The 115,343-nt window shown below is 65.7% G+C and carries 93 protein-coding genes and 8 tRNA genes (2 of these 101 running past the window's edge); 33 read left to right on the top strand and 68 right to left on the bottom strand.

Annotated features, from left to right (window positions below):
* The 8 genes from rseP to rpsB form a co-directional block, all read right to left on the bottom strand.
* A protein-coding gene (gene rseP / locus FAZ98_RS06210; protein WP_158949754.1) for an RIP metalloprotease RseP crosses the window boundary here: on the bottom strand, nucleotides 1-219 show its beginning. 1,200 nt of this gene lie to the left of the window's left edge; 219 of the gene's 1,419 nt are visible here — the first part of the coding sequence; its start codon is at nucleotides 217-219; the stop codon falls past the left edge of the window.
* Between the two features lie 118 nt (nucleotides 220-337).
* Entirely contained in the window at nucleotides 338-1,519 is a 1,182-nt protein-coding gene (locus FAZ98_RS06205; RefSeq protein WP_158949752.1) for a 1-deoxy-D-xylulose-5-phosphate reductoisomerase, read from the bottom strand.
* A 33-nt stretch (nucleotides 1,520-1,552) separates the two neighbouring features.
* A complete protein-coding gene (locus FAZ98_RS06200) occupies nucleotides 1,553-2,374 on the bottom strand; it encodes a phosphatidate cytidylyltransferase (RefSeq protein ID WP_158949750.1) in 822 nt (273 codons plus the stop codon).
* Nucleotides 2,368-3,150 (bottom strand): isoprenyl transferase, encoded by a 783-nt coding sequence (locus FAZ98_RS06195; protein WP_158949748.1) that lies wholly within the window; start codon nucleotides 3,148-3,150, stop codon nucleotides 2,368-2,370. The genes FAZ98_RS06200 and FAZ98_RS06195 overlap by 7 nt, the downstream gene beginning before the upstream one ends.
* 66 nt (nucleotides 3,151-3,216) lie before the next feature.
* Nucleotides 3,217-3,777, bottom strand: a complete 561-nt coding sequence (gene frr / locus FAZ98_RS06190) for a ribosome recycling factor (protein ID WP_158949746.1) — start codon at nucleotides 3,775-3,777, stop codon at nucleotides 3,217-3,219.
* A 93-nt stretch (nucleotides 3,778-3,870) separates the two neighbouring features.
* Nucleotides 3,871-4,587: a UMP kinase gene (pyrH, locus tag FAZ98_RS06185; RefSeq protein ID WP_158949744.1), complete on the bottom strand. Its 717-nt coding sequence runs from the start codon at nucleotides 4,585-4,587 to the stop codon at nucleotides 3,871-3,873.
* Nucleotides 4,588-4,840: 253 nt separating this feature from the next.
* A complete protein-coding gene (tsf, locus tag FAZ98_RS06180; RefSeq protein ID WP_158951891.1) occupies nucleotides 4,841-5,722 on the bottom strand; it encodes a translation elongation factor Ts in 882 nt (293 codons plus the stop codon).
* Between the two features lie 207 nt (nucleotides 5,723-5,929).
* Nucleotides 5,930-6,685: a 30S ribosomal protein S2 gene (rpsB, locus tag FAZ98_RS06175; protein ID WP_158949742.1), complete on the bottom strand. Its 756-nt coding sequence runs from the start codon at nucleotides 6,683-6,685 to the stop codon at nucleotides 5,930-5,932.
* A gap of 580 nt (nucleotides 6,686-7,265) precedes the next feature.
* Here rpsB and map point away from each other — a divergent pair.
* The 3 genes from map (at nucleotide 7,266) to FAZ98_RS36150 (ending at nucleotide 13,215) form a co-directional block, all read left to right on the top strand.
* Nucleotides 7,266-8,087 (top strand): type I methionyl aminopeptidase, encoded by an 822-nt coding sequence (gene map, locus FAZ98_RS06170; RefSeq protein ID WP_158949739.1) that lies wholly within the window; start codon nucleotides 7,266-7,268, stop codon nucleotides 8,085-8,087.
* 270 nt (nucleotides 8,088-8,357) lie between these two features.
* Complete coding sequence (locus tag FAZ98_RS06165; protein ID WP_158949737.1) at nucleotides 8,358-10,937, top strand: [protein-PII] uridylyltransferase; 2,580 nt, start codon at nucleotides 8,358-8,360, stop codon at nucleotides 10,935-10,937.
* 112 nt (nucleotides 10,938-11,049) lie between these two features.
* On the top strand, nucleotides 11,050-13,215 hold the full coding sequence (locus FAZ98_RS36150) for a pseudouridine synthase (protein ID WP_407672053.1): 2,166 nt from the start codon (nucleotides 11,050-11,052) through the stop codon (nucleotides 13,213-13,215).
* 120 nt (nucleotides 13,216-13,335) lie between these two features.
* Here FAZ98_RS36150 and def read toward each other — a convergent pair whose 3' ends face one another.
* The 5 genes from def to FAZ98_RS06135 all read right to left on the bottom strand — a co-directional run bounded on the left by def (nucleotide 13,336) and on the right by FAZ98_RS06135 (nucleotide 22,485).
* Nucleotides 13,336-13,869: a peptide deformylase gene (gene def, locus FAZ98_RS06155; RefSeq protein ID WP_158949733.1), complete on the bottom strand. Its 534-nt coding sequence runs from the start codon at nucleotides 13,867-13,869 to the stop codon at nucleotides 13,336-13,338.
* Complete coding sequence (ligA, locus tag FAZ98_RS06150) at nucleotides 13,866-15,917, bottom strand: NAD-dependent DNA ligase LigA (RefSeq protein WP_158949731.1); 2,052 nt, start codon at nucleotides 15,915-15,917, stop codon at nucleotides 13,866-13,868. Before ligA ends, def begins: the two co-directional genes overlap by 4 nt.
* A 349-nt stretch (nucleotides 15,918-16,266) precedes the next feature.
* Nucleotides 16,267-17,565 carry a cell division protein ZipA C-terminal FtsZ-binding domain-containing protein gene (locus tag FAZ98_RS06145; RefSeq protein WP_158949729.1) on the bottom strand — a complete coding sequence of 433 codons (1,299 nt, stop codon included), beginning with the start codon at nucleotides 17,563-17,565 and terminating at the stop codon, nucleotides 16,267-16,269.
* A 165-nt stretch (nucleotides 17,566-17,730) separates the two neighbouring features.
* Entirely contained in the window at nucleotides 17,731-21,249 is a 3,519-nt protein-coding gene (gene smc, locus FAZ98_RS06140; protein WP_158949727.1) for a chromosome segregation protein SMC, read from the bottom strand.
* Between the two features lie 240 nt (nucleotides 21,250-21,489).
* Complete coding sequence (locus FAZ98_RS06135; RefSeq protein WP_158949725.1) at nucleotides 21,490-22,485, bottom strand: DMT family transporter; 996 nt, start codon at nucleotides 22,483-22,485, stop codon at nucleotides 21,490-21,492.
* 379 nt (nucleotides 22,486-22,864) lie between these two features.
* Here FAZ98_RS06135 and dapC point away from each other — a divergent pair, with 379 nt between their 5' ends.
* The 6 genes from dapC to cls all read left to right on the top strand — a co-directional run bounded on the left by dapC (nucleotide 22,865) and on the right by cls (nucleotide 29,261).
* Complete coding sequence (gene dapC, locus FAZ98_RS06130; RefSeq protein ID WP_158949723.1) at nucleotides 22,865-24,088, top strand: succinyldiaminopimelate transaminase; 1,224 nt, start codon at nucleotides 22,865-22,867, stop codon at nucleotides 24,086-24,088.
* A 90-nt stretch (nucleotides 24,089-24,178) separates the two neighbouring features.
* Nucleotides 24,179-25,006, top strand: coding sequence for a 2,3,4,5-tetrahydropyridine-2,6-dicarboxylate N-succinyltransferase (gene dapD, locus FAZ98_RS06125; protein ID WP_158949721.1), 828 nt, complete (start codon nucleotides 24,179-24,181; stop codon nucleotides 25,004-25,006).
* Nucleotides 25,006-25,371 carry an ArsC family reductase gene (locus FAZ98_RS06120; RefSeq protein ID WP_158949719.1) on the top strand — a complete coding sequence of 122 codons (366 nt, stop codon included), beginning with the start codon at nucleotides 25,006-25,008 and terminating at the stop codon, nucleotides 25,369-25,371. The genes dapD and FAZ98_RS06120 overlap by 1 nt, the downstream gene beginning before the upstream one ends.
* Before the next feature lie 127 nt (nucleotides 25,372-25,498).
* The gene (gene dapE / locus FAZ98_RS06115) at nucleotides 25,499-26,638 is read left to right on the top strand and encodes a succinyl-diaminopimelate desuccinylase (protein ID WP_158951890.1); all 1,140 of its coding nucleotides are present in this window, start codon (nucleotides 25,499-25,501) and stop codon (nucleotides 26,636-26,638) included.
* A gap of 25 nt (nucleotides 26,639-26,663) precedes the next feature.
* Nucleotides 26,664-27,560: a 50S ribosomal protein L3 N(5)-glutamine methyltransferase gene (gene prmB, locus FAZ98_RS06110; RefSeq protein ID WP_158949717.1), complete on the top strand. Its 897-nt coding sequence runs from the start codon at nucleotides 26,664-26,666 to the stop codon at nucleotides 27,558-27,560.
* A 261-nt stretch (nucleotides 27,561-27,821) separates the two neighbouring features.
* Nucleotides 27,822-29,261 carry a cardiolipin synthase gene (gene cls, locus FAZ98_RS06105; protein ID WP_158949715.1) on the top strand — a complete coding sequence of 480 codons (1,440 nt, stop codon included), beginning with the start codon at nucleotides 27,822-27,824 and terminating at the stop codon, nucleotides 29,259-29,261.
* A gap of 28 nt (nucleotides 29,262-29,289) precedes the next feature.
* Here the strand turns inward: cls and FAZ98_RS06100 are convergent, their stop codons facing one another.
* On the bottom strand, nucleotides 29,290-29,772 hold the full coding sequence (locus FAZ98_RS06100; protein ID WP_158949713.1) for a glutathione peroxidase: 483 nt from the start codon (nucleotides 29,770-29,772) through the stop codon (nucleotides 29,290-29,292).
* A gap of 143 nt (nucleotides 29,773-29,915) precedes the next feature.
* On the opposite strand from FAZ98_RS06100, the gene FAZ98_RS06095 reads away from it, so the two are divergent.
* Both FAZ98_RS06095 and FAZ98_RS06090 read left to right on the top strand, forming a co-directional pair.
* Nucleotides 29,916-31,871, top strand: coding sequence for an ATP-binding cassette domain-containing protein (locus tag FAZ98_RS06095; RefSeq protein ID WP_158949711.1), 1,956 nt, complete (start codon nucleotides 29,916-29,918; stop codon nucleotides 31,869-31,871).
* A gap of 73 nt (nucleotides 31,872-31,944) precedes the next feature.
* Complete coding sequence (locus FAZ98_RS06090; RefSeq protein WP_158949709.1) at nucleotides 31,945-33,174, top strand: CaiB/BaiF CoA transferase family protein; 1,230 nt, start codon at nucleotides 31,945-31,947, stop codon at nucleotides 33,172-33,174.
* 85 nt (nucleotides 33,175-33,259) lie between these two features.
* Here FAZ98_RS06090 and FAZ98_RS06085 read toward each other — a convergent pair whose 3' ends face one another.
* From FAZ98_RS06085 to alr, 3 genes are all read right to left on the bottom strand, one after another.
* Nucleotides 33,260-33,523: a DUF2866 domain-containing protein gene (locus FAZ98_RS06085; protein ID WP_158949707.1), complete on the bottom strand. Its 264-nt coding sequence runs from the start codon at nucleotides 33,521-33,523 to the stop codon at nucleotides 33,260-33,262.
* Nucleotides 33,524-33,664: 141 nt separating this feature from the next.
* Nucleotides 33,665-35,041, bottom strand: coding sequence for a DNA repair protein RadA (radA, locus tag FAZ98_RS06080; protein WP_158951889.1), 1,377 nt, complete (start codon nucleotides 35,039-35,041; stop codon nucleotides 33,665-33,667).
* A 128-nt stretch (nucleotides 35,042-35,169) separates the two neighbouring features.
* Nucleotides 35,170-36,240, bottom strand: a complete 1,071-nt coding sequence (gene alr / locus FAZ98_RS06075; RefSeq protein ID WP_158949705.1) for an alanine racemase — start codon at nucleotides 36,238-36,240, stop codon at nucleotides 35,170-35,172.
* Nucleotides 36,241-36,459: 219 nt separating this feature from the next.
* Between alr and lplT (FAZ98_RS06070) the strand changes: the two genes are divergently transcribed.
* Nucleotides 36,460-37,770: a lysophospholipid transporter LplT gene (gene lplT / locus FAZ98_RS06070; RefSeq protein WP_158949703.1), complete on the top strand. Its 1,311-nt coding sequence runs from the start codon at nucleotides 36,460-36,462 to the stop codon at nucleotides 37,768-37,770.
* Between the two features lie 123 nt (nucleotides 37,771-37,893).
* Nucleotides 37,894-38,700: a bifunctional hydroxymethylpyrimidine kinase/phosphomethylpyrimidine kinase gene (thiD, locus tag FAZ98_RS06065; RefSeq protein ID WP_158949701.1), complete on the top strand. Its 807-nt coding sequence runs from the start codon at nucleotides 37,894-37,896 to the stop codon at nucleotides 38,698-38,700.
* 104 nt (nucleotides 38,701-38,804) lie between these two features.
* Here the strand turns inward: thiD and FAZ98_RS06060 are convergent, their stop codons facing one another.
* The 4 genes from FAZ98_RS06060 to tsaB all read right to left on the bottom strand — a co-directional run bounded on the left by FAZ98_RS06060 (nucleotide 38,805) and on the right by tsaB (nucleotide 42,364).
* The gene (locus tag FAZ98_RS06060) at nucleotides 38,805-39,908 is read right to left on the bottom strand and encodes a DUF1853 family protein (RefSeq protein ID WP_158951888.1); all 1,104 of its coding nucleotides are present in this window, start codon (nucleotides 39,906-39,908) and stop codon (nucleotides 38,805-38,807) included.
* 116 nt (nucleotides 39,909-40,024) lie between these two features.
* Entirely contained in the window at nucleotides 40,025-41,047 is a 1,023-nt protein-coding gene (locus FAZ98_RS06055; protein ID WP_158949699.1) for a uracil-DNA glycosylase, read from the bottom strand.
* Nucleotides 41,034-41,528, bottom strand: coding sequence for a ribosomal protein S18-alanine N-acetyltransferase (gene rimI, locus FAZ98_RS06050; protein WP_158949697.1), 495 nt, complete (start codon nucleotides 41,526-41,528; stop codon nucleotides 41,034-41,036). The genes FAZ98_RS06055 and rimI overlap by 14 nt, the downstream gene beginning before the upstream one ends.
* The gene (gene tsaB / locus FAZ98_RS06045; RefSeq protein ID WP_158949695.1) at nucleotides 41,525-42,364 is read right to left on the bottom strand and encodes a tRNA (adenosine(37)-N6)-threonylcarbamoyltransferase complex dimerization subunit type 1 TsaB; all 840 of its coding nucleotides are present in this window, start codon (nucleotides 42,362-42,364) and stop codon (nucleotides 41,525-41,527) included. The genes rimI and tsaB overlap by 4 nt, the downstream gene beginning before the upstream one ends.
* A gap of 293 nt (nucleotides 42,365-42,657) precedes the next feature.
* On the opposite strand from tsaB, the gene FAZ98_RS06040 reads away from it, so the two are divergent.
* The 3 genes from FAZ98_RS06040 (at nucleotide 42,658) to aceA (ending at nucleotide 46,907) form a co-directional block, all read left to right on the top strand.
* Nucleotides 42,658-42,927 carry an acyl-CoA-binding protein gene (locus FAZ98_RS06040; protein WP_158949693.1) on the top strand — a complete coding sequence of 90 codons (270 nt, stop codon included), beginning with the start codon at nucleotides 42,658-42,660 and terminating at the stop codon, nucleotides 42,925-42,927.
* Between the two features lie 483 nt (nucleotides 42,928-43,410).
* The gene (locus FAZ98_RS06035; RefSeq protein ID WP_158949691.1) at nucleotides 43,411-45,168 is read left to right on the top strand and encodes a DEAD/DEAH box helicase; all 1,758 of its coding nucleotides are present in this window, start codon (nucleotides 43,411-43,413) and stop codon (nucleotides 45,166-45,168) included.
* Nucleotides 45,169-45,599: 431 nt separating this feature from the next.
* The gene (aceA, locus tag FAZ98_RS06030; protein ID WP_158949689.1) at nucleotides 45,600-46,907 is read left to right on the top strand and encodes an isocitrate lyase; all 1,308 of its coding nucleotides are present in this window, start codon (nucleotides 45,600-45,602) and stop codon (nucleotides 46,905-46,907) included.
* Between the two features lie 315 nt (nucleotides 46,908-47,222).
* On the opposite strand, the gene FAZ98_RS06025 is transcribed toward aceA, so the two are convergent.
* Nucleotides 47,223-47,657, bottom strand: a complete 435-nt coding sequence (locus FAZ98_RS06025; RefSeq protein WP_158949687.1) for a universal stress protein — start codon at nucleotides 47,655-47,657, stop codon at nucleotides 47,223-47,225.
* 171 nt (nucleotides 47,658-47,828) lie between these two features.
* Nucleotides 47,829-48,731: a LysR family transcriptional regulator gene (locus FAZ98_RS06020; protein ID WP_158949685.1), complete on the bottom strand. Its 903-nt coding sequence runs from the start codon at nucleotides 48,729-48,731 to the stop codon at nucleotides 47,829-47,831.
* Nucleotides 48,732-48,914: 183 nt separating this feature from the next.
* Here FAZ98_RS06020 and FAZ98_RS06015 point away from each other — a divergent pair, with 183 nt between their 5' ends.
* Together FAZ98_RS06015 and aceB are read left to right on the top strand one after the other, a co-directional pair.
* Nucleotides 48,915-49,727 carry a haloacid dehalogenase type II gene (locus FAZ98_RS06015; RefSeq protein ID WP_158949683.1) on the top strand — a complete coding sequence of 271 codons (813 nt, stop codon included), beginning with the start codon at nucleotides 48,915-48,917 and terminating at the stop codon, nucleotides 49,725-49,727.
* Between the two features lie 72 nt (nucleotides 49,728-49,799).
* Complete coding sequence (aceB, locus tag FAZ98_RS06010; protein WP_158949681.1) at nucleotides 49,800-51,389, top strand: malate synthase A; 1,590 nt, start codon at nucleotides 49,800-49,802, stop codon at nucleotides 51,387-51,389.
* 96 nt (nucleotides 51,390-51,485) lie between these two features.
* Here the strand turns inward: aceB and FAZ98_RS06005 are convergent, their stop codons facing one another.
* Complete coding sequence (locus tag FAZ98_RS06005; RefSeq protein ID WP_158949679.1) at nucleotides 51,486-51,893, bottom strand: gamma-glutamylcyclotransferase family protein; 408 nt, start codon at nucleotides 51,891-51,893, stop codon at nucleotides 51,486-51,488.
* 192 nt (nucleotides 51,894-52,085) lie between these two features.
* Between FAZ98_RS06005 and FAZ98_RS06000 the strand changes: the two genes are divergently transcribed.
* Nucleotides 52,086-52,931 (top strand): AraC family transcriptional regulator, encoded by an 846-nt coding sequence (locus FAZ98_RS06000; protein WP_158949677.1) that lies wholly within the window; start codon nucleotides 52,086-52,088, stop codon nucleotides 52,929-52,931.
* A 36-nt stretch (nucleotides 52,932-52,967) separates the two neighbouring features.
* Here the strand turns inward: FAZ98_RS06000 and FAZ98_RS05995 are convergent, their stop codons facing one another.
* The 9 genes from FAZ98_RS05995 to gltX form a co-directional block, all read right to left on the bottom strand.
* Complete coding sequence (locus tag FAZ98_RS05995) at nucleotides 52,968-53,432, bottom strand: GNAT family N-acetyltransferase (protein ID WP_158949675.1); 465 nt, start codon at nucleotides 53,430-53,432, stop codon at nucleotides 52,968-52,970.
* A 192-nt stretch (nucleotides 53,433-53,624) separates the two neighbouring features.
* Nucleotides 53,625-53,701 (bottom strand) — tRNA-Asp (locus tag FAZ98_RS05990).
* Nucleotides 53,702-53,781: 80 nt separating this feature from the next.
* A tRNA-Glu gene (locus FAZ98_RS05985) sits at nucleotides 53,782-53,857 on the bottom strand.
* A gap of 69 nt (nucleotides 53,858-53,926) precedes the next feature.
* Nucleotides 53,927-54,003, bottom strand: a tRNA-Asp gene (locus FAZ98_RS05980).
* Between the two features lie 84 nt (nucleotides 54,004-54,087).
* Nucleotides 54,088-54,163 (bottom strand) — tRNA-Glu (locus FAZ98_RS05975).
* A gap of 80 nt (nucleotides 54,164-54,243) precedes the next feature.
* Nucleotides 54,244-54,320: transfer RNA gene (locus FAZ98_RS05970), tRNA-Asp, on the bottom strand.
* A gap of 86 nt (nucleotides 54,321-54,406) precedes the next feature.
* Nucleotides 54,407-54,482, bottom strand: a tRNA-Glu gene (locus FAZ98_RS05965).
* 57 nt (nucleotides 54,483-54,539) lie between these two features.
* Nucleotides 54,540-54,615: transfer RNA gene (locus FAZ98_RS05960), tRNA-Ala, on the bottom strand.
* A gap of 234 nt (nucleotides 54,616-54,849) precedes the next feature.
* Nucleotides 54,850-56,268, bottom strand: coding sequence for a glutamate--tRNA ligase (gene gltX, locus FAZ98_RS05955; RefSeq protein WP_158949673.1), 1,419 nt, complete (start codon nucleotides 56,266-56,268; stop codon nucleotides 54,850-54,852).
* A 465-nt stretch (nucleotides 56,269-56,733) separates the two neighbouring features.
* Between gltX and FAZ98_RS05950 the strand changes: the two genes are divergently transcribed.
* Complete coding sequence (locus FAZ98_RS05950; protein ID WP_158949671.1) at nucleotides 56,734-57,672, top strand: patatin-like phospholipase family protein; 939 nt, start codon at nucleotides 56,734-56,736, stop codon at nucleotides 57,670-57,672.
* Between the two features lie 162 nt (nucleotides 57,673-57,834).
* On the opposite strand, the gene FAZ98_RS05945 is transcribed toward FAZ98_RS05950, so the two are convergent.
* The 5 genes from FAZ98_RS05945 to FAZ98_RS05925 all read right to left on the bottom strand — a co-directional run bounded on the left by FAZ98_RS05945 (nucleotide 57,835) and on the right by FAZ98_RS05925 (nucleotide 64,313).
* Nucleotides 57,835-58,545 carry a C40 family peptidase gene (locus FAZ98_RS05945; protein WP_158949669.1) on the bottom strand — a complete coding sequence of 237 codons (711 nt, stop codon included), beginning with the start codon at nucleotides 58,543-58,545 and terminating at the stop codon, nucleotides 57,835-57,837.
* A gap of 160 nt (nucleotides 58,546-58,705) precedes the next feature.
* On the bottom strand, nucleotides 58,706-60,337 hold the full coding sequence (locus FAZ98_RS05940) for an ABC transporter ATP-binding protein (protein WP_233272673.1): 1,632 nt from the start codon (nucleotides 60,335-60,337) through the stop codon (nucleotides 58,706-58,708).
* Nucleotides 60,334-61,350: an ABC transporter permease gene (locus tag FAZ98_RS05935; RefSeq protein WP_233272698.1), complete on the bottom strand. Its 1,017-nt coding sequence runs from the start codon at nucleotides 61,348-61,350 to the stop codon at nucleotides 60,334-60,336. Before FAZ98_RS05935 ends, FAZ98_RS05940 begins: the two co-directional genes overlap by 4 nt.
* 91 nt (nucleotides 61,351-61,441) lie before the next feature.
* Complete coding sequence (locus FAZ98_RS05930) at nucleotides 61,442-62,479, bottom strand: microcin C ABC transporter permease YejB (RefSeq protein WP_158949665.1); 1,038 nt, start codon at nucleotides 62,477-62,479, stop codon at nucleotides 61,442-61,444.
* A 25-nt stretch (nucleotides 62,480-62,504) separates the two neighbouring features.
* The gene (locus FAZ98_RS05925; RefSeq protein WP_233272697.1) at nucleotides 62,505-64,313 is read right to left on the bottom strand and encodes an extracellular solute-binding protein; all 1,809 of its coding nucleotides are present in this window, start codon (nucleotides 64,311-64,313) and stop codon (nucleotides 62,505-62,507) included.
* A 192-nt stretch (nucleotides 64,314-64,505) separates the two neighbouring features.
* Here FAZ98_RS05925 and fabI point away from each other — a divergent pair, with 192 nt between their 5' ends.
* Nucleotides 64,506-65,294: an enoyl-ACP reductase FabI gene (fabI, locus tag FAZ98_RS05920; RefSeq protein WP_158949661.1), complete on the top strand. Its 789-nt coding sequence runs from the start codon at nucleotides 64,506-64,508 to the stop codon at nucleotides 65,292-65,294.
* Between the two features lie 128 nt (nucleotides 65,295-65,422).
* Here the strand turns inward: fabI and FAZ98_RS05915 are convergent, their stop codons facing one another.
* The 7 genes from FAZ98_RS05915 to cysS form a co-directional block, all read right to left on the bottom strand.
* A complete protein-coding gene (locus tag FAZ98_RS05915; protein ID WP_158949659.1) occupies nucleotides 65,423-65,776 on the bottom strand; it encodes a hypothetical protein in 354 nt (117 codons plus the stop codon).
* A 474-nt stretch (nucleotides 65,777-66,250) separates the two neighbouring features.
* Nucleotides 66,251-66,344 (bottom strand) — tRNA-Ser (locus FAZ98_RS05910).
* Between the two features lie 199 nt (nucleotides 66,345-66,543).
* Nucleotides 66,544-67,794 carry an aspartate kinase gene (locus FAZ98_RS05905; RefSeq protein ID WP_158949657.1) on the bottom strand — a complete coding sequence of 417 codons (1,251 nt, stop codon included), beginning with the start codon at nucleotides 67,792-67,794 and terminating at the stop codon, nucleotides 66,544-66,546.
* A gap of 544 nt (nucleotides 67,795-68,338) precedes the next feature.
* Nucleotides 68,339-69,775, bottom strand: a complete 1,437-nt coding sequence (gene tilS / locus FAZ98_RS05900; protein ID WP_158949655.1) for a tRNA lysidine(34) synthetase TilS — start codon at nucleotides 69,773-69,775, stop codon at nucleotides 68,339-68,341.
* Nucleotides 69,776-69,792: 17 nt separating this feature from the next.
* Complete coding sequence (locus FAZ98_RS05895) at nucleotides 69,793-70,764, bottom strand: acetyl-CoA carboxylase carboxyltransferase subunit alpha (protein ID WP_158949653.1); 972 nt, start codon at nucleotides 70,762-70,764, stop codon at nucleotides 69,793-69,795.
* Nucleotides 70,765-70,933: 169 nt separating this feature from the next.
* Nucleotides 70,934-71,890 (bottom strand): endonuclease III domain-containing protein, encoded by a 957-nt coding sequence (locus tag FAZ98_RS05890; protein WP_158949651.1) that lies wholly within the window; start codon nucleotides 71,888-71,890, stop codon nucleotides 70,934-70,936.
* 47 nt (nucleotides 71,891-71,937) lie between these two features.
* On the bottom strand, nucleotides 71,938-73,335 hold the full coding sequence (gene cysS, locus FAZ98_RS05885; protein WP_158949649.1) for a cysteine--tRNA ligase: 1,398 nt from the start codon (nucleotides 73,333-73,335) through the stop codon (nucleotides 71,938-71,940).
* Between the two features lie 312 nt (nucleotides 73,336-73,647).
* On the opposite strand from cysS, the gene FAZ98_RS05880 reads away from it, so the two are divergent.
* From FAZ98_RS05880 to FAZ98_RS05865, 4 genes are all read left to right on the top strand, one after another.
* On the top strand, nucleotides 73,648-74,358 hold the full coding sequence (locus tag FAZ98_RS05880) for a tetratricopeptide repeat protein (protein ID WP_158949647.1): 711 nt from the start codon (nucleotides 73,648-73,650) through the stop codon (nucleotides 74,356-74,358).
* Between the two features lie 61 nt (nucleotides 74,359-74,419).
* Complete coding sequence (locus FAZ98_RS05875; RefSeq protein WP_158949645.1) at nucleotides 74,420-75,001, top strand: peptidylprolyl isomerase; 582 nt, start codon at nucleotides 74,420-74,422, stop codon at nucleotides 74,999-75,001.
* A 212-nt stretch (nucleotides 75,002-75,213) separates the two neighbouring features.
* Nucleotides 75,214-75,708, top strand: coding sequence for a peptidylprolyl isomerase (locus FAZ98_RS05870; RefSeq protein WP_158949643.1), 495 nt, complete (start codon nucleotides 75,214-75,216; stop codon nucleotides 75,706-75,708).
* A 45-nt stretch (nucleotides 75,709-75,753) separates the two neighbouring features.
* Nucleotides 75,754-76,551, top strand: a complete 798-nt coding sequence (locus FAZ98_RS05865; protein WP_158949641.1) for a UDP-2,3-diacylglucosamine diphosphatase — start codon at nucleotides 75,754-75,756, stop codon at nucleotides 76,549-76,551.
* A 36-nt stretch (nucleotides 76,552-76,587) separates the two neighbouring features.
* Here FAZ98_RS05865 and cysE read toward each other — a convergent pair whose 3' ends face one another.
* Nucleotides 76,588-77,469, bottom strand: a complete 882-nt coding sequence (gene cysE / locus FAZ98_RS05860; protein ID WP_158949639.1) for a serine O-acetyltransferase — start codon at nucleotides 77,467-77,469, stop codon at nucleotides 76,588-76,590.
* Nucleotides 77,470-77,679: 210 nt separating this feature from the next.
* The gene (locus tag FAZ98_RS05855) at nucleotides 77,680-78,558 is read right to left on the bottom strand and encodes an RNA methyltransferase (RefSeq protein WP_407672052.1); all 879 of its coding nucleotides are present in this window, start codon (nucleotides 78,556-78,558) and stop codon (nucleotides 77,680-77,682) included.
* Between the two features lie 390 nt (nucleotides 78,559-78,948).
* On the opposite strand from FAZ98_RS05855, the gene FAZ98_RS05850 reads away from it, so the two are divergent.
* The 4 genes from FAZ98_RS05850 (at nucleotide 78,949) to FAZ98_RS05835 (ending at nucleotide 85,453) form a co-directional block, all read left to right on the top strand.
* A complete protein-coding gene (locus tag FAZ98_RS05850) occupies nucleotides 78,949-79,749 on the top strand; it encodes an inositol monophosphatase family protein (protein ID WP_158949637.1) in 801 nt (266 codons plus the stop codon).
* Nucleotides 79,750-79,960: 211 nt separating this feature from the next.
* The gene (gene lplT, locus FAZ98_RS05845) at nucleotides 79,961-81,259 is read left to right on the top strand and encodes a lysophospholipid transporter LplT (protein ID WP_158949635.1); all 1,299 of its coding nucleotides are present in this window, start codon (nucleotides 79,961-79,963) and stop codon (nucleotides 81,257-81,259) included.
* Between the two features lie 119 nt (nucleotides 81,260-81,378).
* A complete protein-coding gene (gene mutS / locus FAZ98_RS05840) occupies nucleotides 81,379-84,066 on the top strand; it encodes a DNA mismatch repair protein MutS (RefSeq protein ID WP_158949633.1) in 2,688 nt (895 codons plus the stop codon).
* 67 nt (nucleotides 84,067-84,133) lie between these two features.
* Nucleotides 84,134-85,453 carry a hypothetical protein gene (locus FAZ98_RS05835; RefSeq protein ID WP_407672041.1) on the top strand — a complete coding sequence of 440 codons (1,320 nt, stop codon included), beginning with the start codon at nucleotides 84,134-84,136 and terminating at the stop codon, nucleotides 85,451-85,453.
* Between the two features lie 83 nt (nucleotides 85,454-85,536).
* On the opposite strand, the gene FAZ98_RS05830 is transcribed toward FAZ98_RS05835, so the two are convergent.
* Nucleotides 85,537-86,082 (bottom strand): FKBP-type peptidyl-prolyl cis-trans isomerase, encoded by a 546-nt coding sequence (locus FAZ98_RS05830; protein ID WP_158949629.1) that lies wholly within the window; start codon nucleotides 86,080-86,082, stop codon nucleotides 85,537-85,539.
* A gap of 32 nt (nucleotides 86,083-86,114) precedes the next feature.
* Here FAZ98_RS05830 and FAZ98_RS05825 point away from each other — a divergent pair, with 32 nt between their 5' ends.
* Both FAZ98_RS05825 and FAZ98_RS35555 read left to right on the top strand, forming a co-directional pair.
* Nucleotides 86,115-87,350: a cupin domain-containing protein gene (locus tag FAZ98_RS05825; protein WP_158949627.1), complete on the top strand. Its 1,236-nt coding sequence runs from the start codon at nucleotides 86,115-86,117 to the stop codon at nucleotides 87,348-87,350.
* A gap of 231 nt (nucleotides 87,351-87,581) precedes the next feature.
* Nucleotides 87,582-87,851 (top strand): hypothetical protein, encoded by a 270-nt coding sequence (locus FAZ98_RS35555; protein WP_158949625.1) that lies wholly within the window; start codon nucleotides 87,582-87,584, stop codon nucleotides 87,849-87,851.
* A gap of 225 nt (nucleotides 87,852-88,076) precedes the next feature.
* On the opposite strand, the gene FAZ98_RS05815 is transcribed toward FAZ98_RS35555, so the two are convergent.
* From FAZ98_RS05815 to FAZ98_RS05805, 3 genes are all read right to left on the bottom strand, one after another.
* A complete protein-coding gene (locus FAZ98_RS05815; protein ID WP_158949623.1) occupies nucleotides 88,077-90,374 on the bottom strand; it encodes an ATP-dependent DNA helicase in 2,298 nt (765 codons plus the stop codon).
* 78 nt (nucleotides 90,375-90,452) lie between these two features.
* Nucleotides 90,453-90,686, bottom strand: coding sequence for a DUF465 domain-containing protein (locus FAZ98_RS05810; RefSeq protein WP_158949621.1), 234 nt, complete (start codon nucleotides 90,684-90,686; stop codon nucleotides 90,453-90,455).
* Between the two features lie 85 nt (nucleotides 90,687-90,771).
* Nucleotides 90,772-91,740, bottom strand: coding sequence for a hypothetical protein (locus FAZ98_RS05805; RefSeq protein ID WP_407672040.1), 969 nt, complete (start codon nucleotides 91,738-91,740; stop codon nucleotides 90,772-90,774).
* Nucleotides 91,741-91,958: 218 nt separating this feature from the next.
* On the opposite strand from FAZ98_RS05805, the gene FAZ98_RS05800 reads away from it, so the two are divergent.
* On the top strand, nucleotides 91,959-94,316 hold the full coding sequence (locus FAZ98_RS05800; protein ID WP_158949617.1) for a Tex family protein: 2,358 nt from the start codon (nucleotides 91,959-91,961) through the stop codon (nucleotides 94,314-94,316).
* A gap of 110 nt (nucleotides 94,317-94,426) precedes the next feature.
* On the opposite strand, the gene FAZ98_RS05795 is transcribed toward FAZ98_RS05800, so the two are convergent.
* The 17 genes from FAZ98_RS05795 to ndk all read right to left on the bottom strand — a co-directional run bounded on the left by FAZ98_RS05795 (nucleotide 94,427) and on the right by ndk (nucleotide 114,271).
* Nucleotides 94,427-96,313, bottom strand: coding sequence for a potassium transporter Kup (locus FAZ98_RS05795; protein ID WP_158949615.1), 1,887 nt, complete (start codon nucleotides 96,311-96,313; stop codon nucleotides 94,427-94,429).
* A 321-nt stretch (nucleotides 96,314-96,634) separates the two neighbouring features.
* A complete protein-coding gene (locus FAZ98_RS05790; protein ID WP_158949613.1) occupies nucleotides 96,635-97,204 on the bottom strand; it encodes a phosphoribosyltransferase in 570 nt (189 codons plus the stop codon).
* Between the two features lie 33 nt (nucleotides 97,205-97,237).
* On the bottom strand, nucleotides 97,238-98,584 hold the full coding sequence (locus FAZ98_RS05785; protein WP_158949611.1) for an adenylosuccinate synthase: 1,347 nt from the start codon (nucleotides 98,582-98,584) through the stop codon (nucleotides 97,238-97,240).
* Between the two features lie 219 nt (nucleotides 98,585-98,803).
* Nucleotides 98,804-99,955: an ATP phosphoribosyltransferase regulatory subunit gene (locus tag FAZ98_RS05780; protein WP_158949609.1), complete on the bottom strand. Its 1,152-nt coding sequence runs from the start codon at nucleotides 99,953-99,955 to the stop codon at nucleotides 98,804-98,806.
* Nucleotides 99,956-100,101: 146 nt separating this feature from the next.
* Nucleotides 100,102-100,293: a DUF2065 domain-containing protein gene (locus FAZ98_RS05775; protein WP_028210024.1), complete on the bottom strand. Its 192-nt coding sequence runs from the start codon at nucleotides 100,291-100,293 to the stop codon at nucleotides 100,102-100,104.
* A 48-nt stretch (nucleotides 100,294-100,341) separates the two neighbouring features.
* Nucleotides 100,342-101,241: a protease modulator HflC gene (gene hflC, locus FAZ98_RS05770; RefSeq protein ID WP_158949607.1), complete on the bottom strand. Its 900-nt coding sequence runs from the start codon at nucleotides 101,239-101,241 to the stop codon at nucleotides 100,342-100,344.
* Nucleotides 101,242-101,253: 12 nt separating this feature from the next.
* Nucleotides 101,254-102,726: an FtsH protease activity modulator HflK gene (hflK, locus tag FAZ98_RS05765; RefSeq protein ID WP_158949605.1), complete on the bottom strand. Its 1,473-nt coding sequence runs from the start codon at nucleotides 102,724-102,726 to the stop codon at nucleotides 101,254-101,256.
* Nucleotides 102,727-102,862: 136 nt separating this feature from the next.
* The gene (gene hflX, locus FAZ98_RS05760; protein WP_199272301.1) at nucleotides 102,863-104,032 is read right to left on the bottom strand and encodes a GTPase HflX; all 1,170 of its coding nucleotides are present in this window, start codon (nucleotides 104,030-104,032) and stop codon (nucleotides 102,863-102,865) included.
* Nucleotides 104,033-104,106: 74 nt separating this feature from the next.
* A complete protein-coding gene (gene hfq / locus FAZ98_RS05755) occupies nucleotides 104,107-104,343 on the bottom strand; it encodes an RNA chaperone Hfq (protein ID WP_027814901.1) in 237 nt (78 codons plus the stop codon).
* 160 nt (nucleotides 104,344-104,503) lie between these two features.
* Nucleotides 104,504-105,847: a ribosome biogenesis GTPase Der gene (gene der / locus FAZ98_RS05750; protein ID WP_158949601.1), complete on the bottom strand. Its 1,344-nt coding sequence runs from the start codon at nucleotides 105,845-105,847 to the stop codon at nucleotides 104,504-104,506.
* A gap of 425 nt (nucleotides 105,848-106,272) precedes the next feature.
* A complete protein-coding gene (gene bamB / locus FAZ98_RS05745; protein ID WP_158949599.1) occupies nucleotides 106,273-107,418 on the bottom strand; it encodes an outer membrane protein assembly factor BamB in 1,146 nt (381 codons plus the stop codon).
* 146 nt (nucleotides 107,419-107,564) lie between these two features.
* A complete protein-coding gene (locus FAZ98_RS05740; RefSeq protein WP_158949597.1) occupies nucleotides 107,565-108,194 on the bottom strand; it encodes a tetratricopeptide repeat protein in 630 nt (209 codons plus the stop codon).
* 104 nt (nucleotides 108,195-108,298) lie between these two features.
* Nucleotides 108,299-109,636: a histidine--tRNA ligase gene (gene hisS / locus FAZ98_RS05735; protein ID WP_158949595.1), complete on the bottom strand. Its 1,338-nt coding sequence runs from the start codon at nucleotides 109,634-109,636 to the stop codon at nucleotides 108,299-108,301.
* 76 nt (nucleotides 109,637-109,712) lie between these two features.
* The gene (ispG, locus tag FAZ98_RS05730) at nucleotides 109,713-111,032 is read right to left on the bottom strand and encodes a flavodoxin-dependent (E)-4-hydroxy-3-methylbut-2-enyl-diphosphate synthase (protein WP_158949593.1); all 1,320 of its coding nucleotides are present in this window, start codon (nucleotides 111,030-111,032) and stop codon (nucleotides 109,713-109,715) included.
* Between the two features lie 181 nt (nucleotides 111,033-111,213).
* Nucleotides 111,214-112,317, bottom strand: coding sequence for a helix-turn-helix domain-containing protein (locus tag FAZ98_RS05725; RefSeq protein ID WP_158949591.1), 1,104 nt, complete (start codon nucleotides 112,315-112,317; stop codon nucleotides 111,214-111,216).
* 241 nt (nucleotides 112,318-112,558) lie between these two features.
* Nucleotides 112,559-113,716, bottom strand: coding sequence for a 23S rRNA (adenine(2503)-C(2))-methyltransferase RlmN (gene rlmN / locus FAZ98_RS05720; protein ID WP_158949589.1), 1,158 nt, complete (start codon nucleotides 113,714-113,716; stop codon nucleotides 112,559-112,561).
* A 129-nt stretch (nucleotides 113,717-113,845) separates the two neighbouring features.
* On the bottom strand, nucleotides 113,846-114,271 hold the full coding sequence (ndk, locus tag FAZ98_RS05715) for a nucleoside-diphosphate kinase (RefSeq protein WP_158949587.1): 426 nt from the start codon (nucleotides 114,269-114,271) through the stop codon (nucleotides 113,846-113,848).
* A gap of 420 nt (nucleotides 114,272-114,691) precedes the next feature.
* Between ndk and FAZ98_RS05710 the strand changes: the two genes are divergently transcribed.
* Nucleotides 114,692-115,343, top strand: the 5' portion of a protein-coding gene (locus FAZ98_RS05710; protein WP_158949585.1) for a Bax inhibitor-1/YccA family protein. The gene runs 47 nt beyond the window's last position; the window shows 652 of its 699 coding nt (coding positions 1-652); it begins with the start codon at nucleotides 114,692-114,694; its stop codon lies beyond the right edge, outside the window.

The following is a 115,343-nucleotide window of genomic DNA, read 5'->3' as shown; positions in this document are numbered from 1 at the left end:
GAGCATCTTCACGTAGCCGCCGAGCGGCAGCGCGGAGACGGTCCATTCGGTGCCGGTCTTCTTGCTGACCCATTGCACGAGCGGCCGGCCGAAGCCGATGGAGAAACGCAGCACCTTCACGCCGCACAGGCGCGCCACGCTGTAATGGCCGTACTCGTGCACGACCACCAGCACGCCGATCGCAACGATGAATGCGACCAGTTCGGTAAGCAGGTTCATGAGCGCCTCCTTGGCGGGAAGCAGCGCGCCGGTGCGGAAACGGGCGCCGAAGCCGCGCAACCGAAGGGCCGCGCGATGCTTCGGGCGACCATTACGCCCTGGATCCTGGAGCGGCCGGTCAGGCCGGCACCGGCAGGCTGTCGATGAAGGTGTGCGCCGCGCGGCGCGCTGCCGCGTCGGCTTCGAGCACGACGTCGAGGCTCGACGCGCTGTGGTTCGCCAGCGCGCCCAGCACGGCGTCGACGGTTTCGGCGATGGCCGTGAAACCGATACGACGGTTCAGGAATGCGTCCACCGCGATCTCGTTCGCCGCGTTGAGCGTCGTGCTCGCCACGCCGCCCGCCTCGAGCGCCTTCATGGCGAGCGCGAGACACGGGAAACGCGTGTAGTCGGGCTTTTCGAACGTGAGCGTGGCGACTTGCGCGAGATCGAGCTGGGCGACGCCCGAGTCGATCCGGTCCGGGTACGCGAGCGCGTGCGCGATCGGCGTGCGCATGTCGGGGTTGCCGAGTTGCGCGAGCACCGAGCCGTCGGCGTACGACACCATCGAATGGATCACGCTCTGCGGATGGATCAGCACGTCGATGCGGTCGCCGGGAAGATCGAACAGATAGTGCGCCTCGATCACCTCGAGGCCCTTGTTCATCATCGTGGCGGAATCGACGGAAATCTTGCGGCCCATCGACCAGTTCGGATGCTTGCACGCTTCATCGGGCGTGACGTTCACGAGCGTCGACGGTTCGCGCGTGCGGAACGGGCCGCCCGACGCGGTGAGAATGATCTTCGTGACGCCGTCGCGTTCGGCGTTCTCGCGCGGGAAGCACTGGAACACCGCGTTGTGCTCGCTGTCGAGCGGCAGCAGCACCGCGCCGCTTTCGCACACCGCATTGATGAAGATGTCGCCCGACATCACCAGCGCTTCCTTGTTGGCCAGCAGGATGCGCTTGCCGGCCTTCGCGGCGGCGAGCGTGGGCGCGAGGCCCGCGGCGCCGACGATGGCGGCCACCACGGTGTCGCAGCCGTCGCTCTTCGAGACTTCGACGAGCGCCTGGGTGCCGTAGGTCACGAGCGTTTTCGAGCCGGCCGCGCGCAGCTTGCGTTCGACCTGCGCGGCCGTTTCGGCGTCGCCGACCACGGCCACTTCGGGCGCGAAGCGCAGGCATTGCTCGACGAGCTTGTCGCCGTTGCGGTGCGCGGTGAGCGCGTAGACGGCGTAGCGTTGCGGATGACGCGCGATCACGTCAAGCGTGCTGTCTCCGATCGAGCCCGTGGAACCGAGCAGTGTGATTCGTTTTTGCATATTCAATTCTCTAGCCGGCCTTACCAGACCGAATCAGGCCGAACCTTGGCCGAGCAGCAGCATGGCGAGCGGCAACACCGGCAACAGCGCGTCGATGCGGTCGAGCACGCCGCCGTGGCCCGGCAGCAACTGGCTCGAGTCCTTCACGCCAGCCTGGCGCTTGAGCATCGATTCGAACAGATCGCCGATAACGCTGAACGCGACCAGCACCGTCAACACGAAAAGCGCGCGTCCCACGCCGAGCTGGGCCGCGAGCGCGGAATACAGCGTGGGCTCGAACGCGTGCAGCGCGATGGCGAGACCCGCCACCACCATCACGGCGACCCAGCCGCCCACCGCGCCTTCCCAGGTCTTGCCGGGGCTGATCGCGGGTGCGAGTTTATGCTTGCCGAATGCCTTACCCGCGAAGTATGCGCCGATATCGGCGAGCCAGACGAGAAGGAGCAGCGAAAGGACGAACGCGACGCCCGCCGCGCGCGCCGACACCAGCGCATGCCAGCAGGCCGCGAACACCACCAGCCCGACGAGCAGCAGGAACACGCGCCACGCGCCGGCGGCGAGCGTGGGCTTGCGCAGCAGCACGTAGGGTCCGGCGACGATCCAGAACACGCCTGCCGCCTGAAACAGCGGCCGCGGCACGGGCAAATGGGTACTGAGCGCGACGACGATAGCCGCGATTACCGCATAGACGATCGAACCGGTCGCGCCCGCCTTGAGCAGTCGCGCCCATTCCCAGGCGGCGAACACGACGACGAGACCGATCAGCGCGGCAAACCAGCCAAGCGGTGCGAACAGCGTGACCGGCAAAAACACGGCCAGCAGGACGATTGCCGTGATGACACGGGTTTTTAGCATGAAAGCGAGTCGGCGTTCTGCGAGTTGGCGACGACCTGCGCGCTCGTGCGGCCGAAACGGCGCTCGCGCTCCGCATACGACGTGATGGCGCGATTGAGCGCCTCGTTGTCGAAGTCCGGCCAGAACGTGTCGGTGAAATAGAACTCGGCGTAGGCGAGTTGCCAGAGCAGGAAGTTGCTCACGCGCTGCTCGCCGCCCGTGCGGATGAAGAGATCCGGCTCCGGCGCATAGGCCATGGCCAGATGCTGCGACAGCGTGTCTTCGGTCACCGGCACCGGCTGGCCGCTCGCGGCCGCCTCTTCGACCAGCTTGCGCGTGGCCTGGAGGATGTCCCAGCGGCCGCCGTAGTTCGCGGCGATGGTGAGCGTGAGACGCGTATTGCGCGCGGTCTTGGTTTCCGCGCGGCGAATCAGGTCCTGGATGCGCTCGTTGAACATCGACACGTCGCCGACCACGCGCAGGCGGATGCCGTTCGCGTGCAGACGCGCGATCTCGCGCTCCAGCGCGGTGACGAAGAGCCGCATGAGAAACGACACCTCGTCGGTCGGACGGCGCCAGTTTTCGGAGCTGAAGGCGAACAGCGTGAGATATTCGACGCCGCGGTCGACGCACGCCTCGACGGCCGAACGCACGGCGTCGACGCCGCGCGTGTGGCCCGCGACGCGCGGCAAGCGGCGCTGCGTTGCCCAACGGCCGTTGCCGTCCATGATGATCGCGATGTGGCGCGGTACCGCCGCCACGTCGGGCACGCGAACGGTTGAGCTGGAATAGGTCATGGCCGTTGGACTCAAACTACCTGAAAAAGGGGAAATCTCGACGAGGGCAAAGCCGGGCGGCTTCGCTCAAACCGTCATGATTTCGGCTTCCTTCGTCTGCACGAGCTTGTCGATCTCGGTCACGAAGCGGTCCGTCAGCTTCTGGACGTCGTCGCCGCCACGGCGCTCGTCGTCTTCCGAAATCTCCTTGTCCTTCACGAGCTTCTTGAGTTGCTCGTTGGCGTCGCGGCGCAGGTTACGCACGGCGACCTTCGCCGTTTCGCCTTCGTTCTTGACGACCTTCGTGAGTTCCTTGCGGCGCTCTTCGGTCAGCGCGGGCATCGGCACGCGGACCAGATCGCCGTGCGTGGCCGGGTTCAGGCCGAGTTCCGAGTCGCGGATCGCCTTCTCGATGACGGGAACCATCTTCTTTTCCCACGCCTGAACGCCGATCGTACGTGCGTCGACGAGCGTCAGGTTGGCCACCTGCGAAATGGGCACCGGCGAACCGTAATAGTCGACCTGGATGTGGTCGAGCAGGCCCGTATGGGCGCGGCCCGTGCGAATCTTCGCCAGGTCGCCCTTGAACGAATCGATCGAGCGTTGCATTTTCTGCTCGACGCCCTTCTTGATGTCAGCCACAGCCATTTTGATACCTCCGAACCTTCATAACGGAACGGGCCCGCCAGCGCGCAATGGGGCGGCGCGGCCCGTATTCGATCGCTCTCGTGAGACGAGAGTTTACACGTGGACGAGCGTCCCTTCGTCTTCGCCCAGAACGATACGCTTGAGCGCACCGGGCTTGACGATGGAAAAAACGCGGATCGGCAGCTTCTGGTCGCGGCACAGCGCGAACGCCGTGGCGTCCATCACCTGCAGATTGCGGCCGATTGCCTCGTCGAAGCTGATCGTCGAGTAGCGCGTGGCCGTGGGATCCTTCTTCGGATCGGCCGAGTAGACGCCGTCGACCTTGGTCGCCTTGAGCACGACTTCCGCGCCGACTTCCGAGCCACGCAGCGCGGCGGCCGTGTCGGTCGTGAAGAACGGGTTGCCCGTGCCGGCGGCGAAGATCACGACCTTGCCCTCTTCGAGCTGACGGATCGCGCGGGGACGGATATACGGCTCGACGACCTGATCCATGCGCAGCGCCGACTGCACGCGCGCTTCGATGCCCGCGTGACGCATGGCGTCCTGGAGCGCGAGCGCGTTCATCATCGTGGCGAGCATACCCATGTAGTCGGCCGTGGCGCGATCCATGCCGGCCGCGCCGCCCGCGACGCCGCGGAAAATATTGCCACCGCCGATCACGACCGCGAGCTGGATGCCGAGACGCACCACTTCGGCCACGTCCGCCACCATACGTTCGATCGTGGCGCGATTGATGCCGAAGGCATCGTCGCCCATGAGGGCTTCGCCGGAAAGTTTGAGCAGGACGCGTTTATAGGCGGGTGTGGGCATGGAGGTATCCAGGATCGCGCGCAAAGGGCAATAACTTGAAACTGTAGGGGTGAAATACGGCTTCGGGCAAGCGCCGCCAGAAATAGCGAAGATTTCCAGCGCCGCACGAGACGGGGATTGCCTCGTGCGGCGCCGCTACGCTGCCCGCCGTGGCGGAAAAGCTCCGCCCCGGCTTGCTACGATAAAACTGCGATGCTACGACTGCGGTACGGCTCGCTCCCGCCCGAACGCTGCGGGAGCGGATAACGTCGCGTTATTGCTGCTTTGCAGCAGCGACTTGCGCGGCCACCTCGGCGGCGAAGTCGTCTTGACGCTTTTCGATGCCTTCGCCAACGACGAAGAGCGCGAACTTCTGCACCGAGCTGCCTGCGGCCTTGAGCATCTGTTCGATCGTCTGCTTGTCGTTCTTCACGAACGGCTGGTTCAGCAGCGACACTTCCTTCAGGTACTTCTGGACCGAACCGTCGACCATCTTGGCGACGATTTCAGCCGGCTTGCCCGATTCGGCGGCCTTCTGCTCGGCGATGCTGCGCTCCTTGGCGATCAGCTCGGCCGGCACGTCGTCCGACGAGAGCGAGACCGGCTTCATGGCCGCGATGTGCATCGCGACGTCCTTGCCGACCTGCTCCTGCTCGCCCGTGTACTCGACCAGCACGCCGATACGCGTGCCGTGCAGGTACGAAGCCAGCTTGTTCGACGTTTCGAAACGCGCGAAACGGCGGATCGAGACGTTTTCGCCGATCTTGCCGACCAGTGCGAGGCGCACCGCGTCGACCGTCGAGCCTTCCAGCGGCAGAGCCGAGAGCGCCGCGACGTCAGCCGGGTTTTGCGTAGCGACCAGTTGCGCCACCGTGTTCGAGAACGCGAGGAAGTCGTCGTTCTTCGCGACGAAGTCGGTTTCGCAGTTCAGTTCGACCACGGAACCGGCGTTGCCCGAGACGTACGAGGCGATCACGCCTTCGGCCGTCACGCGCGAAGCGGCCTTGCTGGCCTTGTTGCCGAGCTTCACGCGCAGCAGTTCTTCAGCGCGCGCGAGGTCGCCGTCGGCTTCCGTCAGCGCCTTCTTGCATTCCATCATCGGCGCATCGGTCTTTGCGCGCAGTTCTGCCACCATGCTTGCGGTAATTGCCGCCATCATTCGCTCCTTGGGTCTGTCTGGTACACGCCGTGCCGCATTCGACGCGGCCGGCAGGAATTCGTTTCCGTAATCGTATTTCGAAACGCTTTCCGAAAGCCGCTTCTACACGATTACCGTGCCGCCGATATGACGCGGCCACGAAAGCCACGGCTTAAAAAAAAGGGGCCCATGATAAGCCCCTTTTCTTGCCGGACACGGGGCAGCTTACGCCTCCGCGTTGACCTCGACGAACTCGTCGTCGCCGTCGTTGCCGCGCGCCGCTGCGACCACTTCGTTCACCGAGTTGGCACGGCCTTCGAGGATCGCGTCGGCCACGCCTTGCGTGTAGAGCGCGACAGCCTTGCTGGCGTCGTCGTTACCCGGGATGACGTAGTCGATGCCTTCCGGCGAGTGGTTCGTGTCGACCACGGCGATGACGGGGATGCCCAGCTTGTTGGCTTCCGTCACGGCGATCTTGTGGTAGCCGACGTCGACCACGAAGATGGCGTCCGGAATGCCGCCCATGTCCTTCACGCCGCCGATCGACTTTTGCAGCTTGGCGATTTCGCGTTCGAACAGGAGCGCTTCCTTCTTGCTCATCTTTTCGAGCTCGCCCGCTTCCACGGCCGCTTCCATGTCCTTCAGGCGCTTGATCGAAACCTTCAGCGTCTTGAAGTTGGTCAGCATGCCGCCGAGCCAGCGCGCGTTCACGAACGGCATACCTGCGCGACCTGCTTCTTCAGCGATCGTGTCACGCGATTGACGCTTCGTACCGACGAACAGGATCGTGCCGCGGTTCGATGCCAGCTGACGCACGTACTTCAGTGCGTCGTTGTACATCGGCAGCGTCTTTTCGAGGTTGATGATGTGAATCTTGTTGCGATGACCGAAGATGAAGGGGGCCATCTTCGGGTTCCAGAAGCGCGTTTGGTGACCGAAGTGGACACCGGCTTCCAGCATTTGGCGCATGGTAACTGCCATGAGAAATTCTCCGCTAGGGTTTGGGTCTAAAGCCGGCTGCCGTATCGGTGCGCCGTTCCGCCGATGTCTTATTTGGCGGAATCGGTGCGCCCGACACCCTGGGTGCGCCGGCTCGCGAGTCAGCCGCCCCGCTCCATTCCCGCGAATAATAGAAAGCCAATTCGAAAGATATGGGGAGCGACTTAGCCGAAGATTATAGCACGCAAAAGTATGCCCGCTCAAGATGGCTGTTACCCTCGCAGCGCCGGGGCCCGTGCCTCCCGGCGGCCGCGAACGCGCGGGCACGGCACCGGATTCAGGGATCGCGCGAGCCCGTATGAAAACCGTCTGAGGCGACCTATATATAGAGAGAGATAACGCAAGCGCCCTCGTCGCCATGCAGCAGGCGCGATAAGGCGCCGCGAACGGCGTACAATACGCCATCTTCGGCGGATAGATGGGTCACGGAGCACGCAGTGACCCATTTTTCATTTGTGCCTGAATCCGCTTCCGCTTCACGAATGGCGAACTCAACGGAACACTCGCTTCCTCACCAGCTCGCCAAACGACAAACCCTTTAACATCAAGGGGTTAAGTAACCATGACCGTCTCGATCAAAACCGGACACGACATCGCGCAAATGCGCGTCGCCTGCCGCCTGGCAAGCGAAGTGCTCGACTACATTACGCCGTTCGTCACGGCCGGCGTGACCACGGGCGAACTCGACCGCCTTTGCCACGAATACATGACGAACGTGCAGGGCACGGTGCCGGCGCCGCTGAACTACCAGCCGCCCGGTTATCCGCCCTACCCGAAGGCCATCTGCACGTCGGTCAACGACGTGATCTGTCACGGCATTCCCGGCGACAAAGCCCTGAAGAACGGCGACATCCTCAATATGGATATCACCGTGATCAAGGAAGGCTATTTCGGCGACACGAGCCGCATGTTCATCGTCGGCGAAGGGTCGATTCTGGCGAAGCGCCTCGTGCAGACCACTTATGAATGCATGTGGCTCGGCATCGACCAGATCCGGCCGGGCGCGCATCTCGGCGACATCGGCCACGCCATCCAGCGTTACGCCGAAAGCCAGGGCTACAGCGTGGTGCGTGAATATTGCGGTCACGGCATCGGCACGGTGTTCCACGAAGATCCGCAGGTGCTGCATTACGGGCGACCGGGCACCGGCATCGAACTCGTGCCCGGCATGATCTTCACCGTCGAGCCGATGATCAACGCCGGCCGCCGCGACATCCGCACGATGCCCGACCAGTGGACCGTGAAGACGAAGGATCGCAGCCTGTCGGCGCAATGGGAGCACACCGTGCTCGTTACCGAAACCGGCTACGACGTGCTGACCGTTTCCGCGGGCACGCCGGCCAAACCGGCCATCGTCGCGCAACTGGCCGGCACGGCGGCGTAAGCGGCCGGCCCGCCCCGCGCGGTGTGCGTTCAGGCGCCCGCGCGGCGAACCGCCGGTGCGGTTTTATGTCGATATGGCGACAAGCGGCTGCGCCGTGTCAACGACTTGCGCGGCGCGACGCTATTCAGATAGTGCAAAGCGGCACCGCAATATTGGACGCACCGCGCCGCCTCCCGGCGATCGCGCCGTTCGACCCCGTTCCTGGCACGCGTCGCGCCGCCTGGCCAATCGTCCGATCCGCTTCAACCCGCTTCATTCCAGACTGAGCCCATGAGCGTTCCTGCTGTCGCCGTTCCCGATACGTCGTCGCTGAAGACCGACTACAAGGCCGCCAAGGCCCAGTTACTCGAGCGTTTCCGGAGCGCGACCAACGTCGATGCGCTGATGCGCGCACTCGCCCGCACGACCGACGAAACCCTGCGCCGCGCGTGGAGTCTCTGCGAACTGCCCGCTTCGCTCGCGCTCGTCGCGGTGGGCGGCTTCGGCCGCGGCGAACTGGCACCGTATTCCGACGTCGACATTCTCGTGCTGCTGCCCGACGACGAACCGCTCGCGACGCTCGAAGAGCGGATCGAGCGCTTCATCGGGCTCGCGTGGGATCTCGGGCTCGAGATCGGCAGCAGCGTGCGCAGTGTGTCGCAATGTCTCGAAGAAGCCGCCAACGACGTGACCGTGCGCACCTCGCTGCTGGAGGCGCGCCGCATCACCGGCAGCGCCACGCTGTTCGGCGACTTCGCGCAGCGTTACCGCGACGCCATGGACCCGCGCACGTTCTTCCAGGCGAAGGTGCTCGAAATGCGCCAGCGCCACGCGCGCTTCCAGGACACGCCGTATGCGCTCGAACCGAACGTGAAGGAAAGCCCGGGCGGCCTGCGCGACCTGCAATTGATCCTCTGGATCACGCAGGCGGCGGCGTTCGGCAACAGCTGGAAGGAGCTCGACCAGCGCGGCCTCATCACCGACCGCGAAGCGCGCGAACTGCGCCGCAACGAGGCGTTTCTCAAGACGCTGCGGGCGCGCCTGCACGTGGTCGCGGGGCGCCGTCAGGACATTCTCGTCTTCGATCTGCAAACGGCCGTGGCCGAAAGCTTCGGTTATGCGGCGAGCGGCGCGCGGCGCGCGAGCGAGCAACTCATGCGCCGCTATTACTGGGCCGCAAAAGCCGTCACGCAACTCGCCAGCATCCTGATCCAGAACATCGAAGCGCAGTTGTTCCCGAGCACGAGCGGCATCACGCGCACGCTCTCGGATCATTTCGTCGAGAAGCAAGGCATGCTCGAAATCGTCAGCGACGACGTGTTCGAGCGCGAGCCGCACGCGATCCTCGAAGCCTTCCTGCTCTACGAACAGGTGCCGGGCGTCAAGGGTCTCTCGGCGCGCACGATGCGCGCGCTCTACAACGCGCGCGACACGATGGACCGGAACTGGCGCCGCGACCCGGAAAACCGCCGCCTGTTCATGGAAATCCTGATGCAGCCGGCGGGCATCACGCACGCGCTGCGCCTCATGAACCAGACGAGCGTGCTCGGGCGCTACCTGCTGAATTTCCGCCGCATTGTCGGGCAGATGCAGCACGACCTCTATCACGTCTACACGGTCGATCAGCACATCCTGATGGTGTTGCGCAACATCCGCCGCTTCGCCGTGGCCGAGCATGCGCACGAGTACCCGTTCTGCAGCCAGTTGATCGCGAACTTCGAGCGCCCGTGGGTGCTCTACGTGGCCGCGCTGTTTCACGATATCGCCAAGGGCCGCGGCGGCGATCACTCCGAACTCGGCATGGCGGACGCGCGGCGTTTTTGCCGTGAACACGACATCGCGGGCGAGGACGCGGACCTGATCGTCTGGCTGGTCCAGCAGCATCTGACGATGAGCCAGTTCGCGCAGAAACAGGACATCACCGACCCCGAAGTCGTGAAGCGCTTCGCCGATCTCGTGGGCACCGAGCGTCGATTGTCGGCGCTGTATCTGCTCACCGTCGCCGATATTCGCGGCACCAGCCCGAAGGTCTGGAACAACTGGAAAGGCAAGCTGCTCGAAGACCTGTATCGGTCGACGCTCGCCGTGCTCGGCGGCGCGAAACCCGACGCGCATTCGGAGCTGAAGACACGCCAGGAACTCGCGCTCGCGCTGCTGCGCCTCGAAACCGTGCCGGAGAACGCTCACCGTGCGCTGTGGGACAAGCTCGACGTGGGCTACTTCCTGCGTCACGACGCCGCCGATATCGCCTGGCAGACGCGCGTGCTGTATCGCCATGTCGAAACGCCCACGCCGGTCGTGCGCGCGCGGCCCTCGCCTATCGGCGAAGCGTTGCAGGTGCTCGTCTATGCGAAGGATCGTCCCGATCTGTTCGCGACGATGTGCGCGTATTTCGACCGCAGCGGTCTTTCGGTGCTCGACGCGCGCGTGAGCACCACGCGCCACGGTTACGCGCTCGACAACTTCATCGTTGCGAACACCGAAGACGACGTGCATTACCGCGATATCGCCAATCTCGTGGAGCAGGAACTCGTGGCGCGCCTGAGCGCGACGGGCAATGCGCTGCCGGAACCGTCGAAGGGACGTCTGTCGCGCCTTTCGCGCACCTTCCCCGTGACGCCGCGCGTCGACCTGCGAGCCGACGAACGCGGCCAGTATTACATCCTGTCCGTGTCGGCGAACGACCGGCCGGGCCTTCTCTATTCCATCTCGCGCGTACTCGCCGAGCGACAGGTCGGCGTCCATGCGGCGCGGATCAATACGCTTGGCGAACGTGTCGAAGACGTGTTTCTGCTCGACGGCTCGGGACTCTCCGATAACCGCCGCCAGATCGACGTCGAGACCGAGTTGCTGCGCGCGATAGCAGTCTGAACACCTTGAAATACCCAGATCCATGCGAGCCAAACTGACAGCCAAACATCCGCGCCCGACCGCCCCGGAGCGCGCACCCGTCCGCCGTGGCAGCACGACGGCGCGTAAGCAGGTGCGACCGGAAGGGCGTCCCGAGGGACGTCCTGCCGATGCGTCGGCGGAGAAACGGCCGGGTTCGGCTGCGAAACCGACGCGTCCCGGCAATGCCCGCTCGGGCGAGCGTCCCGCGCGTCGGCCGGAAGGCGAGCATCGCGGCTTTGCGCGCAATCGCGACGAAGGCGGCGAGCGTCGCTTTGCGCGCCGTGACGAAGGCGACCGTCCGCCGCGCGCTCCGCGTGAAGATGGCGGCGAACGTCGCTTCGCCCGACGTCCCGAGGGCGACGAGCGCCGGCCGTTCCGTGCGCGCGAGGATGGCGGTGAGCGCCGCTTCCCGCGTCGTGACGAAGGCGGTGAGCGTCGTCCGTTCCAGGCTCGTGAGGATGGCGGTGAGCGCCGCTTCCCGCGTCGCGATGAAGGCGGCGAACGGCGCCCGTTCCAGGCTCGTGAAGATGGCGGTGAGCGCCGGTTTCCGCGTCGCGATGAAGGCGGTGAGCGCCGTCCGTTCCAGGCTCGTGAAGGCGGTGGTGAGCGCCGGTTCCCGCGTCGGGATGAAGGTGGTGAGCGTCGTCCGTTCCAGGCTCGTGAAGGCGGTGGTGAGCGCCGCTTCCCGCGTCGGGATGAAGGTGGTGAACGTCGTCCGTTCCAGGCTCGTGAAGATGGCGGTGAGCGCCGCTTCCCGCGTCGGGATGAAGGTGGTGAACGTCGTCCGTTCCAGGCTCGTGAAGGCGGTGGTGAGCGCCGGTTCCCGCGTCGTGACGAAGGCGGCGAACGTCGCCCGTTCCAGGCTCGTGAAGGCGGTGGTGAGCGCCGGTTCCCGCGTCGCGATGAAGGCGGCGAGCGTCGTCCCTTCCAGGCACGCGAAGGCAGCGGTGACCGCCGATTCCCGCGCCGTGACGAAGGCAACGAGCGTCGCCCCTTCCAGGCACGTGAAGACCGTGGTGAACGTCAATTCCCGCGTCGTGACGAAGGCGGCGAGCGTCGTCCGTTCCAGGCTCGTGAAGGCGGTAGTGAGCGTCGGTTCCCGCGTCGTGACGAAGGCAACGAGCGTCGCCCGTTCCAGGCACGCGAAGGCAGCGGTGACCGCCGATTCCCGCGCCGTGACGAAGGAGGCGAACGTCGTCCCTTCCAGGCACGTGAAGACCGCGGCGAACGTCAATTCCCGCGCCGTGATGAAGGCGGCGAACGTCGCCCGTTCCAGGCTCGTGAAGACCGCGGCGAACGCCGCTTCCCGCGCCGTGACGAAGGCAACGAGCGTCGCCCGTTCCAGGCACGCGAAGGCAGCAGTGATCGCCGCTCCCCGCGCCGCGAGGAAAGCAGCGAACGCAAATTCGCCCGCCCGGTGAAGTTCGCCGAAAAATCCGCGCAACGCCCGGCCGAGTCTGAAGCGCCGCGCCACGCGGCGCGCGAAGAGGTCGACGGCGAGAACGCCCTGCGTCTGTCCAAGCGCATGTCGGAACTCGGCCTGTGCTCGCGCCGCGAAGCCGACGAATGGATCGAAAACGGCTGGGTCTATGTCGATGGCCAGATCGTCGACACGCTCGGCGCCAAGGTCACGCCGGAACAGCGCGTCGAGGTCGATCCCGCCGCGCTGCGTGCCCAGGCGCGTCGCGTGACGATCTTGCTGCACAAGCCCGTCGGCTACGTTTCCGGTCAGGCGGAAGACGGCTACGAGCCGGCCGCCGTGCTGCTCACCGCCGAGAATCAATGGGAAGGCGATCGCTCGGGCATCCGCTATTCGGCGCAACATCTGCGCACGCTCGCCCCGGCAGGCCGCCTCGACATTGACTCCACCGGCCTGCTCGTGCTGACGCAAGACGGCCGCGTGGCGAAGCAACTGATTGGCGAAAACTCGGACATCGACAAGGAATACCTCGTGCGCGTGACCTTCGGCAACGTCGAGACCGAGGTCGACCAGGTGTTCCCGCAGGACCGGCTCGACCAACTGCGTCACGGCCTCTCGCTCGACGACGTGCCGCTCAAACCCGCCGAAGTCGAATGGCAAAACGGCGAGCAATTGCGCTTCGTCCTGCGCGAAGGCAAGAAACGCCAGATCCGCCGCATGTGCGAGCTGGTCGGTCTGCGGGTGGTCGGCCTCAAGCGCGTGCGCATGGGCCGCATCCAGCTCGGCGCGCTGCCGCAAGGCCAGTGGCGCTACCTCGCCGCCGACGAAGCGTTCTGACGTCGCAACGTCACGGCGAATAAAAACGGGAGCCAGCAGGCTCCCGTTTTTTATTGCCACTTCGCGACGATCGAACGCGGCGCGCCGCCGCGCGTCATCATCTGTCGCGGCTTGTGGACACTAATCGTCGCTATTCGGATCGAGTTCCGGAAACAACACCTCGGTAAAGCCGAACTTCGAGAAGTCGGTGATCCGCATCGGATACAGCTTGCCGATCAGGTGATCGCACTCGTGCTGCACCACGCGCGCATGGAACCCTTCGGCCACGCGCTCGATCGGCGCGCCGTACTGGTCGAAACCGTTGTAGCGGATCATCGAAAAGCGGCTCACCGCGCCGCGCATGCCCGGCACCGAAAGACAGCCTTCCCAGCCCTCTTCCATGTCGTGCGACAGCGGATGGATGACGGGATTGATCAGCACCGTTTGCGGCACCGCGGGCGCGTCGGGGTAGCGCTCGTTCTGCTCGAAGCCGAAGATGACCACCTGCAGACCCACGCCGATCTGCGGCGCGGCGAGTCCCGCGCCGTTCGCCGCGTGCATCGTGTCGAACATATCGGCGATGAGCTCGTGCAGTTCCGGCGTGTCGAAGTGATCGACCGGTTTGGCAATACCGAGCAGGCGCGGATCGCCCATCTTGAGAATTTCGCGAATCATGTCGTTTGCCCCTCCAGGAGCTTGCGCATTCCTTCTTCGTCGAGCACCGCCACGCCGAGTTCCTCGGCTTTCGCGAGTTTGCTGCCCGCGTCGGCGCCCGCCACCACGTAGTCCGTCTTCTTCGACACCGAGCCGGCCACCTTCGCGCCGGCCGCTTCCAGCATTTCCTTCGCGGCTTCCCGCGTGAGCGTGGGCAAAGTGCCGGTGAGCACCACGGTCTTGCCGGCCAGCACGCCGACCGGCGCCCTGGGCGCGGGCGGACCTTCCGGCCATGTGACCTTGCCCGGCGCGCGCAGTTGCTCGATCACGATGCGGTTATGTTCTTCCGCAAAGAACTCGTGAATTGCGAGCGCGACAATCGGACCCACGTCGTTCACTTCGAGCAACGCCTCGATCGACGCGTCCATGATGGGCGTGAGCGAACCGAAATGTTTGGCGAGATCGCGCGCCGTGGATTCGCCCACGTGGCGGATGCCGAGCGCATAGATAAAGCGCGCGAGCGTCGTGGACTTGGCTTTTTCGAGCGAATCCAGCAGGTTCTGCGCCGATTTGTCGGCCATGCGGTCGAGTTGCGCGAGTGTGCCGAAGCCGAGATTGAACAGGTCGGCGGGCGTGCGCACGAGGTTCTGTTCGACGAGCTGGTCGATGATCTTTTCGCCGAGCCCGTCGATGTCGAGCGCGCGGCGCTGTGCGAAATGCCAGAGCGCCTGCTTGCGCTGCGCCGGGCAGATCAGGCCGCCCGTGCAGCGCGCGATGGCTTCGTCGGGCAGGCGCTCGATGTGCGAGCCGCACACGGGGCACGCCGTCGGCATCACGAATTCGCGAGCGTCGGCCGGGCGGCGGTCGAGCAGCGCGCTCACGACTTCGGGAATCACGTCGCCGGCGCGCCGCACGATGACCGTGTCGCCGATACGAATGTCCTTGCGGCGCACTTCGTCTTCGTTGTGCAGCGTGGCATTGGTGACGGTCGCCCCGCCGACGAACACGGGCTCCAGGCGCGCAACCGGCGTGATCGCGCCCGTGCGGCCCACCTGCACGTCGATCGCCAGCAGTGTTGTGAGCGCTTCCTGCGCGGGAAATTTATGCGCGAGCGCGAAACGCGGCGCGCGCGAGACGAAGCCGAGCGTGTCCTGCTCGTCGCGGCGATTCACCTTGTAGACCACGCCGTCGATGTCGTATGGCAACGCGTCGCGCTTCTCGCCCACCGCGCGGAAAAACTCCAGCAGCCCTTGCGCGCCCTTCACCACCGCGCGCTCGCTGTTCACCGGCAGCCCAAGCTCGTCGTACCAGTCGAGCAACTCGCTATGCGTAGCCGGCATCGGCTCGCCGTCCAGCACGCCGATGCCATACGCGAAGAACGACAGCGGCCGCTGCGCCGTGATCTTTGGATCGAGCTGGCGCAGACTCCCCGCCGCGGCGTTACGCGGATTCGCGAATTCCTTTTGACCGGCGTCGCGCTGACGCTGGTTCATGCGCTCGAAGTCGCGGCGGAACATCAGCACTTCGCCCCGCACGTCGAGCACCTTCGGCACGCGCTTGCCCTTCAGGCGCAACGGCAGCGAGCGGATCGTGCGCACGTTTTCGGTGACGTTCTCGCCGGTCGTACCGTCGCCGCGCGTGGACGCCTGGACGAACTGGCCGTCGACATAGCGCAGCGAGATCGCGAGGCCGTCGAACTTCAGTTCGCACGCGTATTCGACCTCGGTTTTGTCGAGCGTGTCGGCCACGCGCTTGTCGAACGCGGCGATGTCCTCGTCGGCGAAACCGTTGTTGAGCGACAGCATCGGCACGTCATGGACGACGGGCTCGAAGCCGCCCGCGGCCTCGCCGCCCACGCGCTGGGTGGGCGAATCCGGCGCGATCAGCTCGGGATGCGCCGCTTCGAGCTGTTGCAGTTCGCCGAACAGCTTGTCGTATTCCGCGTCGGGCAGATCCGGCTGGTCGAGCACGTAGTAGGCGTGATTGGCGCGTTCGATTTCGGCGCGCAACCACGCCGCGCGCTCTTCAGCGGCGGCTTCTTCGGACGGACGGGCGGGATGACGGACCATGCTTGTAGCGGCTTCTTGCAATGATTTCGGACATCAGATTATCTCAGGAAGCCGCGCGAATCGCATCGGCCGAACGGCCATGTTTGTGCGCCGCTCCACTGCATTCTCGAACGTCCTGGCCGAACGGCCAACGTTGCGCCCAACCCATTGACCACGGCGTTCTCCAATGCGATTTTGGTTGCACCGCAATATTCGCGCCGACGCCCGGTGCAACCCGCTCATGAACGCCGTATCGCCCCGCCGCGCCCGGGTTCGAACCCGGGAAAGAATCGAATCTCGCGCGCCCATGAAAAAAGCGCGGCGCCCAGGCGGCGCCGCGCTTCGTTCGCGACCGGAAACGCGGTTCGCGTTACTGGCTGAAAAGGCGTCGCGTGGCCGCCGAACCCGCCGGAATGCCGGCCTGTTCGAGCTTGGCGTAGAGCGTCATCAACTGCTTGTCGATGGACTGCAGCACCGACTCCGGCAACGGCCGGCGCTGATCGTCCACCACGCGGCCGCCGATACGCTCGGCGAGCGAACGCGCGTAATCGCACATCAGACGGAACGGCAAGATGTCTTCGTCGGCCACCGGCACGTCGAGGATCAGCGTGATGAGTTCGCCGCCCTTGTAGGTGAGGTCGTCGCGCAGGAAGTTCGTGTCGCCGAACTGCAGCATGAACACGGGATTCTGGCGCGCGTCGAGCTTCACGAAGCGCGTGCCGTCGCGCGACAGCAGCAGGCCGTCTTGCGCGGCCACGGCCTGCACGTAATTGGCCGACCAGGGTGCGCCGTCCGACATCACGTTGATCGAAAGCTGCGCGTCGCATTGCGCCGCGAAGCCGTCCAGTTCGCGCGCCATCGCCACGGTTTCCATCATGTCGGGGAATTCGGGCGCGCCGTCGATCGCGTCGGCGAACTGCTGCACGCCGGTCACGAACTCCGAGAATTCGAGCTCGTTGAGCGGGCCGCCACGGTTTGCGAGCTGAGCCGCCGCGCGCAGTTCCTCGTAGCGCACGCCGTTTTGCAACAGCTCCCAGCCGTCGCCGCCTTCGGGCTTGCCTTCGATATGCACGGGCTTGCTGCCCGCGCGACGCAAGCGCTGCGCGAGCGGAATCACGCGCTCGCCGGCCACCGGCGCACCGAGCCGGACCGGCACGATGCAGTCGATACGGCGGTCGACCACCGCCGGCGGCACAGCCGAAATCGTGGTCGCGGCAGGCATCACGGGTTCGAGGCGCGCGGCTTCCTCGGCCGCGCTGGCCGGTTCCTGTCCGGCGGTAGCGGCGGTCGCAGCGGCAGCACCCGCGGTCGCCGCTTCGGCGCCGGCTTCACCACCGGCTTCGGCGGGCACGATGCCGTTCGGCGTAGTGGTTTCGGCCTGGATGTCGGCCGGCGTGTCGAGCGGCGCGGCCGGTGCGAAACCCGGCTCGACACGCTCGACCTCGGCGCCGCCCGCCAGCGACGGTTCACGCCGCGACGGCGCGCGGGCCGGCTCGATGAACGGACTCGGCTCCTGCAACTCGTCGCGCAACGGCGTTTCGACGGCTTCGTCCGGCATAGGCCGCGGCATGCGTCGGCGCACCCTCGCGCCCTGCCAGGCGTTGTACACCACCACGCCCCCGACCACCACGGCACCGGCGCCGATCAACCCGAGAGTCAACTCGTCCATGCATGCTCCATCAGCAATTCTTTTTCGACGATGCGCACATGCGCATCGTATGGGTGGCGCTGGCGAGTCGCGCGGCGGCGCCCTCGTGCCGCGTTCGGCACGCTGGCCGATGCAGTGGCGCCACCGGCTGCGCGTCGCGCGCCGTCTTTAGACCGTATCGATCGATTAAATCGTATTCTGGGCGAAACCCGCCGCCGTTTCCATGTCGACGGCCACGATGCGCGACACGCCCTGCTCCTGCATGGTCACGCCAATCAGTTGCTGCGCCATCTCCATCGCGATCTTGTTGTGCGAGATGAAGAGGAACTGCGTCTTGTCCGACATCGCGCGCACGAGGTTCGCGAAGCGCTCGGTGTTGGCGTCGTCGAGCGGCGCGTCCACTTCGTCGAGCAGACAGAACGGCGCCGGATTGAGCTGGAACATCGCGAACACGAGCGCCGTGGCCGTGAGCGCCTTCTCGCCGCCCGAGAGCAGGTGAATCGTCGAGTTCTTCTTGCCGGGCGGTTGCGCCATCACCTGCACGCCGGCGTCGAGAATCTCGTCGCCGGTCATGATGAGTTTCGCCTGGCCGCCGCCGAACAAACGCGGGAACAGTTCGCCGAAATGACGGTTCACTTCGTCGAACGTGCCTTGCAGCAGCGTGCGCGTTTCCTGGTCGATCTTGCGAATGGCGTCTTCGAGCGTTTCGATCGCGCTCGTCAGGTCGGCCGACTGCGCGTCGAGGAAGGTCTTGCGTTCCTTCGCCGCCGCGAGTTCGTCGAGCGCCGCCATGTTGACAGGACCGAGCGCCGTGATCGCATTGTTGATGCGCGTGACTTCGCCCTGCAGATACGCGGGCTTCATGTCCGGCGAGAGCTTTTCCTGCAACGCGGCTTCGTCCACGCCCGCCGCCTGCAATTGCTCCACGAACTGCTCGCCGTTCAAGCGCGCGGCCTGTTCCTTCAACTGCAATTCGGTGATGCGATCGCGCAGCGGCTGCAACGCGCGCTCGGCGGTCAGGCGGGTTTCGTCGGCGGCACGCAGCTTCGCACTCAAGTCGTCGAGTTCCGCGCGGGCCGCACGCAGCGTTTCCTCTTTCTGCGCGCGAATTTCGAGCGCGTCCTGCAAGCCGGTATGCGCGGTCTGCTCGTTGATCGTTTCGAGTTCGGCGCGCGCGTCTTCGAGCGATCCGGTCACGCGTTCGCTCTGATCGTGCGCAACCTGAATATTGCGACGCAGTTCGTCGATGCGGTTCGCCATGTTGCGGGCCGCGAAGCGCGCATCGCCCGCGGCGCGCTCAAGATCGCGCGCGCCGTTGCGCGCCGTGCCGAGTTCTTCGTCGAGCGCTTCGAACGCGAGCTGGTTGTCTTCGAAACGCGCCTGCAATTCGGCGAGTTCGACGTCGTGGCGCTCGAAGTTCGCTTCCGATTCCGCACGCAACGCGCGTTGCTCCTCGATCTGCGCGCGAATTTCGTCGAGTTCTTCGCTGATCTGCGTGCTGCGCGCCATGTAGCGCTCATGCGCCTGCGTGAGCTTGAGCACGTCCATCTGCAACGCGTGCACACGCTGGGTCGCGCGCTCGGCCTGCTGGCGCACGTCGGTCAGCACCTGCGCGGCCTGGGTGTGCGCGGCTTCCGCGCGCACAACGGCGCCACGCGCCTCGTCGGCGAGCAGCGCCTGCGCGCGCACCTGACGGCCGAGGTTTTCGATTTCCTGCTGACGCGCGAGCATGCCCGCCTGCTCGGTATCGGCGGCATAAAGCTGTACGCCCACGCGCGTCACGCTGTGCCCCGCCTTCACCACGAACGCCCCGCCGTTCGGCAGTTGCGCGCGTTGCGCGAGCGCCGCGGCAAGATCGTCGGCAACGAAGATCGAGCCGAGCCATTCGGTAAGCACGGCGCGCAAGCCCGCGTCGTCGATACGCACGAGCGAAAGCAGCGGCGTGAGACCGGCCGGTGCCGCGCTGGCCTGACCGGCAGCGGGCGGCGAATAGAACGCGAGCTTCGCGGGCGGCGCATCGCTCGCGAACGCCTTCACCCAGTCGAGATTCGACACTTCGAGCGCGGCGAGACGTTCGCGAAGCACCGCTTCGAGCGCCGTTTCCCAGCCCGCTTCCACGTGCAGCTTCTTCCACAGACGCGGCAGCGCACCCAGTTCATGACGCTCGAGCCACGGCTGGATCTTGCCTTCGGTCTGCACGTTCTCCTGCAGTTGCTTGAGCGCCGCGAGGCGCGCCTCGAACTGGTGGATCTGGGCGTTTTCCGCCTGCACGCGGTCGTGCGCGGCGCGACGCTCGGCGTCGAGGCGCGGCACCGTTTCCTGCGCGTCGGCAAGGCGCGCCTGCGCGTCGTGAAGAATCTCTTCCTGCTCGGCGAGCTGCATGCGCAGTTCTTCGAGCTGTGCTTCGTCGGGCGCGTCGAGTCCGCCTTTTTCGGCCTTCAGGCGTTCGTCGCGCTGCTGCAGCTGTTGCAGCATTTGGTCGGCGTTGCGCTGATGCGCGGCCTCGAGCTTGAGCGCCTGCTCCGTGCGCGCGATACCCGCGCGCTCGTCGTTCAGTTGCGCCTGAGCGTCGCGCCAGCGGTTTTCGAGCGCCGGCAACGCTTCCTGCTTCGAAACCGCGTCGTCTTCGGCGAGCGCGGCTTTTTCCTCGGCGATCGCCAGTTGCTCTTCGGCGTCTTCGATATCGCCTTGCGCCTTCTGCGCCTGCGACTGCCATTGCTCGCGCTGCGCCGTGAGCGCCGCGATCTGGGCCTGCACGCGATTGCGCGATTCGACGATGAACTTGATCTCGGCTTCGAGACGGCTCACCTCGGCGTTCGCTTCGTAAAGGCCGCCCTGCGCGCCCTGCATGGCGTCGCTGGCCGCGTAATGCGCGACGCGCAGCGTTTCGAGCTGCGCTTCCACTTCGCGCAGTTGCGCCGTGTGACGTTCGAGATCGATCTGCGCCTGTTCGATGGCGCGCTGCTGGCGCTGCTGTTCGGCGGCCGCTTCGTTCTTACGCAGCAACCACAGCAGGCGCTGCTTCTCTTCGCCGTCGCTTTGCAGTTCGCGGAACTTCGTGGCGACGATCGCCTGGCCTTCGAGCTTTTCCAGGTTGGTGGAAAGCTCGCGCACGATGTCTTCCACGCGCGTGAGATTCTCGCGCGTGTCGTGCAGACGGTTTTCGGTCTCGCGGCGGCGTTCCTTGTATTTGGAGACGCCCGCGGCCTCTTCGAGAAACACGCGCAGCTCTTCCGGTTTCGCCTCGATGATGCGCGCGATCATGCCCTGACCGATGATCGCGTAGGCGCGCGGACCGAGGCCCGTGCCGAGGAAGATGTCCTGGATGTCGCGGCGGCGTGCCGGCAGATTGTTGATGTAGTAGCTGGAGGTGCCGTCGCGCGTGAGCACGCGCTTGACGGCGATTTCCGCATACTGGCCCCACTGGCCGGCGGCGCGGCCGTCCGCGTTGTCGAACACGAGTTCGACGCTCGCCCGGCTGCCCGGCTTGCGCGCGGTGGAACCGTTGAAGATGACGTCCTGCATCGACTCGCCGCGCAGCTCGGAAGCGCGCGATTCGCCGAGCACCCAGCGCACCGCGTCGATGATGTTGGACTTCCCACAGCCGTTAGGCCCGACCACACCGACGAGTTGGCCCGGTACCTGGAAATGCGTGGGATCGACGAAGGATTTGAAGCCAGCGAGTTTAATCGAGGTCAGACGCACGGCGATATCGCTGTTGGAATAGTGGTGATCGGGACCGCTCGTGCCGCACGTCGCCGTGGAGCGCCACGCAGGCGCGGCATCGATCGCACGGCGGCGGTTTGCGTACGGGGCAGCCGCCACGGCTCGCCGCGCGAACACGCACGATGTGCGTCCCGGCGACGGGAATTAGGGGCAATCATACCATCGCGCGCGCGCCGTTCCGCGCACGCAAAGGCGGCGCGGCGCGGCGAACGCACGTGCTCAGGGCCGCCTGGCCCCGGCCGATTCGTCGAGGCGGCTCGCTTGCGCATGCGTCATGACGCTCGCGTCGGCGCTCACGTGCGCGTCGTGCGGTTTTGCCTCGCGGGCGCGATGCAGCCAGCTCGACAGCAGCGAGGCGAGCACGATGCACGCGCCGCCCGCCCATTCGCGCGGCCCCGGCGTCTCGCCGGCGAACAGCCAGGACGAGAGCGCCGTGACGACGATCTCGAACAGCATGATGATCGACGCGCGATTGGCCGGCACGCGCGCGAGGCCGTATTGCACGAGCATATTGTTGCTGCCGAGCACCACGCCGAGCGCGAGCACCAGCAACACGACGCGGGCGAGATGCTCGCCCACCGGCGCGATCGACATCGGCTCGAGGCAGGAGGCGAGTGCGCCGAACAGCGCGGCGCCCGCGAAGATCACAGCCGTGCGCATCTCCGGCTTCATGTCGGGCAGCACGCGGCTCGTTTTCACGACCAGCACGTTGCTCATCGCGAAACCCATGCCGCCCGCGAGCCCGGCCCATTCGGCGGCGTTGGCGGGCAACGGCACGCCGAGCTTCGGCGACCAGAGCATCAGCACCGCGCCCAGCAGCGACAGCGCCGAAAGCGCGGCGCTCGACCCCGTGAGGCGTTCATGCAGGATCACATGCGCGAACAGCGCGGTCCACGCCGGGGTCAGATAAAACAGCAGGAGCACACGCATCACTTCGCCGTGGATCGCGCCCCACACAAAACCCACGTTGGTCACGCCCGCCGCGAGCGCGAGCATCGGCAAGACGCGGTGCCAGCGCAAGGTCGCGATCGAACGCCAGCGCAGCAGCAGCACGAACAGGCAGCCGGCCGCGCTGGTCGCCGCGCTCGACGCCGTGCCCGTCAGGCCAAACGCCGCCAGCATGCGCAACGGATACCAGACGAAGCCCCAGACGGACGCGCCAATCATGATCGCGAGCGTCGGCCACGCCGCGCGCAAACCGGGATTCTGGCTCATCGCGCGTCCCGGTTGCCGCGAGCGCCGGGCAGCGTCTGGCCGACCGGCTGATGTGCAGGCTGCCACGCCGGCTGCCGTACCGTCTGAATCGAAAACCGCATCTTTTTCCCTGGTTTTGAGGCCTTTCGGGGGCCGCGACGCCACAAAATGCCGAAAAGCACGCGCGGCGGCGCTCCCCACCCCACGCTATAATCACGGATTGCGCATGATTGGCCCGCTGAATCAGCCGGCGTCCGTCGCAGCAGAGATCGCGGCAAAAATGCAGCGCGATTCCTCGCGATCAGGGCCGGCCTGCAATGAACCAACGCCCGTGCGCGCCAGCCGCCCGCCGTTCCCGGGCGCCGCGCCCCGTCTTTCGCCCACGCCCGTCCAGCCCCAAGTGAATCCGTTACTCGACACCCTCCAGACCTATCCCTTCGAAAAGCTCCGCGCGCTCTTCCAGGACGTCACGCCGAAAGCCGGCCTGCGCCACATCAGCTTCGGGATCGGCGAGCCGAAACACCCCACGCCCGCGCTGATCCGCGACGCGGTCGTGGCTTCGCTCGACGGGCTGGCGACCTATCCGGCCACCGCGGGCACGCCCGCGCTGCGCGAATCGATCGCGAACTGGGTGAAGATGCGCTATGCGCTGCCGGCCGTCGACGCCAACACGGAAGTGCTGCCGGTCTCGGGCTCGCGCGAGGCGCTCTTCGCGCTCGCGCAGGCGGTGGTCGATCCCACGCTGGGCGTGAAAGATCCGGCAAAACGCGCGATCGTACTCTGCCCGAACCCGTTCTACCAGATCTACGAAGGCGCGGCGCTGCTCGGCGGCGGCGAGCCGTATTTCGTCAACAGCGATCCGGCCCGCAACTTCGCCTGCGACTATTCGCAGGTGCCCGAGGCCGTCTGGGCGCGCACGCAACTGCTGTTCGTCTGTTCGCCGGGCAATCCCACGGGCGCCGTCATGACGCTCGACGACTGGCGCGAACTCTTCGCGCTGTCCGATCGCTACGGCTTCGTGATCGCCTCCGACGAGTGCTACTCCGAGATCTATTTCGACGAATCGAAGCCGCCGCTCGGCGGGCTCGAAGCGGCGCACCAGCTCGGCCGCGGTTTCGAGCGCCTGATCATGCTGTCCAGCCTCTCGAAGCGCTCGAACGCGCCGGGCATGCGCTCGGGCTTCGTGGCCGGCGACGCCGCCGTGCTCAAGAAGTTCTTGCTGTACCGCACCTATCACGGCTCGGCGCTCTCGCCGGTCTGGCAGTCCGCCAGCATTGCCGCGTGGGGCGACGAAACCCACGTGCGCGAGAACCGCGCGAAGTATGTGCAGAAGTTCTCGACCGTCACGCCCATGTTGGCCGAACACCTCGACGTGAAGTTGCCCGACGCCGCGTTCTACCTCTGGGCCAACGTCGCGCGCACCGGCCTCTCCGATACCGCGTTCGCCCAGCGTCTCTACGCCGACTATAATGTGACGGTTCTGCCCGGCTCGTTCCTCGCGCGCACCGCGCACGGCACGAATCCGGGCGAGGGCTTCGTGCGCCTCGCGCTCGTCGCCGACGTCGAGGAGTGCATCGAGGGCGCGAAGCGCGTCGTCGAGTTCTGCCGCTCGCTCAAACCGTAATACCTCTCTCCTGCGCGCCGGGCCGGCGTTACACCGGCCGCGCCGCGCGCACCGCCGATTTCATCTTCAAACTCACGCGAAACCAACACCATGTCGCAACAACTTCAGCAGATCATCGACACCGCCTGGGAAAACCGCGCCGACTTCTCGGCGAAGTCCGCCCCGAACGACGTGCGTGAGGCCGTCACCCACGTCATCGCCGAACTCGACAAAGGCACGCTGCGCTGCGCCGAAAAGAAGGACGGCGACTGGGTCGTCAACCAGTGGGTGAAGAAGGCCGTGCTCCTGTCGTTCCGTCTGGAAGACAACGCGCCGATGCCCGCCGGCGGCTACACGCAGTTCTACGACAAGGTGCCCTCGAAGTTCGCGAACTACACGGCCGAAGACTTCGCCGCGGGCGGCTTCCGCGTCGTGCCGCCGGCCATCGCGCGCCGCGGCTCGTTCATCGCGAAGAACGTCGTGCTGATGCCGTCGTACACCAACATCGGCGCGTACGTGGACGAAGGCACCATGGTCGACACGTGGGCCACGGTCGGTTCGTGCGCGCAGATCGGCAAGAACGTGCACCTCTCGGGCGGCGTGGGCATCGGCGGCGTGCTGGAGCCGCTGCAGGCGAACCCCGTCATCATCGAAGACAACTGCTTCATCGGCGCGCGCTCGGAAGTCGTGGAAGGCGTGATCGTCGAAGAAAACTCGGTCATTTCGATGGGCGTGTATCTCGGCCAGTCGACCAAGATTTACGACCGCGAAACCGGCGAAATCTCGTACGGCCGCATTCCGGCGGGCTCGGTCGTGGTCGCGGGCAACCTGCCTTCGAAGGACGGCACGCACAGTCTGTACTGCGCCGTGATCGTCAAGAAGGTCGACGCCAAGACGCGCGCCAAGGTCGGCCTCAACGAGCTGCTGCGAGGCGACTGATGGCGAAGGCCGCGAAAACCGTCGTCTACGGCATTCCGAACTGCGACAGCGTGAAGAAAGCCCGCGTGTGGCTGGAAGAGCACGGCGTCGAGTTCGAATTCCACGACTTCAAGAAGGCCGGCGTGTCGAATGCGCTGGTCCAGGACTGGCTCAAGGACGTGTCGCTCGATCTGCTGATCAACAAGCGCGGCACGACCTGGCGCGGCCTTTCCGAAGTGCACAAGGCGGAAGCCGACACGACCGCGGGCGCGATCGCGCTGATGATCCACAAGCCGTCCATCATCAAGCGGCCCGTGATCGTGGTGAATGGCCGCGTGAAGACGCTCGGTTTTTCCGCCGAACAGTACGAAACGCTGTTCGCCTGACGTGTTGCCATGGTGCGTCGCGCGCGCAGTCCCGCGCGACGCCCGAATGACAAGCTGTTGCCGGCCCCTGTTCGATCAGCGGCGCCGGCATTTTTATTGAACGTGGTTCCTTATGTCTGCCAGCCCCGTGTCCGCCACCCTCGCCCTTACCGAAGCCCTGATCAAGCGCGCGTCCGTGACGCCCGACGACCAGCATTGCCAGAACGTCATGACCGAGCGTCTCGAAGCGATCGGCTTCGTGTGCGAAACGATCGCGTCCAACGGCGTGACGAACCTCTGGGCCGTCAAGCGCGGCACGGCGGGCACGGACGGTCCGCTGCTCGCGTTCGCGGGCCACACCGACGTGGTGCCGACCGGCCCGCTCGACCAGTGGAGCTCGCCGCCCTTCGAACCCTCGCACCGCGACGGCGTGCTCTACGGCCGCGGCGCCGCCGACATGAAAACGTCGCTGGCCGCGTTCGTGGTGGCGAGCGAGGAGTTCGTGGCCGCCCAGCCGCAGCACCGCGGCGCGATCGCGTTCCTCATCACGAGCGACGAAGAAGGCCCGGCCACCGACGGCACCGTGAAGGTCGTTGAAGCGCTCAAGGCGCGCGGCGAGCGCATGGACTACTGCATTGTGGGCGAACCGACTTCCACGCACACGCTCGGCGACTGCGTGAAGAACGGCCGGCGCGGCTCGATGTCGGGCAAGCTCGTCATCAAGGGCGTGCAAGGCCATATCGCCTACCCGCATCTCGCGAAGAATCCGGTGCATCTGCTCGCGCCGGCGCTCGCGGAACTGGTGGCCGAAAAGTGGGATGACGGTAACGAATACTTCCCGCCCACCACGTGGCAGGTGTCGAACCTGAATAGCGGCACGGGCGCGAGCAACGTGATCCCCGGTCATGCCGACGTGCAGTTCAACTTCCGCTTCTCGACCGCGAGCACGGTGGAAGGCCTGCAACAGCGCGTGCACGCGATTCTCGACAAGCACGGTCTGAACTACGACCTTACGTGGACCGTGAGCGGCCTGCCGTTCCTCACGCCGCGCGGCGCGCTGTCGAACGCGCTCGAAACCGCGATTCTCGACGAAACCGGCGTGACGACCGAACTCTCGACCACGGGCGGCACGTCCGACGGCCGCTTCATCGCGCGCCTCTGTCCGCAGGTCGTGGAATTCGGCCCGCCCAACGGCAGCATCCACAAGATCGACGAGCACATCGAAGTGAAGTTCATCGATCCGCTCAAGAACGTGTACCGCCGTGTGCTCGAACAACTGATCGCGTAAAAGCGATCGCCCTGGAGTCCTGCATATGACGCATCCGCTTGCCACCACCTTCGCCACCGTGCGCGACCTGCTGCGCTACGGCGTTTCGCGCTTCTCGGGCGCGCAGCTCTCGTTCGGTCACGGCACGAGCAACGCCTACGACGAAGCCGCGTACCTCGTGCTGCACACCTTGCACCTGCCGCTCGATCTGCTCGAGCCGTTCCTCGACGCGCGCCTCACCACCGAGGAAGTCGACCAGGTGCTGGGCGTGATCGAGCGCCGCGCGACCGAGCGCGTGCCCGCCGCCTACATCACGCAGGAAGCGTGGATGCACGGCGTGCGTTTCTACGTGGACGAACGCGTGATCGTGCCGCGCTCGTTCATCGGAGAACTGCTCGCCGACGGCCTGCAACCTTACGTGGAAGACCCCGAACAGGTCGGCGCGGTGCTGGAACTCTGCACGGGTTCGGCCAGCCTGGCCGTGCTCGCGGCGCACGCATTCCCGAACGCCGACATCGACGCGGTCGATCTTTCCGCGCCCGCGCTCGAAGTGGCGAAGCGCAACGTGCACGACCACGGTCTCGACGAGCAGATTTCGCTGTTCGAAGGCGATCTGTTCGCGCCGCTGCCCGAACGCCGCTACGACGTGATCATCACGAATCCGCCGTACGTGAACGCCGCCTCCATGGAGGCACTCCCGGCCGAATATCGCCACGAGCCGGAAATGGCGCTCGCGGGCGGCGAGGACGGCATGGACATCGTGCGCCGCATCGTCAAGGAAGCGCGCAACTGGCTCACCGACGAAGGCGTGCTCGTGGTCGAGATCGGCAACGAACGCGAGAACGTGGAAGCGGCGTTCGGCGGCCTCGACCTCGTCTGGCTCTCGACGAGCGCCGGCGACGACCAGGTGTTCCTGATCCAGGCGAGCGACCTGCCCGTTTGATCCGGCCGTCTGATCGGCCGGTTTGATCGGCCGGTTCGACGCCGTCGTATCTGCCCCGCGCGATCGCTGTCTGACCCGCTGTCCGACTCGATCGCGCGCACCGGACGCAAGGCTCGCGCCCCCCAGGTTTGTCATCCGGACTGCCACGCTCCTGCCCTCGTCGATGGGCGGCGTCATGACGCTTCGGTAAGATTGACGTTTCCGGCCATGCGCATCGTGCGCGGGCCACGCCTTCAGGCTCCGGGAGCGTTGCGCGCCGCTATGCATTTCGACTGGCTACATCTCGGCACGCTGCTCGCGATCATCCATTTGTTCGGGCTGATCGCGGCGTGCCACGCCATCCTCAATACCCGCACCTCGCAAGGCGCGATCGCGTGGGCCGTCTCGCTCGCGACGATGCCCTACCTCACGCTCGTCCCGTACCTGTTCCTCGGCCGCAGCAAGTTCGCGGGCTACGCCGACGCCCGGCGCCTGCGCAACGAAACGCTGCGCACCCGCGCGAGCGCCCCCGACGAAGACACGCCCGTGCCCGCCGGCGACTGGCCCGCCGACGCCCTCGGCGAGCGCCTGATCCGCACGCTCTCGCGGCTCGGCGGCATGCCGCTCGTGCCCGGTAACTACGTTCGCACGCTGCCGAACGGCGAAGCCACCTTCTCGGCCATCTTCGACGCGATCGAGCGCGCCGAGCACTACGTGCTGGTGCAGTTTTTCATCGTGCGCGCGGACGCGCTCGGCGACATGCTCAAGGACCTGCTGATCGCCTGCGCGAAGCGCGGCGTGCGCGCGTACTTCCTGTACGACAGCATCGGTTCGTTCGACCTGCCCGCGCGCTACGTTCACGAGTTGCAGGATGGCGGCGTGGAAGTGCATCCGTTCTCGACCAGCCAGTTCGTCAACCGTTTCCAGTTGAACTTCCGCAACCACCGCAAGATCGTGGTGGTGGACGGCCAGTGGGCGTTCGTGGGCGGCCACAACGTAGGAATCGAATATCTCGGCGCGAACCCGCGGCTTTCGCCGTGGCGCGATACGCATATCGAACTGCGCGGGCCGGCCGTGGCGAACCTGCAGTTCGCCTTCACCGAAGACTGGTACTGGGCCAAGCAGCAATTGCCGGAATGCGAACCGCCGCGCGTGGTGCCGCGCGACGGCGACGACATGTACTGCCTCGTGATCCCCACCGGCCCCGCCGACCGCCAGGAAACCTGCTCGCTGTTTTTCGTCGAGGCGATCAACGCCGCGAAAAAGCGCCTCTGGATCACGACGCCGTATCTCGTGCCCGACGAAGCCGTGTTTTCGGCGCTGCGGCTCGCCGCGATGCGCGGCGTGGACGTGCGCATCATGATTCCGAGCCGCCGCGACCACTACGTGGTGTTCGAGGCGTCCACGCTTTACGCCTTCGACGCGGTACGCGCCGGGATTCGCATTTTCCGCTACCAGCCCGGCTTCCTGCACCAGAAGGTGGTGCTGATCGACGACGTAGCCGCCGCGATCGGCAGCGCGAATCTCGACAACCGTTCGTTCCGCCTGAACTTCGAGATCATGGTGCTCACCGTGCACCATGGCTTTGCGGCCGAGGTCGAAGCCATGCTGCTGCGCGACTTCGACCTGACAGTGGAAATCGACCGAAGCGAATACCGCGATGCGCCCGCATGGCGCAAGATCACGATGCACCTGGCCCGCCTGTTCGCGCCAATCCTCTAGCGGGCGGCGGCGCGGCTCGCCGTCAAGCTCAGAGCAGCTTTTCGATGTCCGCCTCGATCGACTCGGGCTTCGTGACCGGCGCATAACGCTTCACGACGTTGCCGTTACGGTCGACCAGAAACTTCGTGAAATTCCACTTGATGGCTTCGAGCCCGAGGAGCCCCGGCGCCTCGCCCGTGAGCCAGCGATACAGCGGATGCGCGTTCGCGCCGTTCACGTCGATCTTCGCGAACACCGGGAACGTCACGCCGAAGTTCTTTTCGCAGAAACTGCCGATCTGCGCGGCGTCGCCGGGCTCCTGCTTGCCGAACTGGTTGCACGGAAAGCCGAGCACCGCGAGCCCGCGCGCGGCGTAGGTTTCATAGAGCTTTTGCAGGCCCGCGTACTGCGGCGTGAAACCGCATTCGCTCGCCGTGTTGACGACCAGCAGCACCTTGCCCGCGTAGCGTTCGAGGCTGACCGGCTCGCCGCCGCCCAGCGGCTCGGCCGAAAACGAATAGATCGATGTCATCTGGCTCTCCCGTGGAAAAGCGCCAGTCTACGTGAGAACGGGGTCCGTCCACACCTCGTCCGAACGGCTAGCCGTTCGGATGATGCCGGCGCGAGTGCGGCACAGTTTAAAATGGCGCTTCGTTTCCTTTTGCTGGCGTCGTCGTGATCCGCTTCAATCAATTCAGTCTTGCCCGCGGCACCAAGCCGCTCTTCGACCAGACCTCGTTCACGCTCAATCCGGGCGAGAAAGCCGGGCTCGTGGGCGCGAACGGCGCGGGCAAATCGACCCTGTTCGCCGTGCTGCGCGGCGAACTGCACGCGGACGGCGGCGACTTCGCGCTGCCACCCACCTGGCGCATCGCGCACGTCGCGCAGGAAACCCCGGCCGTGGACCGCACGGCGCTCGACTACGCGCTCGACGGCGACGTGGTCCTGCGCGAAATCGAGGCACGCATCGCCGCCGCCTCGGCCGCTCACGACGGCGCGGCCGAAGCCGAGGCCCACGGCGCCTTCGCCGACGCCGACGGCTACACCGCGCCCGCGCGCGCGGAAGCCCTGCTGCTCGGCCTGGGCTTCACGCTGGAGCAAACGCGTCAACCGGTCTCGAGTTTTTCGGGCGGCTGGCGCATGCGGCTGAATCTCGCCCAGGCGCTGATGTGCCGTTCGGATCTCCTGCTGCTCGACGAACCCACGAACCACCTGGATCTGGACGCCATCGTCTGGCTCGAAGACTGGCTGCACCGCTACCCGGGCACGCTCGTCGTGATCTCGCACGACCGCGAATTCCTCGACTCGGTCTGCAACGTCACGCTGCATCTGGAAAATCAGCAGATCAAGCGCTACGGCGGCAACTATTCGCAGTTCGAGATCCTGCGCGCGCAGCAGATCGCACTCCAGCAAAGCGCGTACGAGAAGCAGCAGCGCACGGTCGCGCATCTGCAAAGCTATATCGACCGCTTCAAGGCCCAGGCCACCAAGGCGCGGCAGGCGCAAAGCCGCGTGAAGGCGCTCGAGAAAATGGAGCTGATCGCGCCCGCGCATGCCACTTCGCCCTTCACGTTCGAATTCCGTACGCCCGACTCCGCGCCCAATCCCATGCTCGTGATGGAAGACGTGCGCTGCGGCTATCGCGCGGAAGACGGCAGCGAGACGCCCATCGTCGAGCGTGTCGCGCTGTCGATCCAGAACGGCCAGCGCATCGGCCTGCTCGGCGCGAACGGCCAGGGTAAATCCACGCTCATCAAAACGCTGGCCGGTACGCTCGCGCCGCTCGCGGGTCACACGCGCACCGGCAAGGGCTTGCAGATCGGCTATTTCGCGCAGCATCAGCTCGAAACCCTGCGCCCGCAAGACACGCCGCTTCAGCATCTCGCGCGCCTCGCGCCCGACACGCGCGAGCAGGAATTGCGCGACTTCCTGGGCGGCTTCAACTTCCCGGGCGAAATGGCCACCGCGCCCATTGCGCCGTTCTCGGGCGGCGAAAAGGCGCGTCTCGCGCTGGCGCTCATCATCTGGCAAAAGCCCAATCTGCTGCTGCTCGACGAACCGACCAATCACCTCGACCTCGAAACGCGCCACGCGCTCACCATGGCGCTCGCGCAGTTCGAAGGCACGCTGATCGTCGTCTCGCACGACCGGCATCTGCTGCGCGCCACCACCGACCAGTTCATGCTCGTCGCGAAACATCGCCTGCAACCGTTCGACGGCGACCTCGACGACTATCGCGACTGGCTGCTTCAGCATGCGGCAGAGCAACGCGCGGCGCTCAAGGAAGCGGCGGCCGGCACGGCGAATGCGGCACCGGGCGGGAACGGGGCCGCGGCCGACGGCGTGAATCGCAAGGAGCAACGCCGGCAGGAAGCCGAGCAGCGGCAGAAGGTTGCGCACCTGAAAAAGCCCCTGCAGGCGAAAATCGGCAAGATAGAGAAAGAGATGGATGCGCTCAACGCCGAAAAGGGCACGCTCGATGCGTTCGTGGCCGACCCTGCGAGCTACGAGCCGCAGCACAAAAGCCGCCTGACTGACGCCATCCGCCGTCAGGCCGACGTGCAGGCGCGGCTCGACTCGCTCGAAGGCGAGTGGCTCGAGGCGCACGAAGCGCTCGAGCAGCTCGGCTAACGCACGCGGCGCCCGCCTTCCCGTACGCTTATCGGATCTCTGCGTGTCACTGACTTCCGCCCAGGAGAAACGAGTGTCGTCACCCGCCGCCTTGCAAGGCCTACGCGTCCTCGACCTGACCCTGCTGTTGCCGGGTCCGGTGGCCACCATGCGGCTCGCGGAGCTGGGCGCCGACGTGCTCAAGATCGAGCCGCCCGGTGCCGGCGACGCCTCGCGCGTGATGATGCAAAGCGCCACCGACGAAGTGGCCGCGCGCCCCGGCGCGTTCTATCGCCTCGTCAACCGCGGCAAGCGCGAGACCCGGCTCGATCTCAAGACCGACAGCGGCCGTTCCGTGCTGCTGGCGCTGGCACGCGACGCGGACGTGCTGGTGGAGAGCTTTCGCCCCGGCGTGATGGACAAGCTGGGCGTGGGCTACGAAGTGCTGCGCGAGATCAATCCGAAGCTGGTTTATTGCGCGATCACGGGCTACGGCACGACCGGCCCGTTCGCGGGCCATCCGGGCCACGACATCAACTACGTGGCCTACGCGGGCGTGCTCGACCAGCTCGCGAGTCGCGACGGCACGCCGGTGCTGCCCAATTTCCAGATCGCCGACCTGCTCGGCGGCGCGCTGTCCGCGGTCACGCAGATTCTCGCCGCGCTGTGGGCCGTCGCGCGCGGCGGCGAAGGCCGTTTCGTCGATGTGTCGATGACGCATGCGAGCTACGCCAGCAACGTCACAGCGCAAGTGGCGCTCGCCAACGACGACGCGGCGGCGCTCCAGCCCGGCGGCGGCCTGCTCAACGGCGGCGTGCCCTGCTACAACCTGTATCGCACCCAGGAAGGCCGCTGGCTCGCGGTGGGCGCGCTCGAACTGAAATTCTGGCAAACGCTTTGCCATGCCATCGGCCGCGACGACTGGGCGCAACGTCACTGGAGCCTCGGCCAGGCGATCGGCGGAGCCGACGCGGCCACGCTCACGCGCGAACTCGCCGACCTGTTCGCGTCGGAAAACCTGCAAACGTGGATCGACCGGCTGGAGGCCATCGACTGCTGCGTCTCGCCGGTGCTCACGCCGGGCGAGGCTTCGCGGCATCCGCTATTCAATGCCGAAGTCCTGAAAGCGATGATGGACGACATGGAGGCGCGCCAACGCGCGCAGGAAGCCGGGCTCGGCGGCCAGATGCCAGTCGCGCCGGGCGGCGTGAATCCGGCCAATCCTTATCAGCAAAATCAGCCGGGGCAACCGAAGCAGGCCAGCCAGTCCGGCGATAACCCGACACCCGGCCACAAGAAGCCGTTTCACAACCCGTGGATCTGAGGGTTTCGCGGCCGCGGTTTCACCCTTCGCGAGATCAAACAAAAATGGGCGCTCCGAGGCGCCCATTTTTGTTTCCGCTTTCGGCCTAGCGCCGTGGCAGCGTTTGCCGGGGTGTGCGCTCGTCGTCGTAGAGCACGTGCTTGCGGCCTTCCACATGACGCGCGATGGTGCTGCGCACTTCGGCAGCCGTCACGTCTTCCGCGACCACGCGGCGTGAGATGCGGCCGTCGCCGTCGATCCATTCGACGATGCGACAGCTGCTGCCCCAAGGTTGCAACAGCGGCTCGGAAACCCGGCAGCCGCGCACGGTGATCGATCGACCGCCGAAGGACGTATCAGTGTGTTTCAAGTCGCTATCCTTTCCGCTCGATACGGGTTACACATCGGGCACAGGATAGGGAAATCGCGCAGCGAAATGGTTACAGCGTCCACCAGGGTTGTTACTAATCATTACGTGACAGGTTGGACGTAACAAACGTCCGCCCCGCCTTCATTCCAGCTCGCGCACGCGGTCGATGGCTTCCTCGATTCGCTCGACCGCAATGACGTTCAACCCCTCGATCGGCTGCTTGGGCGCATTGGCGCGGGGAATCAGGGCGCATGAAAAACCGAGCTTGGCCGCTTCCTTCAGACGATCCTGTCCGCGCGGCGACGGCCGGATTTCGCCAGCCAGCCCGACTTCGCCAAAAACGATCAGACCCTTGGGCAACGCCTTGTTACGCATCGACGAATGAATCGAGAGCAGCACGGCGAGGTCGGCGGCCGGTTCGGTGATCTTCACGCCGCCCACCGCGTTGAGGAACACGTCCTGATCGAAGCAGGCGATTCCCGCGTGCCGATGCAGCACCGCCAGCAGCAGCGCGAGCCGGTTCTGTTCGAGACCGACCGCGAGGCGCTTCGGGTTGGGCACGTGCGCCGTATCGACGAGCGCCTGCACTTCCACCAGCAGCGGCCGCGAACCTTCCTGCGTGACCAGCACGCAGGAGCCCGGCACGCTCGTCTCGTGCTGCGAGAGAAAGAGCGCCGACGGATTCGCCACGCCGCGCAGGCCCTTCTCGGTCATCGCGAACACGCCGAGTTCGTTGACCGCGCCGAAGCGGTTCTTGAACGCGCGCACGAGGCGGAACGACGAATGGGTATCGCCCTCGAAGTACAGCACGGTGTCGACGATATGTTCGAGCACGCGCGGCCCCGCGAGGTTGCCCTCCTTCGTCACGTGGCCGACCATGATGATCGCCGTGCCCGACTGCTTGGCGATACGCGTGAGCTGGGCCGCGCACTCGCGCACCTGCGCGACCGAGCCCGGCGCCGAGGTTAGCGCTTCGGAATAGATCGTCTGGATCGAATCGATGACGGCCACGTCGGGCCGCTCGGCCTCGATCGTCGCCTGGATTTTTTCGAGCTGGATTTCCGCGAGCAGTTGCAACTCGCTCGCCATCGAGCCCGGATCGAGCAGCGCGAGCCGTTGCGCGCGCAACGCGATCTGCGCCGCCGATTCCTCGCCGCTCACGTAGAGCGCGCGACGTTCGGCCGCGATCTGCGCGAGCGACTGCAGCAACAGCGTCGACTTGCCGATACCCGGATCGCCGCCGATCAGCACGACGCCGCCCGCGACCAGACCGCCGCCGAGCACGCGGTCGAATTCGCCGACGCCCGTCGAGAAACGCGGCACGTCCGACGCCTCGATATCGGCGAGACGGCGCACCGGCGCGCTCTTCGCGAGCGCCTGAAAACGGTGGTTGCCCGCGGGTTCCGCGACGCCCTCCACCAGCGTGTTCCACGCCTGGCACGCGGGGCACTGCCCTTGCCACTTCGGCACCTGCGCGCCGCATTCGCTACAGGTGTACAGCGTCTTGACCTTCGCCATGCTCTTTGCCATGCGGTGTTGTTGCGATTTCGTGATTCGTTCTTGCGGATCGGCCGACGCGAGATGCGGGGATCGCGCCGCATCCTGCGCGCGCTCGCGCCCATGCTCGTGGGCGTGCCCTTGCGTCCTTACTCGGCGCGCACCGGCACGCGCGGCGCCACCGCGCACATGAGTTCGTAGCCGATCGTGCCGCACGCCTGCGCGACGTCGTCGATCGGCAGATGCGCGCCCCACAGCTCGACGCGCGTACCCACGCCCGCGTTCTGCACCGGCGTGAGATCGACGGTGAGCATGTCCATGGAGACGCGCCCGACCACGCGCGTGCGCACGCCGTCGACGATCACCGGCGTGCCTTCGGGCGCGACGCGCGGATAGCCGTCGGCATAGCCGCACGCCACCACGCCGACGCGCATGGACTTGCGTGCCGAGTAGGTCGAGCCGTAGCCGACGGTCTGCCCTTCGGCAACATGCTGCGTGGCGATGATCTCGGAAGCGAGCGTCATGGCGGGTTGCAGGCCGACGCCGTCGAGCGCCGTGGCCACGCCGGAAGGCGACGCGCCATACAGAACGATGCCCGGGCGCACCCAGTCGAAATGCGAGGCGGGATGCCAGAGCGTGGCCGCCGAGTTGGCGAGACTGCGCGCGCCGGCAATGCCCTGCGCGCCGCGCTCGAACGTCTCCATCTGTTCGCCGATGCCGCGCGGCGTGTCGGCGTCGGCGAAATGCGTCATCAGCGTGATCTGACCGATGCCGGCCGCCGCGCGCGCCCGTTCCCACGCCGCGCGATACTTCTCCGGCGTGTAACCGAGCCGATTCATGCCGCTGTTCATTTTCAACTGAATATTGACCGGCTTCGAAAGCCGCGCCATTTCCAGCATGCGCATCTGTTCGTCGCAATGCACCACGGTCGTGAGGCTGTAGCGATCGATCACGTCGATGTCGGTGGGCCGGAAAAAGCCTTCGAGCAGCAGGATCGGGCCCGCCCAGCCCAGCTCGCGCAATTTGGCGGCTTCTTCGAGGTCGAGCAGGCCGAAACCGTCTGTCGCGCGGAGCCCGGGAAAAGCCCGCGCAAGCCCGTGCCCGTAGGCGTTGGCCTTCACGACGGCCCAGATTTTCGACTTGGGCGCCGACTTGCGGACGACGGCGAGATTATTGGCGAGTGCGGCGGTGTGAATCGTTGCGGAGAGGGGGCGCGGCATGGGAGATTTTTCGCAAAGACGCTTTCGAATCAGGAGCTTACAGGGTGTTTTCAGCGCCCGGCAGGCCCGCCTGATGGGCGGTCAAGGATTGTGCTAGTCCGAATACACCTATTTTCGTGATATAAAGCCCTGCGCACAACCCATTTCGAACGTAATAAGCCCGGATGCCTCCCACCCGTCCGGGGCGGACGGACCGCAGCGAGGAAAGCATCGCATCAGATGAAAAAAGGCTTTTACACCATCATGGCCGCGCAGTTTTTTTCGTCGTTGGCCGACAATGCGCTCCTGATCGCTGCGATTGCACTGCTCAAAGATTTACACGCTCCGAACTGGATGACGCCGCTGCTAAAGCTGTTTTTCGTCCTGTCCTACGTCGTTCTTGCCGCTTTCGTCGGCGCCTTCGCTGATTCCCGCCCCAAGGGCCGCGTGATGTTCATCACGAACACGATCAAGGTCGTGGGTTGCGCCATCATGCTCGCGGGTCTGCATCCCTTGCTCGCCTACGGCATCGTCGGTTTCGGCGCCGCCGCGTATTCGCCCGCCAAATACGGCATTCTCACCGAACTGCTGCCGCCCGAACGCCTCGTCGCCGCCAATGGCTGGATCGAAGGCACGACGGTCGGCTCGATCATTCTCGGCACCGTGCTGGGCGGCGCGCTTATCAGTCCCCACATCGCCGCCCACGTGATCCGGCACACGCCTGCCGCGATCAACACACCCGCCGAAGCCGCCATGCTCGTGATCATGGGCATCTACGTAGTGGCCGCGCTGTTCAATCTGCGCATTCCCGACACCGGCGCGCGCTACCCGCGCCAGCAGCACGGACCCATCCGCCTCATCACCGATTTCGCCGACTGTTTCAACACGCTCTGGCACGACAAGCTCGGCCAGATCTCCCTCGCCGTCACGACGCTGTTCTGGGGCGCGGGCGCGACGCTGCAATTCATCGTCCTGAAGTGGGCCGAAGTGTCGCTCGGCATGTCGCTCTCGGAAGGCGCCGTGCTGCAAGCCGTGGTGGCCGTGGGCGTGGCGGCCGGCGCGATGATCGCGGCCGCGCGCGTGCCGCTCAAGAAGTCGCTCTCCGTCTTGCCCGTCGGCATCATCATGGGCGTTGCCGTCATGCTGATGGCGTTCTACACGCGCAGTCTGTTTCCGCCGCATTGGGGCCTGCATATCGGCCATCTGCGCATTCCGGGTTACCTCGTTTTCGCCTACCTGTTCCTCATGGTGGTGGGCGGCCTCTCCGGCTTCTTCGTCGTGCCGATGAACGCGCTGCTCCAGCATCGCGGCCACGTGCTGCTTTCCGCCGGTCACTCGATCGCCGTACAGAATTTCAACGAGAACCTCTCGGTGCTCGTCATGCTGTGCCTCTATGCCGTGCTCGTCTGGCTCGACGTGCCGGTGACCATCGTCATCGTGCTGTTCGGCACGTTCGTCTGTCTGATGATGTGGGTCGTGATGCGCCGCCACCAGGCCAATCAGCGTTCGTTCGACTCGGTCTCGCTGATCGGCGAAAATCACGGTCACTGATCCGGCGGCGCGCCGCGCCCGGGCCGCCCCTTTCCCAGACATTCCGCTGAATCGTTTTTTCCCCGCGCCCGCGTGCCGCTGGCCGATTGGCCCGGCACCGGACGCAGCGCATTCCAGGCCGCCATGAACTCACCGATTTTCAACGTCCTCACGATCGCCGGTTCCGACTCCGGCGGCGGCGCCGGCATCCAGGCCGACCTCAAGGCGTTCTCCGCGCTCGGCGCCTACGGCGCGAGCGTCATCACCGCGCTCACCGCGCAGAACACGCGCGGCGTCACGGCGATCCACGCGCCCGACGCGGGCTTCGTCACCGCGCAACTCGACGCCGTGTTCGACGACATCCGCATCGACGCCGTGAAGATCGGCATGCTCGCCAACGCGTCGATCGTGCGCGCGGTTGCCGAGGCACTGCGCCGCCACCAGCCGCCGCGCGTCGTGCTCGACACCGTGATGATCTCGAAGAGCAATCACGCGCTGCTCGCGCCCGAAGCCGTCGCCGCGTTGCGCGACGAGTTGCTGCCGCTCGCGGGCATCGTCACGCCGAATCTGCCCGAGGCGGCCGCGCTGCTCGGCGTCGCGCCGGCCACCGACGAAGCCGCGATGGTCGAGCAAGGCGAAGCGCTGCGCGCGCTCGGCGCCCAGGCCGTGCTGATGAAAGGCGGCCACCTCGGCAGCGACGACAGCCCGGACTGGCTCGTCGAAGCGGGCGGCACGCTGCGTCTGGGCGGCCCGCGCGTGCCGGTCACCAACACGCACGGCACGGGCTGCACGCTGTCTTCGGCGATCGCGGCGCTGTGGCCGCAGCGCGGCGATCTCGCGCCGGCCGTGAGCGAAGCCAAGCAGTATTTGACGTCCGCGCTCGAAGCGAGCGCGCGCCTCGACGTCGGTCATGGCGTCGGGCCCGTGCATCATTTCTGGCGATGGTGGTAAATGCGCCTCGGGCGCGAGTTCACGGCTGACGATGCGCGCGGAGCCAGGCGCGCGTCGATCATCGTTGAATGGCGTGGGTCGAGCTGGCTTGCGCGAACACGCGCTCACTCGCGCGCGAACGCGGCGGCCTGCCCGGGCCAGTCGTCGGGGACGATGAACCCCCGCGAACGCTCGCGATAGCCGCCCGCGCCATCGGCCACAAAAGCGGCCACCAGGGTGGGCTCATCCGGACGCGCGCTCGCCGCGATAGCGTCGATCAGCGTGCCCGCATCGACCGGCCCGGCCACGGCGCTTCGTGCCTTCCACGCCGATGACGACCGCGCGGCGCCTTCCTCTTTAGTACCGCCGCTGTGTTCCGCAGCACCGCCTTCGGGCCGACTTGTCGCGGCTCGCAAATCCTCGCCGTTGGTGGCATCGGCACGGCATCCGAGCCGACGCGGCGCGAGCCACGCCAGCCGCGGCAGCACGCTCCAGCCATCGGCCGCGTGGGCGCGCGCAAATGCCGCCCACCCGGACCGCGTGACCCACCAGCCGCGTAAATGATCGGCGGCGAGTTCCGGCGCGCCAGGCTCCGCCGTGTCGGCCGCTTGCGTCGCCCGATAAAACAACCAGCCTTTGACGAACATCTGCGCCCGCCAAGGCCCCGCGAATCCCAGCGCCGCGAGTTCCGGGCGCTCGCTCAGGCGCAATTGACGATCGCGCAGATGCGTGAGTTTCCAGTCGAAGCGATCGCGCAGATTCGGCCCGACGTAGTCCGCCAGCGCACTGCCGCCCGCATGCAAATAGCACTTCACCGCCAGTTCCCAATGCAGCTTCTCGCCATCGGCTTCGAGCAGGAAATCGCATTCGCCGAGCGTGCGCCCTTCGCCGCGCAGCGCCACGTTCTGGGCGACGAGCCGCGCCGCAGGACCGTGCGCGAGAAACCAGCCGAGCAGGGTTTCGGCGTAACGGCCGAGCCGCGTGGGCGCCTGGGCCGCGAGCGCGTCGTGCAGCGGCGTGGGCTCGCGATCGAGCGCGTCGAGCCAGTCGAGCGCGTTCGAGGCGTCATCGGTATGAAGAAACGGCTGCGCGAGCGGCGCCGAGGGAAGTTGCGCGCGCAACAAACCGGCGCTGAACAGCAGCCATGCGAGATCGCGCACGGCCGCGTCGGTGTGCGCGGCGAGTCGCGCGGGCAAGCCGGCTGCCGCGTTCACGTCGACAGGCGACATGGCGGCTGACGCCGCGCGCGGCGTTGCAGCCTGCACGGTGGCGTGCGAGCCGCCGCGCGCGTTCGGGCCATCCCGCTCGTCCGGGTCTCCCGGTTCGCCCGCGGCCCGCGCTTCGCTCACCGGCTTTCGCCGGCGGCGCGCCACGTGTCGCGCGCGAGGCACAGGTCGGCCCACGCCTTCGACTTGTCTTGCAGGCTGCGCAGCAGATACGCGGGGTGATACGTGACGATCACGGGCACGCCTTCGTACTGATGCACGCGGCCGCGCAGCGAGGCGATGCTGCCGTCGGTCTTGAGCAGACTTTGCGCGGCGAAACGGCCCAGCGCGACGATGATCTTCGGTTTCACGAGCGCGACCTGGCGTTGCAGATAAGGCTCGCAGCGCGCGACTTCGTCGGGCTCAGGATTGCGGTTGCCGGGCGGCCGGCACTTGATGACGTTGGCGATATAGACGTTCTCGCCGCGCGCGAGCGTCAGCGCCTGCAGCATGTTGTCGAGCAGCTTGCCCGCCTGGCCGACGAACGGCTCGCCCTGGCGATCTTCGTTTTCGCCGGGCGCCTCGCCAATCAGCATCCAGTCGGCCTCGCGATCGCCCACGCCGAATACCGTGTTGGTGCGCTTTTCGCACAGGCGGCAACGCGTGCAATCGGCAACGCGTGCGGCGAGCGTGTCCCAGTCGAGCGTCGCGACGTCGTCGCGCGGCGCACGGGCCGCTGCGCCGGCATCGATATCGGCAGGCAGCGCGGGTTCGGCGATCGTGTCGAACCACGCGAAGTCGTCTTCGGTGAGCGGCGGCGGTTCGTCGGAGGAAAGGGAAGCGGCGGGTTTCGATGCTGGCGCGGACGGTTGGCGCGATGACGCCGCTTCGCGTTCGAACGCGGCCATGGGCGCGGACTCGCGCGCCTCGGCGGGCGCGGTGCGCGCCTCGCGTCGATCCGCATGCGACACGTCCGGCGCGTCGGCCGCCCGCGCCACGGGCGCTGCGGGCGCGCCTGCCCGCGCCGTCGCGACTTCGGCCGCCACGCGCGGCGCGTCAGGCTCCGCATCGACAGCATCGACCGCCGGTGCCGTCACAACGCCCTTGCGCACCCAGCGCGGCGCGAGCCCGAGTTCTTCGAGCACGATGTCATCGAGCGCCATTCACGGCCTCCCCTGCAAATGAAAAGCGCATCACGAGCGCGTCCTCGCGTGCGTGATGGCGCGCCGGATAATAATTTTTGCGACGGCCGATGGTGACGAACCCGAACTGCTCGTACAGCCGGATCGCCCGGTGATTCGACGGCCGCACTTCGAGCAGCAGGCCTTCGAGCCCTTGCGTCTGCGCGAGGCGCGCGGCTTCGCGCAGCATCGAGAGCCCGGCGCCCGCGCCCTGCGCCGGCGGCGCGACGCACAGATTGAGCAGATGCATTTCGTCGACGACGGGCATCAGCACGCAATAGCCGATCAGCGTGCCCGTGACGTGGCGCATGCACAGGCCGTAATAGCCATTGCGCAGCGAGTCTTCGAAGTTGCCGCGCGTCCACGGAAATTCGTAGGCGGCGCGCTCGATGATCGCCACTTCGTCGAGATCGCTTTCGGTCATCGGCGAGAGATAGCGGTCGGTCATCAGCACGCCGCTCATCGGCCGCCTCCGCCGCCCTCGCCCACGTTCGCGGCGCCCTCGCGGCCCTGCGCGCCGGCTTTGGCGGCCATGCGTTCGGCCGTGGTTTGCGCGACCTTGTTGCGCACGTATTCGGGCGCGGCCTGGTCGGCGGGCTGCGTGCGGCCCGCGCGAAACGCGCGCAACGCCGCGTGCGCGAGCGGCAAGGCGTGCGGCAGCGCTTCGGCGTCGATCACACGCGCGCTCGCCGCCGCCGTCAGACGCGCGCCGAACGCGGCGGCCGCATTGCCCACGAGCGTAAACGGCGCGTCGGGCGCGGGAATCGCCTCGGGCGCGTCGAGCGAGGCCGCCTGCAGTGTGCGCCAGTCGCCGGCTTCGGCGTCCCAGGCGTAGTCGGCCCAATAGGCTTCGTCCATGCGCGCGTCGAGCGCGGCAAGCACGCGCGTGGCCGCGGGATCGCGCAGGCGCGCGCTTTCCGCGCAAACCAGCAGCGTGCCGACCGGCACCACGGGAATGTTCAAACCGAAGGCCAGCCCCTGGGCCACGCCGGTTGCCGTGCGCAAACCCGTAAACGAACCGGGACCGGCGCCGAACGCGATGGCGTCGCAGTCGGCGAGCGCGAGGCCCGCCTCTTCGAACAGCTCGGCGATCGCGGGCAGCAGCCGCGTGCTCGACACGGCGCCCGTGGCTTCATGCCGCACCCAGACGCTCACTTCGGAGCGCGGCGCGGCAGCGGCGTGGGTGGCATCGGCGGGAACGGTGGAAGGCGCGGAATTGGCGCCGGCGGCGACGCGAAGCAGCGCGACCGAGCAGAATTCGGTCGAAGTATCGAGGGCAAGCAGCACGGTTTGAGTCATGGCCGCTATTGTAATGCCCCGCCCGCGCGGGAAAGCGGTCGCTTGATTGCGGTCGGCCGGAAGCGCGCTCGCCGCCGGGTTCCGCATCGCTTTCACTTCCGCTTTGACTTCGTTTCCCGCGCCGTGCCTGATGCGTGTGGAGGAATCGCTCCAGCCTTTCGTGGGAATGCGCTGATACCATCGCCGCTGATTTGTCCTGATTCGTCTCGCCAGCGCGCCCGCCAGCCAGCCCGCGGGCCGCGCCGGACGGCAACGCATTCGAACCATCCAGCACCATCAAAGCGGAGGAAACAATGAGCGATGTGAACACGCAGTTCGCCCAGGCCCAGGAAGACGTGCAACAACTGCCCGAGCGGCCCGGCAATCTCACGCTGCTGCGCCTCTATGCGCTCTTCAAGCAAGCCACCGAAGGCGACGTGCACGGCGACAAGCCCGGCTTCACCGACGTCGTCGGCAAGTACAAGTACGAGGCGTGGTCGGCGCTGCAAGGCACGGCGCAGGAAGCCGCCAAGGCGCAGTACGTCGAACTCGTCGAATCGCTCAAGAGCGGCGCGGCGAGCTAACGCCCTTCCCGACGCGCCTTCCCGTCCCGCCGGGCGCGCAGCGCGACAACGTTCGCGGGCCGCTCCGGCCCGCTCGAGCCATCGCGCGGCGTCATTCGCGACACCCCGCCCGGCGCCGCGAGCCACCTCCCGGCGGCCTCGCAAACCCGGCGAAATCCGCACTGGCGCGCCGCAACAAAACGAGATATAATGCCCGCTGCGTTGCGCTCCGGTCGCCTTTTCGATCAGTGCAACGACTCGTTGCGTTAAGCTCCAATCCAGTTTAGAACCTGTCCCCCCCTGCATTGGCCCTCATACCGGGCTGTCAATATCAGGCTGGCGGCTGGCCAATCCCGGCCTGAGCCGCACCCAAAACAGCTTCTAACTAAAATCCGCCATTGTGTGTGGCGGATTGCCCCCGTTTTTCGATTTGTTTGCAGAATCAGACGACTTGGGTATGCCGATTGGCGCCGACGTTCTATTTCCTGTGTACCAAGGATTTTCATGACTTCGAGCAATACCCAAAGCCCCCTCGACGCAATCGCCGACCAAGCCCTCGGTCTGGACGCCGCCGCCGCCGCTGACGCACCCGCGCAAGCCGCCGACGCCGCCAACGACGGTTCGGCCTTTGCGGCGCTCGGTCTGTCGCCGGAGATCGTCTCCGCGCTGATCGCAGCGGGCTACAAGGCACCGACGCCCGTGCAGGAACGCGCCATTCCTGCGGGCATCGCCGGCCGCGATCTGCTGGTTTCCAGCCCGACCGGTTCGGGCAAGACCGCCGCGTTCATGCTGCCCGCGATCGAGCGCTTCGCGCAGATCCAGAAGGCGCAGGCCGCGCAGCCGCGCGAGCCGCGTCCGCAAGGCGCCGCAGGCCAGCAGGATCGCCGCCAGCGCCGTCCGCAGCCGGTGGCACGCCCCGGCCTCCTCGTCCTCACGCCCACGCGTGAGCTCGCCATGCAGGTGACCACGGCCGCTTCGACGTACGGCCAGCATCTGCGCCGTCTGCGCACGGTCAGCATTCTCGGCGGCGTGGCCTACGGCCAGCAGCTGATGCTGCTCGCGAAGAATCCCGAGATTCTCGTGGCAACGCCGGGCCGTCTGCTCGACCACCTCGAGCGCGGCCGTATCGACCTGTCCGAACTCAAGATGCTCGTGCTCGACGAAGCCGACCGCATGCTGGACATGGGCTTCATCGACGACATCGACACGATCGTGGCCGCCACGCCCGAAACGCGTCAAACGATGCTGTTCTCGGCCACGCTCGACGGCAAGATCGCGTCGATCACCGGCCGCCTGCTGAAGGATCCGGAGCGTATCGAGATCGTGCGCAAGGTTGAGTCGAACTCGAACATCGCGCAAACCGTGCACTACGTGGACGACCGCGATCACAAGGATCGTCTGCTCGACCATCTGCTGCGCAACGAAAGCCTCGACCAGGCCATCGTGTTCACGGCCACGAAGATGGACGCCGACCAGCTCGCCGGCAAGCTCGCCGACGCCGGCTTCGAAACCGCTGCCCTGCACGGCGACCTGCCGCAAGGCGCGCGTAACCGCACGATTCGCGCGCTGCGCGAGCGTCGCGTGCGCGTGCTCGTGGCAACGGACGTGGCCGCGCGCGGTATCGACATTCCCGGCATCACGCACGTGTTCAACTACGATCTGCCGAAGTTCGCGGAAGACTACGTCCACCGTATCGGCCGTACGGGCCGTGCCGGCCGTTCGGGCGTGGCGGTGAGCCTCGTGCATCACGCCGAGCAAGGCGCGCTCAAGCGCATCGAGCGTTTCGTGCGCGCACCGCTGCCGGTGAACGTCGTCGAAGGCTTCGAGCCGCGCAAGTCGGCGCCGGCTAACCGTGGCTTCGGCGGTCGCGGCCGTCCGGGCGGCGGCAACGGCGGCGGCCGTCGCTTCGGCAGCGGCAGCGGCAAGCCGGGTGGCTATGGCAACAACCGTGGCACCGGCGGCGGCTACGGCGGCGATCGTGGCAACGGTGGCGGCTATGGCGGCGACCGCGGCAACGGTGGCGGCTACGGCGGCGACCGTGGCGGCAACAGCTGGGGCAGCAAGCCGGAAGGCGCGCGCGGCGGTTATGGCGCGCGTGACGGCAACAGCAACGGCGGCGGCTATGGCGCCCCGCGCGGCGAAGGCAACGGCAATCGCGGCGGCTTCGGCGGCCAGCAGCGCGAAGGCTACGGCCGTCGTGAAGGCAATGGCGGCTACGGCGCGCGTCGCAACGACGGCCCGCGTGTGCGTCGCGACAGCTAAATCGCCTGTGGATAGCGCACGGCGAGGCGTCAAGACGCTTCGCCGTGGCGATCGGCAAGAAAAAGACCGGTGCTCTGTCACCGGTCTTTTTTATTTCCGCCTGCATTTCACGATACGAAAAAAATTTTTGCTTCGTAAAAAATCGTGCTGCGTGGCACAACACGCGCGATTGCAGCATGGAAAATTCCGTTTCACATCTCGAAATATAATCGACAATTCATTGATTCATAACGATAAAATAAGATAGAAAAAGCTCAGTGCGCGCCTCGCGCCGCTTCATCGATTTGCCTAGACTCTTATATAAGAGTTCGCGAAACGAAACGCCCGAAACGTCCCGGAACGAGACCCTGAAGGCGAACCGCTTGCGCGAAGTCACCGATTCAGACGTACCGATCAGCGATTCACTTATCAGGCAAACGAAGGAGCTCACCATGTCGAACCGTCAAGAACAAGCGAAGCAACTCCAGCAACAATGGGAAACCGATCCGCGCTGGAAAGGCATCAAGCGTAACTACTCGGCTGAAGACGTCGTGCGCCTGCGCGGCTCGATCCAGCCCGAGCACACGCTCGCGAAAAACGGCGCCGAAAAGCTCTGGAAGGGCGTGAACACCGAGCCGTTCATCAACTCGCTCGGCGCGCTCACGGGCAACCAGGCCATGCAGCAGGTCAAGGCCGGCCTCAAGGCCATCTACCTCTCGGGCTGGCAGGTCGCGGGCGACGCCAACCTCGCGGGCGAAATGTATCCCGACCAGTCGCTCTACCCGGCCAACTCGGTGCCGCAGGTCGTGAAGCGCATCAACAACACGCTCACGCGCGCCGACCAGATCCAGTGGTCCGAAGGCAAGAATCCCGGCGACGAAGGCTATGTCGATTACTTCCAGCCGATCGTGGCCGACGCGGAAGCGGGCTTCGGCGGCGTGCTCAACGCGTTCGAACTGATGAAGTCGATGATCGAAGCGGGCGCCGCGGGCGTGCACTTCGAAGACCAGCTCGCCTCGGTGAAGAAGTGCGGCCACATGGGCGGCAAGGTGCTCGTGCCCACGCGCGAAAACGTCGCCAAACTCACGGCCGCGCGTCTCGCCGCCGACGTCTGCGGCGTGCCGACCGTGCTGCTCGCCCGCACCGACGCCGAAGCCGCCGACCTCGTCACGTCCGACATCGACGACAACGACAAGCCGTTCCTGACCGGCGAGCGCACGGTGGAAGGCTTCTTCCGCACGCGCAACGGTCTCGAACAGGCGATCTCGCGCGGCCTCGCCTACGCGCCCTACGCCGACATGATCTGGTGCGAAACCGGCAAGCCGGATCTCGAATTCGCGAAGCAGTTCGCCGAGGCGATCCACAAGCAGTTCCCGGACAAGCTGCTTTCGTACAACTGCTCGCCGTCGTTCAACTGGAAGAAGAATCTCGACGATGCGACCATCGCGAAATTCCAGCGCGAACTGGGCGCGATGGGCTACAAGTTCCAGTTCATCACGCTGGCGGGCTTCCACTCGCTCAACTACTCGATGTTCAACCTCGCGCACGGTTATGCGCGCCAGAACATGAGCGCGTTCGTGGAGTTGCAGCAGGCCGAGTTCGCCGCCGCCGAGAAGGGTTTCACGGCCGTCAAGCACCAGCGCGAGGTGGGCACGGGCTACTTCGACGCCGTGACGCAAACGGTGGAGCGCGACGCCTCGACGACGGCGCTGCACGGTTCGACCGAAGACGAGCAGTTCTTCGACAAGAAGGTGGCGTAACGCCGCCGGCAGGATTGCCACGGAAGGCTGCGCTTCGCGCGTGAGGCAGCGCGACGTAGCGAGAAAACGGCGGCGGCCGGTACGTGTGTCCTTGGCGGGGCGCGCTGGTTGCCGCCGTTTTGCCCGCGCGTCGCACCGTGGCGACAGGGCCGTGCCGAAGCCGGCGCGGCCTTGCGGTTCAAGGGAGCGGTAGCACACATCAAAAAGAGCCACAGGCCACGCGGGACCGGACACGATCCGGCTCGCGGCGCGCGCGGCGACACGCCGAACGCGCCGGGCCTCGTGCTTCGCCGTGCACGCCACGGTGCCACCCGTCTAGCGATAGACGATCACGGGAATCTTCGTATGGGTCAGCACGCGCTGCGTTTCGCTGCCGATCAGCAGGCTGCCGAGCCCGCGCCGCCCGTGCGAGGCCATGAAAATCACGTCGCAACCGCCCTGTTCCGCGACTTCGATAATGCCGAGATACGGCGCCGGATGCACGCTGGTGCGGCTCTCGCACGTCACGCCCGCCGCGCGCGCCGCCGTTTCGACCTCGTCCAGATGCGCGCGCGCCTCTCGCTCACTGCGCGTCTGGAAATCGCCGGGCGGCTCGATCACCACGTCGCTGTACGGCGAGTACGGATATTGCGGCAAACACGCGTACGCCGTGATGCGCGCGCCCACCGTGCGCGCGAGATCGATCGCGCCGTCGATCGCTTTCTTCGACAGCTCCGAGCCGTCGGTCGGAACGAGGATGTGCTGGAACATGGCGCCCTCCGGTTGCGGCAGCGGCAGGTCAAGCGAGGCGCGCAGGCCGCGCGCGGGCATTGTCACGTCGATTGTAGTGCGCGAAAAAATCCTGCCGATGGAACGCGCCGCGGGCCTCGCACTCCTCGCGCACGGCGCCAACGCCCGCCAGGCGCCCCCCGTTTGCGCGCCTTAACCCCAGTAACCGGGTTGACCGTAGGTATGTTTGAGAAAGTCGAGAAAGAGCCGCACGCGCAGCGGCAAATGACGGCGCTGCGGGAACACGGCGTGAATGCCGATGGGTGGCGCCGCGAACGCTTCCAGCACGGCCACGAGGCGGCCCGCCGCGATGTCCTCGCCCACTTCCCACCACGAGCGCCACGCGAGACCGTGGCCCGCGAGACACCATTCGTGCAACACCGCGCCGTCGGAGCATTCCATCGTGCCCGCCACGCGGATCGACACGACCTTGTCGTCCTGCTGAAACGCCCAGCCGCGCTGCTGGTTCGCGCTCGCACCGAACGCGAGGCAATTGTGGCGCGCGAGGTCGGCGAGCGTTTCGGGCGCGCCGCGCCGCGACAAATAGGCCGGCGCCGCCACGCACACGCGGCGGTTTTCGCCGAGCTTGAGCGACACCAGCGACGAATCGGGCAACTCGCCAAGCCGCACCGCGCAGTCGAAACCTTCGTTGACGAGATCGACGAGCCGGTCCGAAAGATCGAGCGTGATCGTCACGTCCGGGTGCGCGACCGTGAAGTCGGGCACGAGCGGCGCGACGTGCCGCCGCCCGAAGCCCGCTGGCGCCGAGACGCGCAGGTGCCCGCTCGCCTTCACGCCGCCCGCGGAGACGCTGGCCTCGGCGTTCTGCATGTCGTGAATGACGCGCTGGCAGTCCTCGAGAAACGCCGAGCCCTCGAAGGTCAGCGTGATACGGCGCGTGGTGCGCACGAGCAACTTCACGCCGAGGCGCTCCTCGAGCGCGTCGATCCGCCGGCCGATGATCGCGGGCGCGACGCCTTCGGCCTGTGCGGCGGCGGAGAGACTGCCTTTGGCAGCCACGGTTACGAACGTCTCGATCTGCTTGAAGCGATCCATCGGCGTCTCACGGAAAACCGCTCATGCGGTGGGCAGCGGGCAAACGAAAAAGTCAGGAAAACGGCGCAGCCTGGACAGATTAGGTATGTAAAAGTAAAAGATCAAGTGATCAATCGCGGCTTTTTCAGTCATATCACTCATGAATACAATCGTCCTCGACCTCTGAATACGGAGTGCAAGGCTATGTCGGCCAGAACGACAACCACCGCAACCACGACCGCGACGAACCCCGCCACGCCGGCCACGGACTTTCCGGCCGCCGTGATTTTCGACGCCTACGGCACGCTGTTCGACGTGCACTCGGTCGTCGCGGCCGCCGAACAAATGTTTCCGGGCCACGGCGACGCGCTTTCGCAGCTCTGGCGCACGAAGCAGATCGAGTACACGCAGTTGCGCACGCTTGCCGATACCGCCGGCGCGCGTTATCGCCCGTTCTGGGACATCACGCTCGACGCGCTGCGCCATGCCGCGCGCCGGCTGAATCTCGCGCTCTCGGGCGCGGGCGAAAAGCGCCTGATGGACGAATACGCGTGCCTCTCCGCGTTCCCCGACGTGCTGCCTGCACTGCGCCGCCTGCGCGAATCGCGCGGCGTTGGCGCGAACGGCGCGCCCGGCCTCGCCATTCTGTCGAACGGCAATCCGCAGATGCTCGACATCGCCGTGAAGAGCGCGGGCATGCATGGGCTGTTCGATCACGTGCTCTCTGTAGACGCCGTGCGCGCCTACAAGCCCGCCGCGGCCGCCTACGCGCTCGGCACGGCCGCGTTCGGCGCCGCCGCGCGCGACATCGTGTTCGTCTCGTCGAACGGCTGGGACGCCGCGGGCGCCAGCTGGTTCGGCTACACCACGTTCTGGATCAACCGCCAGCGCCTGCCCGCCGAAGAACTCGGCGTCGCGCCGCACGGCACCGGCGGCGGCATGACCGACCTGCTCGCTTTTCTCGAAACCGCCGCGGCCGAACGGCGCGGCCGTCATCGCCCCAGCCCGGGCGCATGACGGGCCGCGATCGCTCGCCTCGACTATCACTGACCCACGCATTCATCATCTGACCGACCAAGGAGCAAGCAAATGGCAACGTTGCAACTGCCGCAAGGCATGCAGATCACGGCTGACAACCAGCCCGGCTTCGACACGATCCTCACGCCCGAAGCGCTCGAACTCGTCGCGAAGCTGCATCGCACGTTCGAGCCGCGTCGCCAGGAACTGCTGAAGACGCGCGCCGAACGCACGAAGCGTCTCGACGCCGGCGAACGCCCCGACTTTCTTGCCGATACGAAATCGATCCGCGAAGGCGACTGGAAGATCGCCCCGTTGCCGAAGGATCTCGAATGCCGCCGCGTGGAAATCACCGGCCCGGTCGAGCGCAAGATGATCATCAACGCGCTGAATTCGGGCGCGGATTCGTACATGACGGACTTCGAGGACTCGAACGCGCCGAACTGGGAAAACCAGATCGTCGGCCAGATCAACCTCAAGGAAGCGGTGCGCCGCACGATCTCGCTCGAACAGAACGGCAAGTCGTACCAGCTCAACGACAAGACCGCGACGCTGATCGTGCGTCCGCGCGGCTGGCACCTCGACGAGAAGCACGTGACGGTGGACGGTCAACGCGTGTCGGGCGGCATCTTCGACTTCGCGCTCTACCTGTTCCACAACGCGAAGGAACTGCTCGCGCGCGGCAGCGGCCCGTACTTCTATCTGCCGAAGCTGGAGAGCCATCTCGAAGCGCGCCTGTGGAACGACATCTTCGTGGCCGCGCAGGAAGCCGTGGGCGTGCCGCGCGGCACGATCCGCGCGACGGTGCTGGTCGAAACGATCCTTGCCGCGTTCGAAATGGACGAAATCCTGTACGAGTTGCGCGAGCACAGCTCGGGCCTCAACGCGGGCCGCTGGGACTACATTTTCTCCGCGATCAAGAAGTTCAAGAACGACAAGGACTTCTGCCTCGCCGACCGTTCGCAGATCACGATGACGGTGCCGTTCATGCGCGCCTACGCGCTCGAACTGCTCAAGACCTGCCACCGCCGCAACGCGCCGGCCATCGGCGGCATGAGCGCGTTGATTCCGATCAAGAACGACGCGGCCGCGAACGACAAGGCCATGGGCGGCGTGCGCTCCGATAAGGCCCGCGACGCCGGCGACGGTTACGACGGCGGCTGGGTCGCGCATCCGGGTCTCGTGCCCATCGCGATGGAAGAGTTCGTGAAGGTGCTCGGCGATCAACCGAACCAGATTGGCAAGCAACGCGCCGACGTGAACGTGACGGCCAAGGATCTGCTCGACTTCCGTCCCGAAGCGCCGATCACCGAAACGGGCCTGCGCAACAACATCAACGTGGGTATCCACTATCTCGGTTCGTGGCTCGCGGGCAATGGCTGCGTGCCGATCCACAACCTGATGGAAGACGCCGCGACCGCGGAAATCTCGCGCTCGCAGGTGTGGCAATGGATCCGCACGCCGAAGGGCAAGCTCGACGACGGCCGCAAGGTCACGGCCGAACTCGTGCGCGAACTGATCCCGCAGGAACTCGACAAGGTCAAGGGCGTGGTGGGCGGCGACACGAAGCCGTACGAGCGCGCCGCGCAAATCTTCGAGGAGATGTCGACGGCCGACAATTTCGTGGAATTCCTGACGCTGCCGCTCTACGAAGAGATCTGATCGCGCTGAACCCGCGTGCATGAAAAAGGCCCGGCGGATGCGAATCCGCCGGGCCTTGTCGCTTATGAGGGTCGTTGCGGCGCGAAGCCGCGAACGTTATCGCGCGCGCCGATGCGCGACCCAGTCGCCGCCCGGGATCTCGGGTTTGTCCGCCACCGCGGCGGGGGCAACCGGATAGTAGAGGCACGCCACCCGCTCGCCCGCGACATCCACGCTCACTTCCTTCGAGACGAACAAACCGTCCACGCCCGGATACACCTGCTCGATCTCGTCGAGCACGGCGATCAGCGCGTCGTCGATTTCGTAGACGTCGCCGATCACGGTGCTGGCATCGGTGGCGCTCGCCACGATCATGCCCGGATACGTGCCGAAGTCGAACAACCGGCCCGCGAGCTTCGTCACGCCCACGTGACGCGGACGCGCGATCGCATGGCGTTCCGCGGCGAGATTGATGTCGTTGATTTCGCCCGCGCGCAGCGTGCCGTAGACGAACACATATTTCATGGCGTTGTTTCTCCTCGATGCCTGTAACCGTGCCGATAACCGTAGATGCTTCGGCATTATGCCCGCTCGATCGGCCCGTACGCGTTCCGACACGCCGCACGAGCCCGCATGAACGCGATCGCGCGCACGACTACAATGAGTCGCTCCACGCGCCATTTCACGCTTTCACGCCTCCACGCTCTCGCGCCGCCCATGCCTCATGAACTGCTCACGCCCGCGCCGCCCGACTCCGAACTCGTCGACATCCCGCCCGAGTTCGAGCCCGCGGTCGCGCATCCGATCCGCGTGCGCTCGCGGCCAATGGCGGCCGGCGTGCGCATCGCCCTGCACACGCACGCGTGGGCGCAACTCGCTTACGCGTCGCGCGGCGTGCTGCGCATGGCGACGCCCGGCACCACGTGGATGGTGCCGCCCTCGCGCGCGATCTGGGTGCCGCCGCTCGTCACGCACGAAGTTGTGATCGTCGAGGACGCATTTCTGCGCACGCTCTATGTCGACGAATCGGTGATACCGCCGGGTCTGGACGCGTGCCGCGTCGTCGAAGTCTCGGGCTTGCTGCGCGAGACCATCGCCGCGCTCGACGAGCCCGGCATCGCGCCCGCGCGCGAACGCCTGCTGGGCGCGCTCGCGCTCGACGAGATCACGCGTTCCGCGCCCTTGCCGCTCGCCGTGCCCATGCCCGAGGAAAAGCGCCTGCGTGCGCTCTGCGAAGCCTTGATCGCCGATCCAGCCGGTCCCGGCTCGCTCGAATACTGGGCCGCGCACGTGGGCGCGAGCACGCGCACGATCGCGCGGCTGTTTCGCCAGGAACTGGGCGTGAGCTTTTCGCAGTGGCGCCAGCAGGCGATCCTCGCGCGCGCGATTCCGCTGCTCAATCAGGGGCGGCCGATGGCGATCGTCGCGCAGGAACTCGGCTATCAAAGCCAGAGCGCGTTTTCGGCGATGTTCCGCCGCGCGTTCGGCCAGAGCCCGCGCGCCTTCATCGCGCGCGGCACCGACGATCGCCACGACGACGATCGCGACGACGAGACCTTCTAGTTCATCGCCAACGCCTGAGCCGGGCTTGAGCGCCCATCAAACGAGCCGCGTCATGTGCCGGATCGAACCGAGCCGCGCGAGCCGCGGTCCCGCCACGCGATAGCCTTTGCGCAGGTAGAGCCGCGCCGCCGGGTTATCGACGAATACGCGCAGTTGCAACTCGCGCAGCCCGCGCTCGCGGGCCCAGCGGTGCGAAATGTCCAGCAGGAAGGTGCCTGCGCCGTTGCCGCGATGGCCTTCGGCGATCTGCACGTCGCGAATATGCAGCGAGTCGCCCTCTTCGGTCACGCGCAAGACGCCGATCGCGCAACCATCGGCTTCGAGAATGAAGTTTTCGGATTCGCGATAGCTCGCGAGAAAGAGATCGCCGCGCCAGACGAGATGATGCCGCTGATAGTAGCCGCCCATGTTCCTGCGCGTGAGCGCTTCGGCGAACTCGAAGTCGTCCATGGAGGCGCGCCGCAACTGGAAACGCGACGGGATATCGTTCGGTGCGAACATGTCGGCAGCGGGAGAAACGAAGTTTCGACAACGCTACGATAACGCGCAGCCGCCGACAATGGCAGTTTGCACGTACGCGAACCGGAGAGCGAAGGCAGGATTGCGCCGATGAACTCGTAGGACTGCCGATCTCGCATGAGATGCAATCGCAAAAAGAAAAAGCCCGTTGGACGTATCCAACGGGCTTCGTTCTGGCGGAGCGGACGGGACTCGAACCCGCGACCCCCGGCGTGACAGGCCGGTATTCTAACCAACTGAACTACCGCTCCAGCTTGCTGCTACACCGGCGGGCGTCGGTTAGATCCCCGCTGGCGGCTTCGCCTTGCTGCTTTGGCGCCGCATTTTAATTTGGCGTCCCCTAGGGGATTCGAACCCCTGTACTCACCGTGAAAGGGTGATGTCCTAGGCCTCTAGACGAAGGGGACAACACAGGCACAAGCGCTAGCTTGCGCCTTGAACTACATGCTGCCCAACACTGCTGGACAACTCGAATCTGGCGGAGCGGACGGGACTCGAACCCGCGACCCCCGGCGTGACAGGCCGGTATTCTAACCGACTGAACTACCGCTCCAGTCTTGCTTCACTACTCACCGGCGGGCGTCGGTTAGATCCCGCTGGCGGCTTCGCCTTACTGCTTTGGCGCCGCATTTAAATCTGGCGTCCCCTAGGGGATTCGAACCCCTGTACTCACCGTGAAAGGGTGATGTCCTAGGCCTCTAGACGAAGGGGACAACATGGACATAAGCGTAGGCTTACACCTGTACAACTCTAACTAAAAAGCCCGCTCAATATTTCTGAACGGGCTTCTATCTGGCGGAGCGGACGGGACTCGAACCCGCGACCCCCGGCGTGACAGGCCGGTATTCTAACCAACTGAACTACCGCTCCAGTTCGACACATACAGATGGACGTTGGTTGATTTCCACCTGCCACCTCACCGGGATCATGACGATCTTACCGGCGACGCTCATGTCTGGCGTCCCCTAGGGGATTCGAACCCCTGTACTCACCGTGAAAGGGTGATGTCCTAGGCCTCTAGACGAAGGGGACATTGATCTTTGCAGATAATGCCTTTGCTACACTTTACTGCGTTTGTTCTTGTTCTGTTGGTGGAGGTAAGCGGGATCGAACCGCTGACCTCTTGCATGCCATGCAAGCGCTCTCCCAGCTGAGCTATACCCCCTTGCAGAACAGAAGCGAGATTTTAAACATCAATTTCGCTTTCGTCAAGAGCTTTTGAATCGTTTTTTGCAGCGCTTCGAAATTTTCTTCAAACTTCGTTGCCCGATTCTCCGGCTCTTTGCGTGAGTTTGACGGCTGGTCTGCCGTTTCTCGCGCTCCGTATTCAACGGAGCCCGAATACTACAAGAACTCTCGCCCGAGCGCTAGGGCCTGAGCGAAAAATTCGTCAAAAAATTTACTTATTGCCCGAAATTCCCTTTTCGAGGCGGCTCACCACCGCGTCACGGCCGAACAATACGAGCACCGCGTCCACCGAAGGCGTGTGCGTCGTGCCCGCCACGAGCAGACGCGCCGGCATGGCCAGTTGCGGCATCTTGAGCTTATGCGTCGCGAGCGTCGCCTTGAGGGCCGCCGAGACGCCCTCCTTCGTCCACTCTGCCGCCTTGAGCGCCGCCGCGAGATCGGTCAGCGCCGGGCGCACCGCGTCGGTGATGTGCTGCGCGAGCGCTTCCGCCTCGGGCTGCGGCTCGCGATAGAACATCAACGCGCTTTCGGCAATTTCCTTGATCGTGTTCGCGCGGTCCTTGAAGAGCGCGACCACGCCTTCGAGCGACGGCCCGTTCGCGAGCGCGGCTTCGTCCACGCCCAGCGCCGCGAAAAACGGCTTCGAGAGTTCCGCGAGCCGCGCGTTGTCCACTTCCTTGAGGTAGTGGTTGTTGAGCCAGTTGAGCTTGTTGTGGTCGTACTGCGCCGGCGACTTGCCGAGATGGTCGAGATCGAACCATTCGACGAACTGCTCGCGCGAAAACACTTCGGCGTCGCCGTGCGACCAGCCGAGGCGCGCGAGATAGTTGAGCACCGCTTCCGGCAGATAACCGGCGTCGCGATACCCCATCACGCTCATCGCGCCGTGGCGCTTGCTCATCTTTTCGCCCTGCTCGTTGAGCACGGTCGGCAAGTGCGCGTAGACCGGCGGTTCGGCGCCCAGCGCACGCAGGATGTTGATCTGGCGCGGCGTGTTGTTGACGTGATCGTCGCCGCGAATCACGTGCGTGATCTGCATGTCGAGGTCGTCCACGACCACGCAGAAGTTGTAGGTCGGCGTGCCGTCCGGGCGCGCGATCACGAGGTCGTCGAGTTCTTCGTTCGAGATTTCAACGCGGCCCTTCACGGCGTCGTCCCACGCCACGACGCCGGTGAGCGGATTGCGAAAGCGCAGCACCGGCTTCACGCCTTCGGGCGGCGTGGGCAGCACCTTGCCCGGCTCCGGACGCCACGTGCCGTCGTAGCGCGGCTTCTCGCCCGCTTCACGCTGACGCTCGCGCAGCGCGTCGAGTTCTTCCGTCGACATGTAGCACGGGTACACGAGGCCGTTCTGCTGCATTTGCGCCAGCACTTCGCGGTAACGGTCCATGCGCTGCATCTGGTAGAACGGGCCTTCGTCGAAGTCGAGGCCGAGCCACTGCATGCCTTCGAGAATCGCATCGACGGATTCGCTGGTCGAACGCTCGACGTCGGTATCTTCGATTCGCAGCACGAACACGCCCTCGTTGCGGCGCGCGAACGCCCACGGATACAGCGCGGAACGAATGTTGCCGAGGTGGATGAAGCCGGTCGGGCTCGGCGCGAAGCGGGTACGGACGGTTTGGGTCATGGACGATTACTCGAAGACGATGCCGGCCGGCGCACTGCCTTCGATACGACGGCAGCCACGGCGGCGGTGAACGGCGGAGGTTCGCGGCGCGAACGTCGCGCGCACAAAAGTATGGAAATTCGAGACCGGATTATACCCGCCGCATCCCGGTTCGGCCGGGCGGTGGGGGCGACATCGCGGCCCGGTGCGCCGCCCTTTCGCGCCTTTTTCCGGCTCGCCTCGCTACCTGTCGATGCGTTTCGACACACGGCCCCGGGCATGCCGATACGTGCACCGTGACCCCGCCGACATCCCGAAATGCAGTTCGAAGCCCCGCGACATATGGCGTTACACACGCGCTCGCAAAACGCGTTCGGCTTTGCCTTATGATGTCGGCGCGCCGCCACCCGCACGCGGCGTCGCGCGCGCTTCGAGCATCGCCCCCCAGCCGGACCCCGGCGGCGCGCGCCGCATGGAGAACCTTTTTTGAAGCCGTCATCGCACTCATCGAGCCGCCGCCACTTCTCGCTCGCGGCCGCCTCCACCGTCCTCGCCGCCTGCACGACCGCGGGCACGCAAACCGCCGGCAATCCGCCGCCCACGACCACGGCGCCGCCCGTGACGAAACCCGCACGGCCGATCCGCGTGGGCCTCGCGCTCGGTGGCGGCGCGGCGCGCGGCTTCGCGCACATCGGCGTGATCAAGGCGCTCGAGGCGCGCAACGTCCAGGTCGATCTGGTGGCGGGCACCAGCGCCGGGTCGGTGATCGCGGCGCTCTATGCGTCGGGCATGAACGGTTTCGCGATCAACAAACTCGCGCTGACGATGGACGAAGCCTCGATCAGCGACTGGGCGATGCCGTTCCGCACGCGCGGCATCCTGCAAGGCGTGGCGCTGCAGAACTTCGTCAACACCACGCTGCACGACCGCCCGATCGAAAAAATGGCGAAACCGCTCGGCGTGGTCGCCACGGATTTGCGCAACGGCCAGCCCATCCTGTTCCAGCGCGGCAATACCGGCATCGCGGTGCGCGCCTCGTGCAGCGTGCCGTCCATTTTCGAGCCGGTGAAGATCGGCGGGCATGAATACGTGGATGGCGGTCTCGTGAGCCCCGTGCCTGCGGCGTTCGCGCGCAAGATGGGCGCCGACTTCGTGATCGCCGTGGACATTTCGGCGCGCCCGGACACGGCCTCCACGCTGAGCCAGTTCGACGTGCTGATGCAGACCTTCACGATCATGGGCCAGACGATCAAGACCTACGAACTCGACAAATACGCCGACGTCGTGATCCGCCCGAGTCTCAACGCGATGTCGAGCAGCGACTTCACGCAGCGCAATGCGGCGATCCTGGCGGGCGAGGAAGCGGTTGCGCGCATGATGCCGGAGCTGGAGCGCAAGCTCGCCGCGGCGCGCGTAACGGCCTGAGCCGCAGCGCGCGCGTTGGCCTAGTCTGGCGCTCCGGTCTGGCGCTCATTACGGGCGCCAAAAACAAAAAGCCTGCTTCGCGAGAAGCAGGCTTTTCTTTTGCTCAAGCTACGACGAAGCGGTGGACGGCGTGCGGCAACGCACACCGACACCTCGCCGCGATCAGTTGCCGCCGTTCGGGTCGAACTGGGCGCTCACGCGCTGCTTGAGATTTTGCTGCTGGTCCGGCGTGAACGAGGCCTCGATACGGCGCGCGCCCTGGAAACGCTTTTCCCAGTAGTTGTCGTCGAGGTCGTCGACACGGATCGTGCTGCCGGTGGACGGCGAGTGCACGAACTTGTTGTCGCCGATATAGATGCCGACGTGCGAGAAGCTGCGGCGCATCGTGTTGAAGAACACGAGGTCGCCCGGCTTGAGGTTGCTCATGCTCACCTTCTCGCCCACGCGGCTCATTTCCTCGGCGCGGCGCGGCAGCGACATGCCCAGCGTGTCCTGGAACACGTAGCGCACGAAACCGCTGCAGTCGAGGCCGGAGTCCGGCGTGTTGCCGCCCCAGCGATAACGCACGCCAATCATGTTGAGCGCGCCCACGACGACGTCGCCGGCTTTGCCGGCCATGCCGGAAAGGAACGATCGTGCGCCGCTTTCAGCGGGAACCGGCGCTGCGGGAGCGGCCTGGTTCGCGTTCTGAAGCGCGTTTTGAATAGCGGGAATCGACGGGGAGATCGCCGAGTTACCCGGCGAAAATGAGGCATTCTGGTTAAAGCTGCTTAGATCGTCGGCGAATGCGCCTTGACTTGCTGCCATCAGTACGCCGATGAACATCCCGGCGACGGTGCGCGCGCAAGCCTGGGTCAGGTATCGGTGCTGCATGGGTCGGTAGAAATTGCCCGTAAATCAGGGAGTTAGAAGAAAAGTTTGGACGATACTAGCCAGTAAGTATTTGTGTGTCAAAACAAATAGAAAAATTCAATCGCGATAAGCACCTCATTGGTGAATTTCACTGAAATGCCCCCTAAAGTTCACGGAAGGGTCAGCGATCGAATGCGGCTTTCAATAATTTTCGGGTGTAAGGGTGCGCGGGGCTATCGAAGATATTCGAGACTTCTCCACTTTCGACGATAGTGCCGTTCTGCATCACAGCGACACGGTGCGCCATCGCACCGATCACCGCGAGATCGTGGCTGATGAACACATAGCCCAGGTTGTACTTGCGTTGCAAATCCGTCAACAATCGCAGCACCTGTTGCTGAATCGAAACGTCGAGTGCGCTGGTCGGTTCATCGAGTACGATCACGCGCGGCTCCAGCACCAGCGTGCGCGCGATGGCAATTCGCTGCCGTTGGCCGCCGGAAAACTCGTGCGGGTATCGTTGCAAAGCCGTGCGATCGAGTCCCACCTCGCGCAACACGCTCACGATGCGTTTGCGGCGTTCTTCCGCCGATAAATCGGGCCGGTGCAACGCGAGCCCCTCGCCCACGATGCGCTCGATGGTCTGGCGCGGCGAAAGCGAACTGAACGGGTCCTGAAAGACCACCTGGAGATGCGAGCGCAGCGTGAGCTTCTCGCGCCCCTGATAACTGCCGATCGGGCGCCCTTCGAACTCGATACTGCCGGCCACCGTGCGCTGCAAGCCGAGCATCGCCATCGCGAGGGTCGTTTTTCCCGATCCCGACTCGCCGACAATACCGAGTGTCTCGCCCTGGCGCACCGCGAGGCTCGCATCGTTCACCGCGCGAAAGCGCCCGGTTTGCCACCAGCCGCGAAATCCCGGCAGTTTCGTCGCGAAATCGACCATGACGTCCTGCGCCTGCAGCAGCACGGGCGCGATCGGCAACACGGGCAGCACGTGACGCTCGGGCCGGCTCGCGATCAGGCGCTGCGTGTACGCGTGCTGCGGCGACTCGAAAATCTGCTCGACTTCGCCCGACTCCACGAGCTTGCCCTGCTCCATCACCGCCACGCGCTGCGCGAAGCGCCGCACGAGGTTGAGATCGTGCGTGATGAGCAGCACTGACATGCCGCGCCGCTCGGCCTCCTCGCGCTGCAACTCGAGCAGCAGGTCGACGATCTGGCCGCGAATGGTCACGTCGAGCGCCGTGGTGGGTTCGTCGGCGAGCAACAGGCGTGGACGGCACGCGAGCGCCATCGCGATCATCACGCGCTGCCGCTGCCCGCCCGAAAGCTGATGCGGATAGCTCGACACGCGTCGCCGCGCCTCCGTGATGCCGGTGCGCTCCAGCAGCGCCACCGCGCGCTCGTAGGCGGCCTTCTTCGCCACGCCGTCGTGCAGCACGATGGTTTCCGCGATCTGCTCGCCGATCGTGTAGAGCGGATTGAGCGCGGTCATCGGCTCCTGAAAGATCATGGCGATGTCGCTGCCGCGCAGGCCGCGCATGGCGCGCTCGCTCTTTGCCAGCAGGTCGTCGCCGTCGAGCCGGATCGCTCCCGTGGTGCGCGCGTCCTGCACGAGCCGCAGGATCGACAGCGCGGTGACGGTCTTGCCCGAGCCCGATTCGCCGACGAGCGCCACGCGCTCGCCGCGTCCGATGGCGAGCGTGACGTCGTCGACGGCCAGCGTCTCGCCGAAGCGCACGCTGAGGTGCTCGATCGACAGCAAGGGCGCACCGGGGGACGCGGCGATGTCGTTGGGCACGGCGCTCACTGATTGCCTCCGGCCTTCATCGCGTCGGAGATGCGGGTGTCGAGCGCGTTGCGCAACGCGTCGCCGATAAACGTGAGCAGCAGCAGCGTGGCGACCAGCACGCCGAAGGTCGAGAGCGCGATCCACCATGCGTCGAGATTGCGCTTGCCCTGCGCGAGCAGCTCGCCCAGGCTCGGCGTGGGCGCAGGCACGCCCAGACCGAGAAAGTCGAGGCTCGTGAGCGCGAGGATCGCGCCGCTCATACGAAACGGCAAGAACGTGATGACGGGCGTGAGGCTGTTGGGCAGCACATGGCGCCAGATGATCTGCCAGTTCGACAGTCCCATCGCGCGCGCCGCCAGCACGTAATCCTGATTGCGATTGCGCAGGAATTCCGCGCGCACGTAATCGGACAGACCGATCCAGCCGAACAGCGAGAGCAGCACGATCAGCAGCACGAAGCCCGGCTCGAAGATCGCCGCGAAGATGATCAGCAGATACAGCTCGGGCAGCGAGCTCCAGATTTCGATCAGCCGTTGCCCGACGATATCGACCTTGCCGCCGAAGTAGCCCTGCACCGCGCCCGCGAGCACGCCGAGCACCGTGCCGATGAACGTGAGCACGAGCGCGAAGATCACCGAGACGCGGAAGCCGTAGAGCAGCCGTGCGAACAGGTCGCGCCCGCTTTCGTCGGTGCCGAGCCAGTTCTGGCGCGACGGCGGCGCCGGGTTCGGCACCTTCGCGAAGTAGTTGAGCGTGTCGTAGTAATACGGATTCGGCGGATAGAGCGCGAAATTGCCCGGCGCGTTGAAGCGCTTGCGGATGAACGGGTCGAGGTAATCGGCGGGCGTGGGGAAATCGCCGCCGAAGGCCGTCTCCGGATAATCCTTGAAGAGCGGGAAATACAGGTGCCCTTCGTAGCGCACGACGAGCGGCTTGTCGTTGCACCAGAGCGGCCCGGCGAGACTCGCCGCGAACGCCACGAGAAAAACGATCAGGCTCCAGTAACCCAGACGCTGCTGCCTGAAGCGCATCCACACGCGCTTCGCGGGCGTGGGCGACTTGAAGGCGCGTACGCTTTCGGTACGCAGTTCGGGCTCGGCGCCGGCGCGGACTCGGTTCAAATCAGCGCTCCAGTTGTTCGAATTGAATGCGGGGATCGACCCACACGTAGCAAAGATCGGAAATCAATTTGGTCAGGAGTCCGATCAACGTGAAAAGGTACAGCGTGCCGAGCACGACGGGATAATCGCGCCGCACGACGGACTCGTACGAGAGCAGCCCGAGGCCGTCGAGCGAAAACAGCGTCTCGATCAGCAGGCTGCCCGTGAAGAACGCGCCGATGAACGCGGCCGGGAAGCCCACCACGAGCGGCAGCAAGGCGTTGCGGAACACGTGTTTCCAGAGCACCGTACGCTCCGACAAGCCCTTCGCGCGCGCGGTGAGCACGTACTGGCGGCGAATCTCTTCGAGGAAGGCGTTCTTGGTCAGCATCGTCGTAACGGCGAAACTGCCTACGACGGAAGCGGTCACGGGCAGCGCGATATGCCAGAGATAGTCGAGCACCTTGCCGCCGAGCGAGAGCGTGTCCCAGTTGTCCGAAGTGAGATTGCGCAGCGGGAACAGTTGCAGGAAGGTGCCGCCACCGAACAGCACGAGCAGCAGCACGCCGAGCACGAAGCCCGGAATCGCGTAGCCCACGAGCACCACGAGACTCGTCACGAGATCGAAATGCGAGCCGTTGCGCACTGCTTTCGCGATGCCCAACGGCACCGATATCAGATACGTGAGGAAGAAGGTCCAAAGGCCGATGCTGATCGACACGGGCAGCTTCGAGACGATCAGCGACCACACGCTCTGATGATGAAAATAGCTTTGCCCGAGATCGAAACGCGCGAAGCGGCTCAGCATGAGCACGTAGCGTTGCAGCGGCGGCTTGTCGAAGCCGTAAAGCTGCTTGAGTTGCGCGATCTGCTGCGCGTCCACGCCCGAATGCGCGCGCATGCCGAACGGCATGCCCTGCTCCGCGCCGCGCCGCAGCTCGCGCACGGCCTGCTCGACGGGGCCGCCCGGCACGAACTGGATCACCGCGAATGTCAGCGTGAGGACGCCGAGCAAGGTGGGGATCATCAGCAGCAGGCGTTTGACGATGTAGCTCCACATGATTCGATCGGTTCCGTCGTTGTCGTCAATGTTGAGCGGCTTGCGCGGGCGCGGCCTGCGGCTTGCGCCACCAGGTGGAGATGATCCAGTCGCCCGCGCCATAGTACAGCGGCAATTTCGCCGGATACGCCAGCGTGTTGCGATACGCCACGCGGTGCGTCGCGCTGTACCACTGCGGCACCACATAGTAGCCGTGCATCAGCACCCGGTCGAGCGCGTGGGTGGCGTCGAGCAATTGCTCCAGCGTCTGCGCCTGCGTGAGCGCCTTGAGGATCGCGTCGATGGCGAGAGATTTCACGCCGATCAGATTGCCCGAGCCCGCCTCGTCGGCGGCCTTGCTGCCGAAGCGGTCGACCTGCTCCGCGCCCGGCACCTGCACGTCGGGGAACTTGATGGTCGTCATGTCGAAGTCGAAGGCGTCGAGCCGCTTCTGATACAGCGCGAAATCCACCGACCGGTAGTTCACCTGGATACCGAGCCGCTTGAGCGCCTGCGTGTACTGCGCCATGATCGGCGCCCACTGCGAGGAGGCGGCCGTGTCGTCGAGCACTTCGAACGTGAACGGCTCGCCCTTCGCGTTACGCAGCGCGCCGTCGCGGTAGGTCCAGCCCGCATCGGCGAGCAACTGGCGCGCTTGCAGCAGATTCGCACGCAGCGAACCGGGCGGCGTGGTGACGGGCTGCACCGGCGGCGGCCCGAACACGGCCGGATCGAGCGACTTGCGCCACGGGTCGAGCAGCGCCAGTTCGCCCGGCGACGGCAGGCCCTTCGGTTGCAACGGCGTATTCGCGAACCAGCTGTCGAGCCGCCGGTACTGGCTATAGAACAGCATGCGGTTGAGCCACTGAAAGTCGAGCGCGAGGTCGAGTGCGTGGCGCACGCGCACGTCCTGGAACACGGGCTTGCGCAGATTCATGACGAAGCCCTGCATGCCCGTGCCGTTGTGCTGCGGGAATTCGCGCTTGATGAGCTCGCCGCTGTCGAAGCGCTTGCCCACGTCGCGCCGCACCCAGTTGCGCGAGACGTTCTCGACGAGCGCATCGTATTCGCCGGCCTTGAACGCCTCGAGGCGCGCGACATCGTCGGAATACAGCTTGTAGGTGATGCGCGTGAAGTTGTTGGTGCCCACGCGCACGGCCAGATCCTTACCCCAGTAGTTCGGATCGAGCTGATAAGTGATGGTGCGGCCGTTCGAATAACGGTCGATCACATACGGGCCACTGCCGATGGGCGGCTCGAACGCCAGCTGGTCGAACGCGATGCGGCTGCCGTCCGGGCGCATGCCCCACTTGTGCGAGAACACCGGCATGCCGCCCGCGATCAGCGGCAGCTCGCGATTGTTCGACTTGAACTCGAAGCGGATGGTGGCCGGGTCGACCACCACCGCGCGCGTGATCTCGCTGAAATAGGCTTGCATCGAAGGCGCGGCCTGGCGGCTCTTCAGCGTGTCGAGCGAGAACTTCACGTCGGCGGCGGTGACCGGGTCGCCGTTCGAGAAATGCGCACGCGGATTGATGTGAAACGTGACGGAGAGCGCGTCGGGCGCGATGCGGATATCGTCGGCGAGCAGACCATACGCCGAAGCGACTTCGTCCATGCTGCCCGTGGTGAGGCTTTCGAACAGCATGCCGAGGCCGGGCGCGGCGTTACCGCGCAGCGTGAACGGATTGAACTTGTCGAAACTCGTGAGCCGGTCCGGGTTCGCGAGCACGAGCGTGCCGCCCTTCGGCGCATCGGGGTTGACGTAGTCGAAATGCGTGAAACCCTGCGGGTATTTGGGCGCGCCGTATTGCGCGATGGCGTAGACGGCGTGCGCCGAAGGCATCGTCGCCATCCCGAACGCGAGCGCCACGCCCGCCGCCGCCAGCCCCTTCGCAAGCGCGCCACGCGCCGTTCCGCCAAGCGTTCGAATCGTCATAGAAAGGGATTTGTCCGGGCAGCCTTGTCAGTTGTGAGAGAATTCTACCCAAACCTCGCGGCGCCGCCCCACAGGCGCCCGACGCATTGACCTGATTTAGGAGAATTCATGGGCTTCCTCGCTGGCAAACGCATCCTGTTGACCGGCCTGCTGTCGAACCGTTCGATCGCGTACGGCATCGCGCAGGCGTGCAAGCGCGAAGGCGCGGAACTGGCGTTCACGTACGTTGGCGACCGCTTCAAGGATCGCGTCACGGAGTTCGCGCAGGAGTTCGGCAGCGACCTCGTGTTCCCCTGCGATGTCGCCGACGACGCGCAGATCGAGGCCCTTTTCGTGGACCTCAAGAAGCACTGGGATTCGCTCGACGGTCTCGTTCACTCGATCGGCTTCGCGCCGCGCGAAGCGATCGCGGGCGACTTCCTCGACGGCATGACGCGCGAAAACTTCCGCATCGCCCACGACATCTCGGCCTACAGCTTCCCCGCACTCGCGAAAGCCGCCAAGCCGATGCTCTCGTCGAACGCTTCGCTGCTCACGCTGACCTATCTCGGCGCCGAGCGCGCGATCCCGAACTACAACACGATGGGCGTCGCGAAGGCCGCGCTCGAAGCGAGCGTGCGTTATCTCGCAGTCGCGCTCGGCACGCAAGGCGTGCGCGTCAACGGCATTTCGGCGGGCCCGATCAAGACGCTCGCGGCCAGCGGCATCAAGGGCTTCGGCAAGATTCTCGACTTCGTCGAAACGAACGCCCCGCTCCAACGCAACGTGACGATCGAACAAGTGGGCAACTCGGCCGCGTTCCTGCTCTCCGACCTTTCGTCGGGCGTGACGGCCGAAATCATGCACGTCGATTCGGGCTTCAACGCCGTGGTCGGCGGGATGGCCGGACTCGAATGACACGGGTGTTCGCTGCGTAGATCCGCGTCGTTGCGCAGGCAACGGCTGCAATAAAAAAGCCGCCCCTTGGGCGGCTTTTCTTTTGTGCGCCACGCGAAGCGCGCGACGCCAATACTCGCTGGATCGGCTTAGTGCCAGTGTCCGGGAGGACCGCCGTGATCCCAGTGACCACGGCCGGGGCCAGGGCCGCGACCATAGCCGCCACCATGATGGCGATACCAGTCGTCACGCGCCCAGTAGCGGCGGCCGTCCCAGTAACGGTCGCCGTGCCAGCCGATCACGATGGCCGGTGCCGCATACACGGGCGCCGGCTGATAGACGACGGGCGGCGGAGGCGGCGGCGCATAGACCGGCTGCGGCGCGACATACACGGGCGCAGGAATACCGATGTTGACGCCAACGCTCACGTGGGCCATGGCAGCGCTCGACGCACCAATAGCCAAACCCCCGAGCAGCACTGCAACGACGCGTGGGAACTTCATGAACTCACCTTTCGGGTTGATGTTTTGTTGAAGCCAATATAGCGCAGGCACTTTGGCCGGCGTATTTCAAACTTGTAATAACTGATGCACAACACTGCGCACGAGCGATGACGTTACGTCTCGTTACACTGACGCGGGCTGGCTGCGGCGCCGCGAGAATAGCACTGCTCGCCGCATCGTGCCGTCGAAACCGCAGCGGCTTGCCGCGAATTGCGAACCGACGCGCGAAGCTCTACGCAATATCGGCAAGCGGATGAAAATCTTTCGCCCGTGCAACATGAGCACACGGCGTGCCCCACGACGCGCATCACCGAAACGGACACGGCACGCCACAATGCCTGGGATTCCTGACTATTGATCGGCATGCAATGCGATCACATGTGCATCTCGCCCACCGTGCCTTTGCACGTCGCGCGAAGGACAAAAGAAAAACCCCGCAAGCCTTTCGACTTGCGGGGTTTCCACCGCCATTTCTGGCGGAGACGGAGGGATTCGAACCCTCGATCCAGGTTTTGGCCCAGATGCTCCCTTAGCAGGGGAGTGCCTTCGACCTCTCGGCCACGTCTCCCGAAAACTTCGTTCGCGCCAGGGAGGCAGCGCAACGAAGCCAAGATAATAGCGGGTTAAGACGCCCCGGTCAATTCATAAGACGCTTTTTTGCAGATTTTTTTCTGCAACCGCACAAGCCATGCGGCGCCCTGATTTCAAGACCGAAAAACCTCGTCATCCCCGCGTCATACAACGTCGGTCGAACGACGAACCGACGCTCAAGCCTGCTCGAGTTCGAATGCCTTGTGCAGCGCACGAACCGCCAGTTCCATGTACTTCTCGTCGATCAGCACCGAGATCTTGATCTCCGACGTCGAGATCATCTGGATGTTGATGCCTTCTTCCGAAAGCGTGCGGAACATCTTGCTCGCCACGCCCACGTGCGAGCGCATGCCCACGCCCACCACGGAAACCTTCGAGACCTTCGCGTCGCCGAGCACCTTCTCCGCGCTCACGTGGCCTTGCACGGTGTTCTTGAGCACGTCGACGGCGCGTTGATAGTCGCCGCGCGGCACCGTGAACGTGAAGTCGGTCTTGCCGTCCACGCTCTGGTTCTGAATGATCATGTCGACGTCGATGTTCGCATCCGCCACCGGGCCGAGGATCTGATACGCGATGCCGGGCTTGTCGGGCACACCCGCCACGATGATACGGGCCTCGTCGCGCTGGAACGCGATACCCGAGATGACTGCTTTTTCCATGGTCTCGTCTTCTTCAAAAGTGATCAGGGTGCCCGACTTCATTTCCGCGTCGAGGTCCATCATCGGATCGGTCAGGCTCGAGAGCACGCGCGTCTTCACCTGATACTTGCCTGCGAATTCCACCGAGCGGATCTGCAGCACTTTCGAGCCGAGGCTGGCCATTTCCAGCATCTCTTCGAAGGTGATGCGATCGAGCCGGCGCGCGTCGTCCACCACGCGCGGGTCGGTCGTGTAAACGCCGTCCACGTCGGTATAGATCAGGCATTCGTCCGCTTCGAGCGCGGCTGCCACGGCCACGGCCGAGGTGTCCGAACCGCCGCGGCCGAGCGTCGTGATGTGGCCTTCGGGGTCGATGCCCTGGAAGCCCGTGATCACGACCACCTTGCCGGCATCGAGGTCGGCCAGCACGCGCTCGCCGTCGATGTCGTTGATGCGCGCCTTCGTGAAGGCGCTGTCGGTTTTGACCGGCACTTGCCAGCCCGTGTAGCTGATGGCGTCGACGCCCGCTTCCTGCAGGGCGATCGACAGCAGGCCGACGCTCACCTGTTCGCCGGTCGCCGCAATCATGTCGAGCTCGCGCGGACTCGGTTGCGCCGAGATCTCTTTCGCGAGACCGAGCAGACGATTCGTTTCGCCGGACATCGCCGAAGGCACGACGACCATCTTGTGGCCAGCCTTGTGCCATTTCGCGACGCGCTTGGCGACGTTCTTGATGCGCTCCGTCGAGCCCATCGAGGTGCCGCCGTATTTATGTACGATGAGTGCCATTGTCGTTCTGAACTGGAGATGTTTCCGCGCTGGCGCACTGAAAGACGGCGCCGCCCGGACTTCGCGGCCTGGCGACCGTTTCATGCAGCGCGTGCAGCACGCGCGGGATTGTCCTCAGGGGCGTCAAGATCCGCCGCCTCGCGACCCGAGCCGTGGCCCCGATCGAAACGAAACGCGCGCGCAGCGTGTGCTGCCCATGTCTTGAAACGCGCCCTGCCCGCATGCCGCTACGACGTCCCTGCAACCGTCGGATACCGCTCGAAGGAAAAATCGCGCCTTCACTGCAGACACCGCTTTTGACGGCGTCCGTGAACGCGAAAAAGCGGGCTGGACAAACGAGTTACCCTACCCGAATGACGCCAAAATTACAAGGCGGAACTCGCGTGCGAGGCGGCAAAAACACTTGCCTGGCAAGGATTTGCGGGAGATCGGCCGAGGTAGGGCCACGAAAGCGGCGCGCAGCCCGAGGGATAGCCGGTAATTCCTGCCGATGTCGTTCCGATGTCGTGCCGAGGTCCGCCGGTCCGGTTTGGATCACGCTGGATCACGCGATCGTCAGATCCTCGCGCCATTCGATACGGCGCCAGCCCGTGACCGCCTGCGGGTCGAGCGCCCCGAACGCCGAGCGATTCACGCCGATCCGGGGCACGAACAGGAGCGTCTCGCCGAGATACAGCAGCGGCACATCGCGCTCCCACGCGGGCACACCGCGCATTTGAAACAGATTCTTGAGCGTGCGGCTCACGTTGGCCGCCTCGTCGCGCAAACGCTCGCCGCCGCTGCGCTCGCGCGCGACGAGCGGCGCGCGCAGCAGCACGGCTTCGGGCACCGCATCGGCGTCGTCGGCGCTCGCGGGCGCGAACACGTAGGTGCCGCGCCACGCGGGCAAGCGCCAGATTTCCTGACCGCGCCAGCGTAGTTCGGCATGCGGGCGCGCCGGCGCCGGATCGACTGCGGCGCGCGGCGCATCCCACGACACCAGCCCGCGATAACACCGCAACTGCTGACCGGCGTGATCGACGCGCAAGGCGTGATCGTTCGGCGTGTCGGCGGCCCGCGCGTCGCCGTGCGCGATCTCGCGCAACTGGCGCAGCGCGTCGTTCAGCCGCGCCGTGGAAGCGGCGGGCAGCCCGAGCGAACGCATCCAGTAGCGCAGCAGATTCAAGGCGCGCGCGTCGTCGAGCGCGACCAGCGCCGCATGCGACAGCGCGCGCCCGTCGTCGCGCGCGATCTCGCGCAAATCGATCTGCGCGAGGTCGTCGAGCAAACGCTGCGAGGCGGCCGCGTGGGCCGCTGTGCGCGCGAGCGCCTCGCGATAACCGGGAAAGTGCGCGGCGAGCGCCGGCATCACGTCGTGACGCAAGGCGTTGCGCGCATAGCGGGTGTCGTCATTCGATTCGTCGTCGATCCAGCGCAGATCGTACGCATGCGCATAGCGCTCCAGTTGCGCGCGCAACAAACCCAGCAGCGGGCGCATGCGCGGCACGCCGCCTTCGACCGCGCGCACCGGCGCCATCGCCGCGAGGCCGGCGAGGCCCGCGCCGCGCAACCATTGCAGCAACACGGTTTCGGCTTGATCGTCGGCATGCTGGGCGAGCCAGAGCGCCGCGACGCCGTGCTCCGCGCACATCGCGTCGAGCGCCCGGTAGCGCGCGTCACGCGCGGCCGCTTCGATACCCGCCGCGGCGTCGCGTGCGACCTCCACGCGGCGCGCATCGAACCTCACGCCATAGGCGCGCGCGGTCGCCGCGCAGTGCGCGAGCCAGGCATCGGCATGAGGACTGAGGCCGTGGTGCACATGCAGCGCGACCACGCGCGCCGCGCCCGCCGCCCGCACGGCGGCGTCGAGCAACACCGAGGAATCGAGGCCGCCGCTATATGCGACGGCGATACGCGCCTCGAATGGCAGCGCAGAAAGCACGACGCCGAGCGCGTCGAGAACGATGCGCCCGGCGTGCGGGTCGGAATGCGGCGTCGGCATGACGCGACGGCGGTGCGTTACGCGCCCGGCGTCGTTTCCTTGTACTTGCCGTAGGCCATCAGGCGCTCGTAACGACGCTCCTTCAGTTCGGCAATGCTCATGCCCTGGAACTGGCGCAGCGAGTCGGAGAGCGCGCGGCGCAGCAGCGCGGCCATGCCCTTCGGGTCACGATGCGCGCCGCCGAGCGGCTCGTTCACGATCTTGTCGATCAGGCCGAGCGCCTTCAGACGATGCGCGGTCAGACCCAGCGCCTCGGCCGCTTCGGGCGCCTTCGCGGCGCTCTTCCACAGGATCGACGCGCAGCCTTCCGGCGAGATGACCGAGTAGGTCGAGAATTGCAGCATCATGACCGTGTCGGCCACGGCGATCGCGAGCGCGCCGCCCGAACCGCCCTCGCCGATGATCGTCGTGATGATCGGCGTCTTGAGTTCGGCCATGACGTACAGATTGCGGCCGATAGCTTCCGACTGGCCGCGCTCTTCCGCGCCGATGCCCGGGTACGCGCCCGGCGTGTCGACGAACGTGAAGATCGGCAGGCCGAACTTCTCGGCGAGGCGCATCAGACGCTCGGCCTTGCGATAGCCTTCCGGACGCGGCATGCCGAAGTTGCGCGCGGCGCGCTCCTTCGTGTCGCGGCCCTTCTGCTGGCCGATCACCATGCACGGCTGGCCGCTGAAGCGCGCGAGCCCGCCGACGATCGACAGGTCGTCCGCGTACGAGCGGTCGCCGTGGAGTTCGTGAAAATCGGTGAACAGCTCATGCACGTAATCGAGCGTGTACGGACGCTGCGGATGGCGCGCGATCTGCGAAACCTGCCACGGGCTCAGGTTGGCGTAGAGGTCCTTCGTGAGCTGCTGGCTCTTCTTCGACAGCCGCTCGATTTCTTCCGAAATATCGACGGCCGAATCGTCCTGAACGAAGCGCAATTCTTCGATCTTCGCTTCCAGCTCAGCGATCGGCTGTTCGAAATCCAGAAACGTGGTCTTCATGATGATAGGGAATCCTTCAACTTTGCGGCAGCGCGTATTCTAACCGCGACCGCTGTCGCCGAAATCGGCCAAGAACTATCGACACAACTGGTTCGATAGGATTATTCTTAACTCAAAACTGATGCAGCAAGACAGGCGCCCGCACCGCCACGCAGGGCGGAGCGCGCCTTCACGACGGTTCGAGGCTGCGCCACATGTACCAGGTCGCGACAGTTCGCCACGGCTCCCAGTTCGCCGCGACCTCGCGCGCTTCGCTGCGCGTGACGGGTTCGCCACTGAAATAATTGACGCTGATCGCGCGGATCAGGCCGAGATCGTCGAGCGGCAGCACGTTCGGCCGCGCGAGATTGAAGATCAGGAACATCTCGGCGGTCCAGCGACCGATGCCGCGGATCGCCGTGAGTTCGGCGATCACGTCTTCGTCGTCCATGCTCGTCCACTTGCCAACATGGAGCGCGCCCGAGACGAAATGCTGCGCGAGATCGAGGATGTATTCCGTCTTGCGCTTCGACAGACCGCACGCCGCCAGCTTCTCGTGACCGAGCTTGAGGAACTGCTGCGGCACGAGTTTCGGGCACGCGGCTTCCACGCGCTGCCAGAGCGCCTGCGCGGCCGCCGTGGAAATCTGCTGACCGACGACCGAGCGCGCGAGCGTGACGAACGGATCGTCGCGGCTCAGCAGATGCACCGGACCGAATTTCGGAATCAGCTTCTTGAGGATACGGTCGCGCTTGACCAGGTCGGCGCACGCCTTGTCCCAGTAGTCGGGACGCTGCACCTCGAATTCGAGATCGCCGAGCGCGGCCGCGGCTGGCTCCACCGTTTCGAGCGCGGCGGGCTTCTCGAGCGCCGCGTCGATGGCGGCGCCTTCGAGCGCATGCGCCGCACCGTTGGCCTTCGCGCGGGCGGACCTGGGCGCCGCCTTCACGGGCTCCTTCGCCAACTCCTTCGCGCCCGCATGGCTCGCACCATTGGCCGCGCGCTTCGCGTCGGCGCTCTTGCCCGCGTCCTTCGCCTTCGCGTCGCCGCTGCGCGCGGCGCGCTTCATCACCGTGCCCGCCTCACCCGCTGCGGCGCCCGTTAGCGACGCAGACCGTTTGGTCTGCGTCTTCGTGGCCGTTGCCATCCTGCCTCCTGCCTCGCGAATCGATCAGTGGAAACTGGACAGCCCGCTCACACGCGGCGCCACTCGGTCAACCCGCCCGGTTTGTCTTCGAGCGCGACACCGGCATCGAGCAGTTCGGCCCGGATCCGGTCCGCCTCCGCATACTGCTTTGCCTGCTTCGCCGCCGTGCGCGCGGCGATCTGCGCTTCGATCGCGGCCACGTCGAGCGCGCCCGCCTCCTGCGCACCCGCGGCCTGCTGCAGGAATGCGCGCGGCTCGCGCACGAGTACGCCGATCACGCGCGCGAGTTGCTGCAACTGACGCGCGAGCGCGGGCTCGCCCGTGCGGTTCACTTCGGTTGCGAGTTCGAACAGCACGGCGATCGCCACCGGCGTGTTGAAGTCGTCGTTCATCGCCGCCTGGAAACGCTGCGCGTACGCTTCGTTCCAGTCGAGCGGGTTCGCGTCCGGCGCGGCGTCCTTCAACGCCGTGTACAGCCGCGTGAGCGCGTTCTTCGCGTCGTCGAGATGCACGTCGCTGTAATTCAGCGGCGAGCGGTAATGCGCGCGCGCCATGAAGAAACGCACGACCTCGGCATCGTACTTCGCGAGCACTTCGCGGATCGTGAAGAAGTTGCCGAGCGACTTCGACATCTTCTCGTTGTCGATATTCACGAAGCCGTTATGCATCCACGTGTTGACGAACGTCTTGCCGGTCGCGCCCTCGCTTTGCGCGATTTCGTTTTCATGGTGCGGGAACTGCAGGTCCTGACCGCCGCCGTGAATGTCGAAATGATCGCCGAGCAAGGTGCAGCCCATCGCCGAACACTCGATGTGCCAACCGGGCCGGCCGCGCCCGTACTTCGAGTCCCAGCTCGTGTCGGCCGGCTCTTCCGGTTTTGCCTGTTTCCACAGGACGAAGTCAAGCGGATCCTGCTTGGCATCGTTCGTCGCCACACGTTCGCCCGCGCGCAGGTCCTCGAGCGACTTGCCCGAGAGCGCGCCGTAATGCGCGAACTTGCGCACGGCGTAGTTCACGTCGCCGTCCTTGCCCTGATACGCGTAGCCGTTCTGCTCGAGCTTGCCGATCATGTCGAGCATCTGCGGGATGTACTGCGTCGCGCGCGGCTCGTGATCGGGACGCTGCACGCCCAGCGCGTCTGCGTCTTCATGCAGCGCGGCGATGAAACGGTCGGTGAGCGCGCGGATCGTCTCGCCGTTTTCCACGGCGCGGCGAATGATCTTGTCGTCGATGTCGGTAATGTTACGGACATAGGTCACGTCGTAACCGAGCGTGCGCAGCCAGCGCTGCACGATGTCGAACACCACCATCACCCGCGCATGCCCCACGTGACAATAGTCGTACACCGTCATGCCGCAGACGTACATGCGTACGACGCCGGGCACGAGAGGCGCGAAAGTTTGCTTGTCACGCGCGAGCGTGTTGTAGATGCGCAGTGATTCCATAAAGACGATGGATACGTGGGTCGAGATAAACCGCGAGGGAAGCGCGTCGGCACCAGGTGCAGCCGGCGGGTGCGTAGCACCGCGTTGCTCAGGCTGCCGCTTGCCGGTACCCGCCATGCGAACCAACCTGCAACTGGGCGGAGACGACCACGAGTGGCGAAAGAAAGCCTGGCGATTCCTGCTGCGCAACCCGAAATGCCCGGACTTGAAGCCCCGAAAATGAAGCAACGTCTGGCAAGGGACAAAGCGCGCGACGAAACGCACAGACCTTTTGTTAGAATGGCTCGGAGTATAACACCGCGACCTCACCCTATGAAACCTTCCAGCGGCCGCGCGCGTCGCGCTGCGACCCTTGCCGCGTCGGCTCTCGCGAGCGTCGCGTTCGTGCTGTGCAGCGCGCGCATCGCCCATGCCGCACCGCCCGCCACGTCCGACTCCACGCCCGGCGCCGACACCGCCATCGCCCAGCGCGACTGGTCCTCGGCGCTGAGCCAGCTCGATGCGCGCATCCAGTCGAATCCCCGCGACGTGCAGGCGAAATTCAAGCGCGCGACCATCCTTGCGCGCATGAATCGCGACGACGACGCGATCGAAGCCTTCACCGAACTCACGCAGCAGTATCCCGAGCTGCCCGAGCCGTACAACAACCTCGCCACGCTGTACGCGAAGCACGGCCGCTACGAAGAGGCGCGCGTCGCGCTGGAAACGGCCACCAAGGCGAATCCTTCGTACGGTCTCGCGTGGGAAAATCTCGGCGATCTGTACCTGCGTCTCGCCGACGCATCGTACAAGCGCGCCCAGGCGACCGGCCACACGAGCGGCCCGACCGCGCAGCGCCTCGCCGACCTCGAGAAGATCGTCTCGCCGCCGCCCTCGCAAAAGAAAAAGCGCGCCGCCGCGGCCGACGACACCTCGAACACCGGCTCGAAATACATCACGCCTACGCTGAACAATCCGGCGTTCCAGTTCGGCGGCCCGACCGGGTCGCTTGCGATGCCGCCCTTCGTGGCGCCATCGAACTAAGCCGCGGCGCGCATGCCGCATGCGCGTCTCGACTCGTTTTCCCGTACTTCCGAGGATACTCATGAAATGGTTGATGTTGGCGCTCGGCAGCGCCGCCCTGATCGCGAACGCACCCGCCTTTGCGCAGGCCCCCACGGCGGCCGCGCATCCGCAAGTGCTATTCAAGACCAGTGAAGGCGACATTCGCGTCGAGCTGTACCCGGAGAAAGCGCCGAAGACCGTCGACAACTTCCTGCAGTACGTGAAATCCGGCCAGTACAACGGCACGATCTTTCATCGCGTGATTCGCGGCTTCATGATCCAGGGCGGCGGCTACACGACGAGCTTCGTCGAGAAGCCCACGCGCGCGCCCATCGCGCTGGAAAGCAAGAACGGCCTGAAGAACACCACGGGCACGATCGCCATGGCACGCACGAGCGACCCGAATTCGGCCACGGCGCAGTTCTTCATCAATACCGTCGACAATGCCGGCCTCGACTATCCGAATCCGGACGGCAACGGTTACGCCGTGTTCGGCAAGGTCACGCAGGGTATGGACGTCGTGAAGAAGATCGAAGCGGCGCCCACCATTTCGCGCGGCCCGATGGGCGACGTGCCGCAGAAGGAAATCGTGATCCAGTCGGCGAGCGTCGTCGGCAAGTAAGCGGCACCCGGGCAACCACGAAAGCAGCAACCACGCCCGCCAGGAAGCAGTCCTCTCACGTCGGGTTGCCGTTACGGCGGCCCGATCCGGGCGCGAACCGCGCCCACTCCCGTCGCACGGTCGCGGCGGCGGCACACGCGCAGGCTCGACGCCTCGCCTCGTGCCGGCGCCGCACCGTCCTTCCCCCCAAGCCACAGGCAAAGGATTCCATCATGGTCGAACTGCACACGAACCACGGCGTCATCAAGCTCGAACTGAACGCCGAGAAGGCCCCGAAGACGGTCGCCAACTTCCTCAACTACGTGAAGAACGGCCACTATGACGGCACGGTGTTCCACCGCGTCATCGACGGGTTCATGATCCAGGGCGGCGGTTTCGAAGCCGGCATGAAGCAAAAGCCGACCGAAGCGTCGATCGAAAACGAAGCGAACAACGGCCTGAAGAACGAACTCGGTTCGATCGCCATGGCACGCACCAACGACCCGCATTCGGCGAGCGCGCAGTTCTTCATCAACGTGGCCGACAACGACTTCCTGAACCACTCGTCGCCCACGCCGCAGGGCTGGGGTTACGCCGTGTTCGGCAAGGTGGTCGACGGCCTCGACGTGGTCGAGAAGATCAAGAAGGTCAAGACGGGTTCGAAGGGCTTCCATCAGGACGTGCCCGTCGACGACGTCGTGATCGAGAAGGCCGTGATCGTCGACTAACGACGGCACCGCCACGTTTTCACTCTTACGCGCACTCTTTCATCGATGCTGCAGGAAAAGGCCTTACGAGACGCTGCCGCGGGCGTGCCCGGCGAGGGCAAGCGCCCGCATGCGGCGCGTCCGTTTCTGTTCATTTCCGATCTGCATCTGAATGACGGGATTCCGCGCACGGTCGCCGCGTTCGAACACTTCATCCGGGTCACGGCCGATCAGGCCGACTCGGTGTTCATACTCGGCGACCTCTTCGAATACTGGATCGGCGACGACATGCTCGACGATCCGTTCGTCGCGCGCATGGCCGCGTTGATGCACACGCTCTCCGAGCGCGGCATCGCGCTCTACATCATGCACGGCAACCGCGACTTCCTGATGGGCAAGCGCTTCATGAAAGCCGCGGGCGCGATTTATCTGCCCGACCCCATCGCGATCACCGCGTTCGGCACGCGCGTCGCGCTCGCGCACGGCGACGCCATGTGCACCGACGACCGCGGCTATCAGCTCTTTCGCAAGCTCGCGCGCAACCGCATGCCGCAACTGTTCTTTCTCGCGTGGCCGTTTCGCTGGCGCAAGGCACTCGCCGAACGCGCGCGGCGCGCGAGCGAAATGCGCCGCGAGGGCCCGCGTCTGCCGAAATACGACGTGACCGCGCGCGGCGTGGCGGCGCTCTTCAAGCGCGCCCGTACGAATACGATGATTCACGGCCACACGCACCGCCCCGCGCGCCACCAGGAACCGGGGGGTACGCGCTGGGTGCTGGCCGACTGGGACCTCGATCACGGCGCGCCGCGCGGCGGTTATCTGCGCGTGGATGCCGAGGGGTTCCGCATGTTGCCGCTCGACTGAGGCCGGAGCGCGCCTTGGTCTGAAGCCGCGCGGGCTTCAGACGTTCGCCGGCGCCTGGTCGGCGTTATCCGCTTGATGGGTTGTGTCCGCGCGCGTGGCGGCTTGGGCCGTGGCTGCCGCGCTGCACTCGATGCCGGCCGACAAGCGCCGCAACTCGATCAACGCCGCGTCCGCGCCGTGCAGCGCTTCGAGTCGCGTGCCCAGCCGCTCCAGCGCCACGACAATCGCATCCACACGCTGGGTTTGCGTCGCCGCATGATCGATCAGGCCATGAATCGCGAGCGACACGGGATCGTCCGCGTTCGGCGAAATGCCGTAGGCGCAAAAGCCTTCGCGCGCCGGCTTCGCGTTCGCGGCCGCGCCCGCAGCCACCGCCTGGCTGGCCACATCGACGGCCGCCTTCGCGGGCGCCACGATGCGCGCGGGATTGCCCACCGCCGTCGCGCCTTCCGGCACCGGCTTCACGACCACCGCGTTCGAGCCGATCTTCGCGCCCGCGCCCACCGTGAAACCGCCGAGCACCTTCGCGCCCGCCCCGACGATCACGCCCGCGCCGAGCGTGGGGTGACGCTTCGCGCCGCGCGTGAGCGAGGTGCCGCCGAGCGTCACGCCCTGGTAGATCGTGCAGTCGTCGCCAACTTCGGCCGTCTCGCCGATCACCACGCCCATGCCATGGTCGATGAACACGCGGCGGCCGACGGTCGCGCCCGGGTGAATCTCGATGCCGGTCAGAAAGCGCGCGAGCTGCGAGACGTAGCGCGCGAGCCAGCGGTATTGCGCGCGCCAGCACGCATGCGCGAAACGATGCAGCACGAGCGCGTGCAGCCCCGGATAACAGGTGAGAACTTCCCAGGCGCTGCGGGCGGCGGGATCGCGCTCGCGGATCGTGGCGATGTCTTCGCGAAGTCTCTTGAACATGGCAGTCACGCTGGACGGGTCGAACATGGGGAACGGCAGCGCCGCGCATGACGCGCGGCGGCCGGTGTCGCGCGCCGCTTATGCAGTCGCGCGTATTTGCTTATGAGGTTTCGTCGATTTTAGGCGCAAAGCGGCCATGCCGCCGGAAGCCCCCGTCGCCGTCAAGGTCGGCGCGAACGCCGGGCCAGCGACGAGAAAACCGGTCGCGGATCAGCGGCCGTCGCCCTTGCCCTTCAGCATGAGGATGTGTTTCGCGATGCCGCGCACGATGTTGACTTCCTCGCGCTCGAGCCCCGAGCGCGCGAACAAACGCCGCAGGCGCGACATCAGTTTCTTCGGATTGGCGGGATCGAGAAAATCGAGCGCGATCAGTGCGTTCTCGAGATGGACGTACATGCGCTCGATGTCGTCGCTCGCGGCGAGCGGCCCGGCAACCCCAGGCTGCGCGGCCGCGCCCGCCGCTACCGCCGGATGCGACGCGGCGCCCGGCGCATGGGCGTCGAGATACGCGAGGCGCAGCTCGTAGGCGAGCACCTGCACCGCCTGCGCGAGATTGAGCGAGCTATACGCGGGGTTCGCCGGGATGTGCGCGAGCGCCGTACAGCGCTCGACGTCTTCGTTCGAGAGGCCCGTGCGCTCGTTGCCGAACACCAGCGCGATGTCGCCGCCGTGCGCGACCTGGCGGCAGGCGTCCTGCACCGCGTGACGCGGCGCGGCGGGCGGCGGACCGTATTCGCGCGTGCGCGCCGTGAGCGCGAGCGACCACTGCACGCCCGCGAGCGCGTCGGCGAGTGTAGGGACGATGTGGGCGGCCGCCAGCACGTCGTCGGCGCCGCTCGCCATCGCCACCGCTTCCGGGTCGCAATGGACCTGCGGCACGCGCGGCGCGACCAGCACGAGGCGCGAGAAGCCCATGGTTTTAAGGGCGCGCGCCGCCGCGCCCACATTGCCCGGGTGGCTCGGCTCGACGAGCACGAAGCGCGTGGACGTGAAGCCGCCCGCGAGGGATTCGTGGACGTCGTGGGTGTCGGGGTGGGGGGCGGACGTCTGCGCGCCGGCCGGAGCGGCGGAATCGGGGTGCACCAAGATATGTCTCGAACGCGAAGCGTAAGGAAAACGTCTATGTTAGCGCGGCTGGGCGCCGGGGCGGAGCCTCCGCACGCCCGTACCGCGGCTAAGCCGCGCCATCGGTCCGCCCGAGCGGCCCGGTCTCGGGTAAAATGCGGGATTCGCGCGTTTCATCGCCGCGCCGGAATCTCCTTTCGTCTCGACCCGCTTCGGCCCGAATCGACCGTTCCCGCGCCACGCCGGCCTTCGTGCCGCCGCGCACCGCTCTTATCCAATTCGTCTCCGTTGACGGGACAGGCAACGCCGGCCGCTCGCGCCGCGCGCCCTGTCCAATCGTTAGACGCTTTTATCTTTCGCAACACGGGCGCACCGCGTGCATTACGCGGGCGTTCGACACTAAGGATCTGGCTCATGCATCCCATGCTCAACATCGCTGTCAAGGCCGCGCGCCGCGCCGGACAGATCATCAACCGCGCGTCGCTCGATCTCGACCTCGTGCAGGTTGCGAAAAAGCAGCATAACGATTTCGTCACGGAAGTCGACAAGGCGGCCGAAGCCGCCATCATCGAAACGCTCAAGACCGCCTATCCCGACCACGCGATCCTCGCCGAGGAATCGGGCGAATCGGAGAACGAATCCGAATACCAGTGGATCATCGATCCGCTCGACGGCACCACCAACTTCATCCACGGCTTCCAGTACTACTGCGTTTCCATCGCGCTCGCGCACAAGGGACTCGTCACGCAGGCCGTGGTCTACGACCCGACGCGTAACGACCTCTTCACCGCTTCGCGCGGCCGCGGCGCGTTCCTCAACGACCGCCGCATCCGCGTGGGGCGCCGCGACCGTCTCGCCGACGGCCTGATCGGCACGGGCTTCCCGTTCCGTGAAAAGGACGGCCTCGACAGCTACTGCGAACTGTTCGCCGCCATGACCAACGCCTGCGCGGGCCTGCGCCGCCCGGGCGCGGCGGCGCTCGACCTCGCGAACGTCGCGGCCGGCCGCATGGACGGCTTCTTCGAACAAGGGCTGAACCCGTGGGACGTGGCCGCGGGCAGCCTGCTCGTGACGGAAGCCGGCGGTCTGGTCGGCAACTACACGGGCGACTCGGACTTCCTGCGCGTGGGCGAAGTGGTCGCGGGCAACCCGAAGATCTACGCGCAGATGGTGCCGATCCTCTCGAAGTTCACGCGCATCAGCAAGGGCGCCTGAGTCCCGGTGGCCCGCGCACGCATGACGATGTGCGGCACGGCGGGCTTCGTCGATATTTGCCGATCGATCGAACCGGATTGAACCCGGCCAGCGCACGACGCGCGCGGCCCTGTCAGCGGAGCGCTTCGCGCCTGAGCAACGAGCGGCTTCGGCCGCTTTTTCGTTTCGGCCGGTACGCGTTCCTGAACCCCGACGCGCGCGAGCGCATCCGATGAAAAAAGGCTTCTATACGATCATCGCCGCGCAGTTCGTGTCGTCGCTCGCCGACAACGCGCTGCTGATCGCCGCGATCGCGCTGCTCAACGTCATCTCGTCGCCGGCCTGGGTCACGCCGCTCCTGCAGATCTTCTTCACGGTCTCGTACGTGCTGCTCGCGCCCTTCGTGGGCGCCTTCGCCGACGCGCTGCAGAAGCGCCACGTGATGTTCGTCTCGAACGCGCTGAAGGCCGCGGGCTGCCTGCTGATGATCGCGGGCGTGCACCCGATGATCGCGTACGGCGTGGTGGGCTTCGGCGCCGCGGCCTACTCGCCCGCAAAGTACGGAATCCTCACGGAATTGCTGCCTGCCGAACGGCTCGTGGCCGCCAACGCGTGGCTCGAATCGGCCACCGTGCTCTCCACCATTGTTGGCACGATGATGGGTGGCGCGCTCGTCTCCACCTACGCCGACCGCTTCGTCGCGCATCATCATTTGCCGCTGCTGCACTCGGCCGCCGATCTCGCGATGTTCGCCGTGATGCTCACCTACGCGGCCGCCGCGCTCATCAACATCGGCATTCCCGACACGCACGCGCGCTACGAAAACCGCCTCAAGCAGCCGGGCCGCCTCGTGCACGACTTCGTGCACTGCTTCAACGTGCTATGGGCCGACAAGCTCGCGCAGATCGCGCTCTGGGTCACGACCCTGATGTGGGGCGCGGCCGTGACGCTGCAATTGCTCGTGCTCAAATGGGCCGACGCCAATCTCGGCCTCTCGCTCTCGAAAGCGGCCGTCATGCAAGGCGTGACGGGACTCGGCATCGCGCTCGGCGCGACGGCCGCCGCGGCGTGGGTCTCGCTGCGCGCCTCGCTCAAGGTGCTGCCCGTGGGCGTGCTGTGCGGCGTGGTCTCGATCGCCATGGCGTTCTACAACAAGAACCTCTTTCCGGCGGGTGAAGGCATTCGCGTGGGCACCTTCATCCTGCCCTTCTACCTGCTGTTCGCTTACCCGCTGATGGTGCTGCTCGGCACGCTCGCGGGCTTTTTCATCGTGCCGATGAACGCGCTCCTGCAGCATCGCGGCGCGACGCTGCTTTCCGCGGGTCATTCGATCGCGGTGCAGAATTTCAACCAGAATCTCGCGGTGTTGCTGATGCTGGGCGCCTATGCGCTGCTGCTCACCGCGAAGATGCCGGTGCAGTGGATCATCGTGGTGTTCGGCATTTTCGTTGCCACGCTGATCTGGCTCGCGAAACGGCGCAGCGCGGCAAACGCGCGCACCGTGGACCTCGCGGCGCTCGTGGACGAATAACGGCGCGCCTTGCGAGCATGACACAGCGCGAGTTCGCGCGGCATTGGCCGAACGGCTAGCTGTACATGCGACTGGCGCGCGTTACACTCACGCCCTGAACTCCAAGCAAGACACCGAGGATGGCTACACATACCGCCGGCCCAGCCGACATCGCCCAACACACCCCCATGATGCAGCAGTACCTGCGCATCAAGGCCGACCACCCGGGCACGCTCGTGTTTTATCGCATGGGCGACTTCTACGAGCTCTTCTTCGAAGACGCCGAGAAAGCCGCGCGCCTGCTCGATCTGACGCTCACGCAGCGCGGCGCGTCGGCGGGCAATCCCATCAAGATGGCGGGCGTGCCCCACCACGCGGTCGAGCAATACCTCGCCAAGCTCGTGAAGCTCGGCGAATCCGTGGCGATCTGCGAACAGATCGGCGACCCGGCCACGTCCAAGGGACCGGTCGAGCGCAAGGTCGTGCGCGTCGTCACGCCCGGCACGCTCACCGATGCGGCCCTGCTCTCCGACAAAAACGACGTCTACCTGATGGCCGTGTGCCCCGCGCACAACCGGCGCGGCGTGACCGTCAACGTCGGCCTCGCGTGGCTCAACCTCGCGAGCGGCGGCTTGCGTCTCGCCGAAGTCGCGCCGGATCAGGTCGCGGCCGCGTTCGAGCGCATTCGCCCGGCGGAAATTCTCGTCGCGGAACTGCCCGCGGAAAGCGCCGGCTGGGCGCCGCCCACGGGTCACGGCGCGCTCACGCGCGTGCCCGCATGGCATTTCGACGTAAGTTCGGGCAAGCAACGCCTGTGCGATCAACTGGATGTCGCGAGCCTGGACGGCTTCGGCGCGCAAACGCTCGTGAGCGCGTGCGGCGCGGCCGGCGCCCTGCTGCTCTACGCGGCGGCCACGCAAGGCCAGCAGTTGCGCCACGTGCGCAGCCTGAAGGTGGAAGTCGAAACCGAATATATCGGCCTCGATCCCGCCACGCGGCGCAATCTCGAACTCACGGAAACGCTGCGCGGCACGGAATCGCCCACGCTCTGTTCGCTGCTCGACACCTGCAGCACGACCATGGGCAGCCGTTTGCTGCGGCACTGGCTGCATCACCCGCCGCGCGACGCCGCGGTGGCGCAAACCCGCCAGCAGGCCATCGGCGCGCTGCTCGAAGCGCCGCCGCAGGCGAGCGTCGACACCTTGCGCAGCGCGCTGCGCCAGATCGCCGACGTCGAACGCATCACCGGCCGGCTCGCCCTGCTTTCCGCGCGGCCCCGCGACCTGTCCAGCCTGCGCGACACCTTCGCCGCGCTGCCCGCGCTGCGCGAACGGGTGACGGCCGCGAGCGGCGCCGTGCCCTCGCTCATGCATCTTGCCGAAGCGCTCGAACCGCCCGCGGAATGCGCCGCGCTGCTCGCCCGCGCGGTCACGCCCGAACCCGCCGCCATGGTGCGCGACGGCGGCGTGATCGCACGCGGTTACGACGCCGACCTCGACGAGCTGCGCGACATCTCTGAGAACTGCGGCCAGTTCCTGCTCGATCTGGAAACGCGCGAGCGCACACGCACCGGCATCGCCAATTTGCGCGTCGAATACAACAAGGTGCATGGCTTCTATATCGAAGTCACGCGCGGTCAGACCGACAAGGTGCCCGACGACTATCGGCGCCGTCAAACGCTCAAGAACGCCGAGCGCTACATCACGCCCGAACTCAAGACGTTCGAAGACAAGGCGCTCTCGGCGCAGGAGCGCGCGCTCGCGCGCGAGAAGGCGCTCTACGACGCGCTGCTGCAAACGCTGCTGCCCTTCATTCCCGACTGCCAGCGCGTGGCCTGCGCGCTCGCCGAACTCGATCTGCTCGCGGCGTTCGCCGAACGCGCCCGCGCGCTCGACTGGAACGCGCCGGTGTTTTCGGAGATGCCAGGCATCGAGATCGAACAGGGCCGCCATCCGGTCGTGGAGGCGCAGGTCGAGCAGTTCATCGCCAATGACTGCGTGCTCACGGCCGAGCGCAAGCTGCTGCTCATCACCGGCCCCAACATGGGCGGTAAGTCCACGTTCATGCGCCAAACCGCGCTGATCGCCCTGCTCGCCTACGTGGGCAGTTACGTGCCCGCGAAACGCGCGCGCTTCGGCCCGATCGACCGCATCTTCACGCGTATCGGCGCGGCCGACGACCTCGCGGGCGGCCGTTCCACCTTCATGGTGGAAATGACCGAAGCCGCCGCCATTCTCAACGACGCCACGCCGCAAAGCCTCGTGCTGATGGACGAGATCGGCCGCGGCACGTCGACCTTCGACGGCCTCGCGCTCGCGTGGGCCATCGCGCGGCATCTGCTCGCGAGCAACGGTTGCCACACGCTGTTCGCCACGCACTACTTCGAGCTGACGCAACTGCCGGCCGAGTTTCCACACGCGGCGAACGTGCATCTTTCGGCCGTCGAACACGGTCACGGCATCGTGTTCCTGCATGCGGTGGACGAAGGTCCCGCGAATCAGAGCTATGGCCTGCAAGTCGCGCAACTCGCGGGCGTGCCCGCGCCCGTCATCCGCGCGGCGCGCAAGCATCTCGTGCATCTCGAGCAGCAATCGGCGGGACGCCCCGCGCCGCAGCTCGACCTGTTCGCAGCGCCCGCGCCGGATTTCAGCGACGACTTCGACGAAGCCCCTACCCAACTCGAAGATCGCGCCGAAGCCGATCCCGCCGCCTCGCTCGTCGCCGAACGCCTGCGTGCGCTCGATCCGAACGAGTTGCGCCCGCGCGAAGCGCTCGATCTGCTGTACGAACTGCATGAGCTGGCCACGGCGCCGGACGCGAAACGCTGAGCGTCGCCTCGCGACGCCGCTGCGGCCACGTGGCCGTGGCGGCGTTCCCACGCGTTATCTAAAAATAATGCGCGGCGCCTGGCGGGGTCTTTGCGCCGCACTTGCGTTGTGGCTGGCCATCTCGGCGCACCTCGCCTGCGCGCAATCGCCGCGTTATGCGTTCGCTGTCATCGCCAATGTGGTCACGTCGCCAGCCGAGGAACCGGCGGCGCAGCGGCTCGTCGACGCCATCGGCCGCGATTCGCAAATTGCCTTCGTCGTCTACGACGGCAATCTTAAAGGCGCGCACGAACTCTGCGCCGATCACGTCTACGACAATCGTCATGCGCTGCTCGACGCCTCGCGACCGCCGCTCGTGTTCGTGCCGGGCGAGCGCGACTGGGTCACGTGCGGCAGCAACGGCTCGGGCGCCTATGATCCGGTCGAGCGACTCGATTTTCTGCGACAGAATTTTTTCGGCGATTCGAAATCGCTCGGCCAGGCACCGCTCACGCTCACGCGCGAAAGCGAGGTCTCGCGCTTTCGGCCGTATCGCGAAAACGTGCGCTGGCAACTCGGCGACACGGTATTTATCGGGCTCAACGCCCCCGACGGCAATAATCACTATCTCAATGCGGGCGGCCGCAATGGCGAGTTCGAAGATCGCGTCATCGCCAACGGTTTCTGGCTCGAACATGCGGCCGAATACGCCAAGCGCCGCAACGCGCGGGCGATCGTCATCTTCATGCAAGGCAACGCCCTCGCCGAACACTACGACCGCACCGATCATTTCGCGTGGCTACGCTTTCGCCGCGCGCCGCGCGATGGTTACGCCGAATTGCGCCGCAGCCTTGTGCGGCTCGCGCAGGCGTTTCGCGGCCCCATCATCATCGTGAACACCGACGAAGCGAAGCTCGCACGCGGCTTCGCGATCGACCAGCCGTTGCGCACCGAGAAGGGAACCAGGATAGATAACGTGACGCGCATTGCGTTTTCCTTGCGCGATCCGCAAACGCAATGGCTACAGGTGGAAGCCGACATGGCGCGCAGCACGCCGTTGCGCGTGAGCGTACGCGACGTGCCGAAGCACTTGCCGTTGCTGCCGGCGCAACCGCCCGCGCTCGCGCCGGGCGCGGCTTCGTCCACGCCGCTGCCGGATATGCCCGAAGTCTCGTCGATGCCCGACGTCACCGAAATTCCGGGCATGCCGCAAGCTCCCGACGTCACGCCCACGCCGCCAGCGCCGGGCGGAGCTTCATCGACGTTCAACTCGCCCGCGAGCAACCCGGTCGTCATGCCAGATTGGCCCGGGCGCAACGGCAACGTCGGCAACCTCGGCAACTTCGACAACAACGGCGCGCATAAAGCTGAGCCGCCCGGCGCTCCCGCGTCGGGCGGCTCATATTGATCGCCGCGTGACTGCCGTCCAATGTGCGGACGGCGAGATGCCAACCGCGCGGGCTTTACGCCAACGCAGTCGAGCCGTGGCGTTTAGTGCAGCGTAGGCTTCGCGTCGCCTTCTTCGCCGTCGTCCTCTTCGTCTTCATCGACGACTTCGAGGCCATCGGCGCCATGCGCGTGCTCGTGCTCGATCTCGTCTTCGGTCGCTTCACGCACTTCCTTGACCGTGAGCGCGAAACGCAGCGCCATGCCCGCGAGCGGGTGATTGCCGTCGAGCACGACCTTGTCTTCGGCGACGTCCGTGACCGTGTAGATGAGCGTGTCGAGATCTTCGTCGCCCTCTTCCGGCGTGCCCTCGAACTGCATGCCGACTTCGAGCGGCTCGGGAAAGCGCGTGCGCGGTTCGATCTTCACGAGTTCGGGATCGTATTCGCCGAACGCGTCGGTCGGCTCGAGCTGGATCTGGGTCTCGAAGCCCGGCTCCTTGCCGTCCAGCACTTCCTCGATCTTGGGGAACGTGCCATCATAGCCGCCGTGCAGATAGACCATCGGCTCGTCGCTTTCCTCAATCAGATTGCCCTGCGTATCCGATAGCTTGTAAGCAACCGAGACGACGGTGTCCTTTGCAATTTTCATTCGTTCCTCCAGATTACAGACCTCATTATACGATGCCGAAGCGGTCCCCAGACCACCCGGTGGACGCGCGCAAGCAGCGCGCCGCCGTCTCCCTGGCGAGTCCCGCGCCGAACGTCCCCACCTCCCTGTTAGGCGGATTGACGCCGGCGCAGTTCATGCGGAAATACTGGCAGAAAAAGCCGCTGCTGATCCGCCAGGCGATTCCCGACATCGAGGCGCCTCTCTCGCGCGAGGAACTCTTCGAACTGGCCGATAACGACGACGTCGAATCGCGCCTCATCACGCATTTTCGCCGCCGCTGGGCGCTCGAACACGGCCCGTTCTCGCCCGACGAACTGCCCACGCCGAAAACGCGTCAATGGACGCTGCTCGTACAAGGCGCCGACCTGCACGACGACCGCGCGCGCGCCTTGCTCGAACGGTTTCGCTTCGCCCCCGACGCGCGCCTCGACGACCTGATGATCTCGTACGCGACCGATGGCGGCGGCGTTGGCCCGCACTTCGATTCGTATGACGTGTTTCTGCTACAGGTCCATGGCAAGCGGCGCTGGCGCATCGGCGCGCAGCGCGATCTCTCGCTCGTGGATGGCCTGCCGCTCAAGGTGCTCGCGAACTTCGAACCCGAGGAAGAGTGGCTGCTCGAGCCGGGCGACATGTTGTATCTGCCGCCGCATATCGCGCACGACGGCGTGGCCGAAGGCGAGTGCATGACCTGCTCGATTGGCTTTCGATCGCCTTCCACGAACGAACTCACGAGTCAGTTTCTCTACTGGCTCGCGGAACGTCGCGGCGACGAGCCCGCCAGCGGCAAGAACGCGCTGTATCGCGACCCCGATCAGCCCGCCGTCGAGCATCCCGCACAATTGCCCGCGGCACTCGTAGAGCGCGTTGCGGGCGTGCTTGCTAAAGTGCGCTGGAATGACGCGGATGTTTCCTCGTTCGTGGGCTCGTATCTTTCGGAGCCGAAGTCGAATGTCGTCTTCGACTCGCCCGAGAAGCCACTCGACGAGCGACGTTTCGTTGCGCAGGCCGCGAAAAGCGGGATAACACTCGACCGCAGGACGATCCTGCTTTACGATTCGCGCTCGTATTACCTGAACGGGGAACAGTACTTGCTCAAGGAAGCGAGAAAGTGGCTGCCGGCATTGGCTGACAACCGCTTTCTGGATGGGAAACGCTTTGTAACACTCTCACACGATTCGTGTGTGACAGCGTTACTACACGAGTGGTATCGTGCGGGCTGGATACGGGTTGGGGTGCTTGCCTAAGCGCTTCGGACTGTTTACCGTACTAATATAGTGCTTGTATGAGAAAGACAACGTATTGTCCCCGGATTTGTCGACGGTCGATACGAAAGTGCCTATAATTTCCGCCCAGGCCGTAGGGAAGATTCACGCTCTTGCTGTGCGTCTCCACCAGCGGCTCAAGGTCGGTGTTGGGGCACATTACCGGTTTTATTTTGCGCTGTTGCTTACCTTTAACCATAAAAGGACGTGATCATGAAGAAATCCCTCCTCGTAGCATCCCTGCTGGCAGCTGTGGCACTGGCTGCATGCAACAAGAGCAGCGACCAAGCTGCTGCGCCGGCTAGCGATGCGACCGCTGCTTCGGCACCGGCTGCTGCCGCTTCGGATTCCGCAGCTGCTGCTTCGGGCGCTGCTGCTGCTGCGAGCGACGCTGCTGCTTCGGCTACGGCTGCTGCTTCGGACGCTGGCGCTGCCGCTTCGGACGCTGGCGCTGCTGCTCCGGCTTCGGGCGCAAGCCAGTAAGCTGCGTTCGCACGACACTCGTCCGGGTCTCCGGGTCCGGCGAGTCTCGCAGCGAACCGCCCTGCAGTCTGGCGTTATCGTCATACGCGGGGCGGGCAAGCAAAAAAGCCACGAACTCAGGTTCGTGGCTTTTTTGTTTTGCAGCCCGCATTGACGTGAAGCGCGTGTAACTCCGTCAGTCGATGCGCAATCCAACACGCATCGACTCGTCCCGCGCAGACCCGGTCAATCGTCCGTGCCCGGTTCCTGCTGCGCGGCTTCGTTCTCGAAGAACGCCTGCACGACTTCGATCTCGCGCGTGCGCTTGAACGGCGGCAAGCTCTGCCAGATGCGCCGGCCATACGGTTTATCGACGAGACGCGTATCGCAGATCATCAGCACGCCGCGATCGGTTTCCGCGCGAATCAGCCGCCCCGCGCCCTGCTTGAGCGTAATGACGGCCTGCGGCAACTGATGAACCGCGAACGGGCTCAAGCCTTTCTTCGTGAGCGCATCAAGACGCGCCGCGAGCACGGGATCGTCGGGCGGCGCGAACGGCAGCTTGTCGATGACGACGAGCGACAGCGCATCACCGCGCACGTCCACGCCTTCCCAAAAACTCTGGCTACCCACGAGAATCGCATTGCCGTACGCGCGAAAACGCTCCAGCAATTCGGTACGGCTGGCGTCGCCTTGCACGAGCAGCGGCGTATTCCAGCCGCGTGCCTCGATCGTATCGCGCAGCTTCGCGGCAATGCGATCCACGGCGCGCAAGGTCGTGCACAACATGAAGACGCCGCCGCCTGACGCCTCGATCGCGGGCAACGCCGCGTCGAATACCGCGTCGGTGAATTGCGGCGACGACGGCTGCGGCATGTTACGCGGCACGTACAGCAAGCCCTGCTGCGGATAATCGAACGGGCTCGGCAACGTCATCGAACGGCGCGAGCTCAGACCCATCTGCGCCGCGTAATGCGTGAAGTCGCCCTTCACCGAAAGCGTGGCCGACGTGAAGATCCACGTGCGCGGCACGCCGGCGCGCTGCTTCGCGAAGATCGGCGCGACCGACAGCGGCGTCTCGTGCAATTGCACCGTGTGCGAGAACACTTCGACCCAGCGCACCTTTTCGTCGGCGTCATGAGCGTGAGCGGATTCGTCGCCTGCTTTCGTCTCGGACTTGCGCGCGTCGCGTTGAGGCGTGGCGTCGGCGGCGGGCACGGTCCAACCCGCGAGAATGCCCTGCAACTCGCGCGCGCGCCGCAAGCAAGCGCCCAGCGACTCCGCACGCTCGGCCTGGCCGCCAAGCGCCGTGGCCAGCACGCCGAGCTCCGTCTGCAACGCATCGAGCGCGTCGAAGAGCGGATGATTCTCGGGCAACTGCGTGATCGCGAGACGCAGCGAATCTTCCTTGAACGCGAGACGCACGTCGCGCGCGGCACGTTCGAGCCCGGCCGCGAGCTTGACCCATTCGACCGCGTCGCGCGCATGGCTCAAACCTTCGGCGACGCAATCGCGCGCGAGTTCGAGGAACTGCGTGGTGGAGAGCGTTTCGCCGAAGAACAGCGTGGCCGTTTCGGGCAACTGATGCGCTTCGTCGAAGATGATCGTGTTCGCGCTCGGCAGCAGTTCGGCCATGCCGGTGTCGCGCAACATGATGTCGGCGAAGAACAGATGGTGATTCACCACGACGATGTCGGCCTGCTGCGCCTCGCGGCGCGCCTGCATCACGAAGCAATCCTTGTAGTGCGGACACTCCTGGCCGAGACAGTTGTCGCGCGTGGAGGTGACCATGGACCAGACGGCCGCCGTTTCCGGCACGCTGGCGAGTTCGGCCTTGTCGCCCGAACGCGTGATCTTCGCGAAGCGCACGATCTCCTGCAGATACGCCGTTTCCTGGCGCGACGGCAAGCGGCCGTTGTCGGCCGTGCGCTGCAGATAGTAATGGCAGAGGTAGTTCGAGCGGCCCTTGAGCATGGCGATGCTGACCGGCACCGCGAGCGCATCGCGCACGGTGGGAATGTCGCGCGCGAACAGCTGGTCCTGCAAGTGCTTGGTGCCCGTGGAGACGACCACCTTGCCGCCCCACAGCATGGCCGGCACGAGGTACGCATAGGTCTTGCCGGTGCCCGTGCCAGCTTCGACGATCAGCGTGTTGTCGCCGGCATCGGAGGCGGCGCGCGCGGCCTCCTCGACGTCGGCTTGCCCGGCCGAGGCGACCGGCGCACCGCGCTCGAGGCGGCGCGCGGGACGCGCCTGCAACTCGAACATCGCGGGATCGGGTTGGGCCTGCGCCGAGGCTTCCATGGCGGCCGCCACGGCGCTCGACATTTCGATCTGCGCGGCGCGCGGGCGATAGCCGTCGATCTTGCGCGCGAGCAAGCCGTTGGCGGCGAAGAGTTCCTGGAGTTCGGCGGCGCGGCGGGCGCTCAGTTTGGCGGGCGCCACCACCACCGACGACGCGGACGATCCGGTCGCGCGTGCGTCGGCCGCCGGCGCGTCGCTGTCACGCGCGGGCCGGGAACGGGAAACGGTCGGAGAATTCAAGGCAAGCGGTTCCTGCTCGTTCCGGATGGGCGCGGCCCGGCTGCGATCGCCGCGCCCCGGCGCCTGCCGGGACGGGGATCAGGCGTGCCCGTCCGAAGTCTTCGTTGAATCGGGGTCCAGCTGCAATTGCAGCAGGATGATGTTGTCCTTGACCTTGAGCTTGCGCTTTTTCAGCTTCTGCAATTCGAGGTCGTCGTAGTCCGCGGTGTCGGCCATGCGATCGATCAGCCGATCGAGATCGCCATGCTCCGTTTCGAGTTGCAGAATGCGGTCACGAAGGACCTCGGCCTTGACTGCACGTTGCTCGCGCATGCTCGCCTCCTCGATAAAGGTGGCGCGCTTGCGAAGGACGGCGCGCCTGAGGTTGCTGTCCGGCTGAAAAAGCGTGTGACTCGGGTTACTGGTCTTGCTGCTGCTGTTGTTGCTGCTGCTTGAGTTGCTGCTGTTGCTGCTCGTCTTGCTGCTGTTTTTGCTGCGCCTTCTCGGCCGCCTGCTTCTGGCGCGCTTCCACGTCGGCCTTGTGCTTTGCGGCGTCTTCCTGCTTCTGCTGGAAGCGCTCGGCCTTCTGCTCGCGCTCCTGCGCCTGCTGCGCACCTTGCGCGCGCGCCTGATCGAGCTGCTTCTGGAAGTTCGACTGCTTTTGATCGTACGCCGCCTGGTTCGCGGCGCGCTGCGGTTGTTCGCCCTCGCGCTGCGCCTGCGCGAGCGCATGTTGACGCTGCTTGTCCTGGTAGGCCTGCTCGTTCGCCGCGCGCTGCGGCGCTTCGGCCTGGCGCTGCGCCTGATCGAGCGCATGCTGACGCTGCTTGTCCTCGAACGCCTTCGAGCTGGCCGCCTCGTTCGCGGCGCGCTGCGGCGCGTTCGCTTCGTCCTGCGCGCGCTGCAACGCGGCCTGCTGATCGCGCTGCTGCGCATGCACCGCGCGCTGCTCGTCGTCGAGCGCGAGCTGTTCACGGCGGATATCCGACTGCACCACGCGCATCTGGTCGCGCGCCTTGCCCAGACAGTGGTTCACGAAAAACGCGCTATAGCAGTCGTGCTGCGCGACGCCATAGCGGTAGTTGTTCTCCGCGCTGCGGCGGTCCAGCACCTTCTGCCGCGCGTCGAAGCCGGTCTGTTGCGCCGATACCCCCGACGCGTCGAGCGGCGCGGCGGCCACATCCGACGCGGCCAGCGGCGCGGAGGCGGCAGCTTGCGCGAGGGCCGGAACGCTCGTGCCCATGCTGATTACGACGGCGGCGACGGCGCAAATCGCCCCCGCGGCGATGGTCCGCCATGCAGCGCCAAAGCGCGCTTCGAACCGGGCAAGGGGCAAATCGGAAAGGCGGCGGGAGGTCGTCAACGTCTTCGATGGGCAGCGGAACATGGCCGAAATTCTAACACCCCGCGGGTTGAGCGCCCGGCCATTTATGGCAAAATGCCCCGCTCCACCGGCCGGCGGCGAAGCCCGGCGAACGCAAAAAAAGCGCCGGAAAAGCGCTTGCGCGCGCCACCGTGCGGCCACAGCGCCCCACGCCTTCATCCGTACGGCCATCGGACGCAATCCGGACCGCAAACCGATCCTCGCAGGAATATCCAGACCCTATGACGGAAACCGTAGCACTCAAGATCGTCCAGCGTATCGCCACCGAGCTGACCGTGCAGCCGCGCCAGGTCGCCGCCGCCGTGCAGCTCCTCGACGAAGGCGCCACTGTTCCGTTCATCGCCCGTTACCGCAAGGAAGTCACGGGCAATCTCGACGATACGCAACTGCGCACGCTCGAGGAGCGCCTGCTCTATCTGCGCGAACTCGAAGACCGCCGCGCCGCGATCCTCGCGAGCATCGAAGAGCAAGGCAAGCTCACCGACGAGCTGCGCAACGCGATCGAAGCCGCCGACAGCAAGCAGGTCCTCGAAGACCTCTATCTGCCCTACAAGCCCAAGCGCCGCACGCGGGCGCAGATCGCGCGCGAAGCCGGCCTGCAGCCGCTCGCCGACGCGCTGCTCGCCAATCCGCTGCTCGACCCGCAGACGGAAGCCGCGCAGTACGTGGACGCCGAAAAGGGTGTGGCCGACGTGAAGGCCGCGCTCGACGGCGCGCGCGACATCCTCTCCGAACAGTTCGGCGAAACGGCCGAGCTGCTGGGCAAGCTGCGCGACTGGCTCTACAACCAGGGCATGGTGATGTCGAGCGTGGTGGAAGGCAAGGAGAACGAGGAAGGCGAGAAGTTCCGCGACTACTACGACTACTCCGAGACCATCAAGACGGTGCCGTCGCACCGCGCGCTCGCGCTGTTCCGCGGCCGCAACGCCGGCGTGCTGATGGTCAAGCTCGGTCTCGGCGGCGAGCAGGATGCGCTGGTGCCGCATCCTGGCGAAGCGCTGATCGCGCGTCACTTCGGCATCGCCAATCAGGGCCGTCCCGCCGACAAGTGGCTCTCCGACGTGTGCCGCTGGTGCTGGCGCGTGAAGGTGCAGCCGCACATCGAAAACGAGCTGCTCACCAATTTGCGCGAACTCGCCGAAACCGAAGCGATTCGCGTGTTCGCACGCAATCTCAACGACTTGCTGCTGGCGGCGCCGGCCGGTCCCAAGGCCGTGATCGGCCTCGATCCGGGCTTGCGCACGGGCGTGAAGGTCGCCGTGGTGGATCGCACCGGCAAGGTGCTCGCCACCGACACGATCTACCCGCACGAGCCGCGCCGCGACTGGGACGGCTCCATCGCGAAGCTCGCACGCATTGCCGCGCAAACCCAGGCGGAACTCATCAGCATCGGCAACGGCACGGCCTCGCGCGAAACCGACAAGCTCGCGGCCGAACTGATGTCGAAGCATCCCGAACTGAAGCTGCAGAAGATCGTGGTGTCGGAAGCGGGCGCCTCGGTGTACTCGGCGTCCGAACTCGCCGCGAAGGAATTCCCCAGCATGGACGTCTCGCTACGCGGCGCGGTGTCCATCGCGCGCCGTCTGCAGGACCCGCTCGCCGAGCTTGTGAAGATCGAGCCGAAGGCGATCGGGGTAGGCCAGTATCAGCACGACGTGAACCAGCGCGAACTCGCGCGTTCGCTCGACGCCGTGGTCGAAGACTGCGTGAACGCCGTGGGCGTGGACGCGAACACGGCCTCGGTCGCGCTGCTCGCGCGCGTCTCGGGCCTGAACGCCACGCTCGCGCGCAACATCGTGGATTACCGCGACGCCAACGGTCCGTTCCCCTCGCGCGATCACCTCAAGAAGGTGCCGCGTCTCGGCGACAAGACCTTCGAGCAGGCCGCGGGCTTCCTGCGCATCAACGGCGGCGAGAATCCGCTCGACCGCTCCTCCGTCCACCCGGAAGCGTATCCCGTGGTCGAGCGCATGCTCGCGAAGATCAAGCGCACGATCGGCGACGTGCTCGGCAATCGCGAGGCGCTCTCGGGCCTCTCGCCCAGCGAGTTCGTCGACGAGCGTTTCGGTCTGCCGACCGTGCGCGACATCCTGAGCGAACTGGAAAAGCCGGGCCGCGATCCGCGCCCCGAGTTCAAGACGGCGACGTTCCGCGACGGCGTCGAGAAGGTGTCGGACCTCGTGCCCGGCATGCTGCTCGAAGGCGTGGTGACCAACGTGGCGGCGTTCGGCGCGTTCATCGACGTGGGCGTGCATCAGGACGGTCTCGTGCACGTTTCGGCGATGTCGACGAAGTTCATCAAAGACCCGCACGAAGTCGTGAAGGCCGGCCAGGTCGTCAAGGTCAAGGTGCTCGACGTCGACGTGAAGCGTCAGCGTATCGCGCTCACCATGCGTCTCGACGACGATGTCGCGAGCGGCGGCACGGCGCGCGGCGGCGCGCCGGCGGGCGGCAATCGGGAGTCGCGAGACTCGCGTAGCGGCGGTCGCGATAACCGCGGCGGCGGCGGTCAGCGTTCGCGCGAAGCGGAACCGGCCGGCGCGATGGCGGCCGCGTTCGCGAAGCTCAAGCAACGTTGATCTGAAGGGCTTGAGCGCGCTCGTTGCGCGCTCAACGACCAACAAAAAAGGCGCCGAGGCGCCTTTTTTGTCGTCTGCGAGAATCCCGCAACTTCGTCCCGCTACCTCGCTCAGATCTCGATCTTCGTGCCCAGCTCGACCACGCGATTGGCAGGAATGCTGAAGAAGTCCGTGGGCTTCGCGGCGTTCTGATGCATCCACGCGAAGATCCGCTCGCGGAAGATCGACATGCCCGGCAACTGCGTCGGCACCACGGTTTCGCGCGCGAGGAAGAACGACGTGTCCATCATCTCGAACGTCATGTTGTGCTGACGTCCGACTTCTTCCAGCACGGCCTGCACGTCGGGCGTTTCGTTGAAGCCGTAAGCGGCCTTCGCGAGGAGCAGGCCGCCGCCGATATCCTTCACCGTCACGCGCTCCGCGTTCGACACGTACGGGATATCGCGAATCACGAACGTGAGGAAAATCGTGCGCTCGTGCAGCACCTTGTTGTGCTTGAGATTGTGCAGCAAGCTCACCGGCACGAGCGTTTCGCTGCCCGTGAGATAGATCGCCGTGCCCGAGACGCGGTGCGGCGGATGCGCGAGCAAGCCTTGCAGGAAGGGCATCAGCGGAATGCCGTCGGCGGCCGTGCGGTCCTTCACGATCATGCGGCCCTTGAACCACGTCATCAGCAGGAAGAACAGCAGCGCGCCGATACCCAGCGGCAGCCAGCCGCCCTCTTCGACCTTGAGCAGATTCGCGCCGAAAAAGCCCAGATCGACAGCCAGCAGCACGGCGATGATGCACGCCACGAGCGCCCGGTTCCACTTCCAGATGTTGACCATCACCACGCCCACCAGCACCGTGGTGATCACCATGGTGGCGGTCACGGCGATCCCGTAGGCGGCCGCGAGGTTGTCGGAACTCTTGAACGCCACCACGATGCACAGAATGATGAACAGCAGCATCCAGTTCACGACCGGCACGTAGATCTGGCCGATGGCGAGATCGGACGTGTGCAGCACTTTCATGCGCGGCACATAACCGAGCAGAATGGCCTGACTCGTGAGCGAATACGCGCCCGAAATCACGGCTTGCGAGGCGATCACCGTGGCGACCGTCGAAAGCACGACGAGCGGCAGCAGCGCCCAGTCGGGTGCCAGCAGGAAGAACGGGTTTTCGATCGCGCGATGGTTCTGCATCAGCAGCGCGCCCTGGCCGAAGTAGTTCAGCACGAGCGAGGGCATGACGAGCGTGTACCAGGCGCAGCGGATCGGCTTTGCGCCGAAGTGGCCCATGTCGGCGTAGAGCGCTTCCGCGCCGGTGAGCACCAGGACCACGGAGCCGAGCACAACGTAGGCTTGCAGCAGGTGCGCGCCCATGAAGCTGACCGCGTAGTACGGGTTGATCGCCTTGATGATGGCCGGCGACTGCACGATGTGCGAGATGCCCAGCACGGCAATGGTGATGAACCACAGCACCATGATCGGCCCGAACAGGCGGCCCACGAGCGCCGTGCCGTGACGCTGGATCCAGAACAGCAGGATCAGGATCACCATGGTGAGCGGCAGCACGAGGTGCGTGAGCTTGGGCGCGGCGATCTCGAGACCTTCGACCGCCGACATGACCGAGATGGCCGGCGTGATCACCGCGTCGCCGTAGAACATGCACGCGCCGAAAATGCCGAGCGCCGTGAGCACCACGGCCGTCTTGCTCTTGCGGTTGAACGAGCGCATCGCGAGCGCCATGAGCGCCAGCACGCCGCCTTCGCCGTTGTTGTCGGCGCGCATCACGAAGAGCACGTACTTCACGCTCACCACGATCACGATCGCCCAGAACAGCAGCGAAATCACGCCGAGGATGGAGGTTTCGTTGAGCGGAATGCCGTGGGAGGGGCTGAACGCCTCTTTGAGCGAATACAGCGGACTCGTGCCGATGTCGCCGAACACCACGCCGATGGCCGCGACTGCAAGAGACGGAAGCGGCTGTTTGGCCTCGTGTGTGCTAGTTGTCATATACGCAGTGATCCGTTTGAGGCGGAAAAAACGAGCGCTATTCTAAACCGGGCGGCGCAGGATTCCGAGTCGTCGCCACCGCACTGCGACATAAGTTGTCCCCGCGCAGTTTAGCACCGGCCCCAAAAGGCGTCTGCCCGTCTGCGTCCCGATTCGCGACCGCCCGGCGCGCAGGCCCGAACCGGCGGGACTTTGGCGCTTTGCAACCGTCGTTCCCGCGTGCGGCCGCCGCCGCTCAGACGAAAAAAAACGGAGCCGCGAGGACTCCGTTTTCCCGATGCCACCGCCGAACCCGAAGACCGGCGGCACGCATTACCGCAATTACTTTTGCCCTTCCTGCGCCTGCGCCAAGCCGCGCTTGATCCACGCGCCGAGGTTGTGCGGGCGCACCGTGTCCCACTCCTCGAACGGCTGGTGGATCCACGGATTGGTCGGCAGATGCTGGACGAAATAGTCCGGCGTCACCTTCGAGCAGCCCTTGTACCAGAGCACCGCCGAGCGCACGCCGGTCACCGCCGGATAACGCTCCTTGAGATGCTCCTGCACGCGCGCGAGCGTGACGCCCGAATCGACCAGATCGTCGACGAGCAGCACGTTGCCTTCGAGATGACCGCGCGTCATGGTGATGTACTGCGCGATGTCCAGTTCGCCCTGCTCGGTGCCTGCCGCTTCGCGGTACGAGCTGGTCGCGAGAATCGCGAGCGGCAGATCGTAAATGCGCGAAAGCTGGTCGCCCACGCGCAAACCGCCGCGCGCGAGGCACAGAATCTGGTCGAATTTCCAGCGCGATTCGTGCACCTTGAGCGCGAGCAGTTCGATCAGCCGGTGATATTCATCCCAGCCGACCCACAGGTTCTTCTCGTCGTTGCGCGGGTCCATCATTTGAATCATCTTTGCTTCTACCTTCTTGCGACGGGTTGCGACTCAGACCTTGAACGGGTGACGCAGCAGGATCGTTTCGTCGCGATCCGGGCCGGTCGAGACCATGTCGATCGGCACGCCCGCGACTTCCTGCACGCGTGCGAGGTAAGCCTGCGCGCTCTTCGGCAGCGCGTCCCACTGCGTGATGCCGATGGTGCTTTCGCTCCAGCCGGCGAACGTCTCGTACACGGGCTCGCATGCCGCGACCTGCGAGGCGCCGCGCGGGAGAATGTCCACGTCCTGGCCCGCCACCTTGTAGCCAACGCACAGCTTCACTTCTTCGAGGCCGTCGAGCACGTCGAGCTTGGTGATGCACAGGCCCGTCACGCCGTTGATCTGGATCGAGCGGCGCAGCGCGGCGGCGTCGAGCCAGCCGGTGCGGCGCGGACGGCCCGTGACCGAACCGAATTCCTTGCCGACCTTCGCGAGCGTGAGGCCCACTTCTTCCTGACGGTCGGCGTTGTCGGCGTCGTACAGCTCGCTCGGGAACGGACCCGAACCCACGCGCGTACAGTACGCCTTCGTGATGCCCAGCACGTAGTTGAGCTTTTGCGGACCGACGCCCGCGCCCGCCGACGCCGCACCCGCGACGCAGTTGCTCGACGTGACGAACGGATAGGTGCCGTGGTCGATGTCGAGCAGCGTGCCTTGCGCGCCTTCGAACAACAGATTGCCGCCTTCGTGATTCACGTCGTACAGACGACGCGAAACGTCCGTGACCATCGGCTTCAGGCGTTCGGCGTACGACAGCATCGTGTCGAGCGTTTCCTGATAGTCGACCGCCGGCGCGCCCAGATACTGCGTGAGCACGAAGTTGTGATAGTCGAGGTTTTCACGCAGACGCGCGGCGAAATTCTCCGGCTCGAACAGGTCCTGCACGCGCAGGCCGCGGCGTGCCACCTTGTCTTCGTAAGCCGGGCCGATCCCGCGCCCCGTCGTGCCGATCTTCGCGGCGCCGCGCTTGGCTTCGCGCGCCTGGTCGATGGCGATGTGATACGGGAGGATCAGCGTGGTGGCTTCGGAGATGAACAGTCGCTTCTGGACGTCGATGCCCGCGGCTTCCAGCTCGCCGATTTCCTTGAAGAGCGCTTCAGGCGAAAGCACCACGCCGTTGCCGATGTAGCAGGCGACGCCGGCACGCATGATGCCCGAGGGAATGAGGCGGAGAATGGTCTTCTTGCCGCCGATGATGAGCGTATGGCCGGCATTGTGACCGCCCTGGAAACGCACCACGCCTTGCGCGTGATCCGTCAGCCAGTCGACGATCTTGCCCTTGCCTTCATCGCCCCATTGGGTGCCCACGACGACGACGTTACGCCCCGGGGTTACATTCACTGCGCTGGCAGACATGGTGTTTCGTTAGCTGGTTAAAAACGTATTTTACCTGGGTTCCGCGACAAGACCGCCTTTTTTTCCCGGAATTCGCGGAATTTCCTTTTGGACTCAACGGCATGCGTGCCGTGGAGCGCCTGCGCGGGCGCCCTCGCCGCGATCGAAGGCGAGGTGCGCGGAAGCGACAATCGGCCGATAAAACGCCCGCCCAAAAGCGCAGCGAGCGTGAGAAACGCGTTAGCCGCGCGTCTCGACGACCCATGCGCCGTCGCGCTCGACCAGTACGCGGTCGAAGGCGAATTCGTCGACGTCGTGCTCATGACCCGGCAGCGCCTGGATCACGACCTCGCCCGCGTCGCGCAGCGCGGCAACCGCGGTGCGCAGGGTGTCGTCGTGGCGCCACGGGGCGAGAATCGCGCTGCTGCGCGCTTCCACCGGCGAGATGCGCGCGACTTCGCGCAGATCGAGCGAAAAACCGGTGGCGGCACGCGCGCGGCCGTAGGCCTCGCCCACCTTGTCGTAACGGCCGCCGCGCGCGACCGCGTTCGGCACGCCGTCCACATAGGCCGCGAACATCACGCCGCTGTGATACGCGTAGCCGCCGAGTTCGGCGAGGTCGATCATCAGCTCCGCGCCGCCGACTTCGCGCACGAGGAACGCGAGGTCGTCGAGCGCACGGGCGATGCCGGGCAGCGCGGGCAGACGCGCACGCGCCTCGTCGAGCACGCTCGCGTCGCCGTACAGCGCGGGCAGCGCGCGCAGCGCATCGCGCGACGGCGCGGCGAGGTTCTGCGTGAGCTCCGCGACACGCGGCACGTCCTTGCTGGCGAGCGCTTCATACAACGCGTCGCCGAGCGCGGCCGCGGCCGGATCGGCTTCGAGCAGCGCCGCGAGCACGCCCGCGTGCGAGAGGTCCAGACGCACCTTCGCGAGGCCCGCGAGACGCAGCGCGTCGAGCATCAATTGCTGGATTTCGAGGTCCGCTTCGAGCCCTGCGTGGCCGTAAATTTCGGCGCCGATCTGGATCTGCTCGCGCGTGGCGTGCAGACCGCGCGGACGCGTATGCAGCACGTTGCCCGCGTAGCACAGGCGCGTCACGCCTTGCCGGTTCAGCAGATGCGCGTCGATGCGCGCGACCTGCGGCGTCATGTCGGCGCGCAGGCCGAGCGTGCGGCCCGACAGCTGATCGACGAGCTTGAAGGTGCGCAGATTCAGATCGTGGCCGCTGCCCACGAGCAGCGACTCGAGATACTCGAGCAGCGGCGGCATGACCAGCTCGTAGCCATACGCGCGAAAGCGGTCCAGCAGCCGGCGGCGCAGCTCTTCGATCTTGCGCGCCTCGGACGGCAACACGTCCGCAATGTTCTCGGGAAGTAACCAGGTCGACATCGGTTGAGTCCTACGACGATGAAGGCCGCGCGCGGCGCAACGCTGCGCGGGCCGAAAAACGGAAATCCGGCGGCCGGCGTACCGGCAATCGGGCGATCATCGGGCGAATCCGGCAGACCGGTCGAACCGGCGGCGGATTCCTGCGCTCAGGTCGCCAGCATCAGGAGCACGAGGCCGAGCCCCATCACGATGAGCCCGCCGATCCGGATGTGATGCGGCGGCCGTTCCGCGATTTTACGGAATGTGTCGCGCCACGCCGTCGGAAAGACGAACGGGAACATGCCCTCGATAATCAGCATCAACGCGATCGCGAGCAACAGGGAGCCGGCTATGTCCATGCGAAAGAAGCGCCGCGCTTGGGGCACGGCGCCATTGTCTCTTGTTGTCTAGTGTTTGCGTGGCGCGGCCGGCGCGGGCGAAGCATCGCCGTTCGGGCTGCGCATGAAGCGGAAGAAGTCGCTCGACGAATCGACGACGACGACATCGCCGGGTTTGAAGCTGTCGCGGTACGCCTGCATGCTCTGGTAGAACCGGTAGAAGTCCGGATCGCGCCCGAATGCCTGCGCGGCGATCGCGGCGGCCTTGCCGTCGCCTTCGCCCTTGATGGCCTGCGCCTGACCGTACGCGTCGGCGACGATGCCCTGCTGCTTGCGTTCCGCGTCGTCCTTGATCTGCTGCGCCTCGGCCGCGCCCTTCGCGCGTTCCTCGGCGGCGCCCTGCTCGCGCACGGCGCTCATGCGCTTGTAGACGGTGTCCGCGAGTTCGGGCGGATAGTCGAGGCGCGTGAGTTCGATGTCGATCACGTCGATGCCGAGCGCAGCCGCCGCCTGGCGCAGCGCGTCGCGCGCGCTGTTGGCGATGGCCTCCTGCTGGCCCAGCGCCTCGGGCAGCGTGACCTTCGAGAACGCGTCGCCGAGCGCGTCGCGCGTGAGCGCGGCGAGCCGGTCGGAGAGCGTTTGCGCGTCGCCCTTGGTCGCGGCGAACAGCTTGAGCGGCTCGCCGATGCGATAGCGCACGACCGGATTCACGAGCAACTCGGTTTTGTCCGACGTCGTGTAGCGGTCGGCATCGGGCGCGTCGAACGCCTGAATGCGGGTGTCGATGAGCGTGGCGGTCTGGAACGGCGGCGGCAGCTTGACGTGCAGGCCGGGGCCGGCGAGCGTGGCCGTGCTGCCGCCCGAGGACGACAGGATGGCCACGTGGCGCGGATCGACCATGAAGACGGCCGACGAGGCGACCAGCACGAGAACCACGACGGCGACGACGAGCGCAATGATCTTGTTCATGTCGGCGCTCCGTTATTGCGTGTCGTCTTCGCGGCCGCGCGAGCGGAACGCGTCGCGCGAACGGAAGGCGTCGCTCGCGGCGGCGGCCGCGTCGCTGGCCGAGGCCGGGGCGGCGTTCTGCTGCGGCGCGGCGGACTGCGCGGCCGGCGGCGTGGCCGGCTGCGCGCCTTGTTGCTGCGCATCGCCGCTGATCGCGGGCGCGGGCGCCGCATTGGCGTCCGAAGCCGCGTTTGCGGCGGCCGGCGCAGTGGCGGCGCCCGAGGAGGCTACAGCCGCCGCGGCCGTGGCGGCGCGCTGACGCGTCGCATCGACGAGCTTGTCGAGCGGCAGATAGATCACGTTGTTGCCCGACTTGCTGTCGACGAACACCTTCGTCGTATTCGAGTAGATGTGCTGCATGGTGTCCAGATACATGCGCTCGCGGATCACGGCCGGCGCTCTCGCGTACTGCTCGTAGACCTGCGTGAAGCGTTGCGCGTCGCCCTGCGCCTGCGCGACCACGCGGTCGCTGTAGGCCTTGGCGTCGTCGACGAGGCGCGTGGCGTCGGCCTGCGCGCGCGGCAGAAGCTGGTCGGCATAGGCCTGCGCGTCGCGCTTCGCACGCTCGCGGTCCTGATGCGCCTTCGCTTCGTCGTCGAAGGCGGCCTGCACGCGGTCGGGTGCGGCAATGCTCTGGATCGTCACGCCCGTCACGCCGAGGCCCGTCTTGTACTGGTCGAGCGCGTGCTGGATCGTGTCGGCGAGTTGCGCGCGGATCGGTTCGCGATCGGCATAAAGCATGTCGCTCGTGCTGCGCGCGCCCACTACCGTGCGCACCGCCGCCTGCGCGGCCTGGCTCACGGTGAGGTCGGGATCGACGCTGCGGAACAGGTAGTCGGTGGGCTGCTTCACCTGGTACTGCACGGAGAAGCGCACGTCGAGAATGTCGCCGTCGTGCGTGAGCACGGCCGCGTCCTTCACGTTCGCGGGCCGCACGAGATTGTTGCGGCCGATCTCGACCGTGCGGATCTGGCCGACGTTGACGATCTCGTGGGTCTGGAACGGGTACGGCATGCGCCAATGCACGCCCTGGCCGACGGTATGACGATACTGGCCGAACTGGAGCACGACGCCGGCCTGGCCTTCCTGCACGACGAACACGCCACTGCCGATGTAGATGGCGATGAGCACGCCGAGCACGATGCCCACGCCAATGCGTGCGCCGTGCCCGTTGTCGGGACGCGGGCCGAAACCGCCCGGGCCTTTGTTACGGCGTCCGAAGAAAGCGGAAACGCGACGGTTGAACTCGCGCCACATCTCGTCGAGATCGGGCGGTCCGTCACCGTCGTTGCCATTGTTGCCGCCCTTGTTGCCGTTATTGCCCGACGGGCGGCGCGCGTCTTCCGGGCGCTGGCCATTGCCCTCGCCTCGTCCCCAACGCGGGTCGTTCAGCGAGAAAATGGCGCGCGCGCGCTGCCAGCCAGTCCGCTTGTTGTAATCGTTCACCTGTGTTCGTTCACCAGAGTAGACAGCGGGTCAATTGCGTGCGGAATCCGTCGATCCGCCGGGCCGGCCCGATCGGCTCGGCGCGGCAAAACCGCAGCGAAACCGCAAGGCGCATGCAGGACGCGCGAAGCGCGCGCTAGCGTTCGTGCTCGTGTTCCCGGCGGGGTTCTTGCAGTGCCGCGTTCCAGTCGGCGGCCAGAGGCTGCGACGCATCGGCGAGCGGCTCGGCAGACGCGATTTCGGCGATGGCGGCGCGCAGCGCATCCAGTCCGACGCCCGTGCGCGCGCTCAAAAAGACGCGCGAAATATTACCATATTCATCACGCTCGACCGTCCCGCCTCGGGCCGCCAGTTCGGGCACGGCGTCGATTTTGTTGAAGACGAGCACCTGGCGGATCGTATCCGCGCCGATGTCGTGCAGCACACCGTTGACCTGATCGATCTGATCGAGCCGCACGGCGCTCGATGCATCCACCACGTGCAGCAGCAAGTCGGCCTGCACGGTTTCCTGCAAGGTTGCGCGGAATGCGGCCACCAGTTGGTGAGGCAATTCGCGGATGAACCCGACGGTATCGGACAGCACGATCTGGCCCACCTGGTCGCCGAGCCAGACGCGCCGCGAGGTGGTGTCGAGCGTTGCGAACAACTGGTCGGCCGCGTAGGCCTGCGCCTTGGTGAGCGCGTTGAACAGCGTGGATTTGCCCGCGTTCGTATAGCCCACGAGCGACACCGACATCGTGCGCGTGCGTTCGCGCTGACGCCGCTGCGTGCCGTGCTGGCGACGCAGTTTCGCGAGCTTGCCCTGCAGCATCTTGATGCGCTCGCCAATCAGGCGGCGGTCGGTTTCGAGCTGGGTTTCACCCGGGCCGCGCAGACCGATACCGCCCTTCTGCCGCTCCAGGTGAGTCCACGCGCGCACGAGGCGCGTGGCGAGATATTGCAACTGCGCGAGTTCGACCTGCAGCTTGCCTTCGTGGCTGCGGGCGCGCTGCGCGAAGATGTCGAGAATGAGGCTCGTGCGATCCACCACGCGACGATTTAGCGCACGTTCCAGATTACGTTGCTGGGCCGGCGAGAGCGCGTGATTGAAGATGACGATTTCGATGTCGTTCGCTTCGCAGGCGAGACGGAGTTCCTCGGCCTTGCCGCTGCCGATGAACATGGCGGCGTCGGGGCTGGAACGGCGCCCGGTGAGCGTGACGACGGGAGAGGCGCCCGCGCTTTTGGCGAGCAGGCTGAGTTCTTCGAGGCTGGCTTCGAAGTCGGTCTTGCCGAAGTCGATGCCGACAAGTGCGGCGTTGATCAAATTAGCGGAATTCAAAATGGAAACGGCCGGACCGAAGTCGCCTGCGAGGCGCCCCGGCCCGGCCGCATCATGGGTCAGGACGCTTCCGAGTCCGGGTGGAAGTTCACCGGACGGGCCGGGACCACCGTGGAAATGGCGTGCTTGTAAACCATTTGCGTAACCGTATTACGGAGCAACACGACGTACTGGTCGAACGATTCAATGTTCCCTTGAAGCTTGATGCCGTTGACCAGATAGATCGAAACAGGCACGTGCTCCTTGCGCAGCGCGTTCAGAAACGGGTCTTGTAACAATTGCCCTTTGTTGCTCATAGCAAACTCCGTATTTTTTTGCAGGTTTAACTTATATCGGGGTGAAGAAAAAGAAATCCACCCCAATCGCTACACTATAGCTGATTCTCGTTCCCCGGCGCGGATCCTGGCTGTCCGGCCAGGAGGCCTCTGCGCGCTAGCGAACGTTAATCGGCACAGTCTAGTTTTTATCCTTGTCGCTATAGGGATTCGTCGAAGAACGAAACTCTATGCGCAATGGAGTGCCCGTCAGCGAGAAAGTTTCCCGGAAACGATTCTCCAGATAACGCTTGTAAGTCTCGGTCACGGCGTCGAGCGCATTGCCGTGAATCACGATGATCGGCGGGTTCTGCCCCCCCTGGTGCGCGTAGCGCAGCTTCGGGCGCACCGGTCCGCGGCGGCGCGGCTGCTGGAATTCCACGGCTTCGATCAGCGCGCGCGTGAGCTTGGGCGTCGGCAGCTTCGCCATGGCGGCGGCGTAGGCATCGTCGACCGAGCGCATCAGCGTGGGAATGCCGAACTTTTCCGTTGCCGAAATGAAGTGGAACTTCGCGAAATCGAGGAACTTGAGCTTGCGCGCGAGGTGATGCTTGATCTGGTCGCGCGCGTGCTCGTCGAGGCCGTCCCATTTGTTCACGCCCACCACCAGCGCGCGGCCCTGCTCCACCACGAAGCCCGCGATGTGCGCGTCCTGATCGGACACTTCCTGGCGCGCGTCGAGCAGCAGGATCACGACATTGGCGTCGGCGATCGACTGCAGCGTTTTGACCACCGAGAACTTCTCGATTGCCTCGAACACCTTGCCGCGGCGGCGCAGCCCGGCCGTGTCGATGAGCGTGTACTTCTTGCCGTTGCGCTCGAAATCGACGTAGATCGAGTCGCGCGTCGTGCCCGGCATGTCGAACGCGATCACGCGGTCTTCGCCGATCAGCGTATTGACGAGCGTGGACTTGCCCACGTTCGGACGGCCGACGATGGCGATCTTGATGCCGTGCTTCTTGGCGTCGTCTTCGGATTCTTCCGGACGATCGGCGTAGGCCTGTTCGAGCGCCTCGTTGATCATTTCCGTCACGCCGTCGCCGTGCGCGGCGGAAATCGCGCGCGGGTCGCCGAGGCCCAGTTCGTAGAAGTCGGCGGCCACGGCGCTGTACTTCATGCCTTCGGCCTTGTTGACGACGAGGAAGATCGGCCGGCCGGTTTTGCGCAGGTAATCGGCAATGTGCTTGTCCTGCGGCGCGAGCCCGTTGCGGCCGTCGCAAATGAATACGACGATGTCGGATTCTTCCACGGCCTGGCGCGTCTGCCGCGCCATTTCGTGCAGGATGCCGTCTTTCGCGACCGGCTCGAAGCCGCCGGTGTCGACCACGAGATACGCGCGGTCGCCCGTGCGCCCTTCGCCGTAGTGACGGTCGCGCGTGAGGCCAGGCAGGTCGGCCACCAGCGCATCGCGCGAACGCGTGAGCCGGTTGAACAGCGTGGATTTCCCCACATTGGGGCGCCCGACGAGGGCGATTACGGGTTTCATCTGATTTTTTCTACGTTAAGGCGCGGCGCCGGGAGGTCCGGCGCGCTGCGCGGCACGCCCCGCGCGTGCAGGGCTGCATGAGTTGCAAATTATCACGATTCGGTCGTCAAAACCGGGCCGTGGGCCCGAGCCGCGACGGCGGCGGCCGGAACCGGCGCTTCGCGCCTCTCGCGCGCTGGCGTGCCCGGATCCATGCCGATACCGACGCATTGCGAAGCAGACATGGCAGACCGACCTCGCGGACCCGGGTGGGTCGCGCATCGTGGCATCCCAAAATGCGCGCGGCCGGCTGGAGCCGGCCTTCGGATCGGGCGGCGGAACCGTCTGGCTCCGCCACCCGCTTCAAGCAGTCGCGGGTCGTATCCTTGTTACGCCGGGGCGCTTCGAGCGCCCTGCGGCAAGGGTGTGAAACCGCGTTTTGAAACTTAGCGCGGACGCAGACCGTACAGGTCGCCGTCCTTCGTCTGCACGACGAGCGTATTGCCCGCGAGCACCGGCGCCGCCGTGATCGGGCTGCCGTCGGTCTTCACGCGCGAGACGAAGCTGCCGTCGTCGAGCGAAAGGAAATGCACGTAGCCTTGATAGTCACCCATCACCACGGCGTGGCCGAGCACGGCCGGCACGCTGACGTCGCGGCTCTTGAGCTTGTCGTTCGTCCAGGCCGGTTGGCCGGTCGAGACGTTGTAGGCCTTCACCACCGACCAGTCGTCGCCGCCCACCACCGTGGTTTCGTCCTGCGCGACGCCGCTCGTGCTCGAGAACGGCTTTTCCCACATCGCGCGGCCCGAATTCGCGTCGAAGCAGCCAAGCTGGCCCTGGAACGTCACCGCGCAAGTGGTCGCGCCGACGAGCGTGGGCGGACCGCTCACGTCGTTGATGCGCTCGACTTCCGTTACGCCCTTCGGATACGACACCGGCGTTTCCCAGAAGGCGTCGCCGCTTTGCAGGTTGATCGCCACGAACGTGCCGCCGGGGAAGCCCGCGAGCACCGCCTGATCGCCCGCGAAGGTCATGCCGGCCGACACGCGCAGGTTCAGCGGCACCGCACGATTGCGGTAGGTCCACTTCTGCTCGCCGGTCTGCCCGTTGAACGCGACGATCTGACCGTCGATGGTGCGCACGATCACGAGGCCGTTGCCGACCAGCGGCGGCGAGATGATTTCGCCGGGCGCCTTGGCTTGCCACGAGAGCTTGCCGTTCGCGTCGAGCACGTAGACGTCGCCCTTCAGGCCGCCCACGGCCGTGAGATTGCCGTCGCTGCCCACACCCGCCGAGAGGTCGTCCTTGAGCTTGACGCTCCAGACTTCCTTGCCCGAGGCTGCGTCGATCTTCGCGACCGAGCCGTTCGCGCCCGCGGCGTAGACGGCGTCGCCCACGGCGACCGGCGAGAACAGGTAGCGGCCGGCCTTGCCGACGCTCGCCTTCCAGACCTGCTGGACGTCCAGCGCCGGCTTGAATTCGGTCAGCGGCACCGGCACGCGGCGCTCGTCTTTCGTCGATGAGCAGGCTGCGAGAGCCAGGACGGTCATCGCGCAAGCGACGGGCACAACGGTTCGTTTCAGCAGATTCATCGGAGAACGAAGCAAGATTGAAAGTGATTGAATTGGGTTCGCAGCGTCGCGCGCCTCGGGCAGGATCATGCCGGTGAAGCGCGGTCGACGGCGGTCAGACCGGGTACGACGCGGGCCGGCGCAGCGCCGCCCCGCCACGATGCCGGTCAGCCGCCCAGCGCGTCCAGCTTGAACTGAACGAGCTGGCGCTGGGAAGCGTCGCTTTTCGGCAGGCTGTCGAGCGCGAGCTTGTACGCCGCACGCGCGTCGTCGCGCTTGCCGGCAGCCGCGAGCAGATCGCCGCGGCCGTCGGCCACGACGCCCTTGAACGGACCGGAGTCCGGCTGCGGAATCAGCGCGAGGCCCTGGTCGTAAGCCTTTTCGTCGAGCAGCAGCGAAGCGAGACGCAGCTTCGCGACCTGGCGGAATTCGTCGTCCTTGGCGTGGTCGGCGGCCCATTGCAACTGCGCCTTCGCGCTAGCGCCATCGCCCGCCATATAGAGCGCCTTGGCGACCGAAAGCGCGGTCATCTGCGCGTAGGCCGTGCCGCCGAAACGGTCTTCCATGTCGGTCGCGACGCGCGTGAGCATCGCCTTGTCGCTGCCGTTGACGGCCTGCTGCACCTGATCGTAGAGCACAGCGGCCTCGGCGGCCTGACGGCGCTGCCAGAAGTTCCAGCCGTTCCACGCGGCGAGCGCGACCAGAACGATCAGCACGAGCCACGTGGTGGCGTTACCCCACTGTGCCCACCATGCCTTGACGCTCTCGATCGATTCCTGTTCGTCGTGATAACTCATCGCGTAGCGATTCCTTGTTTATTCTGAAGCCTGTCGTCGGACGCGCCGCGAGTGCCAAATCCGTTGCCTCGGGCGCGCCGTTTCGGGGTTGCGGTCTGGCCCGATCAGTCGTCGCCGTCTTCGGCGGATGCAACCATCGCATTGATCAGATATTCGGTCAAGTCCTCGAACGCGACCGTTTGCTGTTCGCTGCGGGCCTCGGCGGCCGAGCCGCGCAACGCCTTTATGCCCACCGTGCCGTTGGCGATTTCGTCTTCGCCGAGCACCACGGCGAAGGCTGCGCCGCTCGCATCCGCACGCTTCATCTGCGACTTGAAGCTGGCCGTTTGACCGTCGGCGCTGCAATGCAGGATCACGTCGAGACCCGTGTCGCGCAGGCGCTCGGCCACGATGAACGCCTGCTCGCGCGCCGTTTCGCCCTGATGGACCACGTACACGTCGCAGCCGTCGTCTTCCGGCACGAGGTCTTCTTCCTTGAGCAGTTCGAGAATGCGCTCGACGCCCATCGCCCAGCCGCACGCGGCCGTGGGCTTGCCGCCCAGTTGCTCGATGAGCGGATCGTAACGGCCGCCGGCCGCGACGGTGCCCTGCGCGCCGAGCTTGTCCGTGATCCATTCGAACACGGTCAGATTGTAGTAATCGAGACCGCGCACCAGACGCGGATTGATCTTGAAGGGAATGTTGTTCGCCTTCAGGATGCGCTGCAGCCCTTCGAAGTGCGCCTTCGATTCCTCGCCGAGGAAGTCGATCAGCTTCGGCGCCTGCTCGGCGATTTCCTGCAGCGCGGGGTTCTTCGTGTCGAGCACGCGCAGCGGATTCGTGTAAAGGCGGCGCTTGCCGTCTTCATCGAGCTTGTCCACGTGCTGCTCGAGGTACTTGATGAGCTCGACGCGATGCGCCGCGCGCTCTTCGGCCAGACCCAGCGAATTGATCTCGAGCTTGATACCGGTCAAACCGAGATCGTCCCAGAGACGCTGGCACATCAGAATGATTTCGGCGTCGGCATCCGGGCCCGCGAAGCCGAGCGCTTCCACGCCAACCTGGTGGAACTGGCGATAACGGCCGCGCTGCGGACGCTCGTGGCGGAACATCGGGCCCACGTACCACAGGCGCTTCGGGCCGTCGTACAGCATGTTGTGCTCGATCGAGGCGCGCACCACCGCCGCCGTATTTTCCGGGCGCAGCGTGAGATGCTCGCCGTTGAGCGCGTCGGTGAAGCTGTACATCTCCTTCTCGACGATGTCGGTCACCTCGCCGATGCCGCGCGTGAACAACTGCGTGTGCTCGACGATCGGCGTGCGGATGTTCTGGTATCCGTACGAACGCAGCATCGACTTCACCGTGGTTTCGAAGAATTCCCACAGTCCCGCCTCCTGCGGCAGGATGTCGTTCATGCCCTTCACGCCCGTGAGTTTTTCGGGCTTTCTTTTCTGTTCAGTCATTGCGTTGCGAGTTTGCGCGAAATTTCGAGAATGGTCAGCACGGCGGCCGCGAACGGCGCGCGGCTCGGGTCGTGGCTCAGTTGACGACTTCGGCCTTGCCGTACTTGCGCGCGACGTAGTCGCTCACGATCTGCTGGAACTCTTCGGCGATGCGCTCGCCGCGCAGCGTCTTCACCTTTTCGCCGTCGATGAACACCGGCGCCGCCGGGTTCTCGCCCGAGCCCGGCAAGCTGATGCCGATGTTCGCGTGCTTCGACTCGCCGGGACCGTTCACGATGCAGCCCATCACGGCGACGTTCATCGTTTCCACGCCCGGATAGTCGTCGCGCCACAGCGGCATTTGCGCGCGCAGGTAGTTCTGGATCTGCGAAGCGAGTTCCTGGAACAGCGTGCTGGTCGTGCGGCCGCAGCCGGGGCACGCGATCACCATGGGCGTGAACGAACGCAGGCCCATCGTCTGCAGGATTTCCTGGCCGACGACGACTTCGCCCGTGCGCGGCGCGCCCGGTTCCGGCGTGAGCGAAATGCGGATGGTGTCGCCGATACCCTGTTGCAGCAGCACCGAAAGCGCCGCCGTCGAAGCGACGATGCCCTTCGAACCCATGCCCGCTTCGGTGAGGCCCAGGTGCAACGCGAAATCGCAACGCTTCGCGAGCTGCTGGTACACGGCGATCAGATCCTGCACGCCGCTCACCTTGCACGACAGGATGATCTTGTCGCGGCCGAGGCCGAGTTCGACCGCGCGTTCCGCCGAGCCGATCGCCGACTGGATCAGCGCTTCGTACATGACGCTTTGCGCTTCCCACGGCACCGCGCGCGAGGCGTTCTCGTCCATCATGCGCGCGAGCAGGTCCTGGTCGAGACTGCCCCAGTTCACGCCGATACGCACCGGCTTGTCGTACTTGATCGCGGCTTCGATCATCTGCGCGTACTGCGTGTCGCGCTTCGCGCCCTGACCCACGTTGCCCGGATTGATCCGGTACTTCGAGAGCGACTCGGCGCAGGCGGGATGATCGCGCAGCAGCAAGTGACCGTTGTAATGGAAGTCGCCGACGAGCGGCACCATCACGCCCATACGGTCGAGTTGCTCGCGGATATGCGGTACGGCGGCGGCCGCTTCCGGCGTGTTGACCGTGATACGCACCAGCTCCGAACCGGCCTGCGCGAGTTCCTTGATCTGGATGGCCGTGCCGATGGCGTCAGCCGTGTCGGTGTTGGTCATCGACTGCACGCGCACCGGCGCGTCGCCACCGATCGTCACCAGCTGGCCGCCCCAGCGCACGTGCACGCCGTGCGACTTGCGGCGCGGCGCATGGCCGCCGAGGATCGGCTCGTTCGAGACAATCTGACTGTTGCTGGACGGGGATTGCGTTTCGCTTTGCATCGAAAAACCCATTTACGCCTCACGCGCGCCGCGCGGCTCACCGATCTCGATGAACCCGCGGGACGCGGCATGAATTGAAAAAGCGTCGCGGCCGGATTCGCCAGCCGCGACGCGTGCCATATCGTTGTTCAGTACCCGCTGCCCGGCACCGCGCCGGACGCGAACGGCCTTGCCGCCGTTATCAACGCCGTCATCAAGGCAGCACGAAGCGCGCGACGTTACCGCGCGCCGAAGCGTACTTCGACGGATCGACCGGCTGGCCGTTGATCGTCATCGACTCGATACCGGCCTTGTTGCCCACCGTGACCTTCAGCGGCTCGACACCGCTGATTTCGCGCGCGTCGTTACCATGGACGAGACCGGAGAACACTTCCTTGCCGTCCTTCTGGCGCACGCTCACCCACGTATCCTGCGTCGCGTGGATCGCGAAGGTCGAAGCACCCGGCGCCGCCACCGCGCTCGCCGCCGAGGCAGCCTGCGCCGCTGCCGTCGCGCTCGCAGGCGTTGCCACCGTTGCGCTGGCAGGCTTCGCTGCCGCGACAGCCGCAACCGGTGCCGCGCTCGCGGGCTGCGGCGCGGCGAGTTGCTGCGCCACCGACTGATCCACCGTGGCGTTAGCGCCGTTGCCCGCGCCGCTATTCGCCGGCTCCGTGCCCGGCGCGGCCGAGGCGCCATCCGAGCCGGTGGCTTCGCCCTGCGTGACGTTGGACGGCGTGCCCGACTGCGTGCTCGCGCCGTTGGCCATCGCCTTCAGCCGCGAGAACCACGCCGACGACTCGCCGCTGTTCGTATGCCACATCGAAATGACGATAACGGCGATCACGACGATGCCGATCCCCCACAGCCACGAAGCACGACGGCGCGGCGCACGCGCGCCACCGCCGCCCAGCGAGAGCGACACGCGCCCGCGCGGCAGATCCGACCCCGACGAGGCCGGCATCGACAAATCGGGTTGCGCCACGCCGGTTTCGCGACGCAGCGCCTGCGCGAACGGCGCGGGGTCGGCGCCGAGCAGCTTGGCGTAAGCGCGCACCACGCCGGCCGCGAACGTCGCGTCGGGCAGATGGCTAATGTCGCCGGCCTCCAGCTCGCGCAGCTTGGCCACCGAGACCTTGAGCCGCGCCGATACGTCCTCGACCGCCCAGCCCTTGGCCTGGCGCAACTGCGCGAGACGCGCGCCGGCCGCGGCCAGCGTGTCGGGCACGGCCTGCACCGGCGACGGCGTCGCGCCCTGCGCCGCACGTCCTGCGTTGCTGTCAGTTCCGTCTGTCCCGAAAGGGTGCTGCGGCTCGCTCATCCCAAAGTCCTTGCGTCGATTCTTTTCCATCCTGGAACCGGCGGGTCGCGGCGTCATGCGCGCGCCAACCCCTGTTCGCCCCGGTTCGCAGACCGTTTATAACAAATGCGCGGCCTGTCTGCCGCTTCCGATCGCTTCTGCAACGTTACGCTTCAATACTGCGCCTTGATACGAAACCTCGCTGCGAGACGCGCGAGTTGCAGCGCGCCCGCCCCGTGCGCGCCGGCTGTCCACGGCCGCGTCAAACCGGCCGAACTTCGATGATCTTGCCTGCCGCGCGGCCCATGCGCTCGGCGAGCCGCGTGCGGTCTTTCACTTCGCCGGCGAGCTGACCGCAAGCGGCGTCGATGTCGTCGCCGCGCGTCTTGCGCACCGTCGTGACGACGCCCGCATCCATCAGGATCTGCGCGAACCGCTTGATCTGGTCCGATTTCGAGCGCAGCAGGCCCGACTCGGGGAACGGATTGAACGGGATCAGATTGAACTTGCACGGCACGTCGCGCGTGACCGCGAGCAACTCGCGCGCATGCTTCTCCGTGTCGTTGACGCCGTCGAGCATGCAGTACTCGAATGTGATGAAATCGCGCGGCGCGACTTCCAGATAACGCTGGCACGCCGCCATCAGTTCGCGCAGCGGATATTTGCGGTTGAGCGGCACGAGTTCGTCGCGCAGCGCGTCGTTCGGCGCGTGCAGCGAGACCGCGAGCGCCACCGGCAATTCCGCGCCGAGACGGTCCATCATGGGCACGACGCCCGAGGTGGACAGCGTCACGCGCCGGCGCGACAGGCCGTACGCGTTGTCGTCGAGCATCAGGCGCATGGCCGGCACGACCGCGTCGTAATTCAGCAGCGGCTCGCCCATGCCCATCATCACGACGTTCGTGATGACGCGCTCGCCCTTGCCGTCGCCGCCATTGGCGCGACCGCCTTCCTCGCCGCGCAACGACGCGCGCAAGGCGAATTCCGCCATGCGCAGCTGACCGATGATTTCAGCGGTGGTGAGATTGCGTGAGAAACCTTGCTTGCCGGTCGAACAAAACCGGCAGTTGACCGCACATCCCGCCTGCGACGACACACACAGCGTGCCGCGCGTTTCTTCGGGGATGAACACGGTTTCGACGGCATTGCCGTTGCCCATGTCGACGAGCCACTTGCGTGTGCCGTCGGACGAGACGTTGTCGCTGACGATGCCCGGCATGCCGATGACGGCGCGCCCTTTGAGCTTTTCGCGCAGCGATTTGGCCAGATCCGTCATGCCGTCGAAGTCGGCGGCATTGTATTGATGGATCCAGCGCTGAAGCTGTTTGGCGCGAAACGGCTTCTCGCCCAGGCTTTCGCAATAAGCGACGAGCCCTTGGGCGTCGAGATCGAGAAGGTTGACGGTGGAACTGCTCGTCATGTCGAATCCTGCCATTTCAGTGCGAGAGCGCGTCCACCACCCGATTCCGCAAAACCTGGTACCGGACAGTGGACGTCGTCGCCGTTCGCGACCCTATGCTACTTTGACCTGCCGAATACGCGCGTTGAATTAACGCGAGTAAACGTTGACTTCCGGGAAGAAGAACGCGATTTCAACGCGTGCCGTTTCCGCTGCATCCGAACCGTGAACGGCGTTCGCGTCGATGCTGTCGGCGAAGTCAGCGCGGATCGTGCCCTTTTCCGCCTTCTTCGGATCCGTTGCGCCCATCAGGTCGCGGTGCTTCAGGATGGCGTTTTCGCCTTCCAGCGCCTGGATCACGACCGGACCCGAGATCATGAAGTCGACGAGGTCCTTGAAGAACGGACGCTCAGCGTGAACAGCATAGAACTTCTCTGCGTCGGCGCGCGAGAGTTGGACCATGCGCGAAGCCACGATCTTCAGGCCAGCGTTTTCGAAGCGGCTGTAGATCTGACCGATCACGTTCTTTGCCACTGCGTCCGGCTTGATAATCGACAGGGTGCGTTCGATCGCCATAAAAACTCCAAGAAATTAAGAGGTTACAGATTCAAATGAATCCGCTATTGTAGCATGTTCCCATGTATGATTGCGATTGAACCCTCTTTGGTCTGCAAAGCAGATTGGCGGATCAGATCCGGGGAGTCGCATCGCGTCATTTCGCCTTCTCCGCGCCTGCCTTGCGGGGCGCAAAAGCCGGGGCGCAAAAGCCGGGGCGCAAAAGCCAGGCTGGTGGCGCCCGCAGCCGCGCCTTGCCGGCCGCGGTTCGCCGGCCGCACCTTTCAGCCAGGCTTAAGAATGGCGGAATACGCTGCCAGAACATAACGCAAACCGTGTGGCAACCCGTTGAAACTCCCGGTCGCCGCACGTATCTTACGAGTAAGCGGCCCGCGTATCTTGCGCGCGCCGCCAACCACGCGTCTCACGCAAGGAGAAAGCATGAACGAGTATCCCTACAACTTCGGCCGCGGCGGCACCGTCACCTCGGTCGAGACCCGCAACCGCGTACTGCGCAACACCTACTGGCTGCTCGCGCTTTCGATGGTGCCGACGGTGCTCGGCGCGTGGGTGGGCGTCGCAACGGGCTTCTCGCTCTTCGCGGCCACCAGCCCGGCCATGAGCCTGCTGGCGTTCTTCGCCATCGCTTTCGGCTTCATGTTCGCCATCGAGCGCACCAAGAACAGTTCGGCCGGCGTGTTCGTCCTGCTCGGCTTCACGTTCTTCATGGGCCTGATGCTGTCGCGTCTGCTGTCGTTCATCCTCGGCTTCTCGAACGGCCCGTCGCTCATCATGCTCGCTTTCGGCGGCACCGGCGTGATTTTCGCCGCCATGGCCACGATCGCCACGGTCAGCAAACGTGACTTCTCCGGCCTCGGCAAGTGGCTGTTCATGGGCGTGGTCGTGCTGCTGCTCGCCAGCGTCGCGAACATTTTCCTGCATCTGCCCGCGCTGATGCTCACGGTGTCCGTGCTCGCCATCGTGATCTTCTCGGCTTACATGCTGTTCGACGTCCAGCGCGTCGTGAACGGCGGCGAGACGAACTACATCTCGGCCACGCTCGCCATTTATCTGGACCTCTACAACGTGTTCA

Origin of the sequence: Paraburkholderia acidisoli (assembly GCF_009789675.1) — a bacterium.
Classification (GTDB): Bacteria; Pseudomonadota; Gammaproteobacteria; order Burkholderiales; family Burkholderiaceae; genus Paraburkholderia; species Paraburkholderia acidisoli.
The sequence above is the reverse complement of the archived record's forward strand: the minus strand, read 5'-3'. Positions and strand labels throughout refer to the sequence as shown.

Coding starts and splice junctions, on each gene's coding strand:
- FAZ98_RS06205 (WP_158949752.1), bottom strand. CDS start 1,519: ATGCAAAAACGAATCACACTGCTCGGTTCCACGGGCTCGATCGGAGAC.
- FAZ98_RS06200 (WP_158949750.1), bottom strand. CDS start 2,374: ATGCTAAAAACCCGTGTCATCACGGCAATCGTCCTGCTGGCCGTGTTT.
- FAZ98_RS06195 (WP_158949748.1), bottom strand. CDS start 3,150: ATGACCTATTCCAGCTCAACCGTTCGCGTGCCCGACGTGGCGGCGGTA.
- frr (WP_158949746.1), bottom strand. CDS start 3,777: ATGGCTGTGGCTGACATCAAGAAGGGCGTCGAGCAGAAAATGCAACGC.
- pyrH (WP_158949744.1), bottom strand. CDS start 4,587: ATGCCCACACCCGCCTATAAACGCGTCCTGCTCAAACTTTCCGGCGAA.
- tsf (WP_158951891.1), bottom strand. CDS start 5,722: ATGGCGGCAATTACCGCAAGCATGGTGGCAGAACTGCGCGCAAAGACC.
- rpsB (WP_158949742.1), bottom strand. CDS start 6,685: ATGGCAGTTACCATGCGCCAAATGCTGGAAGCCGGTGTCCACTTCGGT.
- map (WP_158949739.1), top strand. CDS start 7,266: ATGACCGTCTCGATCAAAACCGGACACGACATCGCGCAAATGCGCGTC.
- FAZ98_RS06165 (WP_158949737.1), top strand. CDS start 8,358: ATGAGCGTTCCTGCTGTCGCCGTTCCCGATACGTCGTCGCTGAAGACC.
- def (WP_158949733.1), bottom strand. CDS start 13,869: ATGATTCGCGAAATTCTCAAGATGGGCGATCCGCGCCTGCTCGGTATT.
- ligA (WP_158949731.1), bottom strand. CDS start 15,917: ATGGTCCGTCATCCCGCCCGTCCGTCCGAAGAAGCCGCCGCTGAAGAG.
- FAZ98_RS06145 (WP_158949729.1), bottom strand. CDS start 17,565: ATGGACGAGTTGACTCTCGGGTTGATCGGCGCCGGTGCCGTGGTGGTC.
- FAZ98_RS06135 (WP_158949725.1), bottom strand. CDS start 22,485: ATGAGCCAGAATCCCGGTTTGCGCGCGGCGTGGCCGACGCTCGCGATC.
- dapD (WP_158949721.1), top strand. CDS start 24,179: ATGTCGCAACAACTTCAGCAGATCATCGACACCGCCTGGGAAAACCGC.
- FAZ98_RS06120 (WP_158949719.1), top strand. CDS start 25,006: ATGGCGAAGGCCGCGAAAACCGTCGTCTACGGCATTCCGAACTGCGAC.
- prmB (WP_158949717.1), top strand. CDS start 26,664: ATGACGCATCCGCTTGCCACCACCTTCGCCACCGTGCGCGACCTGCTG.
- cls (WP_158949715.1), top strand. CDS start 27,822: ATGCATTTCGACTGGCTACATCTCGGCACGCTGCTCGCGATCATCCAT.
- FAZ98_RS06100 (WP_158949713.1), bottom strand. CDS start 29,772: ATGACATCGATCTATTCGTTTTCGGCCGAGCCGCTGGGCGGCGGCGAG.
- radA (WP_158951889.1), bottom strand. CDS start 35,041: ATGGCGAAGGTCAAGACGCTGTACACCTGTAGCGAATGCGGCGCGCAG.
- alr (WP_158949705.1), bottom strand. CDS start 36,240: ATGCCGCGCCCCCTCTCCGCAACGATTCACACCGCCGCACTCGCCAAT.
- lplT (WP_158949703.1), top strand. CDS start 36,460: ATGAAAAAAGGCTTTTACACCATCATGGCCGCGCAGTTTTTTTCGTCG.
- thiD (WP_158949701.1), top strand. CDS start 37,894: ATGAACTCACCGATTTTCAACGTCCTCACGATCGCCGGTTCCGACTCC.
- FAZ98_RS06060 (WP_158951888.1), bottom strand. CDS start 39,908: ATGTCGCCTGTCGACGTGAACGCGGCAGCCGGCTTGCCCGCGCGACTC.
- FAZ98_RS06055 (WP_158949699.1), bottom strand. CDS start 41,047: ATGGCGCTCGATGACATCGTGCTCGAAGAACTCGGGCTCGCGCCGCGC.
- rimI (WP_158949697.1), bottom strand. CDS start 41,528: ATGAGCGGCGTGCTGATGACCGACCGCTATCTCTCGCCGATGACCGAA.
- tsaB (WP_158949695.1), bottom strand. CDS start 42,364: ATGACTCAAACCGTGCTGCTTGCCCTCGATACTTCGACCGAATTCTGC.
- FAZ98_RS06040 (WP_158949693.1), top strand. CDS start 42,658: ATGAGCGATGTGAACACGCAGTTCGCCCAGGCCCAGGAAGACGTGCAA.
- FAZ98_RS06035 (WP_158949691.1), top strand. CDS start 43,411: ATGACTTCGAGCAATACCCAAAGCCCCCTCGACGCAATCGCCGACCAA.
- aceA (WP_158949689.1), top strand. CDS start 45,600: ATGTCGAACCGTCAAGAACAAGCGAAGCAACTCCAGCAACAATGGGAA.
- FAZ98_RS06025 (WP_158949687.1), bottom strand. CDS start 47,657: ATGTTCCAGCACATCCTCGTTCCGACCGACGGCTCGGAGCTGTCGAAG.
- FAZ98_RS06020 (WP_158949685.1), bottom strand. CDS start 48,731: ATGGATCGCTTCAAGCAGATCGAGACGTTCGTAACCGTGGCTGCCAAA.
- FAZ98_RS06015 (WP_158949683.1), top strand. CDS start 48,915: ATGTCGGCCAGAACGACAACCACCGCAACCACGACCGCGACGAACCCC.
- aceB (WP_158949681.1), top strand. CDS start 49,800: ATGGCAACGTTGCAACTGCCGCAAGGCATGCAGATCACGGCTGACAAC.
- FAZ98_RS06005 (WP_158949679.1), bottom strand. CDS start 51,893: ATGAAATATGTGTTCGTCTACGGCACGCTGCGCGCGGGCGAAATCAAC.
- FAZ98_RS06000 (WP_158949677.1), top strand. CDS start 52,086: ATGCCTCATGAACTGCTCACGCCCGCGCCGCCCGACTCCGAACTCGTC.
- FAZ98_RS05995 (WP_158949675.1), bottom strand. CDS start 53,432: ATGTTCGCACCGAACGATATCCCGTCGCGTTTCCAGTTGCGGCGCGCC.
- gltX (WP_158949673.1), bottom strand. CDS start 56,268: ATGACCCAAACCGTCCGTACCCGCTTCGCGCCGAGCCCGACCGGCTTC.
- FAZ98_RS05945 (WP_158949669.1), bottom strand. CDS start 58,545: ATGCAGCACCGATACCTGACCCAGGCTTGCGCGCGCACCGTCGCCGGG.
- FAZ98_RS05935 (WP_233272698.1), bottom strand. CDS start 61,350: ATGCGCTTCAGGCAGCAGCGTCTGGGTTACTGGAGCCTGATCGTTTTT.
- FAZ98_RS05930 (WP_158949665.1), bottom strand. CDS start 62,479: ATGTGGAGCTACATCGTCAAACGCCTGCTGCTGATGATCCCCACCTTG.
- FAZ98_RS05925 (WP_233272697.1), bottom strand. CDS start 64,313: ATGGCGACGATGCCTTCGGCGCACGCCGTCTACGCCATCGCGCAATAC.
- fabI (WP_158949661.1), top strand. CDS start 64,506: ATGGGCTTCCTCGCTGGCAAACGCATCCTGTTGACCGGCCTGCTGTCG.
- FAZ98_RS05915 (WP_158949659.1), bottom strand. CDS start 65,776: ATGAAGTTCCCACGCGTCGTTGCAGTGCTGCTCGGGGGTTTGGCTATT.
- FAZ98_RS05905 (WP_158949657.1), bottom strand. CDS start 67,794: ATGGCACTCATCGTACATAAATACGGCGGCACCTCGATGGGCTCGACG.
- tilS (WP_158949655.1), bottom strand. CDS start 69,775: ATGCCGACGCCGCATTCCGACCCGCACGCCGGGCGCATCGTTCTCGAC.
- FAZ98_RS05895 (WP_158949653.1), bottom strand. CDS start 70,764: ATGAAGACCACGTTTCTGGATTTCGAACAGCCGATCGCTGAGCTGGAA.
- FAZ98_RS05890 (WP_158949651.1), bottom strand. CDS start 71,890: ATGGCAACGGCCACGAAGACGCAGACCAAACGGTCTGCGTCGCTAACG.
- cysS (WP_158949649.1), bottom strand. CDS start 73,335: ATGGAATCACTGCGCATCTACAACACGCTCGCGCGTGACAAGCAAACT.
- FAZ98_RS05880 (WP_158949647.1), top strand. CDS start 73,648: ATGAAACCTTCCAGCGGCCGCGCGCGTCGCGCTGCGACCCTTGCCGCG.
- FAZ98_RS05875 (WP_158949645.1), top strand. CDS start 74,420: ATGAAATGGTTGATGTTGGCGCTCGGCAGCGCCGCCCTGATCGCGAAC.
- FAZ98_RS05870 (WP_158949643.1), top strand. CDS start 75,214: ATGGTCGAACTGCACACGAACCACGGCGTCATCAAGCTCGAACTGAAC.
- FAZ98_RS05865 (WP_158949641.1), top strand. CDS start 75,754: ATGCTGCAGGAAAAGGCCTTACGAGACGCTGCCGCGGGCGTGCCCGGC.
- cysE (WP_158949639.1), bottom strand. CDS start 77,469: ATGTTCAAGAGACTTCGCGAAGACATCGCCACGATCCGCGAGCGCGAT.
- FAZ98_RS05850 (WP_158949637.1), top strand. CDS start 78,949: ATGCATCCCATGCTCAACATCGCTGTCAAGGCCGCGCGCCGCGCCGGA.
- lplT (WP_158949635.1), top strand. CDS start 79,961: ATGAAAAAAGGCTTCTATACGATCATCGCCGCGCAGTTCGTGTCGTCG.
- mutS (WP_158949633.1), top strand. CDS start 81,379: ATGGCTACACATACCGCCGGCCCAGCCGACATCGCCCAACACACCCCC.
- FAZ98_RS05835 (WP_407672041.1), top strand. CDS start 84,134: ATGCGCGGCGCCTGGCGGGGTCTTTGCGCCGCACTTGCGTTGTGGCTG.
- FAZ98_RS05830 (WP_158949629.1), bottom strand. CDS start 86,082: ATGAAAATTGCAAAGGACACCGTCGTCTCGGTTGCTTACAAGCTATCG.
- FAZ98_RS05825 (WP_158949627.1), top strand. CDS start 86,115: ATGCCGAAGCGGTCCCCAGACCACCCGGTGGACGCGCGCAAGCAGCGC.
- FAZ98_RS35555 (WP_158949625.1), top strand. CDS start 87,582: ATGAAGAAATCCCTCCTCGTAGCATCCCTGCTGGCAGCTGTGGCACTG.
- FAZ98_RS05810 (WP_158949621.1), bottom strand. CDS start 90,686: ATGCGCGAGCAACGTGCAGTCAAGGCCGAGGTCCTTCGTGACCGCATT.
- FAZ98_RS05805 (WP_407672040.1), bottom strand. CDS start 91,740: ATGTTCCGCTGCCCATCGAAGACGTTGACGACCTCCCGCCGCCTTTCC.
- FAZ98_RS05800 (WP_158949617.1), top strand. CDS start 91,959: ATGACGGAAACCGTAGCACTCAAGATCGTCCAGCGTATCGCCACCGAG.
- FAZ98_RS05795 (WP_158949615.1), bottom strand. CDS start 96,313: ATGACAACTAGCACACACGAGGCCAAACAGCCGCTTCCGTCTCTTGCA.
- FAZ98_RS05790 (WP_158949613.1), bottom strand. CDS start 97,204: ATGATTCAAATGATGGACCCGCGCAACGACGAGAAGAACCTGTGGGTC.
- FAZ98_RS05785 (WP_158949611.1), bottom strand. CDS start 98,584: ATGTCTGCCAGCGCAGTGAATGTAACCCCGGGGCGTAACGTCGTCGTC.
- FAZ98_RS05780 (WP_158949609.1), bottom strand. CDS start 99,955: ATGTCGACCTGGTTACTTCCCGAGAACATTGCGGACGTGTTGCCGTCC.
- FAZ98_RS05775 (WP_028210024.1), bottom strand. CDS start 100,293: ATGGACATAGCCGGCTCCCTGTTGCTCGCGATCGCGTTGATGCTGATT.
- hflC (WP_158949607.1), bottom strand. CDS start 101,241: ATGAACAAGATCATTGCGCTCGTCGTCGCCGTCGTGGTTCTCGTGCTG.
- hfq (WP_027814901.1), bottom strand. CDS start 104,343: ATGAGCAACAAAGGGCAATTGTTACAAGACCCGTTTCTGAACGCGCTG.
- der (WP_158949601.1), bottom strand. CDS start 105,847: ATGAAACCCGTAATCGCCCTCGTCGGGCGCCCCAATGTGGGGAAATCC.
- bamB (WP_158949599.1), bottom strand. CDS start 107,418: ATGAATCTGCTGAAACGAACCGTTGTGCCCGTCGCTTGCGCGATGACC.
- FAZ98_RS05740 (WP_158949597.1), bottom strand. CDS start 108,194: ATGAGTTATCACGACGAACAGGAATCGATCGAGAGCGTCAAGGCATGG.
- hisS (WP_158949595.1), bottom strand. CDS start 109,636: ATGACTGAACAGAAAAGAAAGCCCGAAAAACTCACGGGCGTGAAGGGC.
- ispG (WP_158949593.1), bottom strand. CDS start 111,032: ATGGGTTTTTCGATGCAAAGCGAAACGCAATCCCCGTCCAGCAACAGT.
- FAZ98_RS05725 (WP_158949591.1), bottom strand. CDS start 112,317: ATGAGCGAGCCGCAGCACCCTTTCGGGACAGACGGAACTGACAGCAAC.
- rlmN (WP_158949589.1), bottom strand. CDS start 113,716: ATGACGAGCAGTTCCACCGTCAACCTTCTCGATCTCGACGCCCAAGGG.
- ndk (WP_158949587.1), bottom strand. CDS start 114,271: ATGGCGATCGAACGCACCCTGTCGATTATCAAGCCGGACGCAGTGGCA.